This window comes from Kosmotoga sp. DU53 (assembly GCF_001639905.1).
Lineage (GTDB): Bacteria > Thermotogota > Thermotogae > Petrotogales > Kosmotogaceae > Kosmotoga > Kosmotoga olearia.
On sequence record NZ_JGCK01000033.1, the window covers coordinates 1 to 108,829 of the forward strand.

Consider the following 108,829-nt stretch of genomic DNA (forward strand, 5'->3'; position numbering starts at 1 on the left):
ATCCATTTCGTCATATTTCTTCACCGTTCTGAAATCGTGGCCTGTTTCGTTGGCTATATTTCTTAGCGACTTCCCTTTAAATTCACGTAGATATTTGATATGATGTATCTGGATCATTGTCAGCACTCCTTTCTAACCCCCTTTAACTGTTTTGGTGTGCAATTAAAGGGTAATGGATTTTCCGGGTGCTGGCAATGATCTTTTTCTTTTCCTTACTGCTGGATTTTTATCCTGCCACTTGCTGTATTTTTATTTTGCCATACACATATACACTTAACTTCGTAAAAATTCATGAGAGAATGTATGAGTTTACATTCCTCACTGGTTGACTTATAACGGTCAACTCTCGGGACAGCGATAGCGGGGTTTATTGTTTATATTCCTCATTGGTTGACTTATAACTTAACTCCGGTTGTCTTCAGTTTCAATACACGATTAGCGTTTATATTCCTCATTGGTTGACTTATAACCCTTTTTGCTGACCTGATGAAGAATACCCTGGTAGATAGTTTATATTCCTCATTGGTTGACTTATAACCCAGTTAACATACCTTTTCTTAAAGGATTATTCAAACGTTTATATTCCTCATTGGTTGACTTATAACCAGCGTTTACCAACGTAACCGCTGATGACCTTATGTTTATATTCCTCATTGGTTGACTTATAACATTATCCCGACTCTCGGGTATTCCTCATCATAGAGTTTATATTCCTCATTGGTTGACTTATAACCTTAGCAGAAGTCAGGAAGAAACCAACAGAATGAGCGTTTATATTCCTCATTGGTTGACTTATAACACCAGAGTACGTGAAGCTCTTGGTATTCCTATAGAGTTTATATTCCTCATTGGTTGACTTATAACTTTACGTGCCCTGATTCTTCTGATTATCTTCATGTTTATATTCCTCATTGGTTGACTTATAACATCCAGCACAACCATTTTCGATCGACGCGCGCTCATGTTTATATTCCTCATTGGTTGACTTATAACTATTCATCTCCTGCGTCATTTAGATACCCGATTATCTGGTTTATATTCCTCATTGGTTGACTTATAACAGCCTTCTTCGAGTTGGAAATATCGGATTTTTGACGTTTATATTCCTCATTGGTTGACTTATAACTTGAATCAATTTCCTCGACATATTCTAGAAAATGTTTATATTCCTCATTGGTTGACTTATAACCAAAGCGCCATAAAGCTGGATGGAACCAACGGTAATGGTTTATATTCCTCATTGGTTGACTTATAACCCATTTACACATAAAATGTCTATAAAACGCCATAGAACTAATATACAGAGCAACAATTGCAAACTTTTTGTCCGCTTTATATTTAGCTTATCACAGAAGAATATTCAAGATATTTCTGTCGACCTTGTCAAAGACCACCTAATTTCCGCCAAAAATACTTCTGACGAAAACAAAGTTGTAATTGTAAGGCTTATTCCAAAACGTTTACAGAGCTTTTGTCGATCTCCAGGTATTTTCCGCTTATTCCAGGTCGACATTTACTCTTCAATCAATCCTAATGAATCATTGTAAATAGCTTTTCTGTGAACATAAATACCTCTGCAATAGCTATATAGTCTATCTGGGACGTTTTCAAGTCTTTGGTTTATGTAGTCTTCAAGTAATGAAATAGTCTTTCGTCTATTGCCTTGAGGAATACTGATTGTGTAAGTACTGACCACCTTTTCTTTAAAATTAATCCATGTCAGTTCATTATTATCTAAAAGTATTTTAACGGTATTTATCGCCTTATCTACCATATTGGCGGGTATAACCGTGATATTATTTATCTCTCTAAATATCCGTTGAGCGTCCCTTTTTCTATCAGACATCCAACCAGATTCCAAAATAGCAAGAGCCTCCCTAAAATTCCGCATGTAATTAGTATTTTCTATATCTGTATACACTGTTTCGACCAAATCTGCTTTTATGGATTCATCAAGAGGTTCTGAAAAGTCTATTCGCCTTCCAAATACAAGGTCTTTTCTATCTTTACTTTGTAGATCCAAAAGGGTATCTACTGTTCTCAAAATGATTTCTTCTGGATAAACTTCAGCGTTTGTGATTTTAAGATCAGATTTTTTACCTCTTCCCTCAATATGTACTATTACGTTAGGTTCACCTCTGTATTTATATTCATCGCGAATATATCGCAGTACTCTTCCAAGTCTTTGGATTAAACTATCCATCGGCGCAATATCTGTATATAAATAATCTGCAGAGATATCAAGTGATGCTTCAATAATCTGCGTTGTCACGAATACACCACTTTTCCGTACCAAGTTGTTAGGAAAAAACTCTTCAATTTCCTTCTCTTTAACCCGGCGATCACGTGGTGTAAACCTAGAATGGAGAAGATGTATTTTACTCTTTTCTAATTTACTTTTTGATGTATTGATCAGTTTCTCATAAACACTCATTGCTCGTTTTACGGTGTTAGCTATAACCAAAACCCGTTTACCCTCGAAGGCTTTTTCAATAATTTCATCAATAGAATCTTCCAAACCTGACAGCCTTATACTTAACTTATGTTTCTTAATTCCTCTAAATACCTCTGGGTAAATGTTTATTATGTTGTTTTTATCAACAAGCGGTTCTATTTCTGTGCGAATATGTGGGGGTAAAGTTGCTGTCATGAGAAGGAATTTTCCACCAAGAGCTGACACATCTTTAAGAAGTTTTATAACAACCGCCGCGGCTTGCGGACTATACGCCTGTACCTCATCCACAACAAGCGCAGAATTCTTGAGAATGGCATATATTTTATCATAACCTGGATACTGCAATGCAGCGGGAAATATCTGATCACCTGTTGTCACAATGTTTGGATATGCAAGGTTTCTCGCAACATTGATATTAAAACCACTCAAGAATTCTCCTGGTTGCTTACTTTCAATATCTGCATCTGAGTGCAAAAGTCCTACCTTTTCACCATTTTTAGAGAATAATTCTGCAGTACGAGCATACATAGCATTAACTGCTGACCTGAGGGGAAGAGTAATTACAAGGCGTCGATCTCTTGCCCACATGTAAGCAAAGTATGTTTTTCCAGCTCCTGTATTAGCAATTAGTATCGTATTATCTGTTGAGTTTAACTTTCTCTTTTGCCAATTATCCTTGTCGGTAATTCCCTTATCTTCCATTTCCTTGAGCACTATTTGTTCTCTGTTATCCGTCTGCCATACAGAAGCCGCTGCTACCATTTCTTCGTTCAGTTCATTTTCTTGGTCTTCAAAGTACGAAGCAAAATGGTCAGAATATTTCAACAATCCTGATTGGATTATTATGTTGCTCATATCTTCGAATCCGCTCAGGTATCTTGGAACAGAAAGCTTCATTTTATAGGGTGGTATCAGAATATCCAAATCGTTAAGAGAAGCGCCGTGCAGAATATTCTCTAATAAAGTCATATCTAGTTTCAAAATGCCCTCGAGCCCAAGGGCATTGTTCAGATCATTTAGGATTTCATCGAAAATTTTTCGATATTCAATCACCTTTTGCACAAAAACTTTCATTTTCACATTTGTTGTCAGCAAACCTGTCATTTCCTCCCGCCAATGATGAAAAAAAATGGCAGTTATCGTAGGTTTTAGTTGCATATTGTACTTCTGCACTAACTTTTTCTTATCAAAGCAAAATACAGACACAACGTTATGAGGAACTCGGGGAAACGAGTCCATAAAACTATCCTGGTAAGCTTCACTGCCAAGTTCTTTTTGAAACGCAGGATATATCTTCCCAACATCATGTAACAAAGCTATTATTTCCAGCTTTCTATCACCAATAGATCTACCAACCCTACTTACGTGTTTCAAGTGATCCACGAGATTAACTCCACTTGATTTTGCGAGAAACTTTGTGAGGTCATACACCTTTACCACCACCGATTTTCACAAGCCACAAAGGAAGATTTTCTGTTTGATCTAAGAGAAATTTATATGGCTGTATATAATTTACGGGTAAACCTCTTGGCGAAAAGAGCTTCACGCGTATGTATGAAAAATCCCGTACAGTTACGTTATGCAGGTTAACCAGCTTATATACAGTACTCACCAAATATGTACCCCCAGCGATTCTGTTTAAAAATTCGTTGTAATTCGCTGGCAAATAATTGCCTTCATACTCTAACGGTAGCCAGCTATAATAGTCTACCTTCCCTACATATTCGGTAGGTTCTTCATCCACATATACGTACTCAACCTTTTCTGGAACCACTATATCCTCTGCCATTCCCAAATGCAATGCTGGGATATCCTCTTTAAGATTATTTTTTATCTGCTCCATCAATCTTCCATCTGTTAAAAGATATATAAGGGTTCTTACATTGTGCAGCCTATCTCTGGTAATAGGAGATTGCCCGCCAAAATGTTCTAATTCACCATTGTGCATTCTGTTATCCACGCTTCCAAAGCGTTTCACATGTGCTTCTTTGTATAAGTTCCTGTACCAGATGTATTCAGTATATCTTGTCTGAAATTTTGAATATATAGCAATGGAAAGACCTTCATTGAGCAGTTTGTGGTGTTCTCCCAGTATCGTGGTACACAAAAAGCCTATCACTGTCGAGTACATGGGAAGTGGATAACTAATGATATGACCGGAGGTGTTAGGCATCCTGAAAGTTGCTGAGTCCTGCAAGAGTACTATTTTCAGCAATTTCATACGAATCGCCTACTCAATATGGGTTTTTATATAGTTTTTGAACTCCTCGTAATCGTAATAACTCAGTTCCCCATCCTCAAGAATATCTTTACGCAGGTTCTGAACAAACACAACAGGGTTTTCTCCTCCGTTTTCCTTTATAATATAGCCGTTGTTGTTTATAACATTTCTGATCTCCTCAGCTGGGATTCTTTCTGTTTTTGGATTTGTTCGCACAAAATGATGGAAGATTGGTACAGGAATCTTAACAGGAGCAGCAATAAGAAATAGCGGCACGATGCCATAATCCTCCCCAGCTCCATGAGCAATAAGACCGTCTTTTAAAACCTCAAGTATATCAAGGACACGTTTAACTTTCTCCTCTGGATTTAGTTTGAATTCAAGCAAATTTTTCTCTTTGTTTAGAATGACCTTGCCTCCTTGAGTCTCTATATCCGGGAAGTTATCAGTACTTAATCTGCCAATAATGTCTTTGTTTAAATACCATGTGTCCTCTCCCAACCTTCTTAAGTCTATATTCACACTAAATTTGAACAAGGAATAGCTTTCCTCTTTTGAGTATGGATCAGGTGTAGCAGGCTCTTTAGGCAATGTCTTGTTATAACGTGAAACCATAGCATGATTTGCATAAAATCCTGTATCTCCTTTCCATGAATAAAGAGAAATAGCTTTTGTGGCGGAAACAGGTGCTTTGCGTGTTAAGGTAACAGATATACCAGTCTTTCCGCTGCCTTTTTTCTCCGCAGTGCTCATGTATCCAAAAGCATCAAGTTCTGCATATCTTATGATATCTCCAACTACCTCTATTTCTTTTCCGGGTCTTAATAACTCATGCTGAAGCACTTTATTTGCAACTGTAAGAGGTGCCATTTTCCACCTATCTGGGAAACGCGCCACTAATGTGTTGATAAACTTGTTTGTCATCCAGGGTCTGCTAATCATGGTGTAGATCTCGTTTCCAATACTCAACTTCTTAAGTGTGGTTATATTACCTATAGATTGATCTCTGTTCATGGAAGAAAGCTCGAAACCAATTGTTACAGTCACACCATTTAATTTCATTATTTTCCCCCCTGTTCAGTATTTTCAAAAACTTTACCAATGAATGTGTAAAGCTTCAGTTTGAACATTTCATCATCTTTTTCATCGAAGATACTTATAATGTTATCGTCTAACAAAGCTTTATGTGCTGCAAATGTTCTTTCAATAAGATACATAGCATCATCTCTCGCTCCTATTCTCGTTTTTTCAAGTATTTGGTGAGATAACTTTGCTAAATCTTTCTTTAATTCCGGCTGCAACGACATGGCTGCATTTCTAACCCGCCAGAGACTCATTTGATCACCTCCGTTATTCACCATTTCATATATGAGATCCTGTAAATTAATCATCAAGTAAATAACTTGGTTTTCGCTTACGTAGCCAATGTACGAACGTAATTCTTCAAGGCTTCCTTCTTTGTTTGAAACTATATATTTAGTACTAAGATAAAGCACATTAAATAACCACCCCACATCATCTTGAACAAATCTTTCAAATATTTCAGTGTTGCGCATTGCCATAAGTGCATTACTTGCCCGCTCTGAACCAAGTAATTGCTCGACTTTGTGCGATGGTATGTAAGTAATTCTCGATTTTGAAAAATCCGAATCTATTTGATACATTTCTATAGACAAAGTACTCCAAAGACTAAAGGTAGTGGCTATCATAAGCAACTGTTTTAGAAGAGATTGAAGAAACATACTTGCAGGACTCTTTATAGATCTTTTGGATGCAATTTCTTTCAATTGCTTGTGCATTTCTTTCATCAACTTAAAAGAATGTGCGTTCACAAATAAATATTCCCCTGTCGGACCTCGAACAAAGGATAAAAGTCCATAAAAAAGTATAGACAGGCACTCGGGACAGATTGGAATGCTCGGTTTAAAGCTCCAATAGAAACTTGGAAAGTGCCCTGGAGAACTTGCAGCATACTTTAAGGTACGATTATCCATAAACATTCTGTCAGAGTCTTTCGGTACATTGAATTTATTTCCACATAACGAACAATGCAATGATTCATTTAAGGTTTCTTCCTCACCGCCAAAAAGCCTTGCAACCAAATTAATTACGTCTTCTTCTTTAACCCCTGCACTAATAGCATTGGCAAATGGACCGCTTTTCAAAAAATATCTGGTGCGCACAGTATGAAATTTTTCGAAAGGATCGTTGCGTTTTTCAACATTTTCTACCTTTTCCAAAAAATCCTTAGATGCATTACCAGGTTGCTTTAAAAATTCAATCGTTTCTAACACAAACATCCAAGCATTAACCGGAACTGTTTCAATAAAATCTTGCCCTTTTCCGCTCGTGGGAGGCGGTTGCAATTTTTTTGGTAGATCATCTATAACATCCCACACAGGTTTGTACAACAAGGACATCACACCATCATCTACTTTCAAAGTACCGTCATCAAGGTATTCAACCGCCTGCTCCCCAAAGTATTTGGTAATCGATTTGGCGAAACCTATCACCGCTGCATTGTAAAACCATGGTCCTGGATAAAACCTCATATGCCCTCTCCCCTTATAACTATATAACCAAAACCTTGACCCGTTCTATGACCAAGTCCGTAATCATACACAAACTGAAGGAGCTCAGGTGATCCATAAAGTCTGAAGCTTCCTCTGTAACCAAAAACAAGTCCACCGTAATGCCTAACGGAATCGAATTTACCGTTAAGAGGCTCTAAATAAAGATTTCCGTGAGCTTCTTTACCCATAAAGTAGTAATACTTATCTTTGCTGTACTCTGAAAGAATCCTGTTAAAATATTCAAGATCATCATATGGCGACAGATATCGCGCTCCCCTCTTATTAGGATCTTTCAGTACTATCCTTTCCAAAGAATCACAAACAATCTCACTTTTTGTTATTCTTTTTGGGGGTAGTACACGTATATCACTGACTCTAAATTTACTTTGATACAACTTTATTTCATCGCTTCTTTTCCATCTACCGATGAATCCGTTCAAAAGTTGTGCAAAAAATGCATGATCCCCAGATGAAACTTTTAAAATAACAGGACCTGTAAAAGTGAAGGTACGATTATTTAGAGCGCATTCATATCCAAGACGAGCAGCAAAACAGAATGGTTTGTGTTTTTTGATACCATACAACTCTTGATATCTATTCTGTTCTTTAACTATGGTCTTAAACAAAAATATAAATCCTTTACGATACTCGTCCGGAAATGTATTGGTAGCCTCCTCAGGTTTAAGAAAAACAGATATTCTCAATAATAAACCTCCTTTCAATATGTGGTAAGTCATATGCAATTAGATCCTACGCACGGTGGAAAGTTTCTATGGGTTTTTGCGTTTGTTTAGTAAAGTTTAATGATGTAATGATAGAAGCTCGACACGACATTAAAACATTCATTCACTTCCAATATATGTTATAACACATTAACGCGAATATCCAAACAAATTAACTGATAATTTGTAATATAATAAGTAATCACAATACTTCACTTAATTTGTTTATCCAAAAAGAATATGAAAGCACGAACAACGAAATGCCGCTAACACGCTCTGGTCTTTAGAAAGACTATGATTTCGCATTCGTATATGGTAAAAAACAAAAAAAACACCGGGAAACTCCCGGTGTTTTTGCTTTTCTTCAATCGCTTAGTACTGAAAGCACATCTGGTTCAAAATATCTACTTTTATCTCTTCTAACTTTCTTTCTATCTCTTTGTTTTCTATCTCTTTGTAATGAATTCTTCTTTCCTTGCTCATTGTGCGCTCCCCCTTTCAGTATTTCTGATTTCAGAACAGGTGAGGTTCAGCATACAGTCTCTGCAATACTTCGAGTTTTCTTTTTTCAATCTGCTTTTCAATGCTTTTTTCAGCGATTCTCTTTTTCATCCTGCTCCCTCCTTTATAAAGGTCTTTATCTTTTACATCAATAATATACCATTTAAATTTATAAATGTCAAGAGTGATATTAAAAATTTTATAGTTAATCTCAAAATAATTTCGATAAAAGGCGAGAGATACAGGGGGCAATTCGCCCAAACCAGCTTAGATAGCTGTATATTTCTGGTTTTATAATATAGAATAGAAAATTCGCTCTTCACTAAATAAATTTGAGTTTTTTATAAATAATCAACAAGTTTCTTTGGATATATTGTATGAATCCTATAGTTGATGGTATTATACTAAAGAAAAATACGACTTCATATCTTCCGGGTATCATAAGGAGGTTCGCTATGAAAAATTTAATTCCGCTGTTAATAATCATGTTCCTTTTATCCGGGTGTTCGCTTTTGCAAATCACATGCCCAATGGAGGAAACCATTGCCAACGAGGTTGAGGTCAGACCTCCCGTTTTGAAATATTCTCTCGTAAGCTCTCTAGAAGAAATCTATCTGGCCAATGTACTCGTACCAGATAAATGGAATGAGTACTATGAAGATGCCGACAGATCCGCTCAGGAGCACTACCAGTGGTTGAAAGACACATACGCAGCGATGGATGAAGACATGAAAGACTCTCTGGTGGAAATTTTCGAGAATGTTAGTGACTGGAAACTGATGGATCTGAGTACAAAACTATCAGATAGTTGCACGTTGGATGATATCCTGACGCTTTACAATTCAGCTATCTTCGAGCTTCCATATTCCGTGAGGCAGAATCTGAAAAAGCTTCTTCCATATTACTATGAAAATTTCTTTCGGGATTATTTTGAAGGACACGTACAGGAATTTGAGGAGTTAGCAGAAGCATTGACTCTTGAAGCCCAAAATTATGAAAACCCTTACGAGTTCATTGAAAGAATGAGCGGGATTGAGCTTGGCGATTATTCCTGTTTGTTCTATTTTACTTTCAGAAAGGTTGGAGCCTATGGATTCAGTTACGGCAACTTAAAAATCTCCACCCTTCAACGAAACGTCACAACTATCGAAAAACTTTATTTCACACCCCTGCATGAGTATTCTCACGCTTTTTTCCGGACTTTTACCAATTCAGATGAATTCGAAGATCTTGTGGAAAAGTTGAAAAATGATACCGGTTTCTATAATTTCTGGTTTACAAATCCTAATTTAACTCGTTCCTATCTCTGGAAGGCCTTTTGCGAAGAGAACCTCGTAGAGGGATTCGCGAAGTTCCTGAGGGAAAAGCTCTACGGAGAAAAAACTCACGTGAAAATTTACTACTACGATCTTGATTTCTACCTATATCTTAAAGAGATTGATTATAATCCTGGAACAATGACACTTAAAGATGTCTCCCTGGATTTTTATAGACAAAAATTAAGTGAATGAGAAATTAGTTATCACAGAAAGTCTTTTGCTGATACTATGGCCGCCTTTACATAATCCTCCAGGCGGCCTTTCTTAATCTGTTCATTATGGCAAGTCCTACACCAGTCTCCGGAAATGCTTCGCTTACTATCCGTTCGAATTCTTCACCTGGTTCACGAAGTGCATAAAATAGATTCGCCGCAACCTCGTATAGATTATCCCTAGAACCTAAAACCCTTCTCTTGATCTCTCCCGGATAAAGGTGTTCTGTTTCTCTGGAACAGAGTATGATTGAGTTTTTTTCAAAAGCGAAGGTTATGATCTCCTTATAACGTTCCCGAGGATCACCTTCAACAAGTATCAACTCTATCTTCGGAGAATAATGTCTATATTTCATCCCGGGTGCAAGAGCCGGTCCTGAGTACTTTTCTTCCGCTTTCACGAATTCTGGAACCTCCAGATCCGGCAAAAGCGTTTTAAGCCTCTCGACAGAAATAGGCCCCGGTCTCAAAAGTGTTGGTTTTCCCCTGCTTAGATCTACGATGGTGGATTCTAAACCAAAAAGTGTCTTTCCTGCTAAAAGCATACATGCAATTCTTCCATCCATATCCTCAATCACGTGAAATTCATCGGTAGGGCTTGGTCTGCCGGAAAGATTTGCGCTCGGTGCTGCTATGGGCAATCCTGCAATCTCTATGAGTTTTTGGGCCACAGGATGGCTGGGAAATCTTATTCCTACATTGGGCAACCCTGCAGTAACGATATCAGGAATTCTCCTGGATTTTCTGAAGATTATGGTTACAGGCCCCGGCCAGAGAAGTTCTACAAGCCACTTGTAATCATTCAAGTCATCTAAAACGAGTTCTTGAGCCATTTCAATTGATGAGACATGTACTATCAAAGGATTATCCTGTGGTCTCCCCTTTGCCTCAAAGATCTTGCTAGCCGCTTTGGCATCCAGAGCATTCGCCCCAAGACCGTAAACCGTTTCTGTTGGAAAAGCAACGAGTTCTCCCTTCTGCAAATACCTGGCGGCTCTTAAAATAATACCTTTGTCCGGCTTGTTCGTATCAACGAACAGTTTTTCCGTTTTCAAAACCGCTCACTCTCCTCCATTCTCTCCATGGCAATGAGTGCCGCTCCGTAAGCACCGACGATGTCAGGGACATCTGGTATCAGGAGTGAGGTTCCGAGCATTTCTTCCAGTGTCCGTACCATCCCTTTGTTTCTGGCAACGCCTCCTGTGAAAACCGTTGGCGGTTCACATTTCAAACGCCTGTACATCGCTTTTATCCTTTTTCCAATAGACTCAAAAAGCCCCGCGGATATATCTTCAACGGATTCCCCTTTTCCTAAAAGCGAAATAACCTCGGATTCCGCGAAAACAGTGCACATACTGCTTATAGGAACTATTTTCTTCGAGTTGAATGCCGCTTCGCTCATTTTACCCAGATCCAATTGAAGAACATTCGACATAACCTCGAGAAATCTTCCCGTTCCAGCTGCACATTTATCATTCATGACGAAATCAACCACTTTGCCACTAGCATCCAGCCTTATGACCTTACTGTCCTGTCCGCCCATGTCTATAACGCTTCTCGCCTGGGGGAAGAATCTGTGCGCTCCTTTTGCATGGCAGGTTATCTCCGTTACGGCATCATTGGCAAAGTCGATTATATTCCTCCCGTATCCTGTGGCTATACAATAGGAAATATCATTCATATTGAATTCCAGTTCCCTCATTAAATCCTCAAGGAGTTCTGTCGCTTTTTTTGAAATATCCCTTCCTGTCTTTTCGCTTCTCCAGCCTATTATATTACCCATCTGATCAACAACAACTATGTTGGTTGTTGTTGAACCCGAATCAACCCCAACAAAGAGTTTTCCTTCGCCCCTTCGAACGTGGGTCATTTTCTCCTTTTTGAGTGTTTCTATGAAAGCTCCAAGCCTTGTAAGCAACTGTCCACCCGAATAGAGAGGATAATCAATCTCCACAAATATAGAGGGCTTTGAAATCTTCACATTTCTGTATTCGAAACCGTAAAAATCGCAGAATTTAGGAGAACCAAAAATGACGCCATCGATTTCGAACTCCATCAGGAGCTCTTCATAATCTTTTCTAACAGCAACCTCAAAACGCCCGCATGGAATTCTCGACTGTAAAAGCCTTTTCGATATTGCATTTAATGGATTCTCACGAGTGCTGTAATCACCGGTAAAACCGCGGATTCCCCCACAACTTTCGTTAAGAACCATCTTCCCACCAGCTTTTCTAATTAGCTCACCAATTTGGACCGATTCAGCAATCCCGCCAAAATAGGCTATTCTCGGCAAAAAGTTAGAGTCTCTTTCGCTTTCTGGTGTATAGATCTTCCCGCTTCCGGCAGCTTTCAAAGCCGCTGAAAGTTCTTCAGCGGAATAACCCTCCCTGTGAACCTTCCAGAGATGTTTTTTTAGCTTGATAAATCTCTCCATTCCCTTTATAAGCTCATCGGTGGTTATTGGTTTGCCTCTCAATTCGGAGAGAAATTCTGTTAACCTCTTCAATTCACCAGCATAGAATTCAACAGCGCTATCATCGTTTCTCCATGGGAGCCTGAGTGTGAAGACCTTTGCTTGAGAATTTTTCATCAAGACATCCGCTGTTCGTCTCATTCCATCGCACGAGTCCACAGCAATATAAACATCATCTTTTTTCAGGTTCTTCACACCTTCATATACGGATTTGCAATAACCGCAGAGATTGCGGTGTATCAACGGATCCTCTCCGGATTCTCTGACCTCCAGCTTCTGGAAAGGTAACCCTGAAGCAATCAGAATTTCAACCGGTACGTAAGTACATGCGTAATATATCATCTTCCTATACCCCCAACATCTCAAAGAAAGCTTTTACCCTTGTACTAAATTGTCCGGCGCTTTCTGCCGTATGATCCACACAGTCTCCATCCAGGGACAGGAAGGGTATCTCTTTCTCGATGAACTGCTTCTTAAGATACCCAACCGCTCCACTTGATTGGCGGCATCCCCAATGAGAAAAATGAACCACAGCATCTACTTTCAATTCCTCGCTAAGCTTTATGAGAAAATTCCCTCTTTCTTCTACCGTCCCATTTTCTATGTTGAATACCAGTTTTTCAGCGAGACTCCTTATGGGATCCTTTGGATTCAAAGGATACACCCAGTCCCACCAGAGTTCTGAACTAACAACTGATACCTTACCATAAGGTGAAAACAGCTCGAAAAGTTCGTTGTCGTAGTAAGGCGGTATATGAAGCCAGAGAACTCTCTTCTCAGGATCCTGCCATTCTCTATCAAAATCTGAAAGGAATCTATTTGAAGCTTCCAGCAACCTTTCATCACCTACCAAAGTGTGGAGAACGTAAAGCGTGTTCATATGTTCATACACCTCGAAGGGAATAACCTTTTCAGCGAGCTTTTTTCTCGCTTGAAGAAGATTCTTCCTTGTTTCTTCTTCTATTTCGAGGATTTCTGAGAGCCTGTTCATATTGTAAGTTTGTCCTGTGATCTCTTCCACGAAGGTTATGAGCTCACGAAGTTGTTTCTCAACATAGGGAACGTATTCCTTTTTTCGACCGCGCGGGACATCTATCATGAAAAAGGGGACCCCGTAAGCCTTTGCTATCGAATGAAACGTTCCTGCATTTCCGTCGCATAAAACCGATGTGGTCATTGTAAACAACGGCTTTGGAAAACTTTTCCAAATTGCTGTTCCCAACGAGCACCGATGAAACGTGCAAAGAGAGGGCGTTACTCCTTCGCTCATGCTCAACTCTATTGCGTACCCCTCGAGGTGCATGGCTGACATCGTTCCGGCAATACCCTCAGCTGAAACGGGGTTCAAACCTGCAGCTATCAGTATTTCAGAAGGCGCGAGAAGATTCACCCAGACGCTGTTGTTTCCTCTTACCGCCTGATATACCTCATAAACGGCAAGGTGATTTATACTGGCAACAAAAGAAGGTTTCTTCTTATCCGGAAAATTTTTTCTTTTGAAGAGTTCGAAACTTAATCCCATACTCAGATACCTTCTGAATTTTTCGGGCTGATCTAGGTAATTGCTTAAGAACTTTCCGAACAATCTACTCGATTTTGACATAAGCACCTCCCGAGTTCGATAATACCCGCACTTTCGAGATCTTCAGGAAAGTCTGCATTAATACTCTATATATTAAAATCATACACGATATCATCTGCCTGAAGTTAGAAATTACGTGCAACTATATGAAGCATTATACACGAGCTTTGTATGTACAATTCGCAGATAATTATGATATACATGTATGGGAAAATCAACCTGTACCTGTTAACCCGCATTTACAATGTAGATCACCTTAAAAAACCACAAACCAGGGTAAGCATCAAACTCACGTGGTTTATCCATGTGTACCGAATACTCATTCAGAAGGGAGGAAATCGGTATTCCTTGTGCAATTTAGTGAGAAGAGGAATATCGATGTTCTTTGTGAAGGGAATAATAAAGAAGGGCACAACTATCCTCATGATAGCGGTTTTCGCATTGGCTTTTTATGCGTTTGTTATCGAACCAGAAATATTGAAAGTGAGGAAATTTAAGATATCTAATAATAAGGGGTTGAAAGTCCTCTTCTTTTCGGACCTCCATATGAGGCATTACACAAAATTCCACACCCAACTGATAAACCAAATAAAAGAACTTAAACCGGATTATATACTTTTTGGTGGTGACGCCATCAAGTCGGGAGTTAATTTTTCTGATCTCCAGAGATTCTTTACAGAGCTTTCGAAAATAGCCCCATGTTATGCTGTTTTCGGCAACTGGGACTACGATATCGGCAGCAAATTAAAAGAGGTGTACAAAAATAGCGGGGTAATTCTCCTGGATGGAAAAGAAGCAGTCCTTTCTGGCAAAAACGGTAGCCTAACCCTCGTTGGCATGCCTTTGAACAGGCGTTACACTTTTACAGGTAATAAACACCCTCTGGTATTTGGTCATTATCCCCATACTATCTTTCGGTATACCGGGATCGAACCGGTACTTTACCTTTCCGGCCACACACACGGTGGTCAGGTTTATATCCCATATATCTCAAATCTTCTGCTTAAAAATAAATATCCAATCCTAAAAGGTATGGGTAACTTCGGTAAGCATAGGGTTCTTGTATCTGCGGGAGTCGGTTCATGGCTACATTTCAGGCTTTTCGTTCCTCCAGAGATCGTGTTAATACAGTTTTGAAACAGTTGACAGTGTTTTTTGGCAATGCTATAATAATTTTTGATATACCCATATGGGGTATAAGGAGGTGACACGATCATGCATCTGAAGGTTACGGTTTATTCCACTCCGTCCTGCCCGTGGTGCAGAAAAGCAAAACAGTATTTCAAGTCTCTTGGCATTCCTTTCAAGGATATAGACGTAAGCAAGAACCAAAAGAAAGCCGAAGAAATGTATAGAAAAAGCGGGCAGATGGGTGTTCCCGTAATAACGATAGGCAACCAGGTAATCGTTGGTTTCGATAAGGCAAAAATCGACAAAATTTTAGGTATTTAACAGAACCTATCAATGAAGTAAGGCGGTTTTTTTTAGACCGCCTTTTTTGTGCTATACTTTTTGTGTAGAACGTTCAAGGGGGGTATAGCGATAATGCACGAACTTCGGTTCAACCCGCTAACAGGTGAGTGGGTAATTATTTCTTCCACAAGAAGTTCCCGCCCGGTACTCCCAGAAGGAAGCTGTCCATTGTGTCCAGGAGTTCTTGAACTGGAAAAAGATTATGATCTTGCTGTTTTCGACAACCGCTATCCCTCCTTACTGCTAAATGCTGAAGAGCCACATACTTACGGTTCCCGGGTATTAAAAACGGAAAAAGCCATTGGAAAGTGCGAAGTAATAATGTACACTTCTGAGCATAACTCGGCAGTATCAAAGCTGAACTTAAAACAGCTTACAAAACTCATCGAGGTCTGGTGCGATAGATACCGCGAACTTTCAAATTTGAACGGGATTAAGTACATCTTCATCTTTGAAAACAGAGGAAAAGAAGTGGGGGCAACCTTAAGCCACGCTCATGGCCAACTGTATGCTTTTCCCTTCATCCCTAAAAGGATAAAAGAAAAACTTCATACGATGAAAACGTATTATCTTAAAAATCTTTCCTGTGCTCTATGTGATCTTATAAAAGAACACTCTCTTGAAAAAAACGTCGTTAGAGAAACTGAGTATATGTTAACCGTCGTTCCTCCTTACGCAAGATTCCCCTATGAGGTGCATATATATCCCAAACGTCACGTTTCAGCCATTATTGATCTAACAGCCAGGGAAAAAATAGATCTCGCCGTGGCTATAGGAGACGTGGCAAAGAGGTACGACAAACTCTTCGATGAAGCTTTCCCTTACATGATGACACTGTATAACCCTCCCGTAAACACAGGAGAGATTCACGATGACTATTTCCACTTTCACGTTGAGTTCAATCCACCAAAAAGAACAAAAGACAAGCTGAAATGGATGGCCAGCGTTGAAACTGGTAGCTGGACGTTTATAAATCCATCAGAACCCGAAGAAGTAGCAAAAAAACTCAGAGAGGTGGTGATAGACAATGGGTAATTTCGAATACTATGTTGCCCCTGGGAGAATCAACATAATAGGAGAGCATACTGATTACAACGATGGCTATGTTTTACCCGCTGCGATAAACAAATATATTCAGGTCGGGGTCAGAAAAGCACCAGACAACAAGATAACCGTCAGATCCGCACAGAAAGGAACCTCTGCATTCTCCACAGATTCTATCGAAAAGGCCAATGACTGGTCAGACTATATAAGAGGCGTTTTCTGGATTCTTAAAAAGGAAAAGAACATAGATTTCCCTGGATTGGAACTGGAAATTACCTCGAACATTCCGGAAGGCGCGGGTCTTTCAAGTTCCGCCGCTCTTGAAGTCGCGGTAATAACCGCGCTAAATGGACTGTTGAACCTTGGCCTTACAGATAAGGAAAGGATTATTCTCTGCCAAAAAGCAGAAAACGATTTTGTTGGCGTCCAATGCGGAATAATGGACCAGTTTGCAAGCGTAATGGGAAAAGAAAATAAAGCGATCTTTCTCGATACCTATACGATGGATTACGAATACATCCCTCTTGAGCTAAAAGACTATTCTTTACTTGTAATAGATTCGGGAGTAAGGCATACCCTCTCATCCGGTGACTACAACAAACGAAGAGAAGAAGCAAAGAAGGCTCTTGCAGAGCTTGGGAAAACCAGCTATCGCGATGTGAAACTCGCCGACGTTCTTATGGCACGTTCTAAGATAAGCGAGATAAGTTACAGGAGAGCTATGCACATCGTTTCCGAGAACATGAGGGTTCTCGAAAGTGTGGATATTTTGAAACACTCAAATTTTGAAAACCTTGGCAGACTCTTAATCCAGTCCCATGAATCTCTGGCTTTCGAATACGAGGTATCATGCGAAGAACTCGACTTTATGGTCGAAAAGCTCAGGAATCTTCCCGGCGTTTCAGGGTGCAGGATGATTGGCGCCGGATTCGGTGGTTCTGTCCTCGCAATCTGTGAAAAACGGCAGTGGACAGCATCATCTCAGAGCTTTCAGAGGTTTATAAAAAAGCATACAATCATGAACCAAAATTTTACGATGTTCTTCCATCTGATGGCGCAAGAAAAGTGGAAAAGCCTATTTTATGAAATTAGGCTTTCAAGTGTTGGGTCGGTCTAGCCGACCCTTTTTGTTTTGAATTGAGGGATTGGGCTTGTTAGTAAAAAACTTGAATTCCAGAGAGCATTTGTGTGACAATAACTACGTCAGGTCAACTCATCTCATCCTTAGGGGGGATTGTATGAAAAAGCTTGGTTCGTTCGGATTAATTCTGCTAATGGGGCTGTCAATCTTTGCACTCAAAATTGGGTTCGTTTATGTTGGCCCTGTAAGCGATGCTGGGTGGTCGTATGCACACGATCAGGGTCGCCAATACCTGGAGAAAATTTTCCCGGGCATCGAAACGATGTATTTCGAGGCCGTGCCTGAAGGTGCAGAGTCTGTGGCAAGAATCAGGCAATTGGCCGCTGACGGTTGTGACATAGTCTTTACAACAAGTTTTGGCTATATGGATCCAACCCTTGAAGTCGCAAAGGACTTTCCCGATACTATCTTCATGCATTGTTCAGGATTCAAAAGAGCCGAAAATGTGGGAACATACTTCGGAAGAATCTACCAGGCTGATTTCCTCGTCGGTATGGTAGCTGGTGCGATGACAAAAACAAACATTATCGGCTATGTTGCCCCGCACCCAATTCCCGAAGTGGTCAGAGGTATAAACGCTTTCACTCTCGGTGTTAGAAAAGTAAATCCGTATGCTGTCGTCAAGGTTGTCTGGGTTAACGCATGGTTCGATCCCGCCACAGAGAAGGAAGCTGCTCTCAGTTTGATAGAAGCTGGTGCAGACGTTGTAGCCCACGGTCAGGACTCTCCCGCTGTGAACCAAACAGCACAGGAACATGGTGTCTGGTCGATAGGTTACAACAATGATATGTCAGCTTTTGCGCCGGAATCTCACCTCACAGCGGCAATCTGGAATTGGGGCCCGCTTTACGAGAAAATAGTGAAAAGTGTTATCGATGGTACGTGGAAAAGCGAAGATCTGTGGCCTGGCCTTGAAATGGGCGTTGTGGACATAGCTCCCATCCATTCTGCTGTACCCCGCCCCATAAGAGCTTTTGTTGAAACCTATAAGAAAAGAATTGCCCTCGGACAATATAAAATATTTGAAGGACCTATAAAGGATCAAAATGGCGAGGTCAGAATACCCGAAGGGGTAGTACCAAGTGACGAAGAGCTTCTCTCCATGTACTGGTTTGTAGAAGGAGTAGAAGGAACATTACCAGAATCACCTGTGGAATAAGTGAAAAGCTATGCGTAAGAGCCTGTTATTACTCTCCATAGTTGCTATCACAACAGCGTTTATCGTTTCCGGAATATATCTGGCAGAAGTGCAAAAAGGCACTTCTGCTGTTTATTCTGAGCTGAAAAACCTATGCGATGAATTCGTCACTGGTATCGAAGGGGATGTTGAAAACATAAAAGAAGTAATTTCTGATTATACCTATAGCTTTTCCTTTTCTTCCAATAAGTTGAGTGAGTTTGTGGCCGGTCTGCAAAACAGAATAGAAGGCCAGGATTTTTACATCGTTTTGAATAGTGGTGACCAGGTTGACGCCTTTGGCTATTACAAACTGGTTCCAGGAAGCTTTTTCCCGCTCGATGAAAGGAAAGAACCGTGGTTCCTAAAAGCCAGAGAGTTTTCAGAAAATGTTTATATCAGTTGTATATACCTTGAAAGAGGGAAACTTTATGTTGATATCTCCTTCGATATTGGAAACATTGAAGGTGTTCTGAGAGTAACCAGGATACCTCTGAACAGTGCAACAAAGTATCTCACCAAAAAAGAACGATACGGCATGGTGTTAACGGATAAGGATTTTGTAGTTATAGCCTCGAACGACTATCAAAAAGGATCAAAAGTACCTGCTCTTGAAAAAGTTTCAGAAGGATTAAACAAATTCGATTCCGGTGATACATGGCTGGTAAAAAAACTGAGCATTTCTGGACAAACGCTGTCTACGGCTTTTTATGTAAACAAGGATATCATTGAATCACAGAAGAAAAAATTAAGGGAACGTTATACCCTTTGGGTGTTGATTTTGATAGCGCTGGAAATGCTATTCTACATATTCATTATTAGAAGGAGATATGTAATAACCATAGAGGAAAAGGAAGAAAGCTCAAAAAGCATTATAGTCCCGATAATCTCTCTTTTTGTCGCCCTTGGAATCATAGCGGTGCTGATCTTGATTTTTGGTGAAAACCCACTTTACGGTATAAGGGAAATGTTTTCATACGCTTTCCTCAGCAGAGCGGGGCTTTCTGAAACGCTCAACAAAGCTGTTCCTATAACGATAGATGCTTTTGGCCTCGCTATTGCTTTCTACGCCGGGCTCTGGAATATAGGGATGGAAGGGCAATTTTACCTTGGGGCCATTGGAGCAGTATGGATATCTGTCTTTCTCATACCCGGTGCACCTGTGTGGATATATTTCATAATCATCCCGCTTTTTTCAATCCTTATGGGAGCTATCTGGGGACTGATTCCAGGGTTCCTGAAGGTAAGATTTGGAGTAAATGAAATTCTATCGACCCTCATGTTCAACTATGTCGCCATAAGAATCGTGGATTATCTTGTTTACGGACCGTGGAAAAGCTCGTCTGTTAGAAACTTCCCGCTTTCAGATCCGATACCAGTTAAACTTCCGAAAATTCCAGGTACAGATGTGCATGTCGGGATATTCCTGCTTCCCGTTATAGCCTTGTTGTTGTGGTTCGTGTTTCAAAAAACAACCTTAGGATTCAAATGGAAAGCGATAAGGCTTAACAACCGGGCTGCCCGTTATGCCGGAATGAACCCCAGACGATTCTTGCTCTTAGCAATGGTCATAAGTGGAGCCTTTGGAGGGCTTTCAGGAGCAATTCATATGATGGGCGCACAATATGTACTTCAATCCCACTTTTCACCAGGCTATGGCTACACAGCTATCATTGTTGCCTGGTTGTCCGGGTTAAATCCCTGTGGAATTATGATTTCCGGACCGCTTCTCGCGGGGCTTTTCGTAGGAAATGCGAGGTTAGAATTATTGATGAAATTTCCTGTGGCAGTTTCCAGTTTCTTCCAGGGAATTGTTCTGCTGACGCTTTTAGTCGGGGGATTCTTGCAGCGTTATCATGTTAAAGTAATCCCCCGCACCGGGAAGGTGAAACAACATGTCTGAACTTCTTTCTATTACAACCGATCTGGCAAAAGCAGCCGTGAGAGCAGGAACTCCATTACTATTCGCGGCCGCCGGCGAGCTATTAACGGAGCGCTCCGGTGTACTCAACCTTGGAATCGAGGGAACCATGTTAATGGGTGCGATAACAGGGTTTGCTGTCGCAGTTCAAACGGGAAACCCTTACTTCGGAATACTCGCAGCAGCAGTAGTTGGAGCTATTTTTGGATACATATATTCTCTTTTTGTGGTAAATATGGGGCTCAATCAGGTTGTTACAGGTCTCGCCTTTATGATGATTGGAACTGGCCTGAGTGGTTATATAGGGAGAGCTTATGTTGGAATAGGTTTGAAAAACTCTCTAAAGCCCATAGAAATCCCATATCTTTCAAAGATTCCGGTTCTCGGAAAAGCCCTTTTTTCCCAAGATATACTCGTTTATTCATCTATAATCCTCATCGCATTACTCCATTACTGGTTATTCAAAACACAGAATGGCCTGCACCTAAGATCCGTAGGAGAATCGCCAGAAACAGCAGATTTCACAGGTATAAACGTTTTCCTTACCAGACAGTTCGCGACTTCATTAGGAGCAACTATAATCGCTGTTGGAGGGGCTTATATTTCCATCGCCTATTCTCCTCTGTGGGTGGAGAATATGACAGCCGGAAGAGGCTGGATAGCTCTCGCTCTGGTCATCTTTGCCGGCTGGAGACCATGGAGGGCTTTGCTGGGTGCATATCTTTTCGGAGGAATCTCCGCATTGCAGTATCGTGCGCAGGTTTTAAATGTGAAGCTTTCCCCCTACATTATGGATATGTTCCCGTACCTGCTTACTGTACTGATAATGATTTTCATATCCTCTGAAGCTGCAAGGCGGAAACTCGGTGCGCCTTCAGCAATTGGAATACCTTACAGGAGAAGATAGTATGCAAATCAAAATGGAGGGTATTGTCAAGAAGTTTGGTTCTGTTGTTGCTAACTCCCAAGTAGACTTTGATGTACTGCCCGGTGAAGTACACTCGCTACTCGGGGAAAACGGTGCAGGAAAAACAACTCTGATGAAGATCCTGTACGGAATACACATTCCGGATGAAGGAAAGATATTCATCAACGGAGAAGAGAGTTTCATACAATCCCCGCGTGTTGCTCTTGAAAAAGGTATAGGCATGGTTCAACAGCACTTTTCATTGGTACCATCTTTCAGTGTATTCGAAAACGTTATACTGGGGCTTAAAAGTAGAGAAAAGCTCGATAAATTGAGAAGAGCCATTGAGGAAATTATTGAAAGGTTTCATCTCGGACTCGATCTGGATGCAAAGATCTGGCAGCTCTCGCACGGGGAAAAACAAAAAGTGGAAATCCTTAAGTTTCTGTATCGCGATGTGGACCTACTGATCCTCGATGAACCCACGTCGGCCCTCGCACCATCCGAGGTGTATTCTCTCTTTGACATAATCCGTGAGTTGAAATCAACGGGAAAATCTGTCGTATTCATAACCCACAAATTGGAAGAGGTTTTTACCGTTTCAGACAGAATAACCATTCTTAGAAAGGGAAAGAAAATTGCCACTGTGGACGCTACAAGCGTTTCACCCCAGGAAGTCGTCAAGATGATGGTTGGGGAATACACAATCATTGAGAAATTCCCGAAAAACATCGGCAAAGAGATTTTAAGGGTAAGAAACTTCACAGTTATTGGGGATAGGGGGACACCCGCAGTTAGAAATGTCTCTTTCGATTTAAGAGCCGGCGAGATTCTCGGGATAGCCGGTGTTGAAGGCAACGGGCAACGCGAGCTTGCAGAAGGGCTCTACGGTTTGCGGACCTACGATGGGGAAATATTTCTCCATGGAAATCACGTGAGAATAAACTCTCCCCAAAAAGCCCTCTCATACGGGATAGGTTATATACCTGAAGATAGATTTGTGACAGGGTTGATACCGGATCTATCGGTTAGTGAAAATATCGTTCTTAAGTCGATAAGTGGCACCCCATTTTCATCAAAAGGGATTATCAACCGGGAGAAAGTCAGGAATTTTTCCGAAAAGGTGGTGAAAAAATACAGGGTATCACTTCCTTCTATATGGGCACCGATAAAGAAACTGTCAGGCGGTAACGCTCAAAAGGTTCTGGCGGGAAGGGAACTGGAGGCTCCGTTGAATCTTTTGATAGCTGTTAACCCCACTAATGGACTTGACGTAGCCTCAACCGAACATATTCATAAATTACTACTGAAAACAAGCCAGAATGGAATCCCTGTCTTACTTATTTCCACCGATCTCGAAGAAATATATAAGATTTCTGATATCATAGTAGTAATGTATAAAGGTAAACTGACAAAAAGGATAGAAGCATTACCTGAAAACCAGGAGCTTATCGGTCAATTAATGGCCGGGGTGAACTTCGAGAAATACCTTTAAAGGAGGGATCTTATGAAAAGGCTCTACAAATCACGAAAAGACAAAGTGATCGACGGAGTTTGTGGCGGGATAGCCGAATATTTTGGAATAGACCCGACAATAATAAGGCTTATCTGGGTACTGCTCCTCTTCGCCCATGGCGCAGGGTTAATCCTTTATCTCATCGCCATGATTATCATTCCGCGAGAACCACTGGGTGCTTCTGCAGAAAATACGGATCAAAGCGCTGAACGTTCGGTTAACACTACCCCGACTTCTTTAGAGGACAAAGAGAATAAAATTGACAAAAATCGATTGTTAATGGCTCTCATTGTGATTGTAATTGGGTTTGTCCTCTTGATGAGTTCTTTCACTACTTTTACAATATTTTCGGTAGTCTTCGGAAAGATTTTCCTTGGTGTCCTGCTCATGGCAGGAGGGGGTTATTTGTTGTACAAGCTGGTTAAAGAAGGGGAGTGAAATCCTTGAAACTAGCCCTTGGATTAATTCTCGTCATTTTAGGCATTTTACTCGTTACTGGAAACCTTACAATGGATTCGTTTCATAACGTGATGTTTAACCTCTCAGACTTTTGGCCAATGATTTTGATCTTCGTCGGTCTGGGAATACTTTCCAGCGTCAAAGGGTTCCACTGGGTAAAATACGTGAATAATATTCTTATCGCTCTATTCGTGTTGTTCCTATTCTTCTGGCCCTCAGGAATCATTGGCGAAGGGGAATTTCAAACCAGCGAACTTCTTCTGGAAAATCCGGAGAATGTGAAAGTTGAAGCGGTTGAGATTTATCTCAAATCTGACGTTCTTACGCTCACTATAAACAACTTATCTGGCGTGGTACAGGAAGACAAGATTGGGGATGTTTGGTATTCCGTATCTTCCGGAACGGTTTTCGACATTCAAAAAAAGTTAAAAGGTGATAGATTTATCATCACCCTGAATGTGCAAAAGAAAGATTTTCTAAGCTTCATAGATAAATCAAAGGTCGTTCTAAACCTTAATCCAGCTTACAAATACATTATTTACACGAAATCCGGCGTGTTCAAAACTGATCTTGATCTTTCCGGTCTTACTATTAAAGAACTGAACATCGAGAGCGGTATTCTGGAATTTTCATTAAATCTCTCTCAGTCCATTTATACGTCTGTAACTCTCAAGGGTGGAGTTATTAAAGGAGAAGTAAACGTCCCCGAAGGTGTAAAGCTGACGCTCAATGCTGGCACTAGTATGAAAAAGATACGTTCCCTCGGAGTACAGGAACATCGTTTTGATTCAAATTATATCTTTGGCTCCATGGAAAGCCCCATCGAAAGTACACTGAAAATTGACGCCGGCATACTGGATCTAGAGGTTTCACGCTGAAGCTATTTTCAATGCTCTATCTACGATCTTTATTGTCATGGGGAGTTTTCCTACGACCTCTCCATCCATTTCTATGAGCGTCTCTTTTTTTCCTTCAATTTTTATAACACGTCCCGTGTTGTGAAGCACGGGATTTACTTTTAAATGTTCTCCTTTGTAAACATCAGGAAAATGACAAAAGAGCTTTAACTTCGGCATCTTGGTTATTCCTACTATATCTATTTTCCCATCAGAAGGATCATCCAGAGGGCAGATCTTCATGCCTCCACCAAAGTATTTTCCATTTCCAAAAACCATGAAAAACTGCTCTGTATCGAGTTTTCTGCCATCAATCTCAAGGTTCAATGGGTACGTTCCTGTTACAAGAAATTCTATGAAGAAAGACATCAAATACGAGAACGTCCCTCTGAATTTAAAACGTAACCTATTAAATCTTGTAGTGACCGCAGCATCAAATCCAGTTCCCACAACGTTAACCGCATAGCGTTTTTGCACACGACCATTAAAATCAGTGAACTCCGTATACAATAAATCACATTCTATAAACTTATTTCCCAATGCATTCTTTACCATATCAGGATAATTATTTGGAATGCCTAGTGTCCTTATGAAATCATTCCCTGTACCAACACCAATTATTCCAACAGGTATATCATGTCCACCTTCAATGAGACCATTAACAACTTCATTGAGTGTTCCATCTCCACCAACGCTTATAACTCTGTCGTAGCCTTCAGCTTTTTTGGCAATTTTCCAGGCGTGTTCCTGAGATTCAGTAAAGACAACATCGAATTTTCCAAGAATATTTTCTAAAAGCCCTGAAATTTCGTTCTTATAATCGGTAAGACCTTTTCCATTGGAAGCGGTTGGATTAACGATCACCAAAACCTTCACGTTTTCACTCCTTAAACTTTTTCTTCACTTTTCTTTCCTCATTCTTCTAACCATTTCTTGGGCTATGAAAGCCGCAACATCTTCCGCAAATGTTCCAGGTCCAAATCCCGCATCGTAACCGAGTTCTTTGGCAAGTTCGTAAGTTATTCTCGCACCACCCGCAATTAATATTACTTTATCACGAATTCCCTCGGCTTCCAAAAGTTCTACCAATTCGGTCATATTTTTGATGTGCGCGTCCTTAGCCGTAACTGTTTGAGATACAAGGAGAGCGTCAGCATTAACCTCTATGGCTTTCGCAACAAACTCTTCATTTGGAACCTGGCTGCCCATGTTGTAAGTTTCAAACATCTGATAGCGCTCCAGACCGTAGTGGCCGGCAAATCCCTTCATATTCATAATAGCATCCAGACCAACTGTATGCGCGTCAGTACCTGTAGTAGCCCCAACAACAACTATTTTCCTGCCAATGTTTTCCTTTATATACTCATCTATTTCCTGCATCGTCATTTTTTTCACGTTTGCCTTTGGAACCTTTATAGCTGTGTAATCAACCGTGTGAACACATTCTCCATAAGCCACAAAGAAAGTGAATCCGTGGGTTAGCTCCTTCCAGTAAACAATCTGCGGGTTTTGGAGTCCCATTTTCTTCATGAGACGTTTTGCAGCCTCAACGGCTTCCTCGCCAGCGGGAACGGGTAGTGTGAAGCTGAGCTGAACTTTTCCATCATTCATTGTATCTCCATAAGGCTTCACCGCTCTGAAGTTAAGGGTCTTATCGAATTCTTTTTTCTCAAGATTGTATCCACTCATTCTTCATCAACCCCCAACATCTTCGGAATAAACGGATTGAAATAATTTTTCCCTTTTTCTACAACTCCATCGAGTCCTTTTCCGCCGGTTTTACTGCGTTTTATATCCGCAAAAATTCCTCTTTCAAGAGCACCGAAAAGACCTATTTCACGAATTTTTTCCAGGAGTTCCGTGGTTTCTTGAAGAACCTGCTGAGCTCTTTTCTGGATTATACCGTCCTTTTTGAAGTATATCTCATCACCGATATTTCGCATGTTATTGAAAATATAGCGAGCGTTCTCAATGGAGAGATACCTATCTGACATGAAAGGAGTGTGTATGGCTTCTGTGAGCATTCCAAGAAGTTGAATCCCCTGATGCGTCCATATGGCGATGACGTTGAATAGAGCGTCTTGTATGTGCCCTCTAAAGATGTTTCCGGTCATATATTTTGTGGGCGGCATATATTTTAACGGCGCTTTTGGGAATATTTCCCTCGCCATCTGAGCCTGGGCAAGCTCGTATAAGAAACCATTTTCCAGTTCGGGATCCATTTCGAAAGCGTGTCCTAATCCCATTTGCTCTTCTGGTATACCAGCAAGCAAGGCTAATTGCTCATTTATAAACTGTGATGCCAGAACCGTGTGAGCTGCTTCATAAGCGTCTGCTGTTGTCAGATAGTTGTCTTCACCGGTATTTATTATGACCCCGGCAAAACCATTGATAACCCTACTGAAAAACTGGTCAACGAGGGTTCGCTGCATGTTTATATCCCTGAAAAGAATCCCGTAAAGAGCATCGTTTAGCATGACATCAAGTCTTTCAAATGCACCCATTGCAGCTATTTCAGGCATACATAAACCCGAGCAATAATTACAGAGGCGAATGTACCTACCAACTTCTTCCGCGACTTCATCAAGTCCTTTCCTCATTATCTGGAAGTTAGCCTGGGTAGCATAAGTCCCACCAAAACCCTCTGTCGTAGGACCATATGGAACATAGTCTAAAAGGCTCTGACCTGTGGATCGAATAACTGCAACTATATCGGCTCCCTGTCTGGCCGCTGCCTGGGCTTGAATAACATCTTCATATATATTGCCGGTAGCTACAATAACATACAGATACGGTTGAGGTCCTTCTCCCAGGCGTTCTATCATCGCTTCCCGGGTCTTTCTGTTGTCTTCTATTTTCTTTATTGCTTTGTCCACATACGGTTCAAGTGCCTCTCTGATCTTGTCTATCGGATGCATTGGCAATTCCGTAATGTTCAATTTGCCTTTAGCGATTTCTTCTGCTATCTCCTGCGGAGTCATTCCCGTTTCGAGTATCGCGTTTCCCATAAACAGACTTATACCCTCAGAAAGCAAGCCCTTTTCCTTTATCTGATTTACCACAACATTCGGTAATGGAACACCAGTATTATCTACACCGTCAATACCTAAAAGTCTGGTAATGGTTCTTTCAACGCTAACCGTGGTATGTTTATCAACGAACCGCTGTACATCAGCAGCGATGTCTTTCGCAAGGTTCCTGGCATATTCAACTTTCTTAAAATCTAGACCAAGCTTACTTTTCATAATCTCAAGCCTCCCTGATCTATTTCATTCATTTATTCAATCTAATGTAACTCTGTTTCTTCGTCTAGTAATTCCCTGGCAGTTTCTATAATGACGGGATCGACTCCCAAAAGAGTTGCCACTTTCAAAGCTTCGCGTGGTACCTGATATTCCTCTTTCACCTTAACAAGCGAATAATCGGTGTATTCCGTAAGTGTTTCGGGTTTGACTTCACCACTAACATCAATATCTTCTCTCAATCCTTTTACCATATAATGGTGTACGTTTTCACCTCTGGAAACTCCATCATAATGCGTGGTAATAACTGTGAAAGATTTCGATGAATTAAATCTTCTCAAAACTGATTTTACAATGGCTTTCCCCTCGTGGGGGTTCGTGTTCCTTGCTAACTCGTCAAAAAGAAATAATCCTCTTTTCCCCACCTTTAAAAATTCTACCGCTGTGTTCAACTGAATCATTTCAGCGGCAAATGAAGATAACCCGTGTTTGAAAGACTGATAATCCCCCGATAAAAAGAAAACCCCATCAACAGGCTTTATTTTTGCCCTCTTCGCTGGAACATAGAAACCAAATTGAAACAACACTTGAGCGACAGCAAGGGAACGCAATAGAACGGTTTTACCAGTCATATTAGCACCGGTTATAAGAGTTACTCCGGGTTGTAGCTGTATATCAACAGGTTGAAATTCTTTTCCCTTTTTCTTCAGTTCATCGCTAACCTGTGGCTCAAACAACCCCACATATTCTGTTACACTATCAGAAACAGTGGGTCTAATGAAACCAAACTTCTCTATGATCTCCAGCTTTGCAAGAGAAAAATCTAAAAATCCAACCTTTTCAAGCGCTTCTTCGAGAAGCTCACGATATTTTGAAAGCCTCTCTGTAAGCATTGTTCGGATGCGATCTTCAATATCTCCTATCCTGTTAATCAAATCGTTAAGTTCCTCGTTTACCTGAACATCATCACCATCTGAAAGTCCCTCTAACTCCCGCTTTCTTTTCCTTAAAGCAGCAAGTTCGACGGAATAAGCATCGTATATGTAAAAACTTTTCATTCCGAACCCTTCAGGATCCAGAAGTCTGATAACTTCCGAAAGCTCTGGAATTTCAATCGACTTCGGTGGGGTAACAAGCAACCTTCGAAGTTCTTCCGCTTCAATACAGAACGCCTTTATTTCAAAAAGTGCGATATCATCGAAGGTTTCACCTGTTCCCAATCTCTTAACCACACCAGAAATATCCCTGAGTTGACACAACCTATGCTTGAGATTATCCTTAAGAGAAAGGTTACAGGCGATGTACCTGGCTATTTCATCAAAAATTCTGAGTTCAGCTTCGATCTTTTCAGGATCGGTGAGATATTCAAGGGACTCAAGATGCTTCCTGCCCATAGGCGTGATTATATCGAGAGCGTTTTTGATATATGTGAAACCAATCTTTTCCGCAAAATCCCTTTCAATCACGTCAAATCACCTTCTTCAACGACATCGATAACCGGTACTCCCAGTTCCTTCTCCAGAAGCCCTACAAGCTCTTCCGAATTGAGCTTGTAGCCCTTTGGAGAAAGAGGATTAACGGTAACCGCCAGAAGATTTACCTGTTTCAAAACAAAGATCCTGCCACCAAGACGGAAATACCTATCCAATGTTTCTGGAGAAACGAAAACCTTTGTGTAATCTCTAACGATGATTTCAGGCATAGTTTTCCACTTTCTCTGAATAATGTTCCTTACAAATTTTTCAGAAAGTGATCCCGTCACGTATATACGTTTTCCCTTTAAAACATCTTCTTCCAGATCCCCTATTCCTAATAGCGTAGTCTTCATGGGAATTTTTTCAAGCTCCCCTTTATCGTCAACGAGCCACAGCGCTTCGATTACGCTGGAAAGTTTTCTCCGCAGTTCTTGGCTAACTTCAGGGAGTTTCATCAAATTAACCTTATGCTTCGTCTTTTTCAGAAGTTCGTATTTATTCAGGGATAATGCTGCTCCCGTTGCAAGAATAACACCGTCCGTTATAAACGGTGAAGAAGAGCTCAGCCTAAAAATCGCCCCGTCCACCAATACGGTAGTGGCACCCAACTTTATCATATCTTCTATCACTCGTTTAACCTGGGTAGTTGTTGAAGGTCCTGTAAGAATTATTTTCCCCGGTTCTAAAGCTTTTGCTAACACAATTCTTCCCAGTGGGGTAAAAATTTCACTAACTTCAAATATCTCGGCAAGAAATTTTTTCTCTTTGAAATGGCGTTCCGAAGTTGCAAAAAAGTTGCCCTCTCTGAGTATTATTTCAGGTTTTGGCGTCAACGTTACCTGATCGATACTTTCGCCATCCATTCCAATAGAAGTAACCCCAATTTTAGTTGAAGAATCACCGAGGTGCTTAACAATGAAATTAAGCACCTCGGTTTTTCCGGTATTCTTTTCCATTCCAACGATAGCAACGCTATCCAGATCTAGTATTTTTTTAAGGAGATCACGTGTTTTCATCGGTACTCCTTCTTAAAAGAAACTAAGATTCATCCCTGAACATAACCAGCGCTTCGCCATCAACGGCGATTTCTCCGTTGCTTTTGATCACCTGCGTCGACAATCTTATTCTTGATTTCCCGGTTATCTTTTCAAGAACTTCTACCCGAATGGTGATTTCTTCATCAAGATAGACAGGCCGTTTGAATTTTGCATCCTGCTTGAGATATATCGTACCTGGCCCCGGGAAATCTCTTCCAAGAACCGCCGAAACAAGACCGAGGATGAGGATTCCATGGGCAATTCTGCCACCAAAAATCGTACTCCTGGCGTACTCTTCATCGAGGTGAACCGGATTATCATCCCCGGTAATCTTCGCGAATTCTCTAATCATCTCGTCGGTGACCTTTCTTTTCTTCTCAAAAACTTTACCAACTGTTATGTCATCATACTTTCTGGCCACCCTTTCCCCTCCCTTCTTTCCAGCGGAGGATCCGCTCTTTTCTATCAAGATTAGCCGGTTCTATGTTGAGCTGCTTACCGTCAAGAAGGGCTGCAACTCCTTTGAGTTCGTATTTCTTCCTGTATTCAGAATCATCAACGTCGGTATCCGTTTCTTCCGGTTCATGATAGGTGGTTATTACTCCTTCATAGTTTCTGAGAACCACCGTTCTATCCGACTGTGAAACAACGTATTGTGGCATCACCCTGATCTTCCCGCCGCCACCGGGAGCATCAACAACAAAGGTAGGAACACAGAATCCCGATGTATGCCCTATCAACGATTCCATGATCGCTATACCTTTTCTGATAGAAGTTCGGAAATGACCTATTCCCTGGGAAAGATCACACTGGTAAATATAATAAGGCCTGACCCTTATCTTCACAAGCTGGTGAACGAGTTCCATCATTATGTAAGGACTGTCATTGACACCTCTAAGCAAAACGCTCTGGTTACCAAGTGGTATACCTGCATTTGCGAGAGTTTCACAGGCTTTTGCGGATTCAGGTGTAATTTCTTTTGGATGATTAAAATGAGTGTTCAACCAAATAGGATGATATTTTTTAAGCATCTTCACCAGTTCTGGTGTTATTCTTTGTGGAAGAACAACAGGCGTTCTGCTTCCAATCCTTATTATCTCCACATGTGGTATTTTCCTGAGTTCCTTCAATATGTATTCTAAAACAGAATCATCAACGAGCAGAGCGTCCCCACCGGAAAGCAAAACGTCCCTCACCTGCGGAGTTTCTCGAATGTACTCAATGGCTTTATCGATTTCCCTTTTGGTTCTCGGTTTGTCCAGCTGGCCGGCAAATCTCCTTCGGGTACAATGACGGCAATACATAGAACACTGATCGGTTATCAACAGCAGAACACGGTCAGGATATCTGTGAGTTAGGCCAGGAACCGGAGAATCCTCATCTTCGTGCAATGGATCAAGCATGTCCCATCTGTCAACAATGAGTTCCTTTTCAGTAGGAACAGCTTGCCTTCTGATAGGACATTTTGGATTGTCAGGATCCATCAACGTGGCGTAGTAAGGAGTAATAGCCATTCTAAGGGTTTTGAGGCAGTTTTTGATACCTTCTTCTTCTTCCTTGGTTATATTGATCACCTGTTTTAACTGTTCAACTGTGGTGATCCTATTCCGTACCTGCCATCGCCAGTCGTTCCACTCCTTTTCTGTGACATCCTTCCAAAGCGGTATTTTCTTATAGTCTCTCATACGCCCCCTCCGACTTTATGTTTTTTATATAAGTGTATCCCTGCAACAACCCCTCTTCTAAGCATATACGCTTTCAAACAATTCTCTTATTTTCGGTGCTTCTCTGAGAATATTCAAACTGAGTTCTGCATGACCCTTGGTGTAACCATTTCCGATTATCATTGTCACATCTTTGCCGACACCTTCAGCTCCAAGGGCCGCTCTAGTAAATGATGTTGCCATGCTGAAGAAATAAACTATCCCCTCGTCTTTGGTTATAAGAATAGAAGACATTTCTGTGGCTTCAACGTTGACATTGTTTATAACTACATCGCATAAGTTACCATTTGTGAGCTTATTGATTTCTTCAAAAACTTCGACAGGTTTTGTGGCGTCAAGCTGAAGGACGTGATGTGCCAGTCCAAGTTCTTCAATTCTTTTAGCATTTTGTTCGGATTTTTCAATAACAATTACTTTTCCGTCTTTTCCGGCATTTTTCATCGCCTGATAGGCACACAAAACACCAGACTTTCCGCCACCACCAATTATGGCAACGGTCATTCCCGGGTTGACCAGCTTGTTCACCTGTGCTGGTGCTCCAGCAACATCTAAAACCGCAAGGGCAAGTTTTTCCGGGATATCATCTGGAAGTACAGCGTAGATTCCACTCTCGAAAAGAATAGCTTTACCTTCTATATCTACCTGATCAGTATTCAGATTTATAGACTTTATCTTTTCTATTTTGAGTGGTGTGAGTGAAAGGGAAACAAGAGTTGCTACCTTGTCACCAACCTTTAAGCCTCTATCCTTAAGATCGGGGCCAATCTCTCTGACCACTCCAATGAGCATGCCACCAGAACCCGTCACAGGGTTCTGAAGCTTTCCGCGTTCGTTGACTATGTCCAAAATCATCTGCTTGATCTTTTCAGGATCGTTTCCACAAGCTTGTTTCATCTGGGTAAAGCTCGCAGAATCAACATTTAATGTTATGACATCAAGAAGAATTTCGTTGGAGTATATCTCCATAGTGTTGTCTATCTTCCATGCTGCTTGGGGCAACGATCCGACTGGCTCTATCACTCTATGAGTTCCAAAGGGACATCCTTTTTTCACAATTTCTACCTCCTGATACCAAGGATTTCTCTTGCTTCATCCGGGGTAGCGATCTCTCTACCAAGTTCCTTAGCAATCCTCACAATCCTTTCTACTAACTGTGCGTTTGATTTAGCGAGTTCACCCTTTCTGTAATAAATATTGTCTTCAAACCCAACTCGCACGTGTCCTCCCATAGCAATAGCATGAACAGCTAATGGCAGTTCGTAACGTCCGATTCCCGCAACACTCCATGTGGAACCTGGAGGAATACAGTTAACAAGATAAACAAGGTCCTGAATGTTTCCTGGTATAGCACCTGGTACTCCCATCACAAAATCGAAATGCAAAGGAGGTTCCAAAATACCTTTTTTCACCAATCTGAGAGCATTTTCAATCATTCCGCGTTCAAAAACCTCAATCTCAGGCTTTATACCACGTTTTTTCATTTCTAAAGCGAAACGCTCGATATACTCCTCAGGATTAGCGAAAATATCTTTGCCGAAATTGCAAGTTCCTGTTGAAAGCGTTGCCATTTCTGGGTTGAGGTAAAGTGGTTGAATTCTCTCTTCAACGGTGTGCCACACTGCTCCACCCGTAGATGGCTGCACGATGATGTTACATTTAGCTTCTATCTTTTCCTTTATCTCTCTATAAATTTCAAGTGACTGTGTAGGCTTTCCTTCCGGATCGCGTGCATGAACGTGCACAATGGAAGCACCAGAAAGATAACACCTGTACGCTTCTTCAGCTATTTCATCTGGTGTTATTGGAAGATTGGGTTGTTGTTTCTTGGTAACCTCCGCACCAGTCACCGCAGCGGTAATTATAAGCTTTTGCGTATCAACCACCTCGCTTTCGCTGTTTATCAAGCGGAACAACACAGGTTCCGGAAGCTCTACAAACTACTATCGGTTCTTCCAAAACCTCAGCAGCCGAATCGGAAATATCAGGTCTTGCGGTTATCACTTTTCTTGCTTCAAAAACCATTTTTCTCGAGGTCCTTCCAACCTCAACGATTTCTCCAATTGCTTCGATATAATCGCCCGCATAAACGGGAGCAAGAAATTCGATGTTGTCATAAGCTCTGAAAAGTCCCTCATCACCATCATGTCTTATAAGAAGCTCAGTTGCAACATCTCCGAAAAGTTGCAGTATTCTGGCCCCATCCACAAGGTTTCCGCCGTAATGAGCATCGTGTAGACTCATTCTCACTCGAATAATCGCTTTTTCCATTCACATACCCCCTTACTTTAATATTTTCTCAGTATATTTATATTTCAGCAATTACAAAAACAAACGTTTATAGCCAAAAGAATTCAGGAAATACGCTCTAAATGCTTTATGCTCGCTTATAATGTTCCATAATCCGCGCGTTTTTAGGAGGTCAATCAAAACTTTTATTGGGCAAATATTTGTTATATTATCGTTATAAGGTTGGTGGGATAATGAGTGGGTTCACTTATGACGCAATAGCAAAGATATATGATCTGCTTCTTTTTCCTCTCGAAAAATTTGGGATTGAAAAGCTAAGAAGAAGGTTTGTTCCCATGATTGAAGGTTATACTCTGGATCTTGCTGTTGGCACAGGGAACAACATAAAATATTATCCAGAGAGTTCAAAGGTCGTTCTCATAGATGCTTCCAGTAAAATGCTTAAAATTGCAGAGGAAAAAGCAAAAAAACAAGCGAAAAACGTAAACTTAAAATTTGTCCATTCGCGCCTTGAAAATCTACCTTTTCCAGACAACTTTTTCGACACTATCCTATCTATAGATGTTTTTTGTTCAGTTCAAGACCAACAAAAAGCTCTTTTAGAGGTCGAAAGGGTTCTTAAACCCGGCGGAAAGGCTATCTTTGTCGAGCACATGCTCACCGGGAAGCCTCTTAAAGACTTATGGTTATATTTGTTTAACGTAATAACTTATCCCACCGTAGGTTCATCAATGACTCGTAGAACTCTGCAAAACATAGAAAAAAGCGGTCTAGTTATTTTGAAGGTAGAGAACCTTCGGGGATCTTTCAAATATATACTCTGCACGAAAAACTGAACGGAAAAAGGAGCTGTATTTAAGACCTCTTCATTCCCACAAGTATCGTGGCAACGGTAACAACCTTTTCTTCTACCTTTGCTTTGCCTTCAACAGTCACTATCCCCATTCTTTCACGAACCAATTCAACCTCGTAAACGAGCCTATCTCCCGGTTTCACCTCTCTCTTAAATCGGGCTTTCTCAATCCCTATAAAAAGCGGTGTCCCCTGGGCTTCCTTCATAAGCAATACCCCGGCAGCCTGAGCTAGCCCTTCAATTATTAGAACGCCGGGATAAATGGGATAATCCGGAAAATGCCCCTTAAACACTGGATCGTCCTCCCGGATATCCCTGAACGCCACTATTTTTGATTCTTGCTCTTCAATTACACCATCAACAAGTAGAAAAGGATCCCTGTGTGGAAGTACCGACATAACATATTCTTTTCCTCTCAACATAACATCACCTCAAAAAAATAATAGCATTAAAATGTGGATTATGCGCTGTCCAGATTTCGTACGTTCAATATGGAAGTACCGACCGAATATCGAACGTTTTTTTGCTTAAAAAGCATGGCATATTGTTGCTATGAGTTAAGAGCACTCACAAAAACGAGTTGCAGAGATTATGGAGGGGATCAAAATGTCAATAAATGTTATTGGAACAGGGGCGTATTTACCGCCCAAAGTTGTTACGAACCAGGAATTAGCCACAATGCTAGACATTTCTCCAGAGTGGATTGAACGCCGAACGGGCATCAAAGAAAGACGATTTGCAACTGAAGATACTCTGCTATCTATGGCTGTAAAAGCATCTCTGAAAGCTCTCGAGAATTTTGATAAAAATGTTGATTTTATTGTTGCTCATTCATCTTCTGTGGAGGAAAGCTTCCCATCGCTCTCTTCCTCAATTGCCAAAGAATTGGGTATAAAACCCAAGCTTGCTTTCGATCTGGTTTCAGGATGCACTGGTTTTCTTCAAGCACTTTTAACAGCATCTTCTGCAATGGAACAATTCAATCTGAACACAGCTTTAGTTGTCGCTTCAGAACATCTAAGCAAACATCTCGATTTTTCCGATAGAGATACCGCTATCATCTTTGGTGATGGTGCCGGGGCCCTTCTCTTGGAAAAATCCACTGGTAACGACTTTATTATCGGCTACGATCTTGGAACCATGGTGGAAAGGAAAGACAGTCTTTCATTGAAAGCTGGAACAACAAGCAAGATCAAAATGCGAGGTACCGAAGTATTTCGTTTTGCCGTTCGTGCACTAACACGTTCCATAGAGAACTCACTCAAAAAGGCCGGAATCGGTCCGGAAGAGCTGGATTTCATCATACCACACCAGTCAAATTCAAGAATTTTGGAATCCGCAAACAAAATTCTACAAATTCCTGAAGAGAAGATCATTTCACATCTAACGTATTACGGTAATACCGGGTCGGCTTCTATTCCGATAGCAATAGATCTTGCTACAAGAGAAGGAAAATTACAGCAGGGTCAAAAAATACTCTTCACCAGTTACGGTGCTGGTTTATCATGGACAAGTTTGCTGGTTGAGTGGAGAACCGGGAAGGAGGAATGGAGTTGCATCTTAGAAACAGTATTTCAAGGTTACTAGGGATAAAATATCCAATTCTACAGGGAGGAATGGCCTGGGTTTCTACGGCGGAGCTGGTCTCCGCTGTCTCGAATGCTGGTGGTCTTGGAATAATAGCGGCAGGAAACTTAACTCCAGAAGAACTTGAAAAAGAGATTAAAAGAACTCGAGAAATGACGGATAAACCTTTCGGGGTCAACATAATGTTGTTGTCTCCTCACGTTGATTCTCTCATAGAAGTTGTATGTCAACAAAAAATACCTGTTGTTACCACAGGAGCAGGCAATCCCGGAAAATACATGGACACATTTAAGAACGCCGGTATAAAAGTTATTCCCGTGGTAGCTTCACCTTCTCTCGCAAAAAGGATGGAAAACCTTGGTGCCGATGCAGTCATAGCTGAGGGGATGGAAGCAGGTGGACATGTGGGAAAATTAACAACAATGGTTCTCATTCCACAGGTTGTGGATGCTGTTTCTATCCCGGTCATCGCTGCTGGAGGAATAGCTGACGGCCGTGGTGTTGCGGCAGCTTTCTGTCTCGGAGCTTCAGGAGTACAGATTGGAACACGCTTTGTTTGTTCACAAGAATGTACAGTCCACACTGAATACAAAAAAAGAATAGTAAAAGCAGGGCCTATGGATAGCGTTCTAACGGGTCTCAGTACCGGTCACCCGGTAAGATCTCTGAGAAACAAACTCACAAGAAAGCTTCTACAAATAGAAAAAAACGGAGCCTCTTTCGAGGAAATCGAAAAGTTGACCCTCGGATCACTTCGTAGGGCGGTTGTGGAAGGAGATATAGCTGAAGGTTCCGTGATGGCAGGTCAGATAGCCGGAATGATAAAGGATATAAAACCCGTAAAAGAAATCATCACTGATTTAATTGAAGAAGCCAATAACGTACTTGCCAGTCTCCACGGAGGTGTAACCGCATGAATGCATGGATATTCGCAGGTCAGGGAAGCCAATACGTTGGAATGGGAAAGGAGCTCTACAAACGCTATCAAACAGCAAAGAATATTCTGGAACAAGCAAACGATATTCTCGGTTTCGACATATTGAAACTCATGTTTGAAGGACCTCAGGATCAACTCACGTTGACCGAAAATGCTCAACCTGCCATTTTAGCCCATAGTTTCGCAATAGCTCAGGTTCTTGAAGAAATGGGAGTAAAATGTAACATAACAGCCGGCTTTAGCCTTGGTGAAATCACCGCCCTGACTGTTTCTGGAGTACTTTCATACGAAGATGCTCTTAAGCTAGCTCACTTGAGAGGAAAAGCGATGCAGTCACAGGTACCGGAAGGTGTCGGAAGCATGGCTGCGGTAATTGGCGTAGACAGCAAAAAAGCCGAGGAGATCTGCAATGAAATCTCTCCGGAAGGTGATCTCGTGGTAGCCAATTACAACTGCCCGGGCCAGGTAACCATTTCGGGTCTTAAAGAACTTGTTGAAAAAGCAGTGGAAAGGTTCAAAAATGAGGGCGCAAGAAAAGTGGTTCCGCTCAGAGTCAGCGCCCCTTTCCACACAAAATTTCTAAAACCTGTTGGAGATACCCTTTTAGACTTTCTCAACACTATCAACGTTTCCGTTCCAAAAATCCCGGTCATCTCGAATGTAACCACTGAACCCTATCCAGATGATACGAAAAAAATCAAAGAACTGGTTGCTTTACAGGCTTACAGCCCTGTGAAATGGGAACAATCCATCAATACAATGCTCGGAATGGGTGTGGAAAAATTCATTGAAATCGGTCCCGGTAAAACTCTCACCGGATTTATGAGAAGAATCAACAGAAACAGTTTTGCAAAATCCACTGATGGAACTGACTTAGAAGAATTGGCCAGAGAACTGGCGGATACATAAGTTTAGCAGTAATGTTTTACATATCACAGTTCAGATGTACACAACAGATAGTGGATAGCCCCATAAAATCATAAAACTTCTTAAGAAAGGAGCTGAAAAAAATGGAAGAAAAAGTAATTTCTGTTATTGCGGAGCACCTTGGAGTTGACAAGGAGGAGGTCAAACTGGATTCAAGGTTCGTGGAAGATCTCGGTGCTGACTCCCTGGATCTTGTCGATCTCGTCATGAAACTTGAGGATGAATTCGGCGTACAGATAAGCGATGAAGAGGCAGGAGCACTGAAAACCGTCAAAGACGCCGTTGAGTACCTGAAAAAACTGGGGGTGGAATAAATAAAATGGGGAGAAGAGTTGTAGTTACCGGGCTAGGCATCGTTAGCCCGATCGGAAACAACGTACCGGAATTCTGGAACTCTCTGGAGAACGGCATTTCCGGGATAGATTGGGTTAAAGCCTTTGATGCATCAGAATATCATTCAAAAGTAGCCGGAGAAGTTAAGAACTTTGATCCTACCCAATACATGGATCGCAAAGAAGCCAGACGAACCTCCAGATTCATTCAACTTGCGGTGGCAAGCGCTACGCAGGCTATTGAAGACAGTGGATTAAATCCTGATGAAATCCCACCATATCGCTCCGGGGTTGTTTATGGCGTTGGTATGGGGGCTCTTGACCTGATCGAAGAGCAACACAAAGTATTGTTGAACAAAGGGCCAAGAAGAGTGAGTCCATTCTTCATACCAATGACTATTTCAAATATGGCCTCAGGAACCCTCGCAATAAAATTTGGCTTCAAAGGGGTTAATATAACGGTTACCACTGCCTGCGCATCAAGTACCAACGCTATTGGTGAAGCCTACAGAATGATTCGAGACGGCATACTGGATGTAGCACTGACGGGAGGTGCGGAATCCACGATCACTCCTCTTGCATTTGCAGGATTTGGCTCAATGACCGCACTTTCTACCAAACCACCCGACGAAGCATGCCGACCATTTGATGCTAATCGCGATGGTTTTATCATAGCAGAAGGCTCAGCAACGCTTGTACTCGAAGAATACGAACACGCCAAAAAAAGAGGTGCAAAAATCTACGCAGAGATAGCTGGTTATGGTGCCACAGATGATGCCAATCACATGACAGCTCCAGATTTGGAGGGTACTTCAGCGGCTATGGCTATGAGACTCGCACTTGAAAGTGCGAAAGTGAATCCTGAAGAAGTAGACTACATAAACGCTCATGGAACCTCAACTCCATTAAACGATAAAACAGAAACCAGAGCAATCAAAAAGGTCTTTGGGAAGAGAAAAGATCTCAATATAAGTTCTACAAAGTCCATGCATGGCCATGCTCTGGGTGCCGCCGGAGCGCTTGAGGCAGTAGCGACGGTACTCGCCATAATAAATGAAACCGTTCCACCTACCATAAACCTAAAAACCCCGGATCCGGAATGTGATTTAAACTATACCCCAAATACCGCTGTTAAAAAGAAAATACGCTGTGCTCTGAGTAACTCATTTGGATTTGGTGGGCATAACGCTTCAGTACTCTTCAAAAGGATCTGAAAAGGCTGACCGGAATTCTCCGGTCGGTCTCTTTTTATTCCTAAAGAATCCTCTCATTCTTTCCTTTCGTCAAGGCAAGTACTCAATGAAATGGTTTCTTGATAACAGCTCTCAAAGTACGTATCTTCCTGAAAGCGAAATATACTATAATTGAGTTAACCACTAAATAAAGGAGGGGATTTCATGGGAGAAAAACTTCCAATAAAGACTGTCATGGCTATTATTGTCGATAACAGAAAAAATGTTGCCGAGAAGGTACAAAAACTATTAACAGGTTGGGGATGCCTGATTAAAACCAGACTTGGTTTACACGACGGGGTTCTGGATAATTGCTCTGACGTAGGTTTAATTATTCTCGAACTGGTTGGAAATTCCGAGCAGCATGAGGAACTCTGTAGAAAGCTCAACCTCCTCGATGGTGTCTCTGCAAAATATATGGATCTGTCATTTGAAGAAAATAGGTAAAGTTTGAGAACAGGTCTAATAGCATTGTTGTACCTCACAAGAGGAGGAATGTTTATGAGAAAAATTGTTAGCATCCTACTGCTATTGTTTTTATCGTACCCTTTATTTTCGCAGTTGGTGATTCATCAGGTTGATTCTTCTAAATTTCCTGAGGTTACTCTTTTTGTAAGTGGTGAGAAATTAGAGCTTGAGGAAATAGAAATTATGGAAGCGGGATCCACAGCTGAAATAATCTCTATAAAGACAGAAGCACAGGAAAAGAAGAAACCGGTTGACATCGTTTTTGTCGTTGATAATTCGGGTACAATGTATGATAAAGTGCAGATTGTTATAGAAAAACTAGGGGATCTGGTAAGGTTGCTTCACGAGAACGGTTACGATGCAAGATTTGCCGTTCTTGGATTTGGCACAGAGGTAAATAAAGAGTTTGTTGTTACCGGCGGGAGTCGGTTTACAAGCTCACCTGAGAAAACCATTGAACGTTTAAAAGAAACGATACAGTATCCCGGTGGCAAAGATGAGTGCCAGATACATGCTCTCTGGATCGCATCAAATTACGATTTCAGGAAAGATGCTTCGAAAATCCTGATCCTTCTCACTGATGAAGACACAACCCAGAACAAACTCAACGAGGTTGCGAAGCCGAAGCTGGTTGAAAATATAATCAAACGAAATTTGACAGTTTTTACGCTTCGTTATGATCCCGATCCGGTTTATGAAGAACTTGCTAAACTCAGTGGTGGACAGGTTTTAAGTTTTAAAAGCGAATTTTTTGAGGAGGCCTTGAAGAGGTTATTTACCTTCGCTGAATATTATTCCACTGTTACTTATATTTCCCCTTTGAGCTATCCTCTTGTGACTTTTTCGGAACCTAACCAGCTCATCCTTAAAAATATGCTTACCGGTTCGCAGGTTTCAGTAAATTACATGATTCCAGAAAGAAGTGATGTCAAACTTTCTATACTGGAGATAAATAAGAACTCATTCCCGGATATAGACGTAAAGGTGATTATAGAGAGTACCGATAAGTACATTCTAGAGAATATAAATGTTTTTGAAGATGGGATTCCTGTTGGGACAACTGAACCCCGATTGGTTTCTGAAAAACTGGTCAATTTCGTTGATGTTGTTTTTGTTTTGGATACTACGGGAAGTATGACGCAGGAACTCAACGGAATGGTTGAAAACCTTATAGAGTTTTCGAATATTCTTGAGAATTACGGTGTTCTTGCTAGGGTTGGGTTGGTTACCTTTGGTGATGAGATACGTTTAACCGCGGATTTAACCCCAAGCTTTGAAAAAATAAGGAGATTGCTTCAGAGTCAAACTGCTGACGGTGGTGGAGATGTACCGGAGATTTCCCTCGACGCACTTAATGAAGCTTTGAACATGAATTTTCTTGATAACTCCCAAAAGATTTTGATCCTTATAACAGATGCTTCTCCTCATATTGAAGGAGATGGCACGAAATTTTCTAGTACAACAATTGAGGAGACACGTAAGAAAATTCTTGCAAGTGGTGCAACGCTGATCCTGGTTGTTCCCTCTAACAAAGAAGAATTTGTGAGGTTGTCAGAAGATATTCCTGGTCAACTTCTTGATATTCACTCAGCAAAATCTTTTGGTGAACTCATAAAATTTGTGGCAAAACAGATTACGAGGCAGTATGATATCCATTACACGACTTCGAATCTCGAACCCAATACGGAAAGGGAAGTAATTGTTAGCTATGGACTTACCTGGGATTCAAAGGTTTATCTTTCTCCGGAACTGGTTACAAGTTCTCAAACCACCCCAACAGCAGTTGTTAGTGACTTTGAGATCAATTCCTTCACAGCCAAACCTTTTGTTGTTGAACCGGGTGGAATCGTCACCTTGAGGTGTCTTACATATCCGGAGGATGGATTGGTTTTCAACTGGAGTGCCGAATCAGGTACCTTCGTTGAATTTAGGAATAATACTGCAAAGTGGGTAGCGCCGGATGTTCCGGGATATTATAGCGTCTTTGTGATTGTTTCTGACGGAAGCGTTAAGAAGGTTGCTGAGGTAGTTGTTTTGGTAAGTGACAAATCGCCCTATGATTAAAAGTTATATTGGTTGTTACTCCGGGAGTTTTTTCTAGAGCTTTCTTTATATGTTTAATATATTTTGGATGGTTCCTGTTTGTGGATAATGGGAACCATTTTTTTATTAGTTATCATGGTTGAGAGATAGCTGTGGGAATTTTAGTTAAATCTCTGTGTTTTTGTCTTTCTATTACTTATTACTTATATAGTAATAGTAGTAATATAGGTGTTCAAAACCGTGTTCAAAACTTCTGAAAATTCGGTTGAAATTAATTTACCTACCATGTAGAAAACTCTTGAGTTTTGAACATATTATGTAGAAAAAGCCTGTAAATCTCTTCTGGTGTAAAAAAGCTCTATGTTCAAAACTTTTTCTTTCGAAAACAGCTTTTCATAAGTGTTTCGGAGATTTTGTACCCAGTTCCTGGAAAGAAACAAATATCGTTATGTTCAAAACTTAGAGCACGTGAGCATCATAACGTCTAAAATCGGCTCTAGAAAATAATTTTGTGCAGAAAAGTTTTGAACATAAATCTAAAGTCTCTATGGAAGCCAAAAATGGAAGTTTTATAGAAGATTTTCTACATGAAAAGTCGAAAAAATGTAGAAAACTCCGAAATGTGATTCCGAAAACAGGAAACTGGTTTCTCACGAAAAATCATCCATAAAGAAGCTGACAGAGTCTTTTATTATGCGTTTCTTGAAGAGAATTGAACTGAGATGACCGGAAGGGATCCATTTCAGTCGTGCATTCGGCAGAGTTTTGAAAAGCTGGAGGGTAGATTCTTTTGGAATGAAAATATCAAATTTTGCACCCAACAGCAGCACTGGTTGTTTTACAAAACGTGCATATGTTAAGGGATCGTATTCCAGACAGGATATAGGAGCACTATTAAAGGGAATACCGGGTCCTTTGAGTTTGCTGAGATATTCCTGATAGATTTCCGAGTGATAATTCAAGCATTTTTCAGGGTTACATGTTTGGTCTTCTTCATAACGTATTCTCAAAACCCTGGTGGCGAAACTCTTCCAGGTGATGTGATAGAAATTTCCACCGGTAACGACCAGAGACAGCTTTTTTACCGAGGGTTCGAGTGCTGCGGATATTGTCGAGATAAATCCTCCGAAACTGTAACCCATAAGGTATATGGGAGATGGATACCTGGACTTAATAAACTCTATACAGGTTAAAGCATCGACAACGGCGTTTTCGAAGCGGTCTCTCAAAGGATCCGTTCTTGGGTCTAAAAACAATTCTCCGGATTTGTAGCCGGCCGGGGTTCTGGCGAAGTGATACGGAAGAATCATCAAAGCACCGGTGAATCCATAGTTTGGGAAAGTTTGAGGAAACCATTTTAGGTATTTTAGATTTCGATGACCTGTGCCGTGTATAAAAAGAACGGTTCCTCTGTTACCGCCTTCGTAAACACTCAGAGGTATTCTGTCATTCTCCGGATAACCCGAATTGTAATTGGATTTCAGGATAAATCTATGTACGTTCTCTATTTTTTCATCTTGAATGATGTTTATTTTTCTTCCAAACCTTAAAGCAAACAGTTCTTCTTTTGTACTCATGAGATACTCTCCTTTGGTTTATAACAATAAGATATTCGGTCGACGTATAACTTTTCCATAGATTTCAAAGGTAAGTGAGGGCCATTCACTTTTTTCGGGATAAGAAAGTAGCTCTACATCATTTTCTCCAACCAGGATAGTATCTTCTGATTTAGTTCCGGTGATGGTTGGATTCCAGGCTACAACATTTCCTGGCCTCAGGGGGTAGTCTATATCTTTGGTGGCTATCAGTTCACGAGGATTGTATCCTGCCAATCCCCCCTGATGGTGTAACTTCCATTCTTCCGGTTTTCCCACTTTAGCATAGGCCTGTTTTAGCATATCAGAAAGCTGTGAAAGTTTTGTTCCGGGTATGGAATTGGCGATAGCAACGGCATCAACATAGCAATTATCCAGGTGCTGTTTTATGTATTTTTTGTTCTTTTCAAACATGATCGAACGAGTGCAAGAAAGTACAAGCCCTTTTTTTCTTGCGCAGATACTGACAAAGGCCTTTTTTCCGAGAGGAACCTTTCTTGAGAGATTATGGCGATAGAGAAGAGCACTTTCATCACCAAAAACGATGGTCAGCAAAGGTTCAATTCCTTCGGCAGCGAGACTATGATAAAAGCGTCCCTGAACTTCCAGTTCTGTAACATCTGGAGATAGTTTTCTTATTTCCCGGTTCATTATATGATCACAAATTCTGCCCAATTCCCGGTAAGTTTCTATCTCAGGCTTTGTGAGAACATATCTGAAGGGATCAATTTTAGACGCGACATTGATTGTACCGTATCGACCCGTATCTGACAAAATTTTTTTGTCTTCCAGAAAAGGCATAATAGCGGTTCTTTCACTCTTCCACCAATCATATTCGATCACTTCCAGTTCTTTCCATATCTCAGGGGCTATTTCTTCCTTTCTCAGCCGTTCTTTTTCTATATTGTCGACGAAAAGGTATATTTTTTCTCTAGTTAACAGAATACTGGCTACGCCCTCTACTGAGTTCAGGGTAATATGGTTTCTGCCCCCGAAGGTAAACCATGAAAAGTTATCACATCGACTGATAAGTAGCCCTTCGGCTCCTTCATTAGTGATGAAATTTCTTAGCTGTTCAACCCGTTGTGGGAAAAGCACCTTTTCACCCTCTTTTTCAGGAAAACCCCAAATATTTGTCGTTGGTATTATGATTGTCATGTTCCTTTATGTTAATTTTGCAGGTGGAAACTCTTGTATTTCTTATTCTACAGTATTCATTTGAGAACTACGTATATGAGATCATAATAAAAATCGACTACTCTATCTCAAAAAATGGGGTAGTCGATTTTTATTGTTGTTCCTTCAAACATCAATGGTTAAGGCATAATAGCGGTTCTTTCACTCTTCCACCAATCGTATTCGATCACTTCCAGTTCTTTCCATATCTCAGGGGCTATTTCTTCCTTTCTCAGCCGTTCTTTTTCTATATTGTCGACGAAAAGGTATATCTTTTCCCTAGTTAACAGAATACTGGCTACGCCCTCTACTGTGTTCAGGGTAATATGGTTTCTGCCCCCGAAGGTAAACCATGAAAAGTTATCACATCGACTGATAAGTAGCCCTTCGGCTCCTTCATTAGTGATGAAATTTTTTAGCTGTTCAACCCGTTGTGGGAAAAGCACCTTTTCACCCTCTTTTTCAGGAAAACCCCAAATATTTGTCGTTGGTATTATGATTGTCATGTTCCTTTATGTTAATTTTGCAGGTGGAAACTCTTGTATTTCTTATTCTACAGTATTCATTTGAGAACTACGTATATGAGATCATAATAAAAATCGACTACTCTATATCAAAAAATGGGGTAGTCGATTTTTATTGTTGTTCCTTCAAACATCAATGGTTACTGTAAGGTTTTAATTCTTTCATAACATCTTCCAGCCTGGCAATGAATATCCCTATGCAATAATCACTTACCCCACCGATCCACAGGAGATAGTCATTATATAAAACCAATCCATCACCGAAGATGACCATAGCTCTATCTCCATACTCTTCATTTAGGCCGGTGGGAAAAAGCAGGTAATCGCTGATTGCCAGAAGCTTACCATCTTTATCTACAAGGGCAAGTCCGTTTTTGTAGGACAAATTATCTTTCAGCACAGCGTGCCATCCAACCAGATATTCGTTGTCGGATATCTTTACTGTGTTTGTTGACCAACCAACTTTATGCTCCCATTTTTCTGGTAACAGTACGGGTTCTATACTCTCCGCATTCAGTGTCAGTGTTTCCATATCTGCTCTGGCACGCCAACACGCAAGTGTGTCCTGAACCTCTATTCTGATGAGCATTGTTGCGTCATTTCCATCGATGTTTATAAAAGCGCTGTCTTTGTTAGATACCGGAAAGAAATCTTCATTACCGTTGCTTATTTTAAAATATCCTCTTCTTTTTAGCTCGTATGTATCTGTGAACTCCGCAAAGCCAAGAACATCTCGCCTGGTTAACTTGTTGTTTTCACCGTAGAAGTACCCTTTACCTGTGTAGAGCATGTACAAATTATCATCATTTAAGGAAACTCTCGCATCTTCACACCCAAGGAACTCCCACAAATGTTGTGGCCACAGAATTATCTCTGTTTCTATTGGCTGGTTTATCTTGCCTTTTATCACTTTCTCAATATCCAGTGAGATTGCTCCCACGCTTGAGGTGTATTTATAGTAGTCGAATATCAGTCTTGGAAAAACGTGGAGCATTCCATTTTTTTCCAGTGCTCCGGGGTTAAAAACAGCGATAGGCTTTGACCTTATGTAGTTTTTCACGTACAAATCTTCTGGACCTATGTAGTACCTTTCTTCAAAAACATTGCTTGATCTCTGGTTTCTTATACCAGCTGCACAGCTTTCAAGTTTTCTTTTCAAATTTTCTTCAATGTTTATCATTGTCTCCTGACTTCTCCTTTCTTTAAGGAATGTACGGTTCGGTTGGAGATATGAGTTTGAACATGTATATGGTAGTAATGTTATCCTCAGGAGCGAAATACATCACATCTTTGTGATATGAAAAACCTTCGCGGGATAGTGTGTTTCTGTCAGTCTTGCAACTGGTAAAGCCTGTTTCAACTCTTTTCACTACTTTTCCGGTTTCCAGATCCAGCCAATCAACCATTCCAAAGATATCGTCATATCCATGGAAGTAAGGATAACCGAATATGTATCCATCAGGATCTTTATAGGGTTTTCGTGTATCACCATTGCACAATAACAGTCCACTTTCAAAATCATAATGAATGTCCTGATAAGCGCATATGTACCCCATTTTCTGTGTGATACCGGGATTCAATATTTTTTTGATTACTTTCCCTGAGAGATCAGTGATATATATGTACAAAGAATCCCAGTTGGCAAGATAGAGTCTGTCCTTGCCATTGGAAGCCACGGCACCTATATGATCACCGAAGTTTATTTTGTCAGCTATCTCCATGGTTTCAGGATCTATTTTGAATATTATGGTTGGTGATTCTCGTCTGTAACCAGCGGCAGGGGCCCAGAGATAATTTCCATCATGGTATATGCCACCAACATGTATTGTGAGTTCACCGATAGCATTTTCATTTGTTAAGTCCAGGACTTTCACAATTTCAAGAGAGGATCTGTCGATTTTCCAGAGCCACCCTTTGTTGTGTATTTCATCAACGGAACTGAGATAGTAATGCTCGTCAGTAACTGCCAGCCCTTGAACATGGTAAGTTATAAAAGGGAGTTCAACATTACCAAGTGGTTTAAGATTTGACGCACTGAGAATGGGGAATCCAAGTGATGAATCTGAACCCCTGCTCATTACTTAAATCTCCTCCTCTTTTTGAGTACTTAAGTTTTTCTATAAGGACCCGGATATTGCATTTTTTCGGTGGTAATTCTGGCTGCAAATTTAGTTGCAGTAGCGATATCAAACTTTGCATAGCCAACAATAAAAGCCGCTGTGCAGGTATCGCCTCTACCTGTTCTTCCTTCTAGCTTCCATTCCCCAAAAGGAGCTTCGTAGAATTTTGAACCATCATAAACACACACACCAGCCGAATGGGTAGCGATGACCATTGAAGGCCCTGTTTCCTGGATGGTTTTTACGGCTTTTTTGAGATTATCGATGCCTGTTAGAATCCTGGCTTCATTCACGTCAACTTTGAAAAGGTCAAAGTATTTTAAGTATTCTTTTTTTCTCTCCCAGTCTCTGTAAACCATCTGACCATTTTCAATATTTCGCAAAAAGCCCTGTGCATCTCCAGCTAAAAATTTTGTTTTTTTCCTAATAACTGGAATGAGTTCTTCAGGAAATTCACCATGCCATAATGGATTTATGTGTACAAATTCTTCGTTGAGATCCTCTAATTCTTCTGCTTCAAACGGTGCGGCGAGGGAAAGTATTCTGCTGTATCTGTCATCCGGATTTGTCGTTGGATAAACATTCTCGATACTGGTGGAAGAAGGACTTGGTAGGAATTGAACTTCAACACCGGTTTCTTCCATCGTTTTGAATAAAGGTCTATCATCGGCAGAACATTTTGTGTAAACCATTGCATTTTCTCCAAGATTGGTGACGGCGATACTGCCAAAAAACACGCCGCCACCAGGAACGATACTTTTCTTACCCAGAACAACATTGATATCCTTTGATACGTGCCCAACAAAAGAAATTTTCACGATGATTCCTCCATTCTTTTCCGAATGCTACATCAGCTTTTCCCGAAGGAATTTGAGAGTTTTCGCATACTCATCTTCAAAACGATCTTTGCTGTTCATTTCTACTGTAACCACTCCATCAAATTGTGAAGCTTTTATCAGTGAGAATACCTCATCAAAGGGAATAGCTCCTTCGCCGGGTGGTAGGTGAAGGTCACCTATTCCGTATGTAAAACTGAAGGATTCATTGTTAGAAATGTTTCGTAAATGAACAGAGGGCAACTTGCCGAAATTATCATGAACATGGAGTTCAACAGCGTATTTCAGACCGATCTCGATTTGTTCGAGAAAATCCACTTTGAAATAATTACATGCCAGGAAAAGATGCCCAATATCCATAACGACCCGCAGAGCTGGATGATCAACCAGCTCTATAAACCGATTTACATCTGACATGGTTTGTGTAAGATTCTCTGCACCTATCAGTATTCCGTACTTGTGTGCAATATCGGCGAGTTGTCTGAGATCTTCAATCTCGGCGGATTCCTGTTCTTTTTCGGTGATTTCCGAATCGGGATAGAATTCTCCAAGATGATAAACGATAACTTCGGCACCTACTTCATGTGCAAATTCGATAGTCGCTTCCATGACCTCTCGATGTGATACATCCATTTTGTCCTTCAAATTCACTGGATCAGGAGTGTGAACGGTGTATCGAAACTTGAATCTGGATAGTATCTTTTTAATTCGTTCCACCTGTTTGCTTCGTATCTTACCCCAGTAAATTACATCGAGGCCAGCAGGTGGAAGTTCAACATAATCGAAACCTACGGACTGAAAAAATGCCAGTTCATTTTCAAACCTCGCGATTGATCCATTAATCCTTTTAGTGTCCACATTTATACCTATCCCTTTGATCATCTCAAAATCAGTCCTCCAAAAACGTTTGTGGTTGTTTTTTATATAGCCTCAGGACTTAAAGAAAATGGATTCCCCTGTTTCCGCATCGAAAAGGTGATAATTATCGAGACTGATATTCATATATATTTGATCACCGGGATGCAGATCCATACGTTCTTCAGTAAGTACTTTGAAGATCACGTCTCCAATTTTGATGTTGTAGATGATCTCTCTTCCCAGAGGTTCCAATATGTAGACAACGGCTTTGATCGAATTTTCGTCCAGTGGTTTTGGGGACAGTTTGATATGCTCAGGACGAATTCCAAACTTCAATTTCTTGCCGATGAGTTTTTCAAGTTTTTCTGCTCGTTCTTTTCTTGTTTTGAGCTTTATACTGCCGTTTACAACGTAGAAGCTGCCGTTTTCCAGAATTACCGTTGCATCTATGATATTCATAGCGGGTGTTCCCACAAATTTTGCTACAAAAACGTTGGCAGGTTTGTTATAAATATTCTCCGGAGTATCGTACTGTTGAATCTTTCCCGTGGAGAAGACAGCAATTCTATCGGCCATGGTCATTGCTTCAACCTGGTCATGGGTAACGTAAACGGTGGTGATTCCAAGATCATGCTGAAGTTTCTTAATCTCCGCACGCATATAGGCTCTTAAAGCTGCGTCGAGGTTAGAGAGTGGTTCATCAAAGAGAAGGATTTTTGGCCTTTTAATCAACGCGCGTGCAATAGCGACCCTTTGCTGCTGTCCTCCAGAAATTTGGTGAGGTTTCCTGTCTAAAAGTTTTCCTATGTCAAGATTTTTGGTTACTTCTTTAACTCGACGATCGATTTCATCCTTTTTAACTTTCATTGCTCTCAGTGGGAACGCTATGTTATCGTACAGAGTCATATGTGGATAGAGGGCATAACTTTGAAAAACCATCCCAATTTCCCGATCTTTTGGAGGTACATCGTTCATTAAATAACCATCGAAAAAGATCTCACCCTTTGTTGGTTTGTAAATTCCAGCGAGCATTAACAGGGTTGTTGTTTTACCACAACCAGATGGACCCAGAAACACTGTGAATTCCCCATCTTCAACATCAAGGTTTATTCCATCAACAGCTCTAACTTTTCCAAAATGTTTGTGGAGATCTTTAAGAACGATACGTGCCATAAACTCACTCCTTATCTTTATCCTTTCGTACCGGTTATATTGACTTCTAACAGGTATTTATTCGTAAAGAGGTAGAATACGAGTGTTGGGAGCATGTAAAACAAAGATACTGCTGTAAGAAGACCATAGTCGACAAACCTGAAGTCTCCGATTACACCTTTAATTAGCCTTGATAATGTCCAGGTTTGTTGGTCGAGAATGAAAGTGTTGATAAAGATGAATTCTCCCCAACCGGAGAGGAACCCAAAAATCGCGGTCACGGCAAGACCGGGTTTTACCAGAGGAAGAATGACTTTGAAGAAAACCTGGATTCGAGAATAACCGTCCACTACCCCAGCCCATTCAAGTTCCCAGGGCAGTTGATCGTAAAAGCCTTTCATGATCCAGGCCCCCCATGGGATTTCCAGTGCTGCCTTTAGTAATATTACTCCCCACAGGTTGTTAATGAGTCCTAAAACCTTAAGAACGTAGTAAATAGCTACCAGAAGTGACACGGATGGGAAAGAATGAAGAACCAGTATCCCCATCAGCATCGTTCGTCTACCTTTGAATTTGAAACGTGAAAGAGCATAACCAGCGAAGCTTGTGATGAATAATTCCAGGAACATGACCATTAAAGCTACGATAAGCGTGTTGAGTGTGATATGCCATATATTTGGATAGCCAGCGATTGACTCCCAGAGAAATCTCCAGTTGTGAAGGGTTAACTTTGTGGGAATGATTCCGTACTTCATATTTTCAGAAAAAGAACTCAAGAAAAGCCAAAGGTATCCGAGAACAATTGGGAGACTTACAACGATTAGAATGGTGTAGATTACCAGGCTTGCAATTTTCTCTTTCTTTCTTTGAAAAAAGGTGATTTTATATGTTCTTCCTGTCGTTTTTTCCATCATGCATCAACCTCTATCCGTGGTTCTTGAATCATTTCCTTGAATCTGAATATTTTCAAATACACCAGAGAAGCTACCAGACCAATTACTACCAGTACTAATGAAAGAGCTGCTCCGAAACCAAATCTAAAGTTTTCAAAAGCATTATGGTATGTGTAAAGTGCCCAGACTTCTGTTGAGAACACAGGGCCACCGTCGGTGATTATGAGAATGTATTCGAAGGATGTAAGAAGTGATAACGTTTGGTATGCCGTTGTAAAAAGGATCTGCCATTTTAGCAATGGGAGAATGACCTTTCTTAATCTGTAAAACCAGCTGGCTCCATCTACACTTGCTGCATATAAATAATCCTTTGGAATAGATTTAATCGCAGAGGTAAATAAGATCATTCCAAACGAAGCACCAACGAACCCGTTGGCGATGATGATAATGAGCATAGGATGTTGCCACAAGAAATCAATAGGTTCTACCCCGTTGAAAAGGGCTGAACGTATTCCATTTATCAAACCGTACTTTGTGGGATCGAAGATCCACAGCCAGAGCAATCCATAAACGACAGATGGAGTTAATCGGGGCATCATCCAGATGAGCCTGAAGATGGTGCCACCACGATCTCCTATACTTGTCGTTAAAATCGAAAGAACAAGAGACAAACCGACATTGAAAAATGCAAGAGTAAAAGCGACATATATGATCGTGTTCTTGATGACTCCCTTGATCATGAAATCTCTAAACATGTCTATGAAGTTCTGTATCCCCACGAAATCCCAGTTGAATCTATAATCCATCGAGGTTAAAGATAGAATAACCGTTAAAATAACCGGTATGAAAAAGAATACCACGGTAAGCAGTAATGCTGGCATAATAAAGGTTGCCAGTGTAAAACGGGTTTTTAATCTGGATCTTTTATAAACGACTGCTTTGCTTTTCATATGTTGACGTGCAACAAGAAGCACTTCCTCCCTTCAAAAAGAGTCCAAAAACAAGGGAAATAACCCCGCACACTCAAAACGAGTGTGCGAGGACGGGAAAGAACGGTGATTACTTAATTATTACTTCATCCTTTAGCTGGGCTCTCAAACGCTGAACTACCCATTCTACGGCAAATTTAGGAGTCATCTTTCCGGATTCAAGACCGGTCATAGCATCGAATATGATTTTGTTGTATTCATTGAATCTGTCGTTGTTAGGAGCGAATGTGGCGTAGGGCAGGAGTTTCTTTGCGGTGTCGGTTAAGAAATCATCTTCCGCGTACATTGGCAGTGAAAGTTCAGCATATCTGATTGCCAGGTGACCGCTGTTTACTGCGTGAATTGCGTTCAACCTTGCATCGGACGCGAGAAGAATAAGTAGTGTGGCAAGTTCTGGATATTTTGATTTTGATGTAACCATGTATGCAACCGGATGGGAAATGGTGTTACCGGGTTTCCCTTTTTCAGCGCTGGGTACGAGAGTGTAGGTAAACTTCGCTTTTATATCTTCTTTTGTGTAACCGAACATATTCATCCATTCGGCAACGTTCCAGGTTCCTCCGAGGTAGAAGAGTACGTCTCCTTCGGGACCAGCAAAGGATCTGTGTATTGTGTTCCATGGTGTACCGATGAGGTTCTTTGGAGTGACTTTGTAGGTATTGCAAATGTCATAGAAGAACTGGAATGCTTTCAAATAACCGGCCTTGTCGAATACCAATTTACCCTGATCGGGATCATAATACTGAACACCGAAGGAATTGAAGATCTGGAAGTAATCCACACCGGGTTTTGGTCTGTGCCAGATTCCCCACTTAACGACTCCTGCTTTGATTGCTTCCTGTGATATCTTCACGGCGTCGTAAAGTGTGTATTCACCAGTGGCAAATTTTTCCATCATGTCAGCTATTTCTTCTTCAGTGTAACCCATAGCCAGAAGTTTGTCTTTTCTTGCGTAGAAAGGTCTTGCTTCAGTGTCCTGTGGAACACCATAAATCTTTCCTTTGAATTTCATGGCTTCCCACAGTGACGGAATAATGTCGTAGAATCCAAGATTCCAGAACTTTTTGATGTATTCGTCAAGGGGTCTGACGTATCCGGCTTTTGCCCACATGCCGATATCGTCATGTCCACTTGTGATGATGTCCAATTGCTGATCCGGGGATTGGAAAGCGATTAACGCTCTCTGTTTGTAGGAAGACCAATCCGTCGAGTCAAAAGAAGATACGAGTTCGATTCTTATGTCCGAACCTGAAGCCTCCAGCATAGCATTGAGCATTTCGGCTGCTCTATCGAGGTTCAGCTTTCTGTTGATGGATGGATCATCTGGTCCAACAGTCCAGGCAACAAGTTTAATTGTTTGAACCGCAAGCAATGAAGTCCCCAGCATAAGCAACAGTACTAACAACCAAAAAGACCTTTTCATAAGTAATTCCCTCCTTCTTTCAATTTTGATAAACAATCCAAAATAAAAGCACCCTTTCTCCACGGAACCTATACATGGCTAACCCTTTTGATTTGAACCGCGTTCGGATCCCCCCAAGTATCACCTCCTTAAATTGGTGGTAATAGGAGTTGTAGTACAGCATCAACATTCACGAAGCTTATCTCGTCGTACCAAAGCACTTAACCCAGCGCAGTTTTTTCTATTTCCTCTATCCTGACAGGCCTTTTTTCTTTAGCGGATAATGTTGCTGCTTTGGCAATGATGATAGCTTTGAGTCCATCATTCCCGGTGACAGGCAATTCTTTGTTCTTTGTTAGAGCGTCAATAAAGTTCTTCATCTCTTCCTCGAAAGATTTCATGTATCTTTCGAGGAAGAAATATAGGGGCTTGTCACTTGAAACACCCTCTTCAGTACTAACTACAACGTTTGTCGGTCTGTCATTTAAAGCCATTGCGTTTCCTCTGGAACCGAAAACCTCAACTCTCTGGTCATAACCATAAACGGCTTTTCTACTGTTATCTATGAGACATGTGGCACCATTCTCAAATTTGAGGACTACAGCAGCTGTATCAAAGTCTCCAGCCTCTCCGATTCTCGGATCGACCATTACACCTCCAACAGCATAAACTTCGGTTACCTCACTACCTACAAGGTATCTGGCCATGTCGAAATCGTGGATAGTCATATCCATGAATATGCCGCCCGAGCTCTTTACATAGTCTATCGAGGGGGGATTGGGATCTCTGGATGTTATATTCACTATGTGAACGTTTCCCAGTTTTCCATCTTCGATGAGTTTCTTGATTTTCCTGAAATTATGGTCGAAGCGCCTGTTGAATCCTATTTGAAGTTTTACGCCGGTTTCCTCGACGACCCTCAAAGCTTCTATCGTCTTTTTAAGATCCAGATCAATTGGTTTTTCGCAGAAGATATCTTTTCCCGCTTTTGCTGTGGCAACAATCAAATCAGCGTGAGTGTTAGTTGGACTACAGACAACAACTGCATCAACTTCTGGATCCGCTATGACTTCGTAAGGATCGGATACCACTCTTTCTATACCAAACTCTTTCGCCCATTCTTTTGTTTCATTTACAAGGGGATCGGCAATGATAGTAACCTCGGCATCAGGAACATTTTTAACGAGGTTTTCGATATGTATCTTTCCGATTCTCCCGGCACCTATAACCCCTATCTTCACTTTGCTTTTCTTCGCCATATCTTTCTCCTCCTAAAATCCCAGTACACTGGATAGATAATTCCTGGCTTTTATTGCGTATTCAAGTGGTGGCGCAAGCTTCGGATCCTGTTCGGCTTCGACAATAATCCAGCCCTTGTAATCTATTTCATCCAGTGCTTTTACGATTGGAACAAAATCAATCGTTCCGTCGCCGGGGACAGTGAAAACCCCGAGTTTAACAGAATTTAGAAAACTAAGATCATCTTTGAAAGAGCGTTCCATTACGTCTTTTCGTAAATCTTTGAAATGAACGTGTTTAATTCTTGGGCCAAACTCTTTTATTAATTCAACAGGATCTCCACCAGCGAAGACCATGTGACCGGTATCTACAAGGAGGTAAACGAGTTCTGGATCAGTGAGTTCCATGAGTTTTCGGATTTCTTCGTAAGTCTGAACGCCTGTACCCATGTGATGGTGGAAAACAATTTTCATACCTTTTTCCGCAGCCAGTTTTCCCAATTCATGAAGTCCATCCACCAGTTTTTTCCAATCCATGTCACTGAAGATAGGTTTTGCGCTGTGCAGGGGGGTGTTTATCTCCCCCTGAATAGATTTTCCAGTCTCAGAAACGACAATAACTTTTGCGCCCATTGCATGGAGAAAGTCGCGGTGTTTCAGAAAGGCAGTATAGGTTTCTTCGGGATCTTTGGTGGTAAAGAAGGTGCTGAACCAGGCGCTGGCTACCTGAAGGCCTCTCGGTTCAAGAGCAGCTCTTAATACCTCAGGATCTCTTGGGAATTTGTTTCCAACCTCACACCCTTCAAATTTTGCTTCTGCCATTTCGTCGATGCATTGTTCAAAAGGAATATCTCCACCAAGTTCTGGCATGTCGTCGTTGGTCCATCCAATCGGAGCAATTCCTAACCCTATATCCTCTCTTACGACCACAAGAACTCCCCCTCGATTACCATTTTCTGGCTTTCTTCATGTATTTCTGGTTTTCTTCAAAGGCTTTCCTTACGGTATCACTTTCTGAAACCTCTGCAACGCCAACTCTCCACCAGGACTCATAACCTCCTGATTGCGTGCCGGGAAGTACCTTAACGTCTATAAGAACACTTATGTCTTCTTTTCTAGCTTTTTCGAGAGCGTCTTTCAGTTCTTCAATAGTTCTTGCCGTGTAGGCTTTTGTGCCAAGACTTTTTGCTATACCTGCGAAATCGATCTTCATATAGTCTCCATCAAGTTTTCCGGTGGTTTTAGAACGATAACGTAATTCGTTTCCAAAACCTGTTTTACTTCCATGTCCTTTTTGCAAGCTGTTTATACTCTGGAAGCCTCCGTTGTCGAGAATTATCACGTTTATCTTTTTGCCTTCTTGAAGACTGGTGATGAGTTCGGAATGGAGCATGAGGAAGCTTCCATCGCTCAGAAGTGCGAATGCCTCTTTTTCGGGTTCAGCCATCTTAACACCGAAGGTACCGGAAACCTCGTAACCCATACATGAAAAACCGTATTCCATGTGATACGTCTTGATTCCCTTACATCTCCAGAGTCTGTGGAGATCTCCCGGTAGACTGCCAGCGGCAGCAACAAAGATGTCATTTTCTGTCGCGAACTCATTTATGACACCAAGTGCGGCTGTTTGAGGAATTCCTTTATCAGATCTCAAAGAATAAAGTCTATCTACCTCACGATCCCACTGAGCTTTGAGTTCTTTCAGCCTTTCTTCGGAATGTCCGGAGCGATAGCTTTTCTCCTTAAGGATTCTTGTGAGTTCTTTAAGGGCAAGTTTTGCATCAGCATTCAAATACTCTGCATCCATTTTCAGACCATCGAATGGATTTACGTTTATGCTCAAAATTTTGACATCCGGATTCTGGAAAGCTGTTTTGGAAGCAGTTGGGAAATCCATGAGGCGCGTACCGATAGCTATAATCAGGTCTGCTTCTTTTGCAAGAATATTTGCAGCCAGGGTACCGGTAGTTCCGACGCCTCCCATATTTAAAGGATGATCCCACAACATAACGCTCTTACCGGCCTGCGTTACGCTCACCGGAATGTTGAAGGCTTCCGCAAATTCTCGAAGCTCTTCTACTGCTAGTGAATAATGCACACCTCCACCGGCTATGATCAAAGGTTTCTTCTTTTGAAGGATCAAATCGACAGCTCTCTCAAGAGCGGGTAGAGAAGGTGGACGGCGGTCTATATGATGAACCCTCTTTTCGAAAAATTCGACCGGGTAATCATAAGCTTCTCCCTGAACGTCCTGTGGAAGACAGAGGGTAACCGCTCCTGTTTCGGCTGGATCTGTAAGAACCCTCATTGCATTCAGAGCAGCGGACATAAGCTGCTCAGGCCTTTCTATCCTGTCCCAGTATTTGCTTACAGCCTTAAAAGCATCATTAGACGTTATTGTTGGATTGTAAGGCATTTCAATTTGTTGAAGAACGGGATCGGGTTGTCTGTCAGCGAAAGTATCTCCCGGTAACAACAAAACAGGAATCCTATTTACGGTGGCCGTTGCAGCTCCGACAACCATATTAAGTGCTCCAGGACCAATGGAGCTGGTACAGGCGAATATTTCGAGGCGGTTTTTTTGTTTTGCATAGGCGGTAGCGGCATGAACAATGCCCTGTTCGTTGTGTCCCTGGTAGAACGTTAAAGAAAGATCCTTCATATTTTCCAGAGCTTCACCGATACCAAGAAGGTTACCGTGGCCAAATATACCGTAGACCCCTTTGACAAATTTGTGTTCTTCCCCGTCCAATTCAACATACTGAGCATCAAGAAATTTCAGTAAGGCTTGAGCCGTAGTCAACCGAATTGTTTTCAAGGATCATTCACCTCTCTTTGTCCATATGGGCGCATTCTTGTTCATGACCCATGTATGTTCTGGTTCGAAAACCGGTGTTATGTAAGGATTATCATCAAGATGGCGAATTGCCCATATGTAATACATTGCATAACCAGGAGCACTTACCTGAGGGTGTGATAGATCGTTTAGTATTTTCACTGTGTAGCCATTTTTGACTTTAAAAACTTCATCTCCAAGCATCGCGAAACCAAAACCCTGTTCGGGTAAGAAACGGTAGTGATAGATTTCTGGTTGAGGATGGTGATGTGGCGGGTAACTCGACCATTTACCCGGAAAATTCACAACCTCGCCAAGAACCAGTTTCGCGTCTGGTGCGTTGTTTATGTCGAATATAGTTCTGACTATACGGGTTGAGGTTTCCTGCATGGTACCCTGCCCGCGGTATTCGTCTTCTACATCGTATGGGGTGTACAAACGCGATGGAAAAGTTTTATCGTTAGTCGTGCGAACGATCGCGATCTCCGAATCACTCACAGCCTCGATCTTCACGGGAGTCTTTTGTGGGACGTGCAAACACGTTGGGCCTTCATCAAAAAGGGAATTTCTTTTTGCTTCTCGTTTCTCTTCATTGAAAAAGAAAATAACATTTCCACTTAGCAAGAGAAATGCACGTTCTTTCGGAAGGGAACATTCATAGGTTTTACCAGCTTCGAGACGCAAGATGCCAAAATCCATCATGGTATTTCCAGATGCTTCTCCTTCCTCTGTAATTGACGTATATCCCCATTGAAAAATTCCATCTGGTTTGAGTAGAAACATCACCATCCGCCCCCTCTGAAATTCACACGAGTTCTCTCATTTTATTTCTTATGGCCTCTCCTACTTCCTGGGTAGTTGAATTTCCGCCCAGATCTACGGTCAGGTATTTTCCTTCCTCTGTAACTGCTTCCATAGCATCGAATATCAATTTGGCAGCTTCAGGTACTCCCAAAAAGTCAAGCATCATGGAAGCGGCCCATATGGCTCCGATAGGATTTGCTATTCCCTTGCCTGCAACATCTGGTGCGGAACCATGAACGGGCTCAAACATGGAAGGATACTTTCTTTCGGGATTGATGTTGGCACCGGGTGCTATACCGATGCTTCCCTGCATTGCGGATCCTAGATCCGTTAGAATATCCCCGAAAAGATTTGATGCAACGACCACATCTATCCTTTCAGGATGCAAAATGAAGTATCCAGACAAAGCATCAACATGCATAATCTGCGTTTGAACGTCTTGGTAATCTTTGGCAACTTCGTTGAAAACCCTGTCCCAGAAGACCATGCTGTAATTCAAAGCGTTAGATTTTGTGGCGGATATAAGTTTTTTCTTTCTCTTTCTTGCCAGTTCGAAGGCATATCTCATAACTCGTTCCGTTCCAAAACGCGTAAATACATTGGTTTGCAACGCGATTTCGGATGCAGTTCCCTGATACGCCAGACCTCCAACTCCGGAGTACTCCCCTTCAACGTTTTCCCTGACGACAACGAAATCTATATCCTCAGGGCCTTTTCTCAGGGGGCCCTGTACGCCCTTCAACAACTTTATCGGTCTCAGGTTTATGTATTCATCGAATTCCTTTCTTATAGGCAGAAGCAGTCCCCACAATGACACATGATCCGGTACACCTGGGAATCCGACAGCACCAAGGTATATAGCCTCGTGATCTTTCAAGATTTTTAGACCGTCTTCTGGCATCATTCTTCCGGTTTTTTTGTAATATTCACAGCCCCAGGGCAAATGAGTGTATTCAAAATCAAAGCCACCGTGGAGTTCTTTAGCTGTTTCAAGGATTTTTAGCCCTTCGTTAATAACATCTACGCCTATCCCGTCACCCGGTATTACCGCAATTTTGTACTTTCTCATTACATACACCTCTTCTTTCTGGAAAGAACTTTCTTTACGCTTTTAACTATATCGTTGGAAGTCAGCTGGAAGCGCTTCTTGAGATAATCAACACTACCGACTTCGCCGAAGAGATCTAGAACACCAACCCTTTCCATAGGAACAGGACAATTTTCTACAAGAACCTCAGCAACAGCGGAACCAAGACCGTTATGGATGTTGTGATTTTCTGCGGTGACGACGGCTCCTGTCTCCTCGGCACATAAAGTAATGAGTTCTCTGTCGATGGGCTTGATGGTGAATATGTTCACCACTCTGGCGTCAATACCTTCTTTCTCAAGGATGTCAGCAGCGTCGAGAGCTTCAGCTACCATAATGCCTGAGGCTATTATCGTTACGTCTTTTCCATTACGTAAGATGATGCCTTTGCCTATTTCAAAGGTTGAACCTTCTTCGTATATTTTCACCGGGAACTTTCTGGAGACCCTGACGTAGAAAGGTCCATACGTGTATGCGATATCTTTGAGAATGCCTTTCATCATGACGTTATCAACAGGTTCAACAATAGTCATGTTGGGGATTCCGCGCATTATTCCAACATCTTCTAAAGGCATATGAGTACCGCCATTGTATGAGGCGGTTATTCCTGGATCTGTTCCGATCAGTTTCGCATTCAATTGTGCATAAGCAATCGAAATGTAGATCTGATCCAGGGCTCTTCTGGTATTGAAACAGGCGAAAGTATGGGTGAAAGGAATCTTCCCGGTAGCGGAAAGCCCTCCGGCGATACCTATCATATTAGCTTCCTGAACACCTACGTTGATTGTTCTGTCTGGAAATTCTTTGAGAAATTTGTGGGTGGCATTCGAATGCATCAAATCGGCATCCAGAACGACGATATTTTTATCCTTTTTTGCCAGTTCTATGAGATTCTGGATGTAAACGTCCCTCATCATCTCAGTATCGGGGATTCTATTTTTAACAACTTTTACTGTCATGCGAGATCCCTTTCTTTCCTGCGGAGTTCTTCTTCAAGAGGCTTTATTGCTTGTTCTATTTGTTCTTCTGTGAATTTCATGTGATGGTTCAACTCAATACCTTCGGCGAAACTGCAGCCTTTTCCTTTTATCGTATGAAGGATAATTACAGAGCTTTTCCCTTTTGTTTTCTTGGCTTTCTGGATGGCATCATAAATCTCTGCAACGTTGTGGCCATCGACTTCCTGACTATGCCATCCGAATACTTCCCACTTCTCTCTAAGATCTCCCAATGGGTTGATATCGTCGATGTAGCCATCGAGCTGCTGCTTGTTGTAATCAACGAAAACTATAAGGTTATCAAGTTTGGCATTTCCACCGTAAAGCGCCGCTTCCCAAACCTGTCCTTCCTGGCATTCTCCATCTCCAAGGACGACATAAACGTAATTGCTTTTACCGTCCATCTTAAAACCCAGAGCAACACCGATTCCCATGGAGATTCCCTGACCTAGAGAGCCTGTGCTCATGTCTATACCGGGTGTTTTGTTTCTGTCACAGTGACTTGGAAGGCTCGTCCCGCCCTGATTCAGCGTTTTCAGTAGATCAATAGAAAAGAACCCTTTCAAAGCGAGCGTTGCGTAAAGTGCCGGCCCTGCATGTCCTTTAGAAAGAATGAACCAATCCCGACCGTCCCATTTTGGGTTCTTTGGGTCGTATCTCATTTCCTTCCCATAGAGAACAGCCAGAAGCTCAACGATTGACATAGCACCGCCAATATGCCCAAAACCGAGATATCCTAATTCTTTTAATGTTTGTATTCGAATTTCAAGAGCAAACTTCTCAAGTTCCCTGATTTCTTTTTCTGTCAACATTAGTCAGTTCTCACCTCTCTTAACTCTCGGTAAAGTTGAAGCCCCGAGCGGGAAGACGGCATACTCAGCCTTCTCACCTTTTATTTCAAAAGCTTTTGATACTGCCTTATCCACATCTGTAAAAATTTCAATTCCTGTAAGTTTTTCATTCGCTAACTTTTCGGAAGTTACCAGGAATATCCTGGATTTCATGGCAACTTTTGCTATTGCTGCCGCTTTGTGTCCCCCAAGAACGAATTTGTTTTTTATGTCCTGTATCAATTCTTCTTGGTTTTTTTCCTGAGGTTATCCACTGTCTGAAAGTTTCACTTCCATAACCTTCGGGGCATTCTGCCAGCAGGATCATTATTCCATCTTTCTTGAGAATTCCAGCGCAGTTATCGATTGCCTTTTGTGCCTGGTAAAGATTTATATCTTTGGGAAAACCACCAGCACTGACAACGGCAATATCCACCTTTTTGTCAATATAGATAGCCCCGGTTTCTTCAAGTCTTCTGGAAAGAAATCTGTGAGCTTGAATCCAGTCTCCCGATGCAGCAGCTACAATTTTGTGGTTTTCATCAACGATTACATTTAAGATGAAATCTATTCCGATGAATTTGACTCCTTCTTCAATATCTAACCTTACGGGATTGTTTTTTATATTGGCAGTAACCGCACCATCCTCGATCATGTGAGAATGGTTCTGGCGAATTGTCTTGGCAGAAGCAACACCAGGAATAATAGCTTTGGCACCACCAGAGAACCCAGCAAAATAATGGAATTCAACGTTTCCCAAGCAAATAAGAAAGTCTGCTTCAACAACGGGTCTAAAGATTTCAACAGGGGTACCTCTGCTGGTAACTCCTACTTGAACCACATCATCGGCATCATGGTTGATTACCTTGACTCGATTGAAAACACTTTCACCTACGATTCTTCTGAGCTCTTCATCAGTCATTTTTCTGTGCAGCCCCAGCGCTATAACGATAGTGATATGATCATCCGGAACACCAGCTTTATTCAATCGGGTTAAAAGCGGGGGTAACATTACATCGCTGGGGCAGGGACGCGTCATATCACTTGTTACTATCACAACCTTTTGGCCTGGTTTAACGAGTTCCTCCACCCTTTTAGAAGCAACAGGATTGTCCAGGGCATGTTCAATGATTTCTTCATCGGATTTTCCTGAAACGTGCCTTATTGGCAAAAACTCACCTGCAAACCCAGCAAGAGGCAATTTAACCGGTAATTGCCTCTTGCCATAAGGGAGGGAAAACTCACGTATCATTTTTCAACCTTCCTATAAGCTTTTTTCAAAGCTTTTATAAGAGGAAGTTCTTTTCCAGAAAGGAATCTAACCATTGCCCCGCCTGCCGTACAGATGTAGCCGAACTTCTTTTCGGCATTTTCTACAAGTTTTTGGGCGGCTGTAACGCTGTCGCCGCCTCCAACGACGCTGTAACCAGGAGCATCAGCTATTGCGTTCCAGATTTCCCGTGTTCCCTTTTCAAAGATTGGGTTTTCGTAGGCACCGGCTGGACCATTAACGAAGATAGTACCAGCTCTATTAATCTCCTTTTTATAAAGCTCTATCGTTTTGGTTCCAATATCCATGAAAAGCACATCATCTATTGGGAGATCATCGATCGAACATTCCACCCTTTTTCCATCTCTCTCGTAAGCGAAGTCCACCGGATTGAGAAATTTGTCTCCAAATTTTTCCATATACTCTTTAGCGGGTTTTATGAATACATCGAGTGACCGGTCATAGATGAATTTTTCCTGGGCCTTTCCAGGCTTTTTCCCCATCGCCATCTGCATAACGATACCGGTGACCCCACAAGTGAGGATTTTGTCTGCTGTACCGTTTTCGAGAACTTCCTTCATCATACCGAAAGCATCTGATATCTTCAGGCCCCCCAGAACGAACACCGCTGGTTTATCCGGATTTTCCCTGACTCTTGTTAGTGCGGATACTTCTTTGAAAAGCAGTTCTCCAGCAGCTGTTGGGAGAATCTCTTCAAAGGCAACCATAGAAGGAGAATTTCTGTGGGCAGCGGAAAAAGCATCGTTGACATAGTAATCAGCAAGCGGTGCGAGATTTCTTACTATGTAGGTATTCAACATTTCATGAGGTTCTAATTTCACGACGTTTTCAAAGGTAGAAACTTCTTCAGTAAGATAGCGAACATTACCGAGAAGAATCGCTTCTCCTGGCTTTAAGTTTTTAACAGCTTCCTGAGCGGCAGGTCCGGCAACATCATCGATGTACTTGACTTCCTTTCCAAGTTTTTCGGAAAGTTTCTCGGCATGTTCGTTCATTGGTATCAGGTTGTGATAATCGAGCGTATCACCCTGATGGGCAAGAATTGCAATTTTGGCGCCTTTCTCCATCAAAGTTTTTATGGTTGGAATGCTTTTATTTATCCTATTTTCGTTAACGATTTTCTTTGTTTTTGGGTCTATGGGAGAATTTATGTCTATCCTCAGTATCACGGTCTTGTTGTTAAAATCGAAATCATCGAGAGTATTGATAGGAAGCTCCCTCATGGAAACTATCCCCCTATCTTCAAGTATTTGTTTGTGAGCCCAACAGCCTCAAGTCTGTCTGTTTGCATTTCCATGGCCGCTCTGATACCATCTATCGTCTCAGGGATAACGACAGCTTCTTGAGGAATATTCAAGGCGTAGATAATGTGATCTTCAAAGATCGTTACCGTTTCTTCCCAGATCGCTATCTCGTACATATCTCCTCTGGGGTTTCCAAGATCTCTGGCGTATTTGAAGAGAGATGCGTTACCGAGGAATCCGTCCGCGATTCTCACTACTCTGATTCTTGGATGGGCTCTGAAACTTTCGAGGACTTCCTCTCTGGTTATCTTCTTTTTTGGTTTGGCAAATACGGTGATTATATGTCCGTGGGTGACTGGTGTGTGAACGAGAACACCCGTAGCTTTTACATGAGGCATTATCAGCATAAGGTCAACAGCCTGGTGATTGGGAACAGGATCGATTTTAAGGGCATTGGTAAGCCCCCTGTGATAATCACCTGGATCAGCTACACGTCTGACTATATGGATCATAACGCTATCTATTCCAACGACCCTGTCGAGACAATCAACAGAGCGAATGAGACCGGTTGTGTTACAGGATGTGAGTTTCAAAAACTGTTTACCGATTCCCTTTTCGTAATTGGCATATCCATGGAAGAAAACATCCGCTACACTTGTTTTTTCTCCTCCCTGGAAGATGGCTTTTTTCCCGTACTTTTCATAAAGAACCTTGTTTTTTGCGCCAACACCGGCATTTGTAGCATCAAGGATGATATCGACCTTTTGGATTAGTTCTTCCAGAGTCCCGGAAATTGGTATTCCGGCTTCTTCAAGTTTCTCCCTGTTTTCCGGTACAGCAAGATAAAAATCGTAGGGCATTCCTTTTTCCTTCAGTGCTCTAACGGGAAGAGTGGGTCCAATATCGGCGACCCCCACAAGCTCCATATCACCTTGAAGTGCTACTCCATCAGCAAGTCTCTGCCCTATGGTTCCATAACCTACTACACCGACCTTTACCATTTGAAATCCCTCCTGTTTAAAGTTTCACGCTGTCTCGAATAACAATGTTGGTAAACAACGATATCTGTGTAGGCCTTATGTCTTCGTTGTTCAACAGGTCAAAAAGCCTTTTGGCAGCAAGAGAACCCATTTCTTCTTTGAAGACATTGACCGTTGTCAAAGCAGGATTTGATGTTTCTGCGGATTCTATATCGTCAAAACCCATTACTCCCACATCATCTGGAACACGTTTTCCCAAAGCCTTCAAACATTCAATTACTTTAAGAGCAACCCTGTCTTCACAGGTAGCGATCGCTTCGACTTCAGGGTGTTCTTTAAGGATTCTCTTTGTGATTTCCAGCATGTTGCTTTTTACGTTGAATGGATAAACCAGAGGAGTGTAGCCTTTTTCATACATAGCTTTTTCGTAACCGAGCCTTCTTTGTTCATAGCTGAAGTGGGTGGCAGTATCGAATAGATAAGCTATTGAACGATAACCTTTATCCAGAAAGTACTTTATTAACTTGTACTCACCATAGAAACCATTGGAAACAACACAATCAATTTCATAACCATAAATATATTGGTCAACGAGAACGACGGGTTTTCCGATACTTTGAAAGAAATCAATAGTTTTTTTAGTAACGCCTCCACCGACCAGCAAAAACCCCTGTTTTCCTTTTATGTTTTCTTCGAGATTTTTAGAGTCAACGGAAAAAATGGTAAAGTTACATTTTTTCCTGGAAAAGTACTTTTGTATTCCCTCAATAACCTTGAGATAAAACTGATAATCTCTACTTTCAATTCCCCTAAAAACTTCATCAGTACAGCCTATTCCTATCTCCCAATAGCGTTTTTTGGCAAGGTTTTTTGCAAAAAGGTCAGGTGTGTAGTCAAGAGATTCTATTGCCATCAAAACTTTTTGTCGGGTTTTTTCAGAAACATTCGGACTTCCATTTAAAACGCGGGATACTGTTGCAGTTGATACATTCGCGATTCGTGCTATGTCTTTTGTTCTCACTTTCAAAAGCTTCATCCTCCTTTGGTAATTGTAAGCGATTACATTTATATGCCATATTATTTCACATCAAAGGTTATTAAAGCTAACCTGTTTTCTACTGAACATATACAGTCAGGACTAAATAATCCGGATTAGCGGTTTTTGACTGAAGTGATTATGTAATCGCTTACAATTGCATTGAAAAGATATAATATATGAATTTTTTCACAAAATACAACGGCATATGACCTTTTTAAGCGAAACACGAAATGATAAATGCGAAGTATTTCACAAGCAGATTGCTTATGTATGCGGATACATTTTTGGTGGTGAGCGCTGGTCTGCGTCCAGGAGGATTGGAATGGCTATGCCGTTGACGCTTGGAGCGACTACGTCGCTGACAAAAAAGGGCACAGCATCCTGTATAAAATCCGAGAGTCCGAGACCCGAGAATCCGAGAAATCAAGAACAGCGGATCTTGAATCATGTTCAGGATGACGGTTTTACCAAACGTCGCTTCATCAGTCGACAGCTTCCGCAAGCATCCTGTTTTTCTCAGACTCTCTTGTTTTTCCAATCTCCAGTTTCTAACATCCAATCTCGCTCTTGATCTCTAATCCCGGGTCTCGGGCTCTCGGTTCTCGGATTCTCGGTTATTTATCTGCACCCTAGACCCGGTTTTTATAGTCTCGGCTTTCTAAAAAAAAAGAAAACGGCGCTCTTTTCGAACGCCGTTCCTGGTCGGGGCGACTGGACTTGAACCAGCGACCTTCTGCGCCCCATGCAGACACGCTTCCATCTGCGCTACGCCCCGCTAAACTTCATTCTATCACAGAGAACAATCACTTTCAAGTATATTGTCTATGGCACTTTTTTGTTGTACATCCGGGAGGGTATATGGTTTCTTTATTCATGTTAAAATTCAATTGAGAAGAGAGGGAAGGAGGGGGGTAATTTGGATGATACGGTTATCCTCACCTTATATGAAAGACAGATTCTGGTAGAAGGTATTGATATTGAATTTCAACAAAGACTCACAGAGCAGGTTTTGGGAGTTCCGAGAATACCTGCCGAAAGGTTGATAGTAAGGTTATTGTTCAGGTCAGGGTTGCTTGGGGTTTCCCAAGACTATTCCTGGGATGAAATGAAAGTTCTTTCGGGGATTAATTCTTATATTTTTCCTTCTTCAGAAACTACGGTTATTTTCGAAAATTCAAGTGAGATGTCAGTTGAGTATGACAACACCAATGATCGGGTTACAGTAAAATCCCCGGCAAATATTTCGGATATAGCCGCGGTAATACTGGCAAGCAAGGTCTTCATGGCTTTTTTGAAGAAGGAAGGCACAAAGCTTTCCCCGGATATAATACCGGATTTTGGCAGATTTTCAATCCCGGAAAACAAAAAGGTAATGGTGGTCGGAGCTGGAGGGCTTGGATCACCGGTAATTGAATATTTGCTCCGTTGGGGATTGAAAAAGCTGGTGGTTGTCGACAATGATTGGGTGAATGTATCCAACCTTCACAGACAGACGTTGTATTTCTACGAAGATATTGGGAAGCCAAAGGTCAAGGTTTTAGAGAAAAGGATTTCCCGTTTCATGCAGGACGTTGAAATCATCGGTTATGAGACAACATTTTGTGGAGAAATGTTGTCAAAAGAGAAACCAGATGTTGTTGTTTCAGCGGTGGATAATTTCAGGACTCGTTATGAAATCAACTATGAGTGTTATCGCAGGTACGTACCTTTTATCGACGCTGGTGTGTCTGGATACGAGGGTTATGTGATGAGACATACACCTGAAGAATCTTGTTACAGATGCTTTGTTGGTGATGATAAAAAGGATAAAGAAGGTAAAAAGCCAATTCTACCATTTACCAGCTATTTGGGTGGACTGCTGCAGGCTTACTGGGTATCTGCATTGTTAAATAATAAGAAATTGCCTCAAGCGTATTGGTTTGATCTGAAGAACATGATTTTCAGTTCTTTTGAGGTTCCAAAAAAGGAAACATGTCCTGTTTGTGGGAGGAATAGCCGTGGACGTCGTTTATGGTGATAAGAAGTGGAAATTCAACGAATCCATGACAGTTAAAGAACTTCTGGAAAAGACCGGTTTGAGAAGAGATCCGGTACTTGTTATGGCGGATGGACGTTTGTTAAGTCCGGAAGATGTTATTCATGCAGATGCCAGGGTACTAATAATAAATGCGGCGAATGGAGGTTAGCATACTCGCGCATACTCATGCATACTGTGGTAAAAAAGAGTCCTTTTTCTTTAATTGCTGTATTTTATGAATAGGTCTTTTTGAAGGCAGCTATTTTCGTTGATAAAATCAAAGCGGTACATTTAGAAAATCAAATGGAGGTGACATTTGTGACAAAGAAACGCGTCATAATAATGGGAGCTGCCGGAAGAGACTTCCATAATTTCAACACGTATTTTAGAGATAATCCAAATTATGAGGTAGTAGCTTTCACGGCAACACAAATCCCCGGTATCGATGACAAGAAATATCCGGCTGAACTTGCCGGCGAACTGTATCCTGATGGGATACCTATCTATTCTGAAGAAAGACTTTTCGACCTTATAAGGGAACACAATATCGATGAAGTTGTGCTCTCTTACAGTGATCTTCCTCATCAGTACGTGATGGAAAGAGCCGAAATAGTTCTCGCGGCTGGTGCGGATTTCAAACTGATGGGTCCAAAGAACACGATGTTGAAATCTTCTAAGCCTGTTATCTCGGTTTGTGCCATTAGGACAGGTTGTGGAAAAAGTCAGACCACCAGAAGGGTTCTCGATATCCTCAGAGCCAAGGGTAAGAAAGTCGTTTCTATCAGGCACCCGATGCCTTATGGTGATCTGGTAAAGCAGAAGGTCCAGAGATTTGCAGATTATTCAGATCTCGATAAGCACGAATGTACTATTGAAGAGCGTGAAGAATATGAACCTCATATCGACAGAGGTTCTATTATTTACGCTGGTGTTGACTACGAAGCCATTCTTCGCGAAGCTGAAAAAGAGGATGTTGACGTTATTCTCTGGGACGGCGGAAACAACGATTTCTCCTTCTACAAAACCGATCTTTATATAACCGTTGTTGACCCGCACAGGCCCGGTCATGAAATTACATATTACCCCGGAATGGCAAACCTCATTATGGCCGATGTTATTGTTATCAACAAAGAAGAAACGGCAGATCCAGAAGGCATCGATATAGTCAGGAAGAACATTGCAAAATACAATCCCAATGCCATCGTTATCGATGCAGCTTCACCGCTCATCGTTGAAGATGGAGAAAGCATAAAAGGTAAAAGAGTACTTGTTGTCGAAGATGGACCAACCCTGACTCACGGTGAAATGAGATATGGTGCTGGCTGGGTTGCTGCAAAGAAGTATGGTGCTGCTGAAATAATCGATCCCAGGCCTTACGCTGTTGGTTCTATAATCGATACTTACAAGAAGTATAACCATCTTGACCAGATCCTGCCTGCCATGGGTTACGGTGAAAAACAGATGAAAGAGCTTGAAGAAACCATAAACAACGCGGACGCCGATCTTGTCATAATTGGAACCCCGATAGACCTCAGAAGGGTTATCAAGATAAACAAACCTGCTGTGAGGGTAAGATACGAGCTTCAGGAGATTGGTGAGCCAACTCTGGAACAGGTAATAGATGACTTCCTGAAAAAACACAATATCTGAGTCTAAACAAAACAGAATTGAGCCGGGAGTTCATCTCCCGGCTTTTTTATGAGCACTGTTTGGTGCTTCTTAATCCAGAGTGTTTTTGTCAACGGGTTTTAAATTTTTTCCATCGAAAATAAGTTCGTAGTCGAAGATCTGAGGTAAGAACGTTCTATATTCGTGTTGCCCTTTCATCGACATAAAAACAGCGTCTATTAGTTTATGAGCGTGTATTCGCTCTCCCCTTCTAGTGAACTTATAGACGGGTGTGTAGAAGCTGTTGAAGACAATCGGGGCAACGATCATTCCACCAGAACTCTTAAGTTGTTCTATCCATTGAACGGGAAGGGTTTCGCAAGCAACCATAGAGATTATGGCATCGTAAGGAGCCTTCAAACTATATCCCTCAAATCCGTCTCCACTGATGCAGGTAATATTTTCAACCCCATAACGTTCGAAATTCCTTAGTGCTATTTCATGGAGTTCACGATTGTACTCGATGCTAATGACTTCGCCATCTTTGAGAATTGTGGCGAGTATTAGAGTGGCATATCCTGTTCCTGTCCCTATGTCAAGCACTTTCTCATTTCCTGTGAGATTTAGATTTTGAATCATTTGGACAACAAGGGATGGTTGGGTTGAGGTGCTGATGATGAACCCGTTCTTTTCTGCGGAAGGAAGGACTTCATCGATGTGCGCGAGGAATTTATATTTCGGCAGGACAAACTCGCTTCTGTCAATTTCGCACATTGCCTGATAAATTCTTGAATCTCTTATGATGTTCCTCTGGAGCAGTTCATCGGCGAGGTCACGGGACTTCATGATGTTTAGGCATTCCTCGTATTATTAATGAAATGCCAGTACCTCCCTTCTTCGGATTTTTAGCCAATTTTTGTTTTTTTTTGTCTTCTTTCACGTATTAGTGTGAGTCCCTTACGAAGTATAACAGTTATATTCTTTTTTCACAGCAGAGTGTTATCTCTAATCAGGCAGTAATTTGCCAAGTCAATATCAAAATCTCATTTGTGAAAACCCGCTTCGGTGATGCAAACGCTTTTTTCCGATATAAAATAATTCGGTCGATTTTGTTAGTAATTCACGGTGATTTTTATCCAATGTTATAGCTCAATCGTATGATATTTCCACGAGGGAAACTATACAAGAAAAGCGAAGGAAACGCTAAAAAAACCGATTTACAGTGAGATATTACCGAATTTTGAGGATTACATGTAAAAAAAGCAGTTATTCTCGTGAATAATCACGCTTATACACTCTTTGGCGATATTGCTCTCGAATTGTACAATAAAGATGTCAAACGAATGAGATATACTTTAGTACAATAAACAAGAAAGATTCTATCAATTACATCAAACGATTAAATTCAAAACAACGCATGGAAGTGAAAGGTAGTAGTTTGTGAGAATACATAATCTATTTAAAGGGGGTAATGAGAATGATTCCAACACCAATGGGTAGTCCAGGATGGTGGAAGGTACCTGTGGAAGACGAGGAATTAGGGGAAGTTTGAGGATTTCAATGTAATAAATAATTATCGATGGGGCGTAGCCCCATTTTTTTCTACTAACTCTCCAATGATTTCAGACCAGACCTCCTCGAAATCAAGTTCGTAAGGTTGAGGAATTCCCTCTTCAACACATAAAACAAGACTTTCGATTATTTCTTTTTTTACAATGTTTTCACCATGCTCGCAAATATATTTTAAGGTGTCATCTGAGGACAGCCCTTTTCTATATGGTCGATCGGTCGTCAGAGCGTCGTAGATATCCGCAATTGCGACAATCTGAGCGAGTTCAGGTATTTTTTCACCTTGCAAGCCCAAGGGATAGCCTGAGCCGTCCAGGCGCTCGTGGTGCAGCATGACTACATCCACGATTTCTCTGGGGAAATCCTGATTCTTCAAATACTGTGCTCCGATCAGGGGATGTTGTTCTATAATCGCTCTTTCTTCAGGGGTTAGCTTTGCCGGTTTGTTCAGTATTTCGGAGGGTATTTCGATCTTTCCGAAGTCGTGGAGCATAGCCCCAACAGAAAGATAGAAAAGGTGGGTACGATCTATCCCGAGTTTTCTGGCGATCCTGTGGGAGATCATAGAAACCCTGAGCGTATGGGAAGCTGTGTAGTTGTCTTTCTTTCTAAGTTCCTCGATGAGTTCTTTAAAAATAAGCGCGATACTAGCAAGGAGGTTATTGAGAAGGTCTTCGATGTGTGGAGAGCTGATTTTATATACATGCAAAAGCTCAAATGCTTTAATGGCACTTCTAAGTCCTTCAAATTTTTTGCCCTCGCTGTTTTTTATCAGTGCATCGAGAACGAGGGTTTCGCCTTTCATGTAGTTGTTTGTCTTATATTCAGTGGAGTTAATCAGCTTTTCGTGATAAAATTTCGCACGCTGGATGTTTCCGTTCATGACGTAGTAATGCCCCAGAAAAATATGAGAAGACCAATTGTCTATCCATTCTTTATTTGAGTTGTTTAGTTCTTCCAGGTTTTGAACAGCTATAGCAGTCTTTTGGGGATCAGACAGTTGCAAGAATATTTTCAGCTTCATTGTTTCGTAATATCCGATAGTACTTGGGGAGTCATGAACGTTAATTTTTTCAAGCATCCTCAAGGCTAATTCAAATTCTTTTCTACCATAATAGTAATCTGCCAGGTTGTAAAGAACCATGTTTCTTCGTGTTTCGTCTTTTGCGTGTTTTAAAGCTAATAGATAATATTTTTCAGGATCACTGCCTTTGACTAATTGAGCAGTAACCAAAGCCATACCATTGTAATATTCAAAAATCAGGTCTCTGGGAACGAATTTCTCTAATAAACTCAATTTTTCATAATATTTCAAGGTTTCCGGTACGTCTCCGGTTTCGAATGCCGTCATCATTTGAAGAAAACGCAGCTTGATAACATGCGGAAGTTTCTCGTCTTCATCTTTTATAAATTCCTTAGCCAGCGATAGGATCAACTTGGCTCTTCCATCAAGATTTCTTCTGGCAAAGAAATACGCGAGTTCGTAGATTCCTTCCAGCAATTGTTCTTTTGTAAAATTTTCTATGATGGGTTTTTTTGCGAAAGTTCTTGTTATGGCAAAATCAAGTGCCACGGCAAAATTGAACGATTCATCATTTAAATCGTTCTTTTCCAAAATCTTTTTAAGTTCGTTTTGTATTTCATCGGCGTGCTCGTAATCAAACTTTTTTGCCAGACGTCTTAGTCGCTTCAGTATATTTTCAGTCATATTTTCTCCTCAAGAATATGTTACCATGAAAACCGCTTTAAGAGAAAATCTCTAAGCGTACTAAATTTTGAATCAACGCTTAATATTTTCACACAATCGATTGATATGAAAATGTTACTCACTTTAATATCGTTGGGTTCAATTGTTTGAGTGTTGGGTATCCTATTAGGGTGGTTCTGCTTTTAGTAGTCGTTCTGTAATGAAAAAACCAGAGAACCTTCTCTGGTTCACTGGTTCTCCGGTTTCCTATATTATTTTCTTTTGTTGTTATTGTTTCCCGGTGAAAGAGACGGTGTCAACCAGGATATAAGGAAGTTCTCCCATTGTTGTTTGTTCCCTTTCTCTGGAAACAGCAACAATATGGTTCAGCAGCTCCAGCGCGTTTCCAGATACGAGTGTTCCCGTTACCGGGTGAATTCTGTTACCGTTTTCCAGATACCAGCCTCCTTTAACAGCGCCGGAGAACAACCCGTTCACGGGATTTATATTTCCGCTGAATCTATTTACATATACACCCTTATCGATCATTTTGTAGATATCATCGAGGGGTATTTCACCTTCAATGACAGCGTTGTAGATGCTTATTTCCGGGAGGCTGGAGTAATCCCCTGTGGCATGTCCTGTCATCGGTGCCTTAAGAAGCGTTGCGGAATACGCATTGTGGATGAATGTTTTCAGAACACCATTCTCGATGAGGGTCAAGCGTTTTGTCGGGACGCCTTCCCTGTCAAAAGGTGTGGAATAGGGATTATATGGAATGGTGGGATCGTCGTATATGGTCAGATTTTCCCCCGCAATTTTCTCCCCGATTTTTTCTTTGAAGGGACTGCGGTTTTCCAGGATGTTTTCACCGCTGAGTAAGAAACTGAGAGGCATAATTATAAGCCTTTCGACGGTGGAGGGGCTCAAGAGAGCAAGTCCTTTGAAAGAGTTACACGGTTTGGCACCCAGTGAGCCAAGAACGCTGTTTGCAAAACTTTGGGCAGCTTCATGAAGTTTCGATTCTATTTCTTCAGGATTCAGAATCATTCCATAACGGTAGTCAAAAGAGGAAATATCGTTCCCATCAATTGCCATTCCCATTATTACGTATGACAGGGAGGATTTGCTTTTGGTGGCGCTGATACCTCTGGAGTTTACAAGCCGGGAATCAGTCACGGTTAGCTGGACCTGGGCGGAATCTATCGTTATTCTTGAGTCAATTTTCTTTACAGTTTCGAACAGTAGTTTGCCGAGTTCCAGAACTTTTGGAAGGTTGTATTCGCCGAGCTCTTTAGAATATAGACCGGGAATCTCTTTTATATCGGCAGGGTCTGGCAATACATTTCCGGGGTCAGCCTGGGATTTTTCCATTGCACGAACAGCGTCATCGATAAGAACCGCCAGGTCATCTTCCTCGATGGTATTGGAAGCTCCAAAACCAAGCTTTCCATCTTTTACAACTCTTACCCCGATTCCATTCATTTCGTCTTCGTGCAGTGTTTTGAGTTCATTTTTCTCGAAGAAAACTCTCGCTCTTTTTGTATGCTGAAAATATACCTCGGCATCTCCTTTGCTTTTATTTTTAGCCAGTTCAAGAGCTTTTTTGACTATTTCTCTCATTTTTGTTCCCCTCCTATCTTGACTTTACACCTTATATGAGGGCCACCAGCATCTACCTTGGCAGGCTGGAATTTTCCACAATATCCGGCTCCCAGTGTAAATTCAAAATCATTTCCAACCGCATCTACTGATTTAAGAACTTCAAAAGCCTGCCCGGAGATGGTTATTCCCTTCACTGGTTCCCCGATTTTTCCGTTTTTTATTTCGTAGGCTTCAAGAACACCAAACATGAATTCTGCGTTGGCATCTGCCTGGCCGCCGCCACCGAGTCCTTTGAGGTATAAACCTTCTTTTGTGGTCCCGATTATCTCTTCAACAGGGGTTTCACCAGGTGCTATGTATGTGTTTCTCATCCTGATTATAGGTTCATCTGAATAAGTGAAGGCTCTTGCATTTCCTGTCGGTTCGACACCAAAAACAGCGGCTGTTTCAGCATCGTGGAGATACGATTCCATAATTCCATTCCTTATTACGTAAACCTTTTTTGTGAGGTTTCCTTCATCATCTATCAAGACTATTCCAGAGGCACCGGTTCTTAGTTCTGGATTGGGGTCATCTATCAAAGTGACGAGATCGCTTGCAACTTTCTTTCCTATCATCCCTTTAGCTGCGGATCCGGCAAGAACAAAATCGGCTTCAACCGTATGCCCTATAGCCTCATGAGCAAGCACACCCACCAGAGATGGATGTAAAACAACAGTATAGATGCCACCTTCTGGAGTTTTTCTACCGAGCTTATCCAGAGCAATCTTTGCAGCTTCTTCGGCCATTTCTTCCCATGATTTATCGCCGAAGAGTTCTCCCCAACCACCAGTGGCTCCGGAACTTGCATAACCTAACTCCATTTCATTTCCGTCACTTGCAAAAGCAATAGCCCGGAAATCAGCTTTTACATCATAATAGGTTGCTTCCACGCCATAGTTTGAAACCATGGTTTTATTGTCGATAAGCTCCATATAGGTTGAACTGGAAGAAACAATCTTTTCGCTCACGTTTTTGATTTTTTCAGCGGTTTTCCTGACGAGGTCTATCTTTTCATCAACCGTGTGGTTTTCAACCGGGTCAGTTTCAATGATCTTAAACTCTCCTCTGGCAGGTTTGAAGATAGGTTTGTAAATCTCTCCTGATTTAACTCCTTTCCCTTTACGCGCAGCGTCGATAGCGCTTTCAATGGCTTTTGAGATTCCGGCTTTTGTCATGATGCTGGTACTGGCAAATCCCCAGACTCCTTCGTACCAAACTCTGACGCTGACACCTGTTAGTTTTTTCGTGGATGCTTCTTTTAGTTTCCCGTTAGAGAAACTAAAAACGCGAGAGGTTCTGGCGTGGTATCTGAGAAGAACCGGATAAGAAACCGCCGGTACCACGGATTTCAATAGTTCTATCATTTCCACACCTCCATTTATTCATTAACACAAATCCATTATATAATAATACGCAGTGTGAACTAAATACGTTGGTGAGCTGCTAAAATATCTTAAAAAGGTTTAGGAGGCAAATAAAGTGATTGAAAGAGTAATATCTTCAGTACTTGATGAAAATTCATATATAGCAGAAATTGAGGGAACCGTATACGTTGTAGATCCTGGAAAAGGAGCTGCCGAGTTTATTAAAAAGCGTTATGGTAATGAAGAGGTTTTTGTGCTTTTAACTCATTGCCATTCAGATCATTTGATTGATCTTCCGGAGTTAAAGATAAAAGCTATATATATGCATCCCGAAGAAAAGATCGTTTTTGAAACCCCAGAATTAAACTTCGTTAGTTACTTTGGGTTGGATCAATCTCAGCTCAGTAAGTTGAAAAAATTTTTGACAGATGAACCCGGAGAACACTGGAAAGTGTTACATACACCCGGGCACACTCCCGGTTCATGTTGTTATTTGTTGCGTAACAGGTACCTGTTCACTGGAGATACACTTTTTGAGCGAGCGATAGGAAGAACAGATTTACCGGGCGGTGATCCGAAGAAAATGGAAAATTCCTTGAGGTTATTAAAATCTTTTCTTGTGAATAATCCTGAACTGGTAATACTTCCGGGTCATGGCTCTTCAACAACATCCGCCAGCATTTTGAAGGAAAATCCATTTTTGAATTTCTAATCAGAGCCTTGTTTTATGCGATTTACCTTTTTTGCCGAAAAAACGCTTATTCTGGAGGTTCCAGTACAAACGAAACACAGGAGAAGCTTTTCCTTTTTTCAGATTTTCAGATTTCTCAATCAAAAGATCGCCAATCTTCCAGCTTTCGTCAAAAGCCATTTTGGTGATTTTGCAGAGTTCGTCAAAATCCTGTGTGTCCATTGATTTCAGCTCTTCCACAAGTTCGAGAAGCTTTTTTTCCAGGGGTATAGCTAATCCTTCGAAGAGTTCTTTTGCCTGCGAATAGTTTTTTAGGGCTCTTCTATGAAATCTTTCCCAGTGGAACCAATGCTTTAAGGCCTCATCCTCTGAGTTGTATGGAAGAGAACTTTTTTCACTGTCAAACCACACCGGTTTGAAGATTGAGAGACACGGAGCACTGCCAGAAGTTACCCAGACTGTCGCTTTTTCACCGATTTCACAGACCATAGAAGCTGTCGTCTGACTGGAGATGATTCCACCTGCGTGCATACAAACGGTTTTCATGGAACCTTTCGTTATGTTTTCCTTTCCCCCATGATCCCTTAAGATTTCAAAGAGTTTTTTTACGTTTATATCAGGCAGAGCATCTCTCAAAAGTTTTTCGGAACGTTCTTTTCTTATTTTTCCGCCGGATAAGGAAGCGTACAGCTCTTTCCCATAGGCTTTTTTGAATTCAAAATCATCTATACTCTTGCACCAGTGTTTTTTCACAGCGTGTTCGATGGCTTCAGGATGGATCATGTCGAAATCATTTCCAATTGTCAGGGCATTTGATATGGTACAGATTGTTTTGATTTCCTTTGCCACCCAGTACTTTCCTGCTGTTTCTAAAAGCCATACCTTGCTTTTATCTGCTATTATGAAGGAATTATGATACATGAGTTTTTTGTTGAGAGCTCCATTGCCGCCCTGGCCAGGGATTTCCAGAAGAGAAGTGATTATCTCCAGAGCGGAATCAGCCGAATCGGCCCTTTCGAGAACAATTCTGAGTATATCCATTCCCAGGAGCCCATTTTTGTTTACCGGCTCTTTTGTGAAAACCGCTTCATTTCCTATCACGACATTTTTATCGTTCACCCCCATTTCTCCACCCCATATCCACGAAGGCTTTGAGAGAATGAGAGCGTTCGTTCTTTTGACCTGAGGAAGAGTGATATAAGTAGCACCTATTTCCTTTTCTTCCGGGATCCGTGAAGGAAAGTATACGATGCTCTGGGGTTCATTTGGTTCCCGATCGCTGTTTTTAGCGAAGAAGAGAATTCCGCCGGTTAATTTTGGAGCTACTACAAGGGTATCGCACATACTTTCCCCTACCTTTTTGCGTTGTACCAGATAATACCGATAAATTCATGTATTCCTGAAAGATTTGCAGTTAAAGCGTCTCTGTGTGGAAGGAAGTCAACCCAGCTCAAATCGGTATAGTCGTAGAGGTAATCCGTTGGATAAGGGATCACGTTCAATCCCTGTTCTTCAAAACTTTCCACGGATCGTTTCATATGTACAGCCGAAGTTACCAGAACTATCTTTTTCCATTCCTTTTTTTTACAGATTTCGGCAACTCGAACCGCATTCTCATAGGTATTCCTCGCTGAGTTTTCAACAATTACATCATTTTCATTTATTCCCCAATTGAGCAGCGTGTTCAACATTACCTCACTTTCCGATAGTGAATCACGTCCCATGGGTGTTCCACCTGTAACAATGATTGGGTTACCTGTTGCTGTATGTATCTGAAAAGCTTTATAAAGCCTTTTGAGAGTATGATCGCCTGGTTCTAGTTCACACGGAGCTATGATCATTCCCCCTCCCAGAACAACAATTGCTTCAGCTGTATCTAAAAGTGAGGCATTTGGTACCGAATATTCAGTTTCCAGAGGCCTTACGTAAAGATAAGTGCCTATACCGCTCATTAAGAGATACGAGAAGAGCCCGATAATAAGGATAGAAAATGACAACATTTTCTGGAGAGGAGAGATTGCCTTTTTAAGGCTGATCAGGCCAATTATGATAATTAAAACCATTATGATTCCCGGTGGAACGAGTATAGAACTGATCACTTTTTCAAGATAAAACATCTAAAACCCCCTATCTTCCACCTTTCAGGGCGAGAATGGAAAGAAGGTTGTCGGTGATAAAGAAATCGCAGTGCTGTCTGACTTTGAGTGCTAATTCTGGATCGTTGATAGTCCAGAGGGCTATTTTTATTCCGTTGTTACGCAGTAGTCTTAAAAAGGCAAGACCGGTTTCCAGGCCAAACTCGTCGAATAACTGAACAGGCAAATGCAGCGAATAGGGTTTGTATCTATTGAGCAGTTCTTCGAGATAGCCAACAGGATCTTTTCCTTTTGCGTCTTCCCCTATTAGAAGCCCTATTTTGGCGTCTGGGGTGTTCGCTTTCACGTCCAGAAGGCATTCATGATGAAAGGAGGAGAAAATGGTTCTTTCTATGGCGTTGAAGCTGTTGACAAGAGGACCTACGAACTTAGCGGCGTCAGGATCTTTAATCTCCACATTCACAATAGCGTTGTTTGGCAGTTCAAGATAGAGTTTTTCCAGCGTTGTGAGTTTTTCATCAGATATGAGGCCAATTTTTTTGAGCTCTTTATAAGTGATCTCTTTGACCTTAGCGTCAACTCCGTAGAGTCGTTTTAAATCCTCGTCGTGTGCCAGAAGCAGAGATCCGTCTTTCGTTAACCATACATCAGTCTCTACTCCGTCTGCACCAATCTGTACTGCCCTGATCAAGGATAAAAGAGAGTTTTCATCGTTGCCTTCTCCCATGCCTCTGTGTCCCAGTACTTTAACCATCGTTTCTACCCCCTAAATCTAAATATGTTCTGCCGGAAGACCCTTTCTCCTGAATTATTTGATTTGCCTCTTCGATGATGCTATCGAGTTCTTCACTTTTTCCCTGTCTGTTGACTTCTTCCTCAAGTGTACCCCAGAGAACGTCTCCACAAACCATTAACTTTATACCTTTTTTCAGAAAAAAATCGATCAGGAAAGGATAACGATCAACTATCTCAGGAATAGGCATGTTTTTACTGATCATATCCATCCTCCCAATGAAAGGATATTTGTCCTTTAGTGCTCTATACATTCGATTATAGCAGGTTAATAAATGCGTACATCTTTATGCTTCGTATTAGAAATTTTTTTCTTATGGTGTATAAAACATATACTTGTATTGTAAACTACAAAATTTTTTATTGCGATAGGGGGCAAAAATCTGTGGAGAGATTGCGAGAGCATCCTATCCTCAAAATCAAGAGGGGTCGCAAAATTCATTTCTTCTTCGAAGGAAAAGAATTCGAAGCATACGAAGGCGAGACCATTGCAGCGGCTCTTCACGCAAACGGTATAAGAGTGTTGAGAATCACCCCAAAGCGACAACGCGCACAGGGCCTTTTTTGTGCCATAGGAAAATGCTCTTCCTGTCTTATGGAAGTTGATGGTGTTCCAAATGTTAGAACATGCATAACCCCGGTGCGCGAAGGAATGTCTGTCAGGCGTCAAAAAGGAAGAGGTGAGATTGTTGAACAGGATTGATGCTCTGGTAATTGGAGGAGGTCCTGCTGGTCTTGCCGCAGCCATAGAAATCGGCAAGAGTGGGTTAAAGGTATTGGTAGTTGATGAGGGAGTCAGACCCGGAGGACAATTGGTTAAGCAGACACACAAGTTTTTCGGCAACAAAGAATTCTACGCTTCCATCAGAGGATTCGAAATAGCGGAAAATCTCATTCAAGAACTGAAGAAGATGGACAATGTGAGAATCATGACTGAGTCAACGGTCATTGGAATCTATGAAGATGGTGTTCCTGTGCTTCACAGGCCTCGTGACAAGACAATTCTCTATCATCCAAGAAGAATTCTAGTGGCAACCGGTGCGTCAGAAAAGTATCTTCAGTTCGATAACAACGATCTTCCTGGGGTTTATGGTGCTGGTGCGGTACAAACACTCATGAATCAGTTTGGGGTATTACCTGGAAAAAATGTTTTGATGATAGGTTCTGGAAATATTGGATTGATAGTTAGTTATCAGTTAATGCAAGCGGGGGTCAATGTAAAGGCTATCGTAGAGGCAGCTGATAGGGTAGGAGGCTATCAGGTACACGCCGATAAGGTAAAGAGACTGGGAATCCCCATTTTGCTCAGACACACTATCGTGAAGGCAATAGGGGAAAAGGAGGTTCAGGGTGCGGTAGTTGTACAGGTGGATGATCGTTGGAAGCCGATACCTGGTACAGAAAGAGAGTTTGTTGTGGATACAATATGTGTTGCCGTTGGGTTATTACCTTCTGCGGAGCTTATAGCACAAGCCGGTGGAAAGCTACAATTTATACCTGAACTTGGAGGCTATGTTCCGGTAAGAGATGAAGATATGAGAACCACGGTTCAAAGTGTTTTCGTTGCTGGTGATGCCGGTGGTATAGAAGAAGCAACAACGGCTATGATTGAGGGTCGTGTGGCCGGATTGAATATTGTAAAAGACCTTAAAGGGAGTATAGATGGGGTTTATTTGGATCATCTGAAATCCCAGCTCGAAGGGTTTAGAAGCGGTCCCACATCTGAAAAAGTGAGAAAGGGATTGCGAAAACTTGGTATCGAGTTCCATCCTGGTAGTTATGAAGTTAATCGGAATAGTGTTTCGAAGAATTATATTGGAAAGCTGAGGCCCATAATAGAGTGTTTCGAAGCTATTCCCTGTAATCCCTGTGAAACAAGCTGTCCTGTTGGTGCCATAACGATCGGTGAAAACATAAACAATGTACCTGTCGTCAATTACGATAAATGTACCGGCTGTGGAATTTGTGCTACCAAATGTCCCGGTCTCGCCATATTTATGCTTCAGGAGTTCCCCGAAAAAGGAAAAGCCATAATAGGCATACCTTACGAATTCCTCCCGATTCCCGAAAAAGGCGAAATGGTTGTTACCCTCCGAAAAGACGGTAGTGTTGCCGGAACAGGTGTTGTTCATAAAGTTATCAAAACACAGAACAGCACGACAGTCGTTTATGTGGAAATTCCCATCGAACATGCATCAGAGGTCAGGCATATTCATGTAGGTGAAAAAGAGGAAAATGCCTTTGTTTGCCGGTGTGAAGAGATAACCGTGGAGGAGATAGAAAAGGCTATCGAAGAAGGTTTTACTGATTTTGAGGAGCTAAGAAGACGCTTGAGGATATCCATGGGACCCTGTGGGGGTAGAACATGCCGTTTGAACGCACTCATGATACTTTCGAGAAAAACAGGTATTCCTGTTGAAAAATTTGATCCTGGCACGTTTAGGCCTCCAGCAGTTCCAACGACTTTTAGAGCCATCGCACGGGAGCGTGAAGAAGATGAATGAAAGGGCATCCGTTGTGATAATAGGTGGCGGAATAATTGGAACCGCCATAGCTTTTTACCTGCGCAAGAACGGAATGAATGATGTAGTTGTTCTGGAAAAGAATTACCTTTCCTCAGGAGCTACGGGAAGATGCGGTGGGGGGATAAGGCAGCAGTGGAGTGAAAGGATGAATGTTCGCCTTGCAATGAGGAGCGTGAAGCTTTTTGAAAACTTTGAAGAAGACGTTGGCATGGATATAGAGTACTACCAGGGGGGATATTTGCTTCTCGCATACACAGATGAAGAGGTTGGTTTTTTCGAGAAAAATGTGAAAATGCAGCAGGAAGAAGGACTTGATGTTCGCATACTGGCAAAACAAGAAGTAGAACGTATGTTCCCATTTATGAATTTAGAAGGTGTCAAATTGGCCACATACTGTCCCACAGACGGCCATGCCAACCCGCATTTAGCGACCTTTGCATATGCCAGAGCTGCCGAAAGGATGGGAGCAAAGATTTACACTCACACAGAAGCCACAGGTATCGATGTTGCTAACGGTCAAATAATCGGTGTTCAAACCAGTAAGGGTTATATTAAAACCTCCATTGTCATAAATGCTGCAGGCGGTTATTCAAAAGAGGTCGGTTTGATGGCAGGTGTGGAATTGCCGACAGAATCTTACCGCCACCAGATATTCGTTACGGAACCTCTCGAACATATACTCGATCCGTTGGTTATAAGTTTCGAAAACAATTTTTATATCAGGCAGACAAAGTCCGGCAACTTCATCATGGGTCAGGGAGATAAGGACGAGCCACCAAGCCACAATCACAATCCGAGCTGGCGCTTTTTAAAGGAAATGACTCAGAAGATGCCAAAATTCTTTCCTTTTCTTGAGGACGTTAGGGTACTCAGGCATTGGGCCGGATTGTACAACATGTCTCCGGATGCTCAACCCATAATAGATAAAGCGGACAACGTACAGGATTTCTATTTTGCCGTGGGTTTTAGCGGGCACGGTTTCATGCTGGCACCTGCCGTTGGGGAAGCCCTTGCGGAATGGATTGTTTACGGTAAACCGGAGAAAATAGATATCTCAAATCTCAAAATAGATAGATTTGCAAAAGGTGTTTCAAGAGAAAAAAATGTTGTATAAGGAGGTATGAATATGCCAGAGGCCACAGATTACATTATTCTTCCGCCCTTTAAGAATGAAGGGTACATCAACGTTTCTGATCCAGAGATCCAGCGGAAGATGAAAGAAGCTTTCGAAAAAATCGAAAAAGAGAGCAAGGAATACGACATAATAGTTGCAGGTAAAAGAATTAAAACCGATCGGAAGATACGCTCTATCAACCCTAGCAACCCTGAAGAGGTTGTTGGAATCGTTTCAAAGGCGGATAAAGAAATTGTCGATACGGCTATCGAAAAAGCGTGGAAGGTCTTTGAATACTGGAAAAATCTCCCGGTCGAAAAACGGGTGGAGCCGTTCCTTAGAGCCGCCAAAATAATGAGGGAAAGGCGCTACGAGCTTGACGCAACGATGATAATGGAGGTTGGGAAGAACTGGCTCGAAGCCGATGCGGATCTTGCTGAAGCGATTGATTTCCTCGAATTCTACGCACGTGAAGCTGTCAGATATGCGTCCCCTCAACCGGTGGTGAGAATCCCCACTGAAAACAATGAATTGGTTTACATTCCTCTTGGGGTTGGTGCGGTAATTCCGCCATGGAACTTCCCTGCAGCCATAATGGCCGGAATGACCACAGCAGCGGCTATAACAGGAAATTGTGTCATACTCAAGCCCGCGAGTGACTCTCCTGTAATAGCCGCAAAATTTGTTGAGATCCTTCATGAAGCTGGTCTACCCGAAGGAGTGGTCAATTACGTTCCGGGAAGTGGTGGAGAGATAGGTGATTATATCGTACAGCATCCGAAGATAAGGTTCATCTCCTTCACCGGCTCAAAAGAAGTGGGGTTGAGAATAAACGAGCTCGCTGCGAAGCACCAGCCTGGGCAGCTCTGGATAAAGCGTGTTGTTCTAGAAATGGGCGGAAAAGATGCTGTCGTAGTTGATGAAACAGCCGATCTTGATGCTGCAGCTGAAGGGTGTGTTGCCAGCGCCTTTGGGTTCCAGGGGCAGAAATGTTCTGCCGGATCCCGTATAATCGCCGTTAAGGAGATATACGACGAACTCCTTGAAAAAGTCGTTGAAAGAACGAAAAAGATAAAGATCGGTGATGTGAGAGACCCAGAAAATTGGCTCGGCCCGGTTGTGAACCAGTATGCCGAGAGGAAGATTTTAAGCTATATAGAAATCGGTTCAACAGAGGGCAGAATCGTTCATGGCGGCAAGAAGGTGAAGAGTCTTCCCGGATATTTCATTGAGCCAACCATAATCGCTGATGTTGATAGAAATGTGCGGGTGGCTCAGGAAGAAATCTTTGGACCGGTAACAGCTTTTATAAGAGCCGATGATTTTGATGACGCGATGGCGATAGCGAATGGAACGGAGTATGGCCTTACGGGTGCGCTTTATACCAGAAAGCGCGAAAGGATAGAAACAGCCAAAAGGGTTTTCCATGTTGGGAATTTGTATTTCAACAGGAAATGTACGGGAGCACTTGTTGGGGTTCATCCCTTCGGTGGTTTCAACATGTCCGGGACGGATTCAAAGGCTGGCGGAAGGGATTATCTGTTACTATTTTTGCAGGCCAAATCGATATCTGAGAAGATAAACCTGTAAAGCTAATAAAAACGCCACCCGGATCGGGTGGCGTTTTTGGTTTTCAGTTTTAACCTCAAATTTTAACCTTAAATCAGAATATGTAGGCGATAGCTCCTGACCAGTAGTATCCACCAATACCGTATCCACTTGTTGAGGTAAGTAAAAATTTATCACCAATCAAGGTTTTAAACGTTATACCAGCGCCCAAAACAAAAGATGTACCACTGAGATCGAAAGATAAACCAGCCCCTGCACCGAGATAAACTTTTGCCAGTTTGGTTCCGAGATTGTATTCATAAATTTTGAAGGGAGTGTAGTTGGCAGAGATACCTAACCCATTTCCAAGTGCTCCCATCAGGACGGTATGCCCTTCTCCAAAATCTGCGAGATTGTAGGTTAATGTAAGACCTCCGACGATTCCAACAACATCTCCAACCCCACCAACACCCGCGAAGTAATTCGCAAAAGCAAAGCTTGCCAGAGAGAGGATTAATACCAATGCCAAAATTGTTCTCATACTTTCACCTCCAAAAAAGCACATAGATATGAGCATTATAACAAACATTTCATAAATTATTATAGAAAAGTTTGGAATTGTTAGCTCCTAGTTTTTGAACTTTCTAACCCCTGGACCTTATACCCGTTTCTTTATCAAAGCTCTAGTCTCCAACATCCAATCTCGCTCTCTAAAAGATACTTAGCCACAACGAAGTTGCGCAGAGCCGTGACGTAGTCACGCAGAGCCTGAGCGAAGCTCAGTAAAGCCATTGCGAAGCAACGCACAGCGTCCGCAAGCCTCAACGTCGTAAGCCTCCGGAACGAAGTTCCGCACTTCTGCCGCGCAGCAGCTCTCTCAAATTCTCGGTTCTCGATCACCAAATCTCACTCCATGTTATAATCATCAAAAAAATGAGGAGGTGTTTTCTTATGAAGAAAAGAAATCTAATATATGGCCAATCTGGCGGAGTGACATCTGTGATAAACGCTTCAGCATACGGTGCTATAATTGCAGCCATCAACAACCCTATGGTTGAGAATGTTTACGCTGCTCTGAACGGGATAAAGGGAATACTGGAAGAAAGAATAATCGATTTGAAAGCCGAATCAAAGGATGAGATTGAAAAGATTGCTTTTACTCCTGGAGCAATCTTTGGCTCTTGCAGGACAAAGCTCAAAACTGAAGAAGATTTCGAGAGGTTGTTCAATGTCTTTGACGCATACGATATAGGTTATTTTCTGTATAATGGTGGAAATGATTCTATGGAAACCGCTTACCAAATAGCGTTAAAAGCACAGGAATACGGTTATCCGCTGAAAGTAATAGGAATCCCCAAAACTGTTGATAACGACCTTATGTATACTGACCATTGTCCCGGTTATGGCTCCGCAGCGAAATTTACAGCCATATCAATTCTTGAAGCTACAAGAGATCTGGAGTCAATGCATACCGACTCGACTCAGGTTTTCATACTAGAATCAATGGGACGCTATGCTGGTTGGCTTGCTGCTTCAGGGATTCTTGCAAATATAAATGGAGAACGCGGTCCTCAAATCTTTCTTCTACCGGAAGTACCCTTCGATGAAGAGAAATTCTTGTCGAAGGTCGAAGAAGTCATAAAAAGAGATGGATATTGTAGCATTGTTGCAGCCGAAGCTTTAAAAGACTCTGAAGGAAATTACATTTCGACAGAAGATTATACCGATGCATTTGGCAATATCCAGCTTGGAAAGATAGGTATTTACCTGCAAAAGTTGATACGACAAAATCTCGGCAGAAAGGTTCATACAGCTCTTCCGGATTATCTCCAGCGGTCTTCCAGACACATAGCCAGCTTGACAGATTGGGAGGAAGCCATTGGAGTTGGAGCTGCTGCGGTTAAATTTGCGGTTGATCAAGGACTAAGTGGTGTTATGGTGTCGATAGTAAGAGATTTAGATAGTCCATACTTGAAGCACTATGAGCCTGTCAGTTTAGAAGGGATAGGTGGAAAGGTTAAGTATCTGCCAGAAGAGTATATCTCCCCGGATGGTTTTGGTGTCACCGAAAAGTTCGTCGAATACGTAAGACCTTTGATACAGGGCGAAGCTCCCAACCATTACCTTCGAGGTATACCGGTATATGCAAATCTGAAAAAAGTTCCAGTAAAAAGAAAATAAAAAACGGGAGTCAAAAGACTCCCGTTTTCATAATGTAAGCTTTTTACCTCTCTTTTTTGAAATTAAATCCTCGTGAGAACACTGCTATGCAAGCTTTTACAGCCTCAGGGTCGTAGAGGTTACCTGAATTTGTGGTGATCTCTTCTAAAGCTTTAGCTATACCAAGTGCCGGACGATAGGGTCTGTGGAACGCCATGGCTTCAACAACATCTGACACTGCTAGTATCTTCGCTTCTGTGAGAATTTGATTACCCTTCAAGCCATTAGGATAACCGGATCCATCTATTCGTTCGTGATGCTGGAGCACAATCTCAGCTATGGGTTGAGAAAATTCCACGTCTTTTAATATTTCAAATGCAGTTTGTGGATGGTTTCTTACAATTCCGAGTTCAAAATTATTCAGTTTGTCGGGCTTGTTCAAGATATCTGTTGGTACGGATATCTTGCCAATATCATGTAAAAGACCAGCTATACGAACAGCCTCAATTTGTTCTTCTGACAGGTTCATCTCTCTGGCAATAGCGCAGGCAAGCTGACTTACGCGTCGTTGATGACCAGAAGTGTAGGCATCTCTCATTTCAATTACCAATCCTATTGTTTCAACAACGGAATCCAGGGTTCTCTGTACTTTTTTATTAGCTTTTTTCGAGTTCTTTGTTTCTTTCTTCTAACTGAAGCATTCCATCTTCCAATTTCTTGATCAATCTCTCGTTGTATTTTTTGAGATATACAATCTCTTCCTTATTTACTACCTTGTTGTTTGAAGGTTTTACTTTATGGTTCTGAATAACTTCTTTTATTATCTCAACAAAAGCAGCAGGTTCTAATGGCTTGACAACAAACCTATCGACTCCAAGGCTGAGGGCGAATTTTCTATCTTCTGGATCGGTGTAGGCAGCGGTATAAAGTATAAAAGGAATTTCTTTTAATCTATCATCCATTTTCACCCTGCGACATAATTGAAAACCATCCATCTCGGGCATCAAAATATCGGAAATTACCACGTCAAAATCCTGTTCGGCCAATTTCTCCAGAGCTTCAACACCATTCTGGGAGGATTCAACTTCATAACCATAGCTCTTGAACAAAGTCTCTAACATATAGATATTTTCTTTGTTATCATCAACAGCCAGAATTTTCATGTTTATCACTTTCCTTATTTTCGAAAAGATATTTCTCTATTTCTGGTATGAAATTCTCAGGAAAAAAAGGTTTCTTGATGTATCCAACACAGCCGATGGCAAGCGCCTTTTTTTCATCTGCTGGCATGGCGTAAGAAGTTACAGCGATAACAGATTCTGTTCGTTATCATCTATCACCAGTACTTTTTTCTTCATGGTTATTCGCCTCCACAGATTTGAGCGGCAGGGTGAATGTAAATGTAGAACCTTTACCGTATTCGCTCTCAACCCAGATCTCACCGCCCAACAATGTCACAAGTTTTTTGGAAAGATAAAGCCCCAGCCCAGCACCTTGATATCTGCGCCGTGCCGAACCACTTATCTGTCGAAAAGCTTCAAATAATGTTTCCATATCTTCTTCCTTTATCCCTTTTCCTGTATCAGAAACACTGATTTTCAGTTTATCTCCATCTACCTCGCATTTTATCCTTACCTCGCCCTTCTCCGTGAATTTAATCGCGTTACTGACCAGATTCAGGAGAATCTGGAAAACCCTCCTTTTATCACTGTAGATCTCTGGAATCTCATCAGGTATTTCTGTTATTAACTTCACTTCTTTTTTAGAAATCAACGGCGAAACATTTTGTACAACTTCAGAAATAACGTCTTTAATGTTGAATCTTTCCTTAGAAAAACTCAATTCTACCAGCTTCAATCTTGGAGATATCCAGAATATCGTTTATTAGATTTAAGAGGTGTACTGAAGAGCTGTGAACCATAGAGAGTTGTTTCCTTTGTTCTTCATTGATGTCTCCTGAAATGCCCTGCAAAATCATGCTAACGAAACCAATAATGGAGTTGAGAGGGGTTCTCAACTCATGACTCATAGTAGCAAGAAATTCGGATTTTAGACGTTCTAACTCTTTGAGCTTGATATTATCTTGTTCCATAGTTTTTATCATTTTCTTTGCATTTGTGAGAATCGTAAAATGTATTAAGAGGACAACAATCAGAAATGCAGCAGCAATAACAATGAAAATGGTTAGGGATATTTTCTTTATGCGAGTATAGATAATATTGTTGGGTACACTTGCAACGAGAAATGCGTCTGTATCTCTTAATTTCATGATGTACCGCGTTGTTTTCCCATCTGAACTCAAAGTGTCATCTTTGAGAACGTCAAATATTTTTCCTTTTAATGAAATGTATTTTGAATTAGTTGCGATATAGATCTCATATACGATATTTCCTGTATTGATCTCATCTAAGAGTTTTGTCATATCAAAAGAAACTAAATCATGACCTATAACCGTGACATTTTCGCCATTGCGTCCTCTCGAAGAGGTCATAAAAACAAAATTGTGATTAGTATTTTCACGTATTGGAGAACATACATTGACAACAATCGATTGATTCTCAAATTCTATATCTAAAGTTGTTTCTGACACGTCTTCACAACTTATTGCTTTTTCCATGTTTGAATCTCCAACAGAAGCAATGATGTTTCCTGAAACAATCCGTGTGGCTCTTTTCAAGTTTTGGAGAACATTAGCACCATCGAGATATTTCGGTGCAGTATATTCTTGAAGTTCTTCGAAAGTGATGTTACCACTGAGATATTCAACTATCATCTTTCTGATCATAGTGCGGCTGGAAAGGCTTTCTGCTCCCTCAATACAACGCTTAAGAAAATTCTCAATGGCCTTCTTGGATAATTTAGCGTTGTTTGAAAATTTTTCATTGAGTTCTTTTGTAAGTTCATTTTTCATTGGCATGTAAATCCCAAAGGTCACAGCGAGAAATATTATCAGCAAAGAAACAAACAGACTCATTCTGAAGACGTTCAACAACTTATTCATAACGCCTCCAGGAAATCAAACATTTCCATTATTCCTCCTTAAAATGTTTCAATCTTCAATGATGATCTTGTCAAAAGGATGTTCTTGGCGAGTATTTAATTACACAGAAGATATGATGGTTTTATAACGGGTGCGAGGCTATCTTCCCGTACTTTTTGAAAGCAGCATACTGTTTTTCAATGACCTTTCATCTCGCTTTAAAAGTGTGCACTTTGAACTCACTTCACTTTTAACTATATGCTGTTTCACTATGTTCCCTTTTCATTGACATTATACTTTCATAGGCGTTATGTTTTATATATGTGATTTCACCATTATGCTACTCTTTTACTAAAAATAGTGTCTGCTGTAGTTGTTTAGAAACAAAAGGGAATGAATTGATCGAATAAAGGTGGAGTAGAGAAGGGATACAAAGAACCACCGGGATATACAACAACTACGAAATACGGTATTGCACCCCGAAAGCACTTCCAGGCCATAGGTTACGCAACCCCTGGCACCATCTCTTGACCCTACTATTTTTTGTCTGTTTTTCCTAAGTGAGAATGGCACATTGAGTACATGTGATAGACATAATAAAAGCGTCGAAATAGGGTACAATTTCTATATCCGAAAGGATAATTCGCTACTTGCAAATGGTGCAAGAGATTTTCAGGAGGAAACATGAAAGGAACAGTTAAGTGGTTTAATGCTCAGAAGGGCTACGGATTCATTACCAGAGACGAAGGAGAGGACGTTTTTATCCATTTTTCAGGGATTGTCTCAGATGGATTTAAAACACTTGAAGAAGGCCAGAGAGTGGAATTTGACATTGAAAACGGTCAGAAGGGTGCTCAGGCAGTAAACGTTAAAACAGTCGAATAATTCTAATAAACCTGAAAAAGGCCTACGAGATGGTAGGCCTTTTTTATTGGGACTTATAGAAACTGAGATGGCGAAGCCCATAAGACATATTCGAAGAATCCATGAGTTTATACAAATCTGGTTGATTTTTTGTCCAGTTTTTCAGGGTGAATTAAATCTGCTCTCCCCAACCCTCTGGCTGCCAGAAGTGGTTTTTCAAACTATGATCATTGTTTCAGATTGAAGGTTCATATGGTGAGAAAGAAGATTTAAGTTGTTTCAAAGAGCGTCGGGAAGTTGCTAAAATCACAGGTAATATTAGCTCAAAGAAAATGCAAGAAGCTGGCAAAGAAAAAACTTGTTATTTGACTTGCTATTTAATTCAATGATGTTATAATCAACATAATTTACCCCACAGAGGTGCACCGGAGATGAGTAAACCGTCCATCATGGGGATCGGGACGGATTGAAAGGCGAAGGTGCCGAAGGATACAGGGTACCCCAAGCTCTGTACTCCTGGGTATACGGGGAATACCCGTATAACTGTCACGGGGCTGTGTCTCGTGGAGCGCTGGTGGGCATGAAAATACATAGTATTTTAGTATTTCATACCACGGGTGTTTCCATGCGGAGACACCCATTTTGTCATTTTTAGAGGTGCTAAGATGAGAATTGCCGTAGTAGGTGCGACTGGTGAGGTAGGAAATGCAATGATCAGGGTCCTCAATGAAAGGGGACTTGTCAACGACGACCTTGTTCTTCTGGCTTCAAAGAAAAGCGTGGGAAAGAAGCTTAAGGTAGACTCTAGAGAATTTACGGTTAAGGAATTGACTTCAGAAATTCTCAGGACTGGATTCGATTACGTGTTGTTTTCGGCTGGGGCTAGCGTCTCCAGAGAGTTTGCACCAGTTGCTGCGGCCGCTGGTGCTGTTGTCATCGACAATTCTTCAGCCTTCAGAATGGATCCTGCTATTCCTCTGGTTGTTCCCGAGATAAACGGTGCCCTGTTGAAAGATTACGGCGGAATTGTTGCAAACCCCAACTGTTCAACGATTCAGATGGTACTTTCCCTTTATAGAGTACATCGAAGATTTGGCATCAAAACGATTGTGGTATCCACTTATCAAGCTGTCTCTGGGGCTGGCAGAAAGGGCTTGAACGAGCTATTTGCGCAGGAACGGGGCTCTGAAGGAACCCGGATTTTTGCTGACCGCATACATCGGAACGTGGTCCCGCAGATCGGAGATTTTCTGGAATCAGGGTTCACCACGGAAGAACTGAAGATGATTAATGAAACCCGGAAAATTCTCAACGATCCGGAAATATCTATCTGGCCCACCACAGTAAGGGTTCCTGTTCTGTACGGACATTCAGAGTCTATATTTGTTGAGACAAAGAGACCCTTTACCATAGACTCTCTAAAGGATGAACTTGGAAAATGTGAAGATGTTGTACTTACAAACCAGCTTATAACACCTCGCCAGGTAGCCGGAGACGATCTTACATATGTATCACGGGTTAGAAGTCTCGACAATACACACTTCTTGATCTGGAACGTGGCAGATAACATCAGAGTTGGGGCTGCTACCAATGCAGTGAGGATACTGCAGAAGCACAGGGAGCTGAATTCATGACGGGCGCATACTACTCTGCCACGGGAAATACCTTCTTTGTAGTAGATTCAAGAAACACAAAGTTGACTGACTCGACCAAAGAGGCAGTAGTGTTGAAATACGTTGACGAGAGAGATGGTGTTATTTTTGTGGAAGACCATTTCATGGATTACTTCAACAGGGACGGCAAACGTGCTGAATTCTGTGGCAATGGTGCCCGAACCTATGTTGCTTTTATCCATGAGATAACAGGAGAAACTAAGATAACCTTTGAATCCTACGCCGGTAGAATTGAAGGTTTTGTTGACGGATTGTATAACGTCAAAATGCCTCCTGTTAACTATCATGGAAGCCGTGAATTCCAGGGGATAAAGGGCGAATTCCTTACTGTGGGAGTCCCACATTTTGTAATTGAAGGCGACACAGAAAAGCTGGAATGGGAGACTTTGATTCCCATTAGATGGGAACTCAACACCAATATAAACGTGTACAAAGAGATTGAGCCAGGAAAACTCAGAATAAGGACCTTTGAGCGTGGGGTCGAGGGTGAGACGGGAGCATGTGGTACCGGTGCCACAGCAACTGCCTGGTGTTACGCAAGGGGAAGAAAACTATTACAGGTTACTTTGCAGGCCAATGGTGGGGAACTTGTTGTAAGTTTCAAAGAAGGCAACATATATTTAGGAGGAGGTGTTGAAAGATGTTCAGAGGTGCTGCAAGTGCAGTTATAACACCATTTAAAGGAAATGAAATTGATTATGATAGCTTCGATAAGTTTTTAAAGTTTCAGCTTGATTCAGGTATAAACGGGCTTATAGTCCTTGGAACCACAGGTGAAGCTCCAACTGTAACCTCAGAAGAACGAAGAGAAATTATAAGCTTCGCTGTCAAGAAAGTCGGCGGCAGAGTACCGGTGATAATAGGTACGGGAAGCAATTCCACAGCCCATAGCATAGAACTTAGTCAGGAAGCCTTTGAGCTAGGTGCAGACGGTGTCCTGGTCGTGACACCCTACTACAACAAGCCTACCCAGGAGGGGCTATACAGACATTATGAAGCCATAGCAAAGAGTGTTCCCGGTCCCGTAATTATATATAACGTTCCCGGAAGGACCGGTATCAACATAATCCCTGAGACTGTCCTTCGCTGTGCACAGATAGAGAACATCGTGGGTATCAAAGAGGCATCAGGAAATCAGGCTCAGGTAGATGAACTGCTTAGATTAAAGGCAAAAGTTAGGCCCGAATTCAAAGTCTGGTCTGGAAACGATGATCAGGCTTTCCATCTAGTTTGCAGTGGTGGAGACGGTGTCATTTCCGTTTTGTCAAACGTAGCACCTTCACAGACCGTTGAAATGATTGCAGCGGCTCTTGATGGTGATCTGGAAAAGGCCAGGGAGATCCATCTAAAGTTATTTCCCCTGATGAAGGCTCTCTTTATAGAAACCAATCCTATTCCTGTTAAATTTGCCACTCATCTTCTGGGATTTGGTTCTGGAACCCTTAGATTACCACTGACTGAGGCCAGTGAGCGAACCAGGGAGGTTGTCAAAAAGGCAATGCAGGATTGTGGGGTGCTCAGATGAATTACGGTCTTATAGGTTACACTGGACAGATGGGAAAGGCCATTCAGGAGGTAATGACAGACTCAAAGCTAGTCTACACCCGTGATGAAAACGGGCGTAACCTTATAAAAACGCCTGAAGTGATAATAGATTTTTCTAACAGAAGCGCCCTTTCCGAAACCATCAAAGATTGCAGGGAATTCAAATGCGGTTTGGTTATTGGAACTACCGCTTTGACAGAAGCAGATTTCGAATTGCTTCACAAGTTAGCCGAAGAGGTACCCGTGGTACAGAGCTATAACTTTTCTCCGGGAATAAACCTATTAAAACTCATACTCAGACAGTTTTCGCCCTATATGAAAAACTGGGATGTGGAGATAGTAGAAAAACACCACAACAGAAAAAAGGACGCACCTTCTGGAACAGCAATCATGCTGCAGAAAGAGCTTGGCAGGGAGGCGAAAATACACTCCCTAAGAGAAGGCGGGATTCCTGGCGACCACTCGATAATCTTTGCCAATGACGGAGAGGTTCTGGAGTTGAGTCACAGGGCGATTTCAAGAAAGGTTTTTGCCATCGGGGCAAAGGAAGCAGCAAACTTTGTGTTGAAAAAAGAAAAAGGCTTTTTCAGCTATGAAGAGGTGATACTATGAACGCTGAAACAATAATAAAAATGATAAAGGACTCAAAGAAGAAAACTCCGGCCGTATGTTATGTTAGCGGAAATCTTGAAGGTCTGGAAACGGGAACACTGAACTTCGTTGGAGGCAAAGACTTCGGTGTGATAATCGGAGATTTCAAGGAAATTCAGGATCTTATTGCAAGAGAAAGAGAGAGAATAACGGGTTATCACATCAATATTCAGGCTCGAAATTCAGCTCTTCCCCTGGCAGATTTGACGAAGTATGAGGCGCGTATAGAGCCTGGAGCAATCATCAGGGACCTTGTTGAAATAGGCAAGGGCGCTGTAATAATGATGGGGGCCGTAATAAATGTTGGTGCAGTAATAGGAAAGGGTACAATGATAGATATGAACGCTGTGATCGGTGGACGCGCCATTATAGGTGGCAACTGTCATATAGGCGCCGGAGCCGTAGTGGCCGGGGTTATAGAACCACCCAGCGCAACTCCGGTAATAATCGAAGACAACGTATTGGTGGGAGCCAATGCTGTGATACTTGAGGGAGTCAGAGTTGGAGCTAACTCCGTCGTAGCTGCTGGGGCAGTGGTTACAAAAGATGTACCTTCAGGGACAGTAGTGGCTGGAATACCAGCGAAGGTAATTAAAGCCTTTGATGCTACTACTGCTGACAAGACAAAGATAGTTCAAGACTTGAGAGAACTATAGATATTGAGGAGTTGCTGAAATGCTGGTTCAGAAATATGGCGGCTCATCGGTAGCAACGTTGGAGCGAATAGCTAATGTGGCAAATAGAATCAAAGCAAGGGTTGACACCGGAGAGAAAATCATTGTTGTAGTTTCCGCCATGGGTGAAACGACCAACAAGCTTATCTCCCTCGCTAAAAAGATATCAGATGATCCTGATCCAAGAGAACTGGATATGTTACTGGCCACTGGAGAGCAAAAGTCCGCTGCCCTTCTATCAATGATGTTGTTGAAAATGGGAGTCAAAGCGGTTTCATATAACGCCTTTCAGCTCAATATTCTGACCACCGACAACCATACCGATGCCCGCATAATGGACATGAACCTTGAAAAGGTCAAAAAAGAATTGCAGGATAAGGACGTTATAGTGGTAACCGGTTTCCAGGGTATAACCCCCGAAGGAAACCTAACAACCCTTGGAAGAGGGGGTTCCGATACTTCAGCTGTAGCAATAGCCGCCAAGCTCGGTACCCGTTGCGAAATATACAGCGATGTCGCGGGGATATACACCACCGATCCCAAATTCTATAGCAAAGCAAAAAAGCTTGAATATATAACCTACGACGAAATGTTAGAACTGGCTGCTCAGGGCTCACGGGTCCTTCATTCAAGGGCAGTGGAAATTGCAAAAAAGTACAATGTTGAAGTAGTATGTCTATCCTCATTTTCAGATGAAGGAGGTACTACCATAGTGAACACACTTCCCGAATGGCTTGAACAACCGGTGGTCACGGGTGTCGCCATGGATTCGAACCAGATAAAAATAACAATTAACAATATTCCCAACAACGTAGACCTTATAAGCGGTATCTTCAATGCTGTAGCCGAAGCCCGAATAAATATTGACATGATCTCCATAGTAAACGACAATTCCCATACCCACATAACCTTTACAGCGGTAGCCGGTAATCCCGATAGAGTAGAAGAGGTTATAAAGACGGTTCTGAAGGATGAAAAGGGCTGGAAAATAACTGCCGATACAAATGTTACAAAGGTATCCGCCATAGGTGTCGGAATGAGGTCTAATTCAGGAGTAGCTTCTCGTTTCTTCTCTGCTTTGCAGCGGGAAGGCATCAGGATAATAGCCACAACTACTTCCGAAATAAAGATTTCGGTGCTTGTTCCAAAGGAAGAATCGGGAAGAGCTTTGAAGGCTCTGATAGATGAGTTTGAGCTTTGAGGGTGGTTCGTATGCTGTGCAAGGTATATACACCATATGAATTTAAGGTTGAGAAGGCCCGGGGAATAGAGATATTCACAGACAAGGGTGTATTTCTCGACACCTATTCCGGAATCGGTGTTCTGGCTCTTGGACATTCAAATCCCGAAGTACTGACCGCAATGAAGAAAAAGCTGGAAAGATACACCCATCTGTCAAATTACTTCCTTGACGAAGATGCAGAAGAAGTGGCTGCGAGGTTGGTTGGCCTGTCAGGCAAGGTTGGAGAGGTTTTCTTCACCAATTCGGGTACAGAAGCTACCGAGGCTGCCTTAAAGGCAATCAAAAAACTCCGTAAGGGTAAGATAGTGAGCTTTGTGGGAAACTTTCACGGACGTACCATCGGTGCCCTATCGCTGACCTATGGTAAAGCAATACGCGAACCCTTCGAACCCCTGCTGACTGAAAGAGTTTTTCTGAAGCCGGACCCTGAGAAATTTACTAGCTTTGCCAGAGAAAACCAGATAGCCGGAGTCTTTATCGAGTGCATACAGGGAAACAGCGGTGTATTACCACTGTCTGAAGAACTTCTGGAAACCATTTCACAGTATCAAAGGGAGCAGGGTTTTATTCTTGTGGCAGATGAAATACAGTCCGGTCTGGGCAGGACAGGAAAAGCTTTCGCTTATCAACATTTTGGACTGAAGCCCGATATAATAACCGTAGGCAAAGCACTTGGTGGTGGTCTGCCCCTTGGTGCAGCTCTTTTCTCTGGATTCAGCCCCTTTAAATTCGGCGAACATGGCTCCACCTTTGCCCCGAACCCCGTTGCACTTGCCGCGGGAAAGATAGTTTTATCGAAATTAGACGAGGATTTTCTCATGCAAGTCCAGGAAAAGGGAAAATATTTTAGAGAAAAACTGGCTGAATTGCCATGGGCCCAGTCTGTAAATGGCTATGGTCTCATGATCGGTGTTACCACCGAAAACGCTTCAAAGGTAAAGGCTGAAGCCTATAATAGAGGCGTGCTATTGAACATAGCTGGAGGCAGAATTCGCTTCCTGCCAGCACTCAATATAACCATAGACGAGATAGATGAAATAATAAGCAGGCTTAATTTTGAAGGTTTTTGAATTTTCAAAGTCTGCATATTGTTTATGATTTTTTAGTATTTTTCACCCAACAATAATGGATTACCGTACCTCTTCAAATTTATCTTTTCCGACACCGCATACAGGGCATACCCAGTTATCTGGCAACTCTTCAAAAGGGGTTCCGGGGGCTACTCCAGAATCCGGATCACCGTTTTTTGGGTCATAAATGTAGCCACATACTTTGCACCGGTATTTTTTCTTGCCACTGCCCTTGTTTTCTTTTCTCTCTTCTACATATGTCGGAGCAGTCTTCGGGGATCTTCCTCCCTTGATTTCATGATAATAGGCATATGTCATGGGTTCTTTTTCATCGACAACTTCCGCATTAACGATTTCTCCAATATAAAGCACATGGGTACCAACATCAACTGCGTTTACCACTTTCGCTTCTAAGTTCGCTATGCAGTAGTCTTCTAACAATGGGACACCGGTTACCCCTATTTTGTGATTTATTTCTTTGAACTTGTCTAACTCTCTTCCGGACCTAAATCCAAAGTGTCCTATTAGTTTTAATGGGGTATCCTGGGATAGAACTGACACTCCAAATACTCTGCTTTTTTGAATGAAGTCATGGGTTAAGTTCTGTTTGTTTATGCAAATCGCTATTGTCGGTGGTTCTGCTACAACCTGGAACACGACATTAGCAATCTGCCCATTTTTCTTCCCATTCGTTTCTGAAGTGACAACGTACATACCGTAAGTGATCTTAAACATAGCCTCATAATCCATCTTTTCACCTCCGCACCAGGTACTAAAACAAAAAATCTCAGTTCCCTTTGTTTAAACAGTAATTCAAAAATGCTCTGCTAATTTCAGATGTCAGATATTTTCGTATTCAAACACTTTTTCCCCGGTCATCTGCTTTGTCTAACACTGATTTCTGTAAAAGAAGTACCTTCTCTTCACAGTTAAAAAATACTGCACTCGCTCGATTTTATGTCTTTATAGGTTCACTCATTAATTATTCTACATCATCACTATCTCTGACATTTAGTTTCTCCATTTCCAATAACAGCCGACCAGCGATAATCCGGGCTGGTTTTTCTCTGGCTTATCTCTTTCTAAAGCCGGTTTCTTCACAGAATTTTCTAACATCGAAAGTTTTTAATTTGTCTCTAACTTTTCTTTGACCCTTACGAATTCTTTCGGGGTCATATTTATGCTTTCGAATACGGCAAAAACCCGTCGCCTGTTCTAATGCTCCAGGACCAATGCTCTCAGAAAAAGGTGTCTGTTGTAGTTGTTTAGAAATAAAAGGAATGAATTAATAGAATAAAGGTGGTAGTCAGGAAGATATTCTTATAAAAACAGCTGTCCGAAATCGGACAGCTGTTTTTATATTCACGCATACATCTTAGATTACAAAGCCGATTCCTTGATCGTATTTGTAGGTTTCATACACCCTTTCAAACTCCTTCTCACATTCCAGGAAAGCATCGACAATATCGGGATCAAAGTGTTTTCCTCTATCAGCTTTGATCCTCCTGATCGCTTCTTCATGCGGTAATTCATCTTTATAAGGTCTTTTTGACCTTATGGCGTCGTAGGCATCACACAGGGCAAAGATTCTCGCTTCTAGAGGAATTTTTTCTCCTTTTAGGCCTTCCGGGTACCCTTCGCCATTGTGTTTTTCGTGATGATACGCACAGATGTTTCTTGCCATGATAATGTATGACCCTTTCAATCTGTATCTACCGATAACATCCTGAATGATCTGTTTTCCTATTATGGTGTGTTTTTTTATCTCTTCATATTCCTCTTTTGTTAACTTTCCTTCCTTCAACAGGATAGAATCCCGTATCCCTACCTTTCCCATGTCGTGCAAGGGTGCGGTATCGTAAAGGTTCTCAATGAATTCATTTGTGATGATTTTCCGGTATTTCTTGTTTTTGCGCAGTTGTTTTGTCAGTATCACCGCGTACTCTCTCGTTCTTTTTAAATGGCGTCCAGTTTCGGTATCCCTTCGTTCAGCAAGCGTAGCAAGAGAAGACATGATAGCTTTTTGCGCTCCCAACAGATCTCTTGATTTCGAGAAATCCAAATAAACACCTGCAAACATCAGGACGAGAAATAAAATAAAGATCAGCATTGATATCAATGTCAGGTTTTGGAGTGCCGCTTTCGATGTTGGGTGTTTGTGATATGATGCAACGATTAGGCGATTGCCTGGAAGAAAGTCAACAGTAGAATAGTGGATGGTTTCTATATCTGAAAGCTCTATATGGCCGGAATCATCGGGGAAGTTGTAATCGGATTTACGGAAATTAACTGATTTATCTGAGTTTGACGATATTAAGTATCCATCTTCAGTCTGGATGAAAACGTTTTTGGGCAACAATTCAAGGACTTTTGAAAATTCCACGCTTAGAACCAAGATTCCCCTTTTTTCTCCTTTAGAATCAAACAGAGGGGTTGCCAGCCTTATTACCGGGGTATAGGGCATTTCTATCTTTCCGTTTTCAATGTTCAAATCTATCGGAGAAACGTAGATCTGGTTTTCATCCATCTTCATGGCTTCTTGAAAATAGTAACGGTTTCTTTTATTCTGTAATTGTGAACCGGGAGCAATTATTGCTGTACCATCTGATCCACGAGCAACTTTGATTATCTCCTGTCCCGAAGAATCGATGATCCTGATCTTATAAAAGTGCTTGAAAACCTTTGCTAATTCAAAGAAGATCTCTTTAACTTTATTCTTATAACTAACGGATTCAAAATTGGTGTTTACATAGCTTCTGGTATTTGGAATGCTTTTGAGCAAAAACAAGACCCGTTCAAAATCGTGAATTTGCACTCTGATGATCTCTTCAGCGGTGAGTAATTGGGAAATCGTGCTTTCGTACTGCCATTTCGCTTCTTTTTCATATATCTGATTCTCACCGCGGTGGACAACTATCCAAAAGAGTGTAGTAAGAATTATAACGATCAATAAAAAAGCACCATTATGTTTTATGAATTTCCTCACATTATCGACCTCTTACCAATATTACTGAAGAAAATAGGGTCCCGAGGCTCAGTAACAAAACTACATCTACGTAACATTAGTGTATCATATAATACCTTACAGCAACTTTATGTTTTTTTTTTTGTTTTTTTTTTTGTTGTAACCGCCCTGTTAAAACCTACTTTGTTGCACGTATTGTTATTCCATTTCGAATAATCCAGCACAAATGCCATAAGTGTCCGTTATGAATTCCGTCACTTAACAGGTGTGTACAGAAAAATAAAAATACAGCGATAGGAAAAAGAAAAAGGAGCCTTGTCTGCAAGCGTCCTTGACGAAGCACACCACTTCAGCCGCGAAGCGGCTCTCTCACCTTTCCAGCTCTCGAATCCCGGTTGTTGATCAAGTCCGGAATGACAATCCTTTGTTTGTAGTTTTATTTTAAGCGATAACAACTACGAAGCAGTTTGCACCGCCAGAAAAATCGCGTGTCGATTTTTCTGGGCGTACCCCCGGCGAAGCCGGGCTCACCTGCAACGAAGTCGTGCTTACCGGGTCTCGGATCTCGATTCTCGGTTCTCGAACTCGCTAAAACATTCTTTAACGATTTCCAGAGCTTGATCTATATCGTCTTCCGTGATAACGAACGGTGGTAAGAATCTCACAGTGTTGTTTCCTGCTGGAACAAGTAACAATCCTTTCTCAAAACACTTTTTTGCAAAATCTTTTGCAGAAATTTCCTTCAGTTCCATTCCCAGCATTAACCCTATACCTCTCGTCTCTTTCACGTGTTCTGGAAATTTTTCTTTCAGGTTTTCGAGTTTTTTCTTCAAATAAATTCCCAGTTTTTCCACTTGTTCAAGAAGATTATTTTCCAGTATCTCTCTCATAACGGTTACTCCTGCACTGCAAGCGAGTGGATTTCCTCCGAATGTTGAGCCGTGGTCGCCGGGTTCCAGAATATCAGCTTTTTTATTCACAACAACCGCTCCGATCGGGACACCACCGCCTAGTCCTTTCGCAACCGTTAGAATATCTGGATCTACACCGTATCTTTGGTAGGCAAAGAGTTTCCCGGTTCTTCCCATTCCACATTGCACTTCATCGAAAATCAAAAGCGTTTCATATTCATTGCACAATTTTCTTACAGCTTCTAAGAAATCTTTTGTAGCTGGAATGATCCCACTTTCCCCTTGAACGGGCTCTAAAATCACAGCACACACTTCATTAGATATCTTCTGTTTCAGGGAATCGATGTTGTTGAATTCAAAATAATCGAAGCCATCAACAAGAGGTTTGAAATCTTCCTGGTATTTTGGTTGTCCCGTTGCTGTCAACGACCCTAAAGTTCTTCCATGGAAAGAATCATGGGCAGATAGAATCTTATACTTATTTTTATCCTTTTTCTTTCCGTATTTTCGTGCAATCTTAATTGCGGTTTCGTTGGCTTCTGTACCGCTGTTCACAAAGAATACTTTCCCCTTCAAAGTATTTTCTCCTAACAGCTTTGCAAGCTCAATTTGTGGTTCTGTCCAGTATAAATTCGAACAGTGGATCAACTTTTCAGCTTGAGTTTTTATCGTTTCTACGAGCTTTGGGTGTGAATGGCCAAGCACATTAACCGCTATTCCTGATGTGAAATCAAGGTAAGATTTTCCATTTTTATCCCAGATCCGGGCACCTTCACCGTGATCAAATACCACAGGAAATCTATTGTAGGTATTCATCAGATAATTCATACCATTCATTCTCACACCTCCAGGTTCTTTATCATAGTTCCAATTCCTTCTTTGCTGAAAATCTCGAGTAGTAAGGCATGTTCCACCCCACCATTTATTATGTGAACGCTTTTGACACCGCTGTTCACAGCTGAGATTGCACACTGGAGTTTTGGAATCATGCCGCCTTTCACAATATTTTTTTCGATTAAATCCTCAGCTTCTTTTGATGATAGAATGGGTAACAACTTTCCATCTTTAAAAACACCATCTACATCTGTCAGAAGAACCAATTTTTCAACTTCCAAACTTTTTGCTATTTCAGCAGCGACAATATCTGCATTGATGTTGTACGAAGTCCCATCTTCTCCAAAGCCAATGGGAGCTATCACAGGAATGTAGCCTTCCACCAGAAGCCCTTTTATTAGAGTGGTATCCACTTTTTTTACTTTTCCAACATAACCTATATCCCCATATTTCGTTTCTTTCTCTGCAAGTAGAAGCTCACCATCTTTGCCACATACACCGATCGCTTTTCCACCATGAAGATTTATATTCATGACTATGTCTTTATTAACCTTCCCAACGAGTACCATCTCGACTATTTCCATTGTTTTCTCATCGGTGATCCTGTACCCGTTTTTGAAAACTGGTTCTATTCCAAGTTGGTTCATGAGACTGCTTATTTCAGAACCACCGCCATGAACTATTACGGGATTTATGCCGGTGTATTTTAAAAGAACCAGATCCTTTATGAACGCTTCTTTTGCATTTTCATTTTTCATGGCACTTCCACCGAACTTTATCACAAAGGTTTTTCCGTGGAATTCCTTTATGTATGGAAGCGCTTCAAGGAGTACCTGAACAGTTTCACGCTTCACGTTCTGTACCTCCCGTTTATCTCCACATATTTTTCAGTCAGATCGCTTCCCCAGGCTGTTGCTTCACCATTACCCTGTTTCATGTCGAGTATCAATCTTACGTATTTTGAACTCAAGATTTCTTTTGCCTCAATTTCATCAAAAGGATATTCACAGCCATCTTTTGCCACCATTATCCTGTTTTTTTCGCTTTCAATATAGAGATCTAATCTTGAATGGTCAAACATCGCACCCGAATAACCTGCAGCTGCAAATACCCTTCCCCAGTTCGCATCTTCACCGTATATAGCTGTTTTCACAAGATTTGACGAAACCACTGAGAGCGCAACTTTCTTTGCCACGTTAACATTTGGAGCGTTTATTACCTTCACTTCCATGAGTTTGGTAGCGCCTTCGCCGTCCTCTACGATCTTTTTTGCAAGTTCGGTGTTTACAATGTCAATCGCTTCAGAAAACTTTTGGAATTCCTCTGTTCCTTCGTGTATTTCTAGAGCGTCCGATAATCCATTTGCGAGAATCAAAACCATGTCGTTTGTGCTCGTATCCCCATCAACGTCGATCATGTTGTAGGTTTTGTCAACGGAAGCCTTTAGAAGTTTTTTCAAAGCTTCTGGAGTAATCTGAGCATCTGTTAAGATGAAGGAAAGCATTGTTGCCATGTTGGGATGTATCATTCCAGAACCTTTTGCCACACCTAAAACGTTCACTTCTTTTCCATTTATTTCCACCCTGACTGAGCTTGTCTTTGTAACCGTATCGGTTGTCATTATGGCCTCAGCAAATGGTAAGGGATCCTCAGCTAAATTCTTCGCTGCTTCTTCTATGCCGGATTCTATCTTCTCCATGGGAAGTTGGACTCCTATCAACCCGGTTGAAGAAACAAGAACGCTATCAACTGGAATGCCCAATTCCTTCGCTGTTTTTTCTGCCATTTTTATTGTGTTTTTCATCCCCTGTTCTCCAGTACATGCGTTCGCAACACCGCTGTTCACCACGATAGCCCTTATGTTCTTGAAGCTCTTTTCAAGGACTTCCATGTTGTAAACTACCGGAGCGGCCTTCACTACATTTGTCGTGAAAACACCAGCGGCTATGCATGGTTTTTCTGAGTATATTATTCCTAAATCTTTTCTTTTTCTCTTTATCCCACAATGTAGTCCTACAAATTTAAAGCCTTTTGGTATGTTCATTTTTTCGACCTCCTTTTATGGATAAATTGGATTGAAAGAAAGCCCTGCATCTTCGGCTAAGGAAAACATGACGTTCATGTTTTGAACAGCCTGTCCGGACGCTCCTTTTACGAGGTTGTCTATCACACTTATCAGGATGAGCGTGTCGGTTCTATCGTCTTTTGCCATAGATATGAAAGCGTGATTTGAACCGTAAGTCCATTTTGTTGAAGGATAAACGCCTGGTTGAAGGACGTGGATGAATTTCTCTTTTCCATAGTATTCCCGGTATAATTCATAAACCTCATCTAAAGATAGATCCGTTTTCACATATATCGTCGAAAGGATTCCTCTAACCATCGGGACGAGGTGTGGAGTGAAGACAAGTTTTAGTCTTTTACCGCAAAGTTTAGACATTTCCTGCTCCATTTCCGGGACATGCCTGTGCTTTGACACGTTATACGCCTTCAGACTCCCGCTAAGTTCAGAAAATGAGTAATCTATCGATTCCTTTTTTCCGGCACCTGAAACCCCGGATTTTGAATCCACAATGATTGTTTCTTCATCCAGTGAACCGTTCTTCAATAGTGGAGCCGTTGCAAGCAAAACACTCGTAGGATAACAGCCTGGATTTCCAACGAATCTGGCATTCTTTATCTTTTCCCTGTACAGCTCTGTTAAGCCGTAAACCCTTTCAGTAGGATCATAATCAGGTAGCTTTTTAGAATACCATTCCTCGTAAACGGCAGGGTCATCGAATCTAAAATCAGCTCCAAGGTCGATTATTCGAACATCTTTCAATTTTCTGGCAATTTCATAGGAAACACCGGCTGGAAGTGCCGTGAATACAACATCACAATTTTTCGAGATTTTTTCAGGGTCTATCTCTTCGAGGGTTTCATTTTTTAGTCGAGAAGGGATAAACGTCATTCAATTTTTTCCCCGCAAAACTCCTGGAAGAAAGAAAGGTTATTTTAACATCAGGGTGATTGGTGAGTATTCTCACGAGTTCCAATCCTGTGTAGCCAGTTGCACCTATTATTCCAACCCTTATCATTTCTTCTCGCCTCCGTAACTTTGGGCTATTTTTCTGTAAGCGTCCCTAAACGGGGTACCTTTTTTAACCATTTCATAAACCTTTTGAGTCGCAAGGACCTCTTCCGTTATGCTTTTTTCGCAATTTTCCTTGTTGACGCTCAGCCTTTCGAATACGATTTTCATTACCTTTAAAAGAGTCTTCGCAACATCGAAGCACTCTATGACACTTTCTTTTAAAAGCTGGAAATCTCTGTGATATCCGGATATCAAATTTGAGGATGTAATGACGCTTTCCATCATTCTCGATACGATCCTGTTGTGATACCCTCTAACGAGCTCGAGAGGATCCGGGTTCAATTTCTGTGGCATTATTGAACTTCCAGTGCAGAGCTCTTTTGGGAGATCCATATATCCCACTTCAGGAAGTGAGAAGAATATGATATCGCTTGAAACTCTGTTAAGGTCGTAACTTATCTGAGAAAGCACATGAAGGATCAAATAATCAAACTTTCCCCTGCTGTTTTGTGAATAAATAGGATTTTTCTGGATTCTGGAGAAAGCAAGTTCATTTGCAGTGTATTCCCTGTCTATCTCGATCGGGATACCATAACCAGCACCTGTGCCGAGAGGCGATTGGTCTATTATTTCATAGGCTGTTTTTAGGAGTTTCAAGTCATCTTCGAGGGAATCGTATAATGCCTCGCTCCACGTTTTAAAGTCCGTTGGCATTGCCTTTCGGGTGTGTGTAAAACCTGCAAATTGAACATGACCATACTTCGTTGAAAAATCCTCAATTGCTTTTTGAAGCAGTTTTATGAGTTGCACGATGTTTTCGAGTTCGTCTTTGTAAAAGAGTCTTAGAGCAGTTAAAACCTGATCGTTTCTTGATCTTGCAGTGTGTATTTTCTTTCCCGCTTCTCCTATTTTTTGTGTCAAAAAATTTTCTATGGCCGTATGGCAATCTTCATCTTCGGGTTTTATTACGAACTTTCCGTTGTTGACAAGAGCCAGAAGCTCTTCAAGGGCTTTTTTAATCTCTTTAAGTTCTTTCCGAGATAGGTATCCCATTTTGCAAAGCATTTCTGCATGGGCCATAGAGGCTTTTATATCGTATTTTATTAGCCTCATGTCCGTTTTGTAGTCGTTTCCAATTGTAAATGCTTCTATTATGGGATCAACTTCATATCCCTTTTCCCAGAGTTTTATAGACATTTCCAATCTCCTTTCTCCAGGCGAAGGGGTCTTTTCCTTTTAAAACAAGATTATGAGCTTTAAGCCTGAGAGCGTGTATGTTTATAAAGCCTTTAGAATCAATTGCATTGAACCCGCCTTCAACATCCATACTTGAAAGCGCCTGGTCGTAAAGGGAAGTGGGGGAATATCTTGAAACCGGTGTCACGTTTCCTTTGTATATTGAAACGACAACTTTTCCGTCCACCGCTTCCTGGGCTTTTTTAAATGCGGACAACAGGAAGTCTATCTCTGGAGAGAACCAGAACCCGTTGTAAATCAACTCGGAAAATTTTGGAGTCAACATATCTCTGAGATGAAGCACTTCTTTATCCATGGCTATACCTTCAAGATCTCTATGAGCGATCCAGAGGATAGTTGCACCCGGTGTTTCATACACGCCTCGGGATTTTATCCCTATGAACCTGTTTTCTATCATGTCAACCCTTCCAACTCCGTTTTTGGCACCTACTTCGTTCAGATACTCAAAAAGTTCCAATGGATCTGTTTTTTCAGTTCCATCATCGAGATTGACTACCTTTGTAGGTATTCCATTTTTGAAGAGTATCTCAAGAAGCGTTTCCTCATCCGGAGCGTCCTTTGGAGAGACTGTCCAATTGAAGATATGTTCTTCCGGTATGTACATTGGATCTTCAAGCTTTCCTGCCTCATGTGATATGTGCATCAGATTTTCATCTTCACTGTAAGGCTTTTCCTCACTCACCGTTATAGGTATTCCCATTTCTTTTGCGTAATTTATCAGGTCTGTTCTGCCTTTGAATTTTTCAAGAAACTCCGGATCCTTCCAGGGAGATATTATTTTCAAATGTGGATTCAATGCAGCGTAATTGAGCTCAAACCTAACCTGATCGTTCCCCTTGCCGGTGGCCCCGTGGGCGACGTATTGCGCGCCTTCTTTTTCGGCGATTTCGACCTGTTTCTTGGCTATTAAAGGTCTGGCAAGAGAAGTTCCAAGGAGGTATCTTCCTTCATAAATTGCATTTCCCATCAAAGCTGGAAAGATAAAATCTGTGACAAATTCTTTTCGTAAGTCTTCAACATACACTTTTTTAGCACCGGTTTTCAGGGCTTTTTCCTTGATTGCGTCGAAATCGTCCCTTTGCCCCACGTTTGCAACAAAAGCAATGACTTCGAAGCCTTTCTCTGAAAGCCATTTCAGGATTACAGAAGTATCCAGTCCGCCACTGTACGCAAGAATAACTTTTTCTTTTTTCATATGCAACACCTCCAATATTTTTAGGTTGTTTATGTTGAAGACTTAGAATGTATAAAAAAAAAACGGCCATATCAAAACGATATGGCCGTGTGGGCGTTCAAGCAACAAAAAGCTAAGCGCTCGAAATCACCCACCGGCGCTTTGGACGTCTACGAATGTTTAATACATTTACTATATTCAAATGTTTTTGAGATCTCAACGAATCATTCAACATTCAATATGTCCTCCAAAAAGTGTTATTTTTGGGATTTTACCAATTAAATTGGGTTTTGTCAATGGTCTTAAATCTGGTTTGTCATCCTGAACTTGATTCAGGATCTAATCATCAAAAAAGCCCAGATTCTGGATAGAAGATTTCCAGAATGACAGTGGCGGATTAAGATTCTGGATTAAACATCTCCAGAATGACAGGTATCCGTTGACTTCTAAAGAATGACAGCGTCTGAAGCTTTCAAGACGTAGTCAAGCACTTCAGTTCAGTAGCT

Annotated in this window: 98 protein-coding genes, 1 tRNA gene, 1 pseudogene, 1 CRISPR repeat array and 1 riboswitch; of the genes and pseudogenes, 36 read left to right on the forward strand and 64 right to left on the reverse strand. The window is 41.5% G+C overall.

What is annotated here, in order from left to right; translation table 11 throughout:
• Positions 1-307: 307 nt before the first annotated feature.
• Positions 308-1,256: a CRISPR direct-repeat array (repeat unit 30 nt; unit sequence GTTTATATTCCTCATTGGTTGACTTATAAC).
• 257 nt (positions 1,257-1,513) lie between these two features.
• From DU53_RS04800 to cas6, 5 genes are read right to left on the reverse strand one after another with little or no spacing between them, the layout of a single operon-like run.
• Entirely contained in the window at positions 1,514-3,886 is a 2,373-nt protein-coding gene (locus DU53_RS04800) for a CRISPR-associated helicase/endonuclease Cas3 (RefSeq protein WP_063727768.1), read from the reverse strand.
• On the reverse strand, positions 3,879-4,676 hold the full coding sequence (cas5b, locus tag DU53_RS04805) for a type I-B CRISPR-associated protein Cas5b (protein ID WP_063727769.1): 798 nt from the start codon (positions 4,674-4,676) through the stop codon (positions 3,879-3,881). Before cas5b ends, DU53_RS04800 begins: the two co-directional genes overlap by 8 nt.
• Before the next feature lie 9 nt (positions 4,677-4,685).
• Entirely contained in the window at positions 4,686-5,738 is a 1,053-nt protein-coding gene (gene cas7i / locus DU53_RS04810; protein ID WP_063727771.1) for a type I-B CRISPR-associated protein Cas7/Cst2/DevR, read from the reverse strand.
• Entirely contained in the window at positions 5,738-7,228 is a 1,491-nt protein-coding gene (gene cas8a1, locus DU53_RS04815; RefSeq protein ID WP_063727773.1) for a type I-B CRISPR-associated protein Cas8b1/Cst1, read from the reverse strand. The genes cas7i and cas8a1 overlap by 1 nt, the downstream gene beginning before the upstream one ends.
• A complete protein-coding gene (cas6, locus tag DU53_RS04820) occupies positions 7,225-7,953 on the reverse strand; it encodes a CRISPR-associated endoribonuclease Cas6 (RefSeq protein WP_063727775.1) in 729 nt (242 codons plus the stop codon). The genes cas8a1 and cas6 overlap by 4 nt, the downstream gene beginning before the upstream one ends.
• Positions 7,954-8,927: 974 nt before the next feature.
• Here cas6 and DU53_RS04825 point away from each other — a divergent pair.
• Complete coding sequence (locus tag DU53_RS04825) at positions 8,928-9,983, forward strand: hypothetical protein (RefSeq protein ID WP_063727777.1); 1,056 nt, start codon at positions 8,928-8,930, stop codon at positions 9,981-9,983.
• Positions 9,984-10,029: 46 nt separating this feature from the next.
• Here DU53_RS04825 and DU53_RS04830 read toward each other — a convergent pair whose 3' ends face one another.
• Genes DU53_RS04830 through DU53_RS04840 form a run of 3 tightly spaced genes read right to left on the reverse strand, consistent with a single transcriptional unit; the run spans position 10,030 to position 14,079 of the window.
• Positions 10,030-11,058, reverse strand: a complete 1,029-nt coding sequence (locus DU53_RS04830) for an L-threonylcarbamoyladenylate synthase (RefSeq protein ID WP_063727780.1) — start codon at positions 11,056-11,058, stop codon at positions 10,030-10,032.
• Entirely contained in the window at positions 11,055-12,818 is a 1,764-nt protein-coding gene (locus DU53_RS04835) for an acyl-CoA dehydratase activase (RefSeq protein ID WP_063727782.1), read from the reverse strand. The genes DU53_RS04830 and DU53_RS04835 overlap by 4 nt, the downstream gene beginning before the upstream one ends.
• Before the next feature lie 4 nt (positions 12,819-12,822).
• Positions 12,823-14,079: a 2-hydroxyacyl-CoA dehydratase subunit D gene (locus DU53_RS04840; protein ID WP_063727784.1), complete on the reverse strand. Its 1,257-nt coding sequence runs from the start codon at positions 14,077-14,079 to the stop codon at positions 12,823-12,825.
• 357 nt (positions 14,080-14,436) lie between these two features.
• Here DU53_RS04840 and DU53_RS04845 point away from each other — a divergent pair, with 357 nt between their 5' ends.
• The 10 genes from DU53_RS04845 to DU53_RS04890 all read left to right on the forward strand — a co-directional run bounded on the left by DU53_RS04845 (position 14,437) and on the right by DU53_RS04890 (position 24,574).
• Positions 14,437-15,195 carry a metallophosphoesterase gene (locus tag DU53_RS04845; RefSeq protein ID WP_063727786.1) on the forward strand — a complete coding sequence of 253 codons (759 nt, stop codon included), beginning with the start codon at positions 14,437-14,439 and terminating at the stop codon, positions 15,193-15,195.
• Between the two features lie 78 nt (positions 15,196-15,273).
• Complete coding sequence (locus DU53_RS04850) at positions 15,274-15,510, forward strand: glutaredoxin family protein (protein WP_015868319.1); 237 nt, start codon at positions 15,274-15,276, stop codon at positions 15,508-15,510.
• A gap of 93 nt (positions 15,511-15,603) precedes the next feature.
• Positions 15,604-16,566: a galactose-1-phosphate uridylyltransferase gene (galT, locus tag DU53_RS04855; protein ID WP_063727788.1), complete on the forward strand. Its 963-nt coding sequence runs from the start codon at positions 15,604-15,606 to the stop codon at positions 16,564-16,566.
• On the forward strand, positions 16,559-17,692 hold the full coding sequence (gene galK / locus DU53_RS04860) for a galactokinase (protein WP_235599711.1): 1,134 nt from the start codon (positions 16,559-16,561) through the stop codon (positions 17,690-17,692). Before galT ends, galK begins: the two co-directional genes overlap by 8 nt.
• A 121-nt stretch (positions 17,693-17,813) precedes the next feature.
• A complete protein-coding gene (locus DU53_RS04865; RefSeq protein ID WP_015868322.1) occupies positions 17,814-18,875 on the forward strand; it encodes a BMP family ABC transporter substrate-binding protein in 1,062 nt (353 codons plus the stop codon).
• A 10-nt stretch (positions 18,876-18,885) separates the two neighbouring features.
• Complete coding sequence (locus DU53_RS11895; RefSeq protein ID WP_015868323.1) at positions 18,886-20,796, forward strand: ABC transporter permease; 1,911 nt, start codon at positions 18,886-18,888, stop codon at positions 20,794-20,796.
• Entirely contained in the window at positions 20,789-21,721 is a 933-nt protein-coding gene (locus DU53_RS04875) for an ABC transporter permease (RefSeq protein WP_015868324.1), read from the forward strand. The genes DU53_RS11895 and DU53_RS04875 overlap by 8 nt, the downstream gene beginning before the upstream one ends.
• Before the next feature lies 1 nt (position 21,722).
• Entirely contained in the window at positions 21,723-23,216 is a 1,494-nt protein-coding gene (locus tag DU53_RS04880) for an ABC transporter ATP-binding protein (protein WP_063727791.1), read from the forward strand.
• Between the two features lie 12 nt (positions 23,217-23,228).
• On the forward strand, positions 23,229-23,675 hold the full coding sequence (locus tag DU53_RS04885) for a PspC domain-containing protein (protein WP_015868326.1): 447 nt from the start codon (positions 23,229-23,231) through the stop codon (positions 23,673-23,675).
• A gap of 5 nt (positions 23,676-23,680) precedes the next feature.
• Complete coding sequence (locus DU53_RS04890; RefSeq protein ID WP_015868327.1) at positions 23,681-24,574, forward strand: hypothetical protein; 894 nt, start codon at positions 23,681-23,683, stop codon at positions 24,572-24,574.
• On the opposite strand, the gene DU53_RS04895 is transcribed toward DU53_RS04890, so the two are convergent.
• The 10 genes from DU53_RS04895 to DU53_RS04940 are packed head-to-tail and all read right to left on the reverse strand — an operon-like array spanning position 24,566 to position 34,338.
• On the reverse strand, positions 24,566-25,468 hold the full coding sequence (locus tag DU53_RS04895) for a diacylglycerol kinase family protein (protein WP_063727793.1): 903 nt from the start codon (positions 25,466-25,468) through the stop codon (positions 24,566-24,568). The two genes, DU53_RS04890 and DU53_RS04895, sit on opposite strands and share 9 nt — an antisense overlap.
• Before the next feature lie 24 nt (positions 25,469-25,492).
• The gene (locus DU53_RS04900) at positions 25,493-26,281 is read right to left on the reverse strand and encodes an OAM dimerization domain-containing protein (RefSeq protein WP_015868328.1); all 789 of its coding nucleotides are present in this window, start codon (positions 26,279-26,281) and stop codon (positions 25,493-25,495) included.
• The gene (locus DU53_RS04905) at positions 26,278-27,837 is read right to left on the reverse strand and encodes a lysine 5,6-aminomutase subunit alpha (protein ID WP_063727795.1); all 1,560 of its coding nucleotides are present in this window, start codon (positions 27,835-27,837) and stop codon (positions 26,278-26,280) included. The genes DU53_RS04900 and DU53_RS04905 overlap by 4 nt, the downstream gene beginning before the upstream one ends.
• 41 nt (positions 27,838-27,878) lie before the next feature.
• Entirely contained in the window at positions 27,879-29,300 is a 1,422-nt protein-coding gene (locus DU53_RS04910; RefSeq protein WP_082853827.1) for a hypothetical protein, read from the reverse strand.
• The gene (locus tag DU53_RS04915) at positions 29,297-30,325 is read right to left on the reverse strand and encodes a hypothetical protein (protein WP_082853828.1); all 1,029 of its coding nucleotides are present in this window, start codon (positions 30,323-30,325) and stop codon (positions 29,297-29,299) included. The genes DU53_RS04910 and DU53_RS04915 overlap by 4 nt, the downstream gene beginning before the upstream one ends.
• A gap of 22 nt (positions 30,326-30,347) precedes the next feature.
• Positions 30,348-30,767, reverse strand: coding sequence for a MaoC family dehydratase (locus DU53_RS04920; protein WP_015868332.1), 420 nt, complete (start codon positions 30,765-30,767; stop codon positions 30,348-30,350).
• On the reverse strand, positions 30,751-32,031 hold the full coding sequence (gene ablA / locus DU53_RS04925) for a lysine 2,3-aminomutase (RefSeq protein WP_015868333.1): 1,281 nt from the start codon (positions 32,029-32,031) through the stop codon (positions 30,751-30,753). The genes DU53_RS04920 and ablA overlap by 17 nt, the downstream gene beginning before the upstream one ends.
• Before the next feature lie 57 nt (positions 32,032-32,088).
• Positions 32,089-33,123 carry a zinc-binding dehydrogenase gene (locus DU53_RS04930; protein WP_015868334.1) on the reverse strand — a complete coding sequence of 345 codons (1,035 nt, stop codon included), beginning with the start codon at positions 33,121-33,123 and terminating at the stop codon, positions 32,089-32,091.
• 5 nt (positions 33,124-33,128) lie between these two features.
• Complete coding sequence (locus tag DU53_RS04935) at positions 33,129-33,974, reverse strand: 3-keto-5-aminohexanoate cleavage protein (RefSeq protein ID WP_235599712.1); 846 nt, start codon at positions 33,972-33,974, stop codon at positions 33,129-33,131.
• On the reverse strand, positions 33,946-34,338 hold the full coding sequence (locus DU53_RS04940) for a hotdog domain-containing protein (RefSeq protein WP_015868336.1): 393 nt from the start codon (positions 34,336-34,338) through the stop codon (positions 33,946-33,948). Before DU53_RS04940 ends, DU53_RS04935 begins: the two co-directional genes overlap by 29 nt.
• Positions 34,339-34,550: 212 nt before the next feature.
• On the opposite strand from DU53_RS04940, the gene DU53_RS04945 reads away from it, so the two are divergent.
• On the forward strand, positions 34,551-35,153 hold the full coding sequence (locus tag DU53_RS04945) for a class I SAM-dependent methyltransferase (protein WP_015868337.1): 603 nt from the start codon (positions 34,551-34,553) through the stop codon (positions 35,151-35,153).
• 19 nt (positions 35,154-35,172) lie between these two features.
• Here the strand turns inward: DU53_RS04945 and fabZ are convergent, their stop codons facing one another.
• Positions 35,173-35,592 carry a 3-hydroxyacyl-ACP dehydratase FabZ gene (gene fabZ / locus DU53_RS04950; RefSeq protein WP_015868338.1) on the reverse strand — a complete coding sequence of 140 codons (420 nt, stop codon included), beginning with the start codon at positions 35,590-35,592 and terminating at the stop codon, positions 35,173-35,175.
• A 184-nt stretch (positions 35,593-35,776) separates the two neighbouring features.
• Here fabZ and DU53_RS04955 point away from each other — a divergent pair, with 184 nt between their 5' ends.
• From DU53_RS04955 to DU53_RS04985, 7 genes are all read left to right on the forward strand, one after another.
• Positions 35,777-36,757 (forward strand): 3-oxoacyl-ACP synthase III family protein, encoded by a 981-nt coding sequence (locus tag DU53_RS04955; RefSeq protein ID WP_015868339.1) that lies wholly within the window; start codon positions 35,777-35,779, stop codon positions 36,755-36,757.
• Positions 36,718-37,674, forward strand: a complete 957-nt coding sequence (gene fabK, locus DU53_RS04960; protein ID WP_041288660.1) for an enoyl-[acyl-carrier-protein] reductase FabK — start codon at positions 36,718-36,720, stop codon at positions 37,672-37,674. The genes DU53_RS04955 and fabK overlap by 40 nt, the downstream gene beginning before the upstream one ends.
• Positions 37,671-38,603, forward strand: coding sequence for an ACP S-malonyltransferase (gene fabD / locus DU53_RS04965; protein WP_015868341.1), 933 nt, complete (start codon positions 37,671-37,673; stop codon positions 38,601-38,603). Before fabK ends, fabD begins: the two co-directional genes overlap by 4 nt.
• 101 nt (positions 38,604-38,704) lie before the next feature.
• Positions 38,705-38,935 (forward strand): acyl carrier protein, encoded by a 231-nt coding sequence (gene acpP / locus DU53_RS04970; protein ID WP_015868342.1) that lies wholly within the window; start codon positions 38,705-38,707, stop codon positions 38,933-38,935.
• 5 nt (positions 38,936-38,940) lie between these two features.
• The gene (fabF, locus tag DU53_RS04975; RefSeq protein ID WP_015868343.1) at positions 38,941-40,167 is read left to right on the forward strand and encodes a beta-ketoacyl-ACP synthase II; all 1,227 of its coding nucleotides are present in this window, start codon (positions 38,941-38,943) and stop codon (positions 40,165-40,167) included.
• Positions 40,168-40,350: 183 nt separating this feature from the next.
• On the forward strand, positions 40,351-40,632 hold the full coding sequence (locus DU53_RS04980) for a hypothetical protein (protein WP_015868344.1): 282 nt from the start codon (positions 40,351-40,353) through the stop codon (positions 40,630-40,632).
• A 54-nt stretch (positions 40,633-40,686) separates the two neighbouring features.
• Positions 40,687-42,717, forward strand: a complete 2,031-nt coding sequence (locus DU53_RS04985; protein WP_015868345.1) for a vWA domain-containing protein — start codon at positions 40,687-40,689, stop codon at positions 42,715-42,717.
• Positions 42,718-43,346: 629 nt separating this feature from the next.
• Here DU53_RS04985 and DU53_RS04990 read toward each other — a convergent pair.
• The 23 genes from DU53_RS04990 to DU53_RS05110 all read right to left on the reverse strand — a co-directional run bounded on the left by DU53_RS04990 (position 43,347) and on the right by DU53_RS05110 (position 67,363).
• A complete protein-coding gene (locus DU53_RS04990) occupies positions 43,347-44,273 on the reverse strand; it encodes a S9 family peptidase (protein ID WP_015868346.1) in 927 nt (308 codons plus the stop codon).
• Positions 44,274-44,291: 18 nt separating this feature from the next.
• Complete coding sequence (locus DU53_RS04995) at positions 44,292-45,449, reverse strand: Xaa-Pro peptidase family protein (protein ID WP_015868347.1); 1,158 nt, start codon at positions 45,447-45,449, stop codon at positions 44,292-44,294.
• Between the two features lie 158 nt (positions 45,450-45,607).
• Positions 45,608-45,973, reverse strand: coding sequence for an aminopeptidase P family N-terminal domain-containing protein (locus DU53_RS05000; protein ID WP_015868348.1), 366 nt, complete (start codon positions 45,971-45,973; stop codon positions 45,608-45,610).
• A 151-nt stretch (positions 45,974-46,124) separates the two neighbouring features.
• Positions 46,125-47,171: a glycosidase PH1107-related gene (locus DU53_RS05005; protein ID WP_015868349.1), complete on the reverse strand. Its 1,047-nt coding sequence runs from the start codon at positions 47,169-47,171 to the stop codon at positions 46,125-46,127.
• Positions 47,172-47,193: 22 nt separating this feature from the next.
• On the reverse strand, positions 47,194-48,069 hold the full coding sequence (locus DU53_RS05010) for a DUF6454 family protein (RefSeq protein ID WP_015868350.1): 876 nt from the start codon (positions 48,067-48,069) through the stop codon (positions 47,194-47,196).
• Between the two features lie 29 nt (positions 48,070-48,098).
• On the reverse strand, positions 48,099-48,929 hold the full coding sequence (locus DU53_RS05015) for a PfkB family carbohydrate kinase (protein WP_015868351.1): 831 nt from the start codon (positions 48,927-48,929) through the stop codon (positions 48,099-48,101).
• Positions 48,930-48,956: 27 nt separating this feature from the next.
• Complete coding sequence (locus tag DU53_RS05020; RefSeq protein WP_015868352.1) at positions 48,957-49,829, reverse strand: sugar phosphate isomerase/epimerase; 873 nt, start codon at positions 49,827-49,829, stop codon at positions 48,957-48,959.
• Positions 49,830-49,877: 48 nt separating this feature from the next.
• Positions 49,878-50,978 (reverse strand): ABC transporter ATP-binding protein, encoded by a 1,101-nt coding sequence (locus DU53_RS05025; protein WP_015868353.1) that lies wholly within the window; start codon positions 50,976-50,978, stop codon positions 49,878-49,880.
• Positions 50,979-50,995: 17 nt separating this feature from the next.
• The gene (locus DU53_RS05030; protein WP_015868354.1) at positions 50,996-51,871 is read right to left on the reverse strand and encodes a carbohydrate ABC transporter permease; all 876 of its coding nucleotides are present in this window, start codon (positions 51,869-51,871) and stop codon (positions 50,996-50,998) included.
• A complete protein-coding gene (locus DU53_RS05035; protein ID WP_235599714.1) occupies positions 51,868-52,800 on the reverse strand; it encodes a carbohydrate ABC transporter permease in 933 nt (310 codons plus the stop codon). The genes DU53_RS05030 and DU53_RS05035 overlap by 4 nt, the downstream gene beginning before the upstream one ends.
• Before the next feature lie 109 nt (positions 52,801-52,909).
• Positions 52,910-54,262, reverse strand: a complete 1,353-nt coding sequence (locus DU53_RS05040) for an ABC transporter substrate-binding protein (RefSeq protein ID WP_015868356.1) — start codon at positions 54,260-54,262, stop codon at positions 52,910-52,912.
• Between the two features lie 200 nt (positions 54,263-54,462).
• Positions 54,463-55,500, reverse strand: a complete 1,038-nt coding sequence (gene iolG / locus DU53_RS05045) for an inositol 2-dehydrogenase (RefSeq protein ID WP_015868357.1) — start codon at positions 55,498-55,500, stop codon at positions 54,463-54,465.
• A gap of 12 nt (positions 55,501-55,512) precedes the next feature.
• Positions 55,513-56,409 carry a myo-inosose-2 dehydratase gene (gene iolE / locus DU53_RS05050; protein WP_015868358.1) on the reverse strand — a complete coding sequence of 299 codons (897 nt, stop codon included), beginning with the start codon at positions 56,407-56,409 and terminating at the stop codon, positions 55,513-55,515.
• A 16-nt stretch (positions 56,410-56,425) separates the two neighbouring features.
• Positions 56,426-58,297, reverse strand: a complete 1,872-nt coding sequence (gene iolD / locus DU53_RS05055; protein ID WP_063727796.1) for a 3D-(3,5/4)-trihydroxycyclohexane-1,2-dione acylhydrolase (decyclizing) — start codon at positions 58,295-58,297, stop codon at positions 56,426-56,428.
• A gap of 3 nt (positions 58,298-58,300) precedes the next feature.
• Positions 58,301-59,104, reverse strand: a complete 804-nt coding sequence (locus tag DU53_RS05060; RefSeq protein ID WP_235599715.1) for a 5-deoxy-glucuronate isomerase — start codon at positions 59,102-59,104, stop codon at positions 58,301-58,303.
• Between the two features lie 16 nt (positions 59,105-59,120).
• Positions 59,121-60,188, reverse strand: coding sequence for a tartrate dehydrogenase (locus tag DU53_RS05065; RefSeq protein WP_063727798.1), 1,068 nt, complete (start codon positions 60,186-60,188; stop codon positions 59,121-59,123).
• Positions 60,188-61,165: a transketolase family protein gene (locus DU53_RS05070; RefSeq protein WP_063727800.1), complete on the reverse strand. Its 978-nt coding sequence runs from the start codon at positions 61,163-61,165 to the stop codon at positions 60,188-60,190. The genes DU53_RS05065 and DU53_RS05070 overlap by 1 nt, the downstream gene beginning before the upstream one ends.
• Positions 61,162-62,016, reverse strand: coding sequence for a transketolase (locus DU53_RS05075; RefSeq protein ID WP_063727801.1), 855 nt, complete (start codon positions 62,014-62,016; stop codon positions 61,162-61,164). The genes DU53_RS05070 and DU53_RS05075 overlap by 4 nt, the downstream gene beginning before the upstream one ends.
• Positions 62,017-62,161: 145 nt before the next feature.
• Positions 62,162-63,286 (reverse strand): nickel-dependent lactate racemase, encoded by a 1,125-nt coding sequence (gene larA, locus DU53_RS05085; RefSeq protein WP_063727805.1) that lies wholly within the window; start codon positions 63,284-63,286, stop codon positions 62,162-62,164.
• Complete coding sequence (gene pgk, locus DU53_RS05090) at positions 63,283-64,548, reverse strand: phosphoglycerate kinase (RefSeq protein WP_063727807.1); 1,266 nt, start codon at positions 64,546-64,548, stop codon at positions 63,283-63,285. Before pgk ends, larA begins: the two co-directional genes overlap by 4 nt.
• 5 nt (positions 64,549-64,553) lie before the next feature.
• The gene (locus DU53_RS05095) at positions 64,554-65,570 is read right to left on the reverse strand and encodes a type II glyceraldehyde-3-phosphate dehydrogenase (protein WP_063727809.1); all 1,017 of its coding nucleotides are present in this window, start codon (positions 65,568-65,570) and stop codon (positions 64,554-64,556) included.
• A 16-nt stretch (positions 65,571-65,586) separates the two neighbouring features.
• Entirely contained in the window at positions 65,587-66,570 is a 984-nt protein-coding gene (locus DU53_RS05100) for a LacI family DNA-binding transcriptional regulator (RefSeq protein WP_235599718.1), read from the reverse strand.
• A gap of 717 nt (positions 66,571-67,287) precedes the next feature.
• A tRNA-Pro gene (locus DU53_RS05110) sits at positions 67,288-67,363 on the reverse strand.
• Positions 67,364-67,504: 141 nt separating this feature from the next.
• Between DU53_RS05110 and DU53_RS05115 the strand changes: the two genes are divergently transcribed.
• The 3 genes from DU53_RS05115 (at position 67,505) to DU53_RS05125 (ending at position 70,255) form a co-directional block, all read left to right on the forward strand.
• The gene (locus DU53_RS05115) at positions 67,505-68,605 is read left to right on the forward strand and encodes a ThiF family adenylyltransferase (RefSeq protein WP_015868368.1); all 1,101 of its coding nucleotides are present in this window, start codon (positions 67,505-67,507) and stop codon (positions 68,603-68,605) included.
• Positions 68,586-68,774: a MoaD/ThiS family protein gene (locus DU53_RS05120; protein WP_015868369.1), complete on the forward strand. Its 189-nt coding sequence runs from the start codon at positions 68,586-68,588 to the stop codon at positions 68,772-68,774. Before DU53_RS05115 ends, DU53_RS05120 begins: the two co-directional genes overlap by 20 nt.
• A 134-nt stretch (positions 68,775-68,908) precedes the next feature.
• A complete protein-coding gene (locus DU53_RS05125) occupies positions 68,909-70,255 on the forward strand; it encodes a cyclic 2,3-diphosphoglycerate synthase (protein ID WP_063727866.1) in 1,347 nt (448 codons plus the stop codon).
• A gap of 69 nt (positions 70,256-70,324) precedes the next feature.
• Here DU53_RS05125 and DU53_RS05130 read toward each other — a convergent pair whose 3' ends face one another.
• The 4 genes from DU53_RS05130 to DU53_RS05145 form a co-directional block, all read right to left on the reverse strand.
• Positions 70,325-71,059, reverse strand: a complete 735-nt coding sequence (locus DU53_RS05130; protein WP_063727812.1) for a protein-L-isoaspartate O-methyltransferase — start codon at positions 71,057-71,059, stop codon at positions 70,325-70,327.
• A gap of 727 nt (positions 71,060-71,786) precedes the next feature.
• Positions 71,787-73,490 (reverse strand): HD-GYP domain-containing protein, encoded by a 1,704-nt coding sequence (locus tag DU53_RS05135; RefSeq protein ID WP_063727814.1) that lies wholly within the window; start codon positions 73,488-73,490, stop codon positions 71,787-71,789.
• A 267-nt stretch (positions 73,491-73,757) separates the two neighbouring features.
• Positions 73,758-75,092 carry a TldD/PmbA family protein gene (locus tag DU53_RS05140; RefSeq protein WP_063727816.1) on the reverse strand — a complete coding sequence of 445 codons (1,335 nt, stop codon included), beginning with the start codon at positions 75,090-75,092 and terminating at the stop codon, positions 73,758-73,760.
• Positions 75,089-76,480, reverse strand: coding sequence for a TldD/PmbA family protein (locus tag DU53_RS05145; RefSeq protein WP_063727817.1), 1,392 nt, complete (start codon positions 76,478-76,480; stop codon positions 75,089-75,091). Before DU53_RS05145 ends, DU53_RS05140 begins: the two co-directional genes overlap by 4 nt.
• Before the next feature lie 115 nt (positions 76,481-76,595).
• Here DU53_RS05145 and DU53_RS05150 point away from each other — a divergent pair, with 115 nt between their 5' ends.
• Complete coding sequence (locus DU53_RS05150; protein WP_082853830.1) at positions 76,596-77,192, forward strand: MBL fold metallo-hydrolase; 597 nt, start codon at positions 76,596-76,598, stop codon at positions 77,190-77,192.
• On the opposite strand, the gene DU53_RS05155 is transcribed toward DU53_RS05150, so the two are convergent.
• Genes DU53_RS05155 through DU53_RS05170 form a run of 4 tightly spaced genes read right to left on the reverse strand, consistent with a single transcriptional unit; the run spans position 77,193 to position 80,265 of the window.
• On the reverse strand, positions 77,193-78,515 hold the full coding sequence (locus DU53_RS05155; protein ID WP_063727819.1) for a C69 family dipeptidase: 1,323 nt from the start codon (positions 78,513-78,515) through the stop codon (positions 77,193-77,195). It abuts the gene before it with no gap.
• Positions 78,516-78,523: 8 nt separating this feature from the next.
• Positions 78,524-79,288, reverse strand: a complete 765-nt coding sequence (locus DU53_RS05160; RefSeq protein ID WP_063727821.1) for a YdcF family protein — start codon at positions 79,286-79,288, stop codon at positions 78,524-78,526.
• Between the two features lie 10 nt (positions 79,289-79,298).
• The gene (locus tag DU53_RS05165; protein ID WP_015868378.1) at positions 79,299-80,021 is read right to left on the reverse strand and encodes a glycerophosphodiester phosphodiesterase family protein; all 723 of its coding nucleotides are present in this window, start codon (positions 80,019-80,021) and stop codon (positions 79,299-79,301) included.
• Positions 80,014-80,265: a hypothetical protein gene (locus DU53_RS05170; protein WP_082853831.1), complete on the reverse strand. Its 252-nt coding sequence runs from the start codon at positions 80,263-80,265 to the stop codon at positions 80,014-80,016. Before DU53_RS05170 ends, DU53_RS05165 begins: the two co-directional genes overlap by 8 nt.
• 179 nt (positions 80,266-80,444) lie before the next feature.
• Between DU53_RS05170 and DU53_RS05175 the strand changes: the two genes are divergently transcribed.
• From DU53_RS05175 to pruA, 4 genes are read left to right on the forward strand one after another with little or no spacing between them, the layout of a single operon-like run.
• On the forward strand, positions 80,445-80,762 hold the full coding sequence (locus DU53_RS05175) for a (2Fe-2S)-binding protein (protein ID WP_041288664.1): 318 nt from the start codon (positions 80,445-80,447) through the stop codon (positions 80,760-80,762).
• Positions 80,749-82,563: an FAD-dependent oxidoreductase gene (locus tag DU53_RS05180; protein WP_063727823.1), complete on the forward strand. Its 1,815-nt coding sequence runs from the start codon at positions 80,749-80,751 to the stop codon at positions 82,561-82,563. The genes DU53_RS05175 and DU53_RS05180 overlap by 14 nt, the downstream gene beginning before the upstream one ends.
• Entirely contained in the window at positions 82,556-83,698 is a 1,143-nt protein-coding gene (locus DU53_RS05185) for an FAD-binding oxidoreductase (protein WP_063727826.1), read from the forward strand. The genes DU53_RS05180 and DU53_RS05185 overlap by 8 nt, the downstream gene beginning before the upstream one ends.
• 12 nt (positions 83,699-83,710) lie before the next feature.
• Positions 83,711-85,288, forward strand: coding sequence for an L-glutamate gamma-semialdehyde dehydrogenase (gene pruA, locus DU53_RS05190; protein WP_063727828.1), 1,578 nt, complete (start codon positions 83,711-83,713; stop codon positions 85,286-85,288).
• 73 nt (positions 85,289-85,361) lie between these two features.
• Here the strand turns inward: pruA and DU53_RS05195 are convergent, their stop codons facing one another.
• The gene (locus tag DU53_RS05195; protein WP_063727829.1) at positions 85,362-85,787 is read right to left on the reverse strand and encodes a hypothetical protein; all 426 of its coding nucleotides are present in this window, start codon (positions 85,785-85,787) and stop codon (positions 85,362-85,364) included.
• 410 nt (positions 85,788-86,197) lie between these two features.
• On the opposite strand from DU53_RS05195, the gene DU53_RS05205 reads away from it, so the two are divergent.
• Positions 86,198-87,427, forward strand: coding sequence for a 6-phosphofructokinase (locus DU53_RS05205; RefSeq protein ID WP_063727833.1), 1,230 nt, complete (start codon positions 86,198-86,200; stop codon positions 87,425-87,427).
• 43 nt (positions 87,428-87,470) lie between these two features.
• On the opposite strand, the gene DU53_RS12790 is transcribed toward DU53_RS05205, so the two are convergent.
• Genes DU53_RS12790 through DU53_RS05230 form a run of 5 tightly spaced genes read right to left on the reverse strand, consistent with a single transcriptional unit; the run spans position 87,471 to position 90,407 of the window.
• On the reverse strand, positions 87,471-88,016 hold the full coding sequence (locus DU53_RS12790) for an HD-GYP domain-containing protein (RefSeq protein WP_235599716.1): 546 nt from the start codon (positions 88,014-88,016) through the stop codon (positions 87,471-87,473).
• Positions 88,017-88,062: 46 nt separating this feature from the next.
• The gene (locus DU53_RS12795) at positions 88,063-88,569 is read right to left on the reverse strand and encodes a response regulator (RefSeq protein WP_063727837.1); all 507 of its coding nucleotides are present in this window, start codon (positions 88,567-88,569) and stop codon (positions 88,063-88,065) included.
• On the reverse strand, positions 88,550-88,696 hold the full coding sequence (locus DU53_RS05220; protein ID WP_201030000.1) for a hypothetical protein: 147 nt from the start codon (positions 88,694-88,696) through the stop codon (positions 88,550-88,552). Before DU53_RS05220 ends, DU53_RS12795 begins: the two co-directional genes overlap by 20 nt.
• A 39-nt stretch (positions 88,697-88,735) precedes the next feature.
• The gene (locus DU53_RS12800) at positions 88,736-89,179 is read right to left on the reverse strand and encodes an ATP-binding protein (RefSeq protein WP_235599717.1); all 444 of its coding nucleotides are present in this window, start codon (positions 89,177-89,179) and stop codon (positions 88,736-88,738) included.
• A gap of 55 nt (positions 89,180-89,234) precedes the next feature.
• Positions 89,235-90,407: a histidine kinase dimerization/phospho-acceptor domain-containing protein gene (locus DU53_RS05230; RefSeq protein WP_063727841.1), complete on the reverse strand. Its 1,173-nt coding sequence runs from the start codon at positions 90,405-90,407 to the stop codon at positions 89,235-89,237.
• A gap of 663 nt (positions 90,408-91,070) precedes the next feature.
• Here DU53_RS05230 and DU53_RS05235 point away from each other — a divergent pair.
• The 8 genes from DU53_RS05235 (at position 91,071) to DU53_RS05270 (ending at position 98,106) form a co-directional block, all read left to right on the forward strand.
• On the forward strand, positions 91,071-91,271 hold the full coding sequence (locus tag DU53_RS05235; protein ID WP_012744625.1) for a cold-shock protein: 201 nt from the start codon (positions 91,071-91,073) through the stop codon (positions 91,269-91,271).
• A gap of 386 nt (positions 91,272-91,657) precedes the next feature.
• A riboswitch (Lysine riboswitch) is annotated at positions 91,658-91,832 on the forward strand.
• A gap of 83 nt (positions 91,833-91,915) precedes the next feature.
• Complete coding sequence (locus tag DU53_RS05240; RefSeq protein WP_063727843.1) at positions 91,916-92,884, forward strand: aspartate-semialdehyde dehydrogenase; 969 nt, start codon at positions 91,916-91,918, stop codon at positions 92,882-92,884.
• Positions 92,881-93,594: a diaminopimelate epimerase gene (locus tag DU53_RS05245; RefSeq protein WP_063727845.1), complete on the forward strand. Its 714-nt coding sequence runs from the start codon at positions 92,881-92,883 to the stop codon at positions 93,592-93,594. Before DU53_RS05240 ends, DU53_RS05245 begins: the two co-directional genes overlap by 4 nt.
• Positions 93,564-94,448: a 4-hydroxy-tetrahydrodipicolinate synthase gene (dapA, locus tag DU53_RS05250; protein ID WP_063727847.1), complete on the forward strand. Its 885-nt coding sequence runs from the start codon at positions 93,564-93,566 to the stop codon at positions 94,446-94,448. Before DU53_RS05245 ends, dapA begins: the two co-directional genes overlap by 31 nt.
• A complete protein-coding gene (locus DU53_RS05255; protein ID WP_063727848.1) occupies positions 94,445-95,080 on the forward strand; it encodes a 4-hydroxy-tetrahydrodipicolinate reductase in 636 nt (211 codons plus the stop codon). Before dapA ends, DU53_RS05255 begins: the two co-directional genes overlap by 4 nt.
• Positions 95,077-95,775, forward strand: a complete 699-nt coding sequence (gene dapD / locus DU53_RS05260; protein WP_063727850.1) for a 2,3,4,5-tetrahydropyridine-2,6-dicarboxylate N-acetyltransferase — start codon at positions 95,077-95,079, stop codon at positions 95,773-95,775. Before DU53_RS05255 ends, dapD begins: the two co-directional genes overlap by 4 nt.
• Before the next feature lie 19 nt (positions 95,776-95,794).
• A complete protein-coding gene (locus DU53_RS05265; protein WP_063727851.1) occupies positions 95,795-96,994 on the forward strand; it encodes an aspartate kinase in 1,200 nt (399 codons plus the stop codon).
• Between the two features lie 11 nt (positions 96,995-97,005).
• Entirely contained in the window at positions 97,006-98,106 is a 1,101-nt protein-coding gene (locus tag DU53_RS05270; protein WP_063727852.1) for an aspartate aminotransferase family protein, read from the forward strand.
• Between the two features lie 60 nt (positions 98,107-98,166).
• On the opposite strand, the gene rd is transcribed toward DU53_RS05270, so the two are convergent.
• The 8 genes and pseudogenes from rd to DU53_RS05310 form a co-directional block, all read right to left on the reverse strand.
• Positions 98,167-98,856, reverse strand: coding sequence for a rubredoxin (gene rd, locus DU53_RS13330; RefSeq protein ID WP_063727853.1), 690 nt, complete (start codon positions 98,854-98,856; stop codon positions 98,167-98,169).
• A 625-nt stretch (positions 98,857-99,481) separates the two neighbouring features.
• Complete coding sequence (locus tag DU53_RS05280; RefSeq protein WP_063727854.1) at positions 99,482-101,092, reverse strand: HD domain-containing phosphohydrolase; 1,611 nt, start codon at positions 101,090-101,092, stop codon at positions 99,482-99,484.
• 527 nt (positions 101,093-101,619) lie between these two features.
• Positions 101,620-102,819, reverse strand: coding sequence for an acetylornithine transaminase (locus DU53_RS05285; protein WP_012744613.1), 1,200 nt, complete (start codon positions 102,817-102,819; stop codon positions 101,620-101,622).
• 2 nt (positions 102,820-102,821) lie between these two features.
• Positions 102,822-103,670 (reverse strand): acetylglutamate kinase, encoded by an 849-nt coding sequence (gene argB, locus DU53_RS05290; RefSeq protein ID WP_012744612.1) that lies wholly within the window; start codon positions 103,668-103,670, stop codon positions 102,822-102,824.
• Entirely contained in the window at positions 103,667-104,860 is a 1,194-nt protein-coding gene (gene argJ, locus DU53_RS05295) for a bifunctional glutamate N-acetyltransferase/amino-acid acetyltransferase ArgJ (RefSeq protein ID WP_012744611.1), read from the reverse strand. The genes argB and argJ overlap by 4 nt, the downstream gene beginning before the upstream one ends.
• Positions 104,861-104,875: 15 nt before the next feature.
• Positions 104,876-105,896: pseudogene (gene argC / locus DU53_RS05300) on the reverse strand (N-acetyl-gamma-glutamyl-phosphate reductase).
• A complete protein-coding gene (gene argH / locus DU53_RS05305) occupies positions 105,893-107,089 on the reverse strand; it encodes an argininosuccinate lyase (RefSeq protein ID WP_012744609.1) in 1,197 nt (398 codons plus the stop codon). The pseudogene argC and the gene argH overlap by 4 nt, the downstream one beginning before the upstream one ends.
• The gene (locus DU53_RS05310) at positions 107,058-108,344 is read right to left on the reverse strand and encodes an argininosuccinate synthase (protein WP_012744608.1); all 1,287 of its coding nucleotides are present in this window, start codon (positions 108,342-108,344) and stop codon (positions 107,058-107,060) included. Before DU53_RS05310 ends, argH begins: the two co-directional genes overlap by 32 nt.
• Positions 108,345-108,829: the final 485 nt, after the last annotated feature.

Excerpts from the sequence above, each read along its gene's own strand:
- pgk (WP_063727807.1), bottom strand. The coding sequence starts at position 64,548 with ATGAGGGAGCTTCCTATCAATACTCTCGATGATTTCGATTTTAACAAC.
- DU53_RS05170 (WP_082853831.1), bottom strand. The coding sequence starts at position 80,265 with ATGATCAGTAAAAACATGCCTATTCCTGAGATAGTTGATCGTTATCCT.
- DU53_RS05155 (WP_063727819.1), bottom strand. The coding sequence starts at position 78,515 with ATGTGCGATACCCTTGTAGTAGCTCCAAAATTAACCGGCGGAATTCTC.
- DU53_RS05125 (WP_063727866.1), top strand. The coding sequence starts at position 68,909 with ATGGAGGTGACATTTGTGACAAAGAAACGCGTCATAATAATGGGAGCT.
- ablA (WP_015868333.1), bottom strand. The coding sequence starts at position 32,031 with ATGAGAGACTATAAGAAAATACCGCTTTGGAAGGATGTCACAGAAAAG.
- DU53_RS05000 (WP_015868348.1), bottom strand. The coding sequence starts at position 45,973 with ATGACAATCATAATACCAACGACAAATATTTGGGGTTTTCCTGAAAAA.
- pruA (WP_063727828.1), top strand. The coding sequence starts at position 83,711 with ATGCCAGAGGCCACAGATTACATTATTCTTCCGCCCTTTAAGAATGAA.
- DU53_RS05035 (WP_235599714.1), bottom strand. The coding sequence starts at position 52,800 with ATGAAAAGCAAAGCAGTCGTTTATAAAAGATCCAGATTAAAAACCCGT.
- DU53_RS05255 (WP_063727848.1), top strand. The coding sequence starts at position 94,445 with ATGAATTACGGTCTTATAGGTTACACTGGACAGATGGGAAAGGCCATT.
- DU53_RS05005 (WP_015868349.1), bottom strand. The coding sequence starts at position 47,171 with ATGATAAACATTGAAGAAAATTTGAAAAGAAAACTTGAAAGCTGTGCA.
- DU53_RS04940 (WP_015868336.1), bottom strand. The coding sequence starts at position 34,338 with ATGGAAAAAGCGATTATTCGAGTGAGAATGAGTCTACACGATGCTCAT.
- DU53_RS04880 (WP_063727791.1), top strand. The coding sequence starts at position 21,723 with ATGCAAATCAAAATGGAGGGTATTGTCAAGAAGTTTGGTTCTGTTGTT.
- larA (WP_063727805.1), bottom strand. The coding sequence starts at position 63,286 with ATGATACGTGAGTTTTCCCTCCCTTATGGCAAGAGGCAATTACCGGTT.
- DU53_RS04945 (WP_015868337.1), top strand. The coding sequence starts at position 34,551 with ATGAGTGGGTTCACTTATGACGCAATAGCAAAGATATATGATCTGCTT.
- DU53_RS04840 (WP_063727784.1), bottom strand. The coding sequence starts at position 14,079 with ATGTCAAAATCGAGTAGATTGTTCGGAAAGTTCTTAAGCAATTACCTA.
- DU53_RS05095 (WP_063727809.1), bottom strand. The coding sequence starts at position 65,570 with ATGGTAAAGGTCGGTGTAGTAGGTTATGGAACCATAGGGCAGAGACTT.
- DU53_RS04955 (WP_015868339.1), top strand. The coding sequence starts at position 35,777 with ATGTCAATAAATGTTATTGGAACAGGGGCGTATTTACCGCCCAAAGTT.
- DU53_RS05145 (WP_063727817.1), bottom strand. The coding sequence starts at position 76,480 with ATGATAGAACTATTGAAATCCGTGGTACCGGCGGTTTCTTATCCGGTT.
- DU53_RS05075 (WP_063727801.1), bottom strand. The coding sequence starts at position 62,016 with ATGTTGACAGAAAAAGAAATCAGGGAACTTGAGAAGTTTGCTCTTGAA.
- DU53_RS05185 (WP_063727826.1), top strand. The coding sequence starts at position 82,556 with ATGAATGAAAGGGCATCCGTTGTGATAATAGGTGGCGGAATAATTGGA.
- DU53_RS05040 (WP_015868356.1), bottom strand. The coding sequence starts at position 54,262 with ATGAAAAGGTCTTTTTGGTTGTTAGTACTGTTGCTTATGCTGGGGACT.
- DU53_RS05205 (WP_063727833.1), top strand. The coding sequence starts at position 86,198 with ATGAAGAAAAGAAATCTAATATATGGCCAATCTGGCGGAGTGACATCT.
- DU53_RS04995 (WP_015868347.1), bottom strand. The coding sequence starts at position 45,449 with ATGACAATCATAATACCAACGACAAATATTTGGGGTTTTCCTGAAAAA.
- argJ (WP_012744611.1), bottom strand. The coding sequence starts at position 104,860 with ATGAACATACCAAAAGGCTTTAAATTTGTAGGACTACATTGTGGGATA.
- fabZ (WP_015868338.1), bottom strand. The coding sequence starts at position 35,592 with ATGTTGAGAGGAAAAGAATATGTTATGTCGGTACTTCCACACAGGGAT.
- fabK (WP_041288660.1), top strand. The coding sequence starts at position 36,718 with ATGGAGTTGCATCTTAGAAACAGTATTTCAAGGTTACTAGGGATAAAA.
- DU53_RS04905 (WP_063727795.1), bottom strand. The coding sequence starts at position 27,837 with ATGAAAAGTAAGCTTGGTCTAGATTTTAAGAAAGTTGAATATGCCAGG.
- dapD (WP_063727850.1), top strand. The coding sequence starts at position 95,077 with ATGAACGCTGAAACAATAATAAAAATGATAAAGGACTCAAAGAAGAAA.
- galK (WP_235599711.1), top strand. The coding sequence starts at position 16,559 with ATGGGTAATTTCGAATACTATGTTGCCCCTGGGAGAATCAACATAATA.
- DU53_RS04845 (WP_063727786.1), top strand. The coding sequence starts at position 14,437 with ATGTTCTTTGTGAAGGGAATAATAAAGAAGGGCACAACTATCCTCATG.
- cas8a1 (WP_063727773.1), bottom strand. The coding sequence starts at position 7,228 with ATGAGGTTTTATCCAGGACCATGGTTTTACAATGCAGCGGTGATAGGT.
- DU53_RS05140 (WP_063727816.1), bottom strand. The coding sequence starts at position 75,092 with ATGAGAGAAATAGTCAAAAAAGCTCTTGAACTGGCTAAAAATAAAAGC.
- DU53_RS04915 (WP_082853828.1), bottom strand. The coding sequence starts at position 30,325 with ATGAAAACACGTGATCTCCTTAAAAAAATACTAGATCTGGATAGCGTT.
- dapA (WP_063727847.1), top strand. The coding sequence starts at position 93,564 with ATGTTCAGAGGTGCTGCAAGTGCAGTTATAACACCATTTAAAGGAAAT.
- cas5b (WP_063727769.1), bottom strand. The coding sequence starts at position 4,676 with ATGAAATTGCTGAAAATAGTACTCTTGCAGGACTCAGCAACTTTCAGG.
- DU53_RS04850 (WP_015868319.1), top strand. The coding sequence starts at position 15,274 with ATGCATCTGAAGGTTACGGTTTATTCCACTCCGTCCTGCCCGTGGTGC.
- DU53_RS05070 (WP_063727800.1), bottom strand. The coding sequence starts at position 61,165 with ATGACAGTAAAAGTTGTTAAAAATAGAATCCCCGATACTGAGATGATG.
- DU53_RS05060 (WP_235599715.1), bottom strand. The coding sequence starts at position 59,104 with ATGGTGATGTTTCTACTCAAACCAGATGGAATTTTTCAATGGGGATAT.
- DU53_RS04985 (WP_015868345.1), top strand. The coding sequence starts at position 40,687 with ATGAGAAAAATTGTTAGCATCCTACTGCTATTGTTTTTATCGTACCCT.
- DU53_RS05010 (WP_015868350.1), bottom strand. The coding sequence starts at position 48,069 with ATGAGCAGGGGTTCAGATTCATCACTTGGATTCCCCATTCTCAGTGCG.
- DU53_RS05310 (WP_012744608.1), bottom strand. The coding sequence starts at position 108,344 with ATGAAAAAAGAAAAAGTTATTCTTGCGTACAGTGGCGGACTGGATACT.
- DU53_RS04990 (WP_015868346.1), bottom strand. The coding sequence starts at position 44,273 with ATGAGTACAAAAGAAGAACTGTTTGCTTTAAGGTTTGGAAGAAAAATA.
- DU53_RS05270 (WP_063727852.1), top strand. The coding sequence starts at position 97,006 with ATGCTGTGCAAGGTATATACACCATATGAATTTAAGGTTGAGAAGGCC.
- DU53_RS05245 (WP_063727845.1), top strand. The coding sequence starts at position 92,881 with ATGACGGGCGCATACTACTCTGCCACGGGAAATACCTTCTTTGTAGTA.
- argH (WP_012744609.1), bottom strand. The coding sequence starts at position 107,089 with ATGTCTATAAAACTCTGGGAAAAGGGATATGAAGTTGATCCCATAATA.
- DU53_RS04875 (WP_015868324.1), top strand. The coding sequence starts at position 20,789 with ATGTCTGAACTTCTTTCTATTACAACCGATCTGGCAAAAGCAGCCGTG.
- DU53_RS05195 (WP_063727829.1), bottom strand. The coding sequence starts at position 85,787 with ATGAGAACAATTTTGGCATTGGTATTAATCCTCTCTCTGGCAAGCTTT.
- acpP (WP_015868342.1), top strand. The coding sequence starts at position 38,705 with ATGGAAGAAAAAGTAATTTCTGTTATTGCGGAGCACCTTGGAGTTGAC.
- DU53_RS05130 (WP_063727812.1), bottom strand. The coding sequence starts at position 71,059 with ATGAAGTCCCGTGACCTCGCCGATGAACTGCTCCAGAGGAACATCATA.
- DU53_RS05235 (WP_012744625.1), top strand. The coding sequence starts at position 91,071 with ATGAAAGGAACAGTTAAGTGGTTTAATGCTCAGAAGGGCTACGGATTC.
- cas7i (WP_063727771.1), bottom strand. The coding sequence starts at position 5,738 with ATGAAATTAAATGGTGTGACTGTAACAATTGGTTTCGAGCTTTCTTCC.
- DU53_RS05240 (WP_063727843.1), top strand. The coding sequence starts at position 91,916 with ATGAGAATTGCCGTAGTAGGTGCGACTGGTGAGGTAGGAAATGCAATG.
- fabD (WP_015868341.1), top strand. The coding sequence starts at position 37,671 with ATGAATGCATGGATATTCGCAGGTCAGGGAAGCCAATACGTTGGAATG.
- DU53_RS05020 (WP_015868352.1), bottom strand. The coding sequence starts at position 49,829 with ATGATCAAAGGGATAGGTATAAATGTGGACACTAAAAGGATTAATGGA.
- DU53_RS05065 (WP_063727798.1), bottom strand. The coding sequence starts at position 60,188 with ATGAGAAAGTACAAAATTGCGGTAATACCGGGTGACGGGATAGGCGTA.
- DU53_RS12795 (WP_063727837.1), bottom strand. The coding sequence starts at position 88,569 with ATGAAAATTCTGGCTGTTGATGATAACAAAGAAAATATCTATATGTTA.
- DU53_RS11895 (WP_015868323.1), top strand. The coding sequence starts at position 18,886 with ATGCGTAAGAGCCTGTTATTACTCTCCATAGTTGCTATCACAACAGCG.
- DU53_RS04885 (WP_015868326.1), top strand. The coding sequence starts at position 23,229 with ATGAAAAGGCTCTACAAATCACGAAAAGACAAAGTGATCGACGGAGTT.
- DU53_RS05265 (WP_063727851.1), top strand. The coding sequence starts at position 95,795 with ATGCTGGTTCAGAAATATGGCGGCTCATCGGTAGCAACGTTGGAGCGA.
- DU53_RS05135 (WP_063727814.1), bottom strand. The coding sequence starts at position 73,490 with ATGACTGAAAATATACTGAAGCGACTAAGACGTCTGGCAAAAAAGTTT.
- DU53_RS05030 (WP_015868354.1), bottom strand. The coding sequence starts at position 51,871 with ATGATGGAAAAAACGACAGGAAGAACATATAAAATCACCTTTTTTCAA.
- DU53_RS05230 (WP_063727841.1), bottom strand. The coding sequence starts at position 90,407 with ATGAATAAGTTGTTGAACGTCTTCAGAATGAGTCTGTTTGTTTCTTTG.
- DU53_RS05165 (WP_015868378.1), bottom strand. The coding sequence starts at position 80,021 with ATGGTTAAAGTACTGGGACACAGAGGCATGGGAGAAGGCAACGATGAA.
- DU53_RS04825 (WP_063727777.1), top strand. The coding sequence starts at position 8,928 with ATGAAAAATTTAATTCCGCTGTTAATAATCATGTTCCTTTTATCCGGG.
- DU53_RS05025 (WP_015868353.1), bottom strand. The coding sequence starts at position 50,978 with ATGGCACGTATCGTTCTTAAAGATCTCCACAAACATTTTGGAAAAGTT.
- DU53_RS04865 (WP_015868322.1), top strand. The coding sequence starts at position 17,814 with ATGAAAAAGCTTGGTTCGTTCGGATTAATTCTGCTAATGGGGCTGTCA.
- DU53_RS05220 (WP_201030000.1), bottom strand. The coding sequence starts at position 88,696 with ATGCCAGCAGATGAAAAAAAGGCGCTTGCCATCGGCTGTGTTGGATAC.
- DU53_RS05285 (WP_012744613.1), bottom strand. The coding sequence starts at position 102,819 with ATGAATGGTATGAATTATCTGATGAATACCTACAATAGATTTCCTGTG.
- DU53_RS05160 (WP_063727821.1), bottom strand. The coding sequence starts at position 79,288 with ATGTTTTATCTTGAAAAAGTGATCAGTTCTATACTCGTTCCACCGGGA.
- iolG (WP_015868357.1), bottom strand. The coding sequence starts at position 55,500 with ATGGCGAAGAAAAGCAAAGTGAAGATAGGGGTTATAGGTGCCGGGAGA.
- fabF (WP_015868343.1), top strand. The coding sequence starts at position 38,941 with ATGGGGAGAAGAGTTGTAGTTACCGGGCTAGGCATCGTTAGCCCGATC.
- DU53_RS04835 (WP_063727782.1), bottom strand. The coding sequence starts at position 12,818 with ATGATATATTACGCATGTACTTACGTACCGGTTGAAATTCTGATTGCT.
- rd (WP_063727853.1), bottom strand. The coding sequence starts at position 98,856 with ATGGATTATGAGGCTATGTTTAAGATCACTTACGGTATGTACGTTGTC.
- DU53_RS04980 (WP_015868344.1), top strand. The coding sequence starts at position 40,351 with ATGGGAGAAAAACTTCCAATAAAGACTGTCATGGCTATTATTGTCGAT.
- galT (WP_063727788.1), top strand. The coding sequence starts at position 15,604 with ATGCACGAACTTCGGTTCAACCCGCTAACAGGTGAGTGGGTAATTATT.
- DU53_RS04900 (WP_015868328.1), bottom strand. The coding sequence starts at position 26,281 with ATGAGTGGATACAATCTTGAGAAAAAAGAATTCGATAAGACCCTTAAC.